Annotated in this window: 100 protein-coding genes, 1 tRNA gene and 2 pseudogenes (2 of these 103 running past the window's edge); 59 read left to right on the top strand and 44 right to left on the bottom strand. The window is 72.1% G+C overall.

The features are described from left to right. Both K2224_RS41840 and K2224_RS39590 read left to right on the top strand, forming a co-directional pair. Positions 1–297, top strand: the 3' end of a protein-coding gene (locus K2224_RS41840) for a hypothetical protein (protein ID WP_398197352.1). The gene continues 300 nt to the left of window position 1, outside the view; only the last 297 of its 597 coding nucleotides appear in the window; its start codon lies beyond the left edge, outside the window; its stop codon occupies positions 295–297. Positions 298–428: 131 nt separating this feature from the next. After that, on the top strand, positions 429–779 hold the full coding sequence (locus K2224_RS39590) for a hypothetical protein (RefSeq protein WP_221911903.1): 351 nt from the start codon (positions 429–431) through the stop codon (positions 777–779). Between the two features lie 252 nt (positions 780–1,031). Here K2224_RS39590 and K2224_RS39595 read toward each other — a convergent pair whose 3' ends face one another. After that, positions 1,032–1,319 (bottom strand): hypothetical protein, encoded by a 288-nt coding sequence (locus K2224_RS39595; protein WP_221911904.1) that lies wholly within the window; start codon positions 1,317–1,319, stop codon positions 1,032–1,034. Between the two features lie 370 nt (positions 1,320–1,689). On the opposite strand from K2224_RS39595, the gene K2224_RS39600 reads away from it, so the two are divergent. Together K2224_RS39600 and K2224_RS41265 are read left to right on the top strand one after the other, a co-directional pair. Continuing rightward, positions 1,690–1,869 (top strand): hypothetical protein, encoded by a 180-nt coding sequence (locus K2224_RS39600; protein WP_221911905.1) that lies wholly within the window; start codon positions 1,690–1,692, stop codon positions 1,867–1,869. Positions 1,870–2,254: 385 nt separating this feature from the next. Further along, a pseudogene (locus tag K2224_RS41265) lies at positions 2,255–2,482 on the top strand (chaplin); the annotation flags it as partial. 471 nt (positions 2,483–2,953) lie between these two features. On the opposite strand, the gene K2224_RS39610 reads toward K2224_RS41265, so the two are convergent. Continuing rightward, on the bottom strand, positions 2,954–3,583 hold the full coding sequence (locus tag K2224_RS39610; RefSeq protein WP_221911907.1) for a bifunctional 2-polyprenyl-6-hydroxyphenol methylase/3-demethylubiquinol 3-O-methyltransferase UbiG: 630 nt from the start codon (positions 3,581–3,583) through the stop codon (positions 2,954–2,956). A gap of 32 nt (positions 3,584–3,615) precedes the next feature. Then, positions 3,616–4,662 carry a GlxA family transcriptional regulator gene (locus K2224_RS39615; protein WP_260693859.1) on the bottom strand — a complete coding sequence of 349 codons (1,047 nt, stop codon included), beginning with the start codon at positions 4,660–4,662 and terminating at the stop codon, positions 3,616–3,618. Positions 4,663–4,800: 138 nt separating this feature from the next. Between K2224_RS39615 and K2224_RS39620 the strand changes: the two genes are divergently transcribed. The 4 genes from K2224_RS39620 (at position 4,801) to K2224_RS39635 (ending at position 8,777) form a co-directional block, all read left to right on the top strand. Further along, positions 4,801–5,394, top strand: coding sequence for an isochorismatase family protein (locus tag K2224_RS39620; RefSeq protein ID WP_221911908.1), 594 nt, complete (start codon positions 4,801–4,803; stop codon positions 5,392–5,394). Positions 5,395–5,492: 98 nt separating this feature from the next. Then, the gene (locus tag K2224_RS39625; RefSeq protein ID WP_221911909.1) at positions 5,493–6,056 is read left to right on the top strand and encodes a helix-turn-helix transcriptional regulator; all 564 of its coding nucleotides are present in this window, start codon (positions 5,493–5,495) and stop codon (positions 6,054–6,056) included. A 39-nt stretch (positions 6,057–6,095) separates the two neighbouring features. Beyond that, a complete protein-coding gene (locus tag K2224_RS39630) occupies positions 6,096–7,526 on the top strand; it encodes a S9 family peptidase (protein ID WP_221911910.1) in 1,431 nt (476 codons plus the stop codon). 375 nt (positions 7,527–7,901) lie between these two features. Then, entirely contained in the window at positions 7,902–8,777 is an 876-nt protein-coding gene (locus tag K2224_RS39635) for an alpha/beta fold hydrolase (protein ID WP_221912293.1), read from the top strand. 123 nt (positions 8,778–8,900) lie between these two features. Here the strand turns inward: K2224_RS39635 and K2224_RS39640 are convergent, their stop codons facing one another. Further along, positions 8,901–9,830, bottom strand: a complete 930-nt coding sequence (locus tag K2224_RS39640) for a zinc-binding dehydrogenase (RefSeq protein WP_221911911.1) — start codon at positions 9,828–9,830, stop codon at positions 8,901–8,903. 121 nt (positions 9,831–9,951) lie between these two features. On the opposite strand from K2224_RS39640, the gene K2224_RS39645 reads away from it, so the two are divergent. The 3 genes from K2224_RS39645 to argJ are packed head-to-tail and all read left to right on the top strand — an operon-like array spanning position 9,952 to position 12,828. Continuing rightward, positions 9,952–10,653, top strand: a complete 702-nt coding sequence (locus K2224_RS39645) for a TetR family transcriptional regulator (protein WP_221911912.1) — start codon at positions 9,952–9,954, stop codon at positions 10,651–10,653. A 17-nt stretch (positions 10,654–10,670) separates the two neighbouring features. Then, positions 10,671–11,570, top strand: coding sequence for a LysR family transcriptional regulator (locus tag K2224_RS39650; RefSeq protein WP_221911913.1), 900 nt, complete (start codon positions 10,671–10,673; stop codon positions 11,568–11,570). A gap of 52 nt (positions 11,571–11,622) precedes the next feature. Continuing rightward, on the top strand, positions 11,623–12,828 hold the full coding sequence (gene argJ / locus K2224_RS39655; protein WP_221911914.1) for a bifunctional glutamate N-acetyltransferase/amino-acid acetyltransferase ArgJ: 1,206 nt from the start codon (positions 11,623–11,625) through the stop codon (positions 12,826–12,828). A 10-nt stretch (positions 12,829–12,838) separates the two neighbouring features. Here argJ and K2224_RS39660 read toward each other — a convergent pair whose 3' ends face one another. Next, positions 12,839–13,759, bottom strand: a complete 921-nt coding sequence (locus tag K2224_RS39660; RefSeq protein ID WP_221911915.1) for an MBL fold metallo-hydrolase — start codon at positions 13,757–13,759, stop codon at positions 12,839–12,841. Between the two features lie 119 nt (positions 13,760–13,878). Between K2224_RS39660 and K2224_RS39665 the strand changes: the two genes are divergently transcribed. Beyond that, on the top strand, positions 13,879–14,334 hold the full coding sequence (locus K2224_RS39665; RefSeq protein WP_221911916.1) for a MarR family winged helix-turn-helix transcriptional regulator: 456 nt from the start codon (positions 13,879–13,881) through the stop codon (positions 14,332–14,334). Between the two features lie 541 nt (positions 14,335–14,875). Further along, a complete protein-coding gene (locus K2224_RS39670) occupies positions 14,876–15,952 on the top strand; it encodes a HoxN/HupN/NixA family nickel/cobalt transporter (protein WP_221912294.1) in 1,077 nt (358 codons plus the stop codon). Between the two features lie 47 nt (positions 15,953–15,999). On the opposite strand, the gene K2224_RS39675 is transcribed toward K2224_RS39670, so the two are convergent. From K2224_RS39675 to K2224_RS39685, 3 genes are read right to left on the bottom strand one after another with little or no spacing between them, the layout of a single operon-like run. Next, positions 16,000–17,571 carry a GMC family oxidoreductase gene (locus K2224_RS39675; protein ID WP_221911917.1) on the bottom strand — a complete coding sequence of 524 codons (1,572 nt, stop codon included), beginning with the start codon at positions 17,569–17,571 and terminating at the stop codon, positions 16,000–16,002. Between the two features lie 59 nt (positions 17,572–17,630). Further along, a complete protein-coding gene (locus K2224_RS39680) occupies positions 17,631–19,217 on the bottom strand; it encodes an APC family permease (RefSeq protein WP_221911918.1) in 1,587 nt (528 codons plus the stop codon). Beyond that, complete coding sequence (locus tag K2224_RS39685) at positions 19,214–20,683, bottom strand: aldehyde dehydrogenase family protein (protein ID WP_221911919.1); 1,470 nt, start codon at positions 20,681–20,683, stop codon at positions 19,214–19,216. Before K2224_RS39685 ends, K2224_RS39680 begins: the two co-directional genes overlap by 4 nt. 251 nt (positions 20,684–20,934) lie before the next feature. Here K2224_RS39685 and K2224_RS39690 point away from each other — a divergent pair, with 251 nt between their 5' ends. Next, positions 20,935–21,369, top strand: coding sequence for a DUF6314 family protein (locus K2224_RS39690; protein ID WP_221911920.1), 435 nt, complete (start codon positions 20,935–20,937; stop codon positions 21,367–21,369). A gap of 41 nt (positions 21,370–21,410) precedes the next feature. Here K2224_RS39690 and K2224_RS39695 read toward each other — a convergent pair whose 3' ends face one another. Together K2224_RS39695 and K2224_RS39700 are read right to left on the bottom strand one after the other, a co-directional pair. Then, positions 21,411–22,322: a class I SAM-dependent methyltransferase gene (locus K2224_RS39695; protein WP_399021228.1), complete on the bottom strand. Its 912-nt coding sequence runs from the start codon at positions 22,320–22,322 to the stop codon at positions 21,411–21,413. 9 nt (positions 22,323–22,331) lie between these two features. Next, positions 22,332–23,075 (bottom strand): ATP-binding cassette domain-containing protein, encoded by a 744-nt coding sequence (locus tag K2224_RS39700; RefSeq protein WP_221911921.1) that lies wholly within the window; start codon positions 23,073–23,075, stop codon positions 22,332–22,334. Positions 23,076–23,310: 235 nt separating this feature from the next. Here K2224_RS39700 and K2224_RS39705 point away from each other — a divergent pair, with 235 nt between their 5' ends. After that, on the top strand, positions 23,311–24,129 hold the full coding sequence (locus tag K2224_RS39705; RefSeq protein WP_221911922.1) for an SAM-dependent methyltransferase: 819 nt from the start codon (positions 23,311–23,313) through the stop codon (positions 24,127–24,129). 22 nt (positions 24,130–24,151) lie between these two features. On the opposite strand, the gene K2224_RS39710 is transcribed toward K2224_RS39705, so the two are convergent. Both K2224_RS39710 and K2224_RS39715 read right to left on the bottom strand, forming a co-directional pair. After that, a complete protein-coding gene (locus K2224_RS39710) occupies positions 24,152–25,060 on the bottom strand; it encodes a helix-turn-helix transcriptional regulator (protein ID WP_221911923.1) in 909 nt (302 codons plus the stop codon). Between the two features lie 122 nt (positions 25,061–25,182). After that, a complete protein-coding gene (locus K2224_RS39715) occupies positions 25,183–25,425 on the bottom strand; it encodes a DUF397 domain-containing protein (RefSeq protein ID WP_221911924.1) in 243 nt (80 codons plus the stop codon). 215 nt (positions 25,426–25,640) lie between these two features. Between K2224_RS39715 and K2224_RS39720 the strand changes: the two genes are divergently transcribed. Next, positions 25,641–26,168 carry an ATP-binding protein gene (locus tag K2224_RS39720; RefSeq protein ID WP_221911925.1) on the top strand — a complete coding sequence of 176 codons (528 nt, stop codon included), beginning with the start codon at positions 25,641–25,643 and terminating at the stop codon, positions 26,166–26,168. 35 nt (positions 26,169–26,203) lie between these two features. On the opposite strand, the gene K2224_RS39725 is transcribed toward K2224_RS39720, so the two are convergent. The 4 genes from K2224_RS39725 to K2224_RS39740 form a co-directional block, all read right to left on the bottom strand. Next, positions 26,204–26,569, bottom strand: coding sequence for a coenzyme f390 synthetase (locus K2224_RS39725; protein WP_221911926.1), 366 nt, complete (start codon positions 26,567–26,569; stop codon positions 26,204–26,206). Between the two features lie 162 nt (positions 26,570–26,731). Further along, a complete protein-coding gene (meaB, locus tag K2224_RS39730; RefSeq protein WP_221911927.1) occupies positions 26,732–27,850 on the bottom strand; it encodes a methylmalonyl Co-A mutase-associated GTPase MeaB in 1,119 nt (372 codons plus the stop codon). An 11-nt stretch (positions 27,851–27,861) separates the two neighbouring features. Next, on the bottom strand, positions 27,862–30,093 hold the full coding sequence (scpA, locus tag K2224_RS39735; protein WP_221911928.1) for a methylmalonyl-CoA mutase: 2,232 nt from the start codon (positions 30,091–30,093) through the stop codon (positions 27,862–27,864). Then, a complete protein-coding gene (locus K2224_RS39740) occupies positions 30,090–31,976 on the bottom strand; it encodes a methylmalonyl-CoA mutase subunit beta (protein WP_221911929.1) in 1,887 nt (628 codons plus the stop codon). Before K2224_RS39740 ends, scpA begins: the two co-directional genes overlap by 4 nt. A gap of 192 nt (positions 31,977–32,168) precedes the next feature. On the opposite strand from K2224_RS39740, the gene K2224_RS39745 reads away from it, so the two are divergent. Next, on the top strand, positions 32,169–33,449 hold the full coding sequence (locus K2224_RS39745) for a DUF4185 domain-containing protein (RefSeq protein WP_221911930.1): 1,281 nt from the start codon (positions 32,169–32,171) through the stop codon (positions 33,447–33,449). Positions 33,450–33,468: 19 nt separating this feature from the next. Here the strand turns inward: K2224_RS39745 and K2224_RS39750 are convergent, their stop codons facing one another. The 4 genes from K2224_RS39750 to K2224_RS39765 all read right to left on the bottom strand — a co-directional run bounded on the left by K2224_RS39750 (position 33,469) and on the right by K2224_RS39765 (position 36,829). Further along, the gene (locus K2224_RS39750) at positions 33,469–33,870 is read right to left on the bottom strand and encodes a DUF1992 domain-containing protein (protein WP_221911931.1); all 402 of its coding nucleotides are present in this window, start codon (positions 33,868–33,870) and stop codon (positions 33,469–33,471) included. Between the two features lie 96 nt (positions 33,871–33,966). Next, the gene (locus K2224_RS39755; RefSeq protein ID WP_221911932.1) at positions 33,967–34,596 is read right to left on the bottom strand and encodes a hypothetical protein; all 630 of its coding nucleotides are present in this window, start codon (positions 34,594–34,596) and stop codon (positions 33,967–33,969) included. Then, the gene (locus K2224_RS39760) at positions 34,593–36,128 is read right to left on the bottom strand and encodes a HAMP domain-containing sensor histidine kinase (protein WP_221911933.1); all 1,536 of its coding nucleotides are present in this window, start codon (positions 36,126–36,128) and stop codon (positions 34,593–34,595) included. Before K2224_RS39760 ends, K2224_RS39755 begins: the two co-directional genes overlap by 4 nt. Then, positions 36,125–36,829, bottom strand: coding sequence for a response regulator transcription factor (locus K2224_RS39765; protein WP_221911934.1), 705 nt, complete (start codon positions 36,827–36,829; stop codon positions 36,125–36,127). The genes K2224_RS39760 and K2224_RS39765 overlap by 4 nt, the downstream gene beginning before the upstream one ends. A 154-nt stretch (positions 36,830–36,983) precedes the next feature. Between K2224_RS39765 and K2224_RS39770 the strand changes: the two genes are divergently transcribed. Further along, positions 36,984–37,763, top strand: coding sequence for a polysaccharide deacetylase family protein (locus K2224_RS39770; protein WP_221911935.1), 780 nt, complete (start codon positions 36,984–36,986; stop codon positions 37,761–37,763). 179 nt (positions 37,764–37,942) lie between these two features. On the opposite strand, the gene K2224_RS39775 is transcribed toward K2224_RS39770, so the two are convergent. The 3 genes from K2224_RS39775 to K2224_RS39785 form a co-directional block, all read right to left on the bottom strand. Next, positions 37,943–38,353 (bottom strand): SsgA family sporulation/cell division regulator, encoded by a 411-nt coding sequence (locus K2224_RS39775; protein WP_221911936.1) that lies wholly within the window; start codon positions 38,351–38,353, stop codon positions 37,943–37,945. Between the two features lie 101 nt (positions 38,354–38,454). Further along, positions 38,455–40,191: a PH domain-containing protein gene (locus K2224_RS39780; RefSeq protein ID WP_221911937.1), complete on the bottom strand. Its 1,737-nt coding sequence runs from the start codon at positions 40,189–40,191 to the stop codon at positions 38,455–38,457. Beyond that, entirely contained in the window at positions 40,188–40,706 is a 519-nt protein-coding gene (locus K2224_RS39785; RefSeq protein WP_221911938.1) for a PH domain-containing protein, read from the bottom strand. Before K2224_RS39785 ends, K2224_RS39780 begins: the two co-directional genes overlap by 4 nt. A gap of 211 nt (positions 40,707–40,917) precedes the next feature. On the opposite strand from K2224_RS39785, the gene K2224_RS39790 reads away from it, so the two are divergent. Together K2224_RS39790 and K2224_RS39795 are read left to right on the top strand one after the other, a co-directional pair. Then, positions 40,918–41,541, top strand: coding sequence for a TetR/AcrR family transcriptional regulator (locus K2224_RS39790; protein ID WP_221911939.1), 624 nt, complete (start codon positions 40,918–40,920; stop codon positions 41,539–41,541). A gap of 180 nt (positions 41,542–41,721) precedes the next feature. Continuing rightward, on the top strand, positions 41,722–42,048 hold the full coding sequence (locus K2224_RS39795; protein WP_221911940.1) for a hypothetical protein: 327 nt from the start codon (positions 41,722–41,724) through the stop codon (positions 42,046–42,048). Between the two features lie 161 nt (positions 42,049–42,209). Here K2224_RS39795 and K2224_RS39800 read toward each other — a convergent pair whose 3' ends face one another. Next, a complete protein-coding gene (locus K2224_RS39800) occupies positions 42,210–42,716 on the bottom strand; it encodes a MarR family winged helix-turn-helix transcriptional regulator (protein WP_221911941.1) in 507 nt (168 codons plus the stop codon). A 90-nt stretch (positions 42,717–42,806) separates the two neighbouring features. After that, positions 42,807–44,879, bottom strand: a complete 2,073-nt coding sequence (locus K2224_RS39805) for an FUSC family protein (RefSeq protein WP_221912297.1) — start codon at positions 44,877–44,879, stop codon at positions 42,807–42,809. 357 nt (positions 44,880–45,236) lie between these two features. Between K2224_RS39805 and K2224_RS39810 the strand changes: the two genes are divergently transcribed. After that, positions 45,237–45,791 carry a TetR/AcrR family transcriptional regulator gene (locus K2224_RS39810; protein WP_221912299.1) on the top strand — a complete coding sequence of 185 codons (555 nt, stop codon included), beginning with the start codon at positions 45,237–45,239 and terminating at the stop codon, positions 45,789–45,791. Between the two features lie 215 nt (positions 45,792–46,006). On the opposite strand, the gene K2224_RS39815 is transcribed toward K2224_RS39810, so the two are convergent. Together K2224_RS39815 and K2224_RS39820 are read right to left on the bottom strand one after the other, a co-directional pair. Further along, positions 46,007–46,315 carry a hypothetical protein gene (locus K2224_RS39815; protein ID WP_221911942.1) on the bottom strand — a complete coding sequence of 103 codons (309 nt, stop codon included), beginning with the start codon at positions 46,313–46,315 and terminating at the stop codon, positions 46,007–46,009. Positions 46,316–46,492: 177 nt separating this feature from the next. Further along, positions 46,493–47,113, bottom strand: a complete 621-nt coding sequence (locus K2224_RS39820) for a TetR/AcrR family transcriptional regulator (protein WP_221911943.1) — start codon at positions 47,111–47,113, stop codon at positions 46,493–46,495. Between the two features lie 595 nt (positions 47,114–47,708). Here K2224_RS39820 and K2224_RS39825 point away from each other — a divergent pair. Further along, positions 47,709–48,488, top strand: a complete 780-nt coding sequence (locus tag K2224_RS39825) for an SDR family oxidoreductase (RefSeq protein WP_221911944.1) — start codon at positions 47,709–47,711, stop codon at positions 48,486–48,488. A 74-nt stretch (positions 48,489–48,562) separates the two neighbouring features. Here the strand turns inward: K2224_RS39825 and K2224_RS39830 are convergent, their stop codons facing one another. The 3 genes from K2224_RS39830 to K2224_RS39840 all read right to left on the bottom strand — a co-directional run bounded on the left by K2224_RS39830 (position 48,563) and on the right by K2224_RS39840 (position 51,490). Beyond that, positions 48,563–49,366 carry a DeoR/GlpR family DNA-binding transcription regulator gene (locus K2224_RS39830; RefSeq protein WP_221911945.1) on the bottom strand — a complete coding sequence of 268 codons (804 nt, stop codon included), beginning with the start codon at positions 49,364–49,366 and terminating at the stop codon, positions 48,563–48,565. A gap of 193 nt (positions 49,367–49,559) precedes the next feature. Further along, positions 49,560–50,441, bottom strand: a complete 882-nt coding sequence (locus tag K2224_RS39835; RefSeq protein WP_221911946.1) for a class II fructose-bisphosphate aldolase — start codon at positions 50,439–50,441, stop codon at positions 49,560–49,562. A 143-nt stretch (positions 50,442–50,584) separates the two neighbouring features. Beyond that, complete coding sequence (locus K2224_RS39840; protein ID WP_221911947.1) at positions 50,585–51,490, bottom strand: SIS domain-containing protein; 906 nt, start codon at positions 51,488–51,490, stop codon at positions 50,585–50,587. A gap of 395 nt (positions 51,491–51,885) precedes the next feature. Between K2224_RS39840 and K2224_RS39845 the strand changes: the two genes are divergently transcribed. Further along, the gene (locus tag K2224_RS39845; protein ID WP_221911948.1) at positions 51,886–53,346 is read left to right on the top strand and encodes a sugar porter family MFS transporter; all 1,461 of its coding nucleotides are present in this window, start codon (positions 51,886–51,888) and stop codon (positions 53,344–53,346) included. Positions 53,347–53,452: 106 nt separating this feature from the next. On the opposite strand, the gene K2224_RS39850 is transcribed toward K2224_RS39845, so the two are convergent. Then, positions 53,453–53,752: a YciI family protein gene (locus K2224_RS39850; RefSeq protein ID WP_221911949.1), complete on the bottom strand. Its 300-nt coding sequence runs from the start codon at positions 53,750–53,752 to the stop codon at positions 53,453–53,455. Positions 53,753–53,841: 89 nt separating this feature from the next. Between K2224_RS39850 and K2224_RS39855 the strand changes: the two genes are divergently transcribed. Further along, entirely contained in the window at positions 53,842–54,564 is a 723-nt protein-coding gene (locus K2224_RS39855) for an endonuclease V (protein WP_221911950.1), read from the top strand. Between the two features lie 45 nt (positions 54,565–54,609). Here the strand turns inward: K2224_RS39855 and K2224_RS39860 are convergent, their stop codons facing one another. Then, positions 54,610–55,797, bottom strand: a complete 1,188-nt coding sequence (locus tag K2224_RS39860; protein ID WP_221911951.1) for a trans-acting enoyl reductase family protein — start codon at positions 55,795–55,797, stop codon at positions 54,610–54,612. 234 nt (positions 55,798–56,031) lie between these two features. On the opposite strand from K2224_RS39860, the gene K2224_RS39865 reads away from it, so the two are divergent. Next, positions 56,032–57,567: a sialate:H+ symport family MFS transporter gene (locus K2224_RS39865; RefSeq protein ID WP_221911952.1), complete on the top strand. Its 1,536-nt coding sequence runs from the start codon at positions 56,032–56,034 to the stop codon at positions 57,565–57,567. An 87-nt stretch (positions 57,568–57,654) separates the two neighbouring features. On the opposite strand, the gene K2224_RS39870 is transcribed toward K2224_RS39865, so the two are convergent. Next, entirely contained in the window at positions 57,655–58,389 is a 735-nt protein-coding gene (locus K2224_RS39870; protein WP_221911953.1) for an MgtC/SapB family protein, read from the bottom strand. A 445-nt stretch (positions 58,390–58,834) separates the two neighbouring features. Between K2224_RS39870 and K2224_RS39875 the strand changes: the two genes are divergently transcribed. The 5 genes from K2224_RS39875 to K2224_RS39895 all read left to right on the top strand — a co-directional run bounded on the left by K2224_RS39875 (position 58,835) and on the right by K2224_RS39895 (position 65,740). Continuing rightward, a complete protein-coding gene (locus tag K2224_RS39875; protein WP_221911954.1) occupies positions 58,835–59,971 on the top strand; it encodes a CaiB/BaiF CoA-transferase family protein in 1,137 nt (378 codons plus the stop codon). Then, a complete protein-coding gene (locus tag K2224_RS39880) occupies positions 59,971–60,996 on the top strand; it encodes an LLM class F420-dependent oxidoreductase (RefSeq protein WP_221911955.1) in 1,026 nt (341 codons plus the stop codon). Before K2224_RS39875 ends, K2224_RS39880 begins: the two co-directional genes overlap by 1 nt. Before the next feature lie 95 nt (positions 60,997–61,091). Then, complete coding sequence (locus tag K2224_RS39885; protein WP_221911956.1) at positions 61,092–62,234, top strand: acyl-CoA dehydrogenase family protein; 1,143 nt, start codon at positions 61,092–61,094, stop codon at positions 62,232–62,234. Positions 62,235–62,296: 62 nt separating this feature from the next. Further along, the gene (locus K2224_RS39890; RefSeq protein ID WP_221911957.1) at positions 62,297–63,511 is read left to right on the top strand and encodes an acetyl-CoA C-acetyltransferase; all 1,215 of its coding nucleotides are present in this window, start codon (positions 62,297–62,299) and stop codon (positions 63,509–63,511) included. Positions 63,512–63,544: 33 nt separating this feature from the next. After that, positions 63,545–65,740: a 3-hydroxyacyl-CoA dehydrogenase NAD-binding domain-containing protein gene (locus K2224_RS39895; RefSeq protein WP_221911958.1), complete on the top strand. Its 2,196-nt coding sequence runs from the start codon at positions 63,545–63,547 to the stop codon at positions 65,738–65,740. Between the two features lie 39 nt (positions 65,741–65,779). Here K2224_RS39895 and K2224_RS39900 read toward each other — a convergent pair whose 3' ends face one another. Next, entirely contained in the window at positions 65,780–66,562 is a 783-nt protein-coding gene (locus tag K2224_RS39900) for a MerR family transcriptional regulator (RefSeq protein ID WP_221911959.1), read from the bottom strand. A 133-nt stretch (positions 66,563–66,695) separates the two neighbouring features. On the opposite strand from K2224_RS39900, the gene K2224_RS39905 reads away from it, so the two are divergent. Continuing rightward, complete coding sequence (locus K2224_RS39905) at positions 66,696–68,543, top strand: long-chain fatty acid--CoA ligase (protein ID WP_221911960.1); 1,848 nt, start codon at positions 66,696–66,698, stop codon at positions 68,541–68,543. A 126-nt stretch (positions 68,544–68,669) separates the two neighbouring features. After that, a complete protein-coding gene (locus K2224_RS39910; RefSeq protein ID WP_221912301.1) occupies positions 68,670–70,121 on the top strand; it encodes an amino acid permease in 1,452 nt (483 codons plus the stop codon). 106 nt (positions 70,122–70,227) lie between these two features. On the opposite strand, the gene sph is transcribed toward K2224_RS39910, so the two are convergent. Beyond that, positions 70,228–71,214, bottom strand: a complete 987-nt coding sequence (sph, locus tag K2224_RS39915; RefSeq protein WP_221911961.1) for a sphingomyelin phosphodiesterase — start codon at positions 71,212–71,214, stop codon at positions 70,228–70,230. Between the two features lie 274 nt (positions 71,215–71,488). Here sph and K2224_RS39920 point away from each other — a divergent pair. Then, positions 71,489–71,931, top strand: a pseudogene (locus K2224_RS39920) (TetR/AcrR family transcriptional regulator); the annotation flags it as partial. Positions 71,932–72,197: 266 nt separating this feature from the next. Continuing rightward, positions 72,198–73,073 carry an oxygenase MpaB family protein gene (locus K2224_RS39930; protein WP_221911962.1) on the top strand — a complete coding sequence of 292 codons (876 nt, stop codon included), beginning with the start codon at positions 72,198–72,200 and terminating at the stop codon, positions 73,071–73,073. Positions 73,074–73,124: 51 nt separating this feature from the next. Here K2224_RS39930 and K2224_RS39935 read toward each other — a convergent pair whose 3' ends face one another. Beyond that, entirely contained in the window at positions 73,125–74,624 is a 1,500-nt protein-coding gene (locus tag K2224_RS39935) for a M1 family metallopeptidase (protein ID WP_221911963.1), read from the bottom strand. 177 nt (positions 74,625–74,801) lie between these two features. On the opposite strand from K2224_RS39935, the gene K2224_RS39940 reads away from it, so the two are divergent. After that, on the top strand, positions 74,802–76,763 hold the full coding sequence (locus K2224_RS39940) for a Xaa-Pro dipeptidyl-peptidase (protein WP_221912303.1): 1,962 nt from the start codon (positions 74,802–74,804) through the stop codon (positions 76,761–76,763). A gap of 75 nt (positions 76,764–76,838) precedes the next feature. Further along, positions 76,839–78,182, top strand: a complete 1,344-nt coding sequence (locus K2224_RS39945; protein WP_221911964.1) for a M14 family metallocarboxypeptidase — start codon at positions 76,839–76,841, stop codon at positions 78,180–78,182. 46 nt (positions 78,183–78,228) lie between these two features. Here K2224_RS39945 and K2224_RS39950 read toward each other — a convergent pair whose 3' ends face one another. Continuing rightward, positions 78,229–79,206, bottom strand: a complete 978-nt coding sequence (locus tag K2224_RS39950; protein ID WP_221912305.1) for an FAD-dependent oxidoreductase — start codon at positions 79,204–79,206, stop codon at positions 78,229–78,231. Positions 79,207–79,542: 336 nt separating this feature from the next. On the opposite strand from K2224_RS39950, the gene K2224_RS39955 reads away from it, so the two are divergent. Then, positions 79,543–81,513 (top strand): FUSC family protein, encoded by a 1,971-nt coding sequence (locus K2224_RS39955; protein ID WP_221911965.1) that lies wholly within the window; start codon positions 79,543–79,545, stop codon positions 81,511–81,513. Here K2224_RS39955 and K2224_RS39960 read toward each other — a convergent pair. The 3 genes from K2224_RS39960 to K2224_RS39970 all read right to left on the bottom strand — a co-directional run bounded on the left by K2224_RS39960 (position 81,495) and on the right by K2224_RS39970 (position 86,590). Further along, positions 81,495–82,691 carry a Cmx/CmrA family chloramphenicol efflux MFS transporter gene (locus K2224_RS39960; RefSeq protein WP_221911966.1) on the bottom strand — a complete coding sequence of 399 codons (1,197 nt, stop codon included), beginning with the start codon at positions 82,689–82,691 and terminating at the stop codon, positions 81,495–81,497. The two genes, K2224_RS39955 and K2224_RS39960, sit on opposite strands and share 19 nt — an antisense overlap. 441 nt (positions 82,692–83,132) lie before the next feature. After that, on the bottom strand, positions 83,133–85,577 hold the full coding sequence (locus tag K2224_RS39965) for a Tex family protein (RefSeq protein ID WP_221911967.1): 2,445 nt from the start codon (positions 85,575–85,577) through the stop codon (positions 83,133–83,135). 140 nt (positions 85,578–85,717) lie between these two features. Further along, positions 85,718–86,590, bottom strand: a complete 873-nt coding sequence (locus tag K2224_RS39970) for an SCO6745 family protein (RefSeq protein ID WP_221911968.1) — start codon at positions 86,588–86,590, stop codon at positions 85,718–85,720. A gap of 143 nt (positions 86,591–86,733) precedes the next feature. Between K2224_RS39970 and K2224_RS39975 the strand changes: the two genes are divergently transcribed. Both K2224_RS39975 and K2224_RS39980 read left to right on the top strand, forming a co-directional pair. After that, positions 86,734–87,693, top strand: a complete 960-nt coding sequence (locus K2224_RS39975; RefSeq protein WP_221911969.1) for a GlxA family transcriptional regulator — start codon at positions 86,734–86,736, stop codon at positions 87,691–87,693. A 65-nt stretch (positions 87,694–87,758) separates the two neighbouring features. After that, positions 87,759–88,430, top strand: coding sequence for a DJ-1/PfpI family protein (locus K2224_RS39980; protein WP_221911970.1), 672 nt, complete (start codon positions 87,759–87,761; stop codon positions 88,428–88,430). 130 nt (positions 88,431–88,560) lie between these two features. On the opposite strand, the gene K2224_RS39985 is transcribed toward K2224_RS39980, so the two are convergent. Further along, the gene (locus K2224_RS39985) at positions 88,561–89,331 is read right to left on the bottom strand and encodes an enoyl-CoA hydratase/isomerase family protein (RefSeq protein ID WP_221911971.1); all 771 of its coding nucleotides are present in this window, start codon (positions 89,329–89,331) and stop codon (positions 88,561–88,563) included. Positions 89,332–89,384: 53 nt separating this feature from the next. Here K2224_RS39985 and K2224_RS39990 point away from each other — a divergent pair, with 53 nt between their 5' ends. The 4 genes from K2224_RS39990 (at position 89,385) to K2224_RS40005 (ending at position 92,647) form a co-directional block, all read left to right on the top strand. After that, entirely contained in the window at positions 89,385–91,046 is a 1,662-nt protein-coding gene (locus K2224_RS39990; protein ID WP_221911972.1) for an ABC-F family ATP-binding cassette domain-containing protein, read from the top strand. A gap of 99 nt (positions 91,047–91,145) precedes the next feature. After that, positions 91,146–91,219: transfer RNA gene (locus K2224_RS39995), tRNA-Met, on the top strand. A gap of 154 nt (positions 91,220–91,373) precedes the next feature. Beyond that, on the top strand, positions 91,374–91,961 hold the full coding sequence (locus K2224_RS40000; protein ID WP_221911973.1) for an HdeD family acid-resistance protein: 588 nt from the start codon (positions 91,374–91,376) through the stop codon (positions 91,959–91,961). A gap of 203 nt (positions 91,962–92,164) precedes the next feature. Continuing rightward, complete coding sequence (locus K2224_RS40005) at positions 92,165–92,647, top strand: ATP-binding protein (protein ID WP_221911974.1); 483 nt, start codon at positions 92,165–92,167, stop codon at positions 92,645–92,647. Here the strand turns inward: K2224_RS40005 and idi are convergent. After that, complete coding sequence (gene idi, locus K2224_RS40010) at positions 92,622–93,233, bottom strand: isopentenyl-diphosphate Delta-isomerase (protein ID WP_221911975.1); 612 nt, start codon at positions 93,231–93,233, stop codon at positions 92,622–92,624. The genes K2224_RS40005 and idi overlap by 26 nt on opposite strands. A 432-nt stretch (positions 93,234–93,665) precedes the next feature. On the opposite strand from idi, the gene K2224_RS40015 reads away from it, so the two are divergent. The 15 genes from K2224_RS40015 to K2224_RS40085 all read left to right on the top strand — a co-directional run bounded on the left by K2224_RS40015 (position 93,666) and on the right by K2224_RS40085 (position 110,976). Next, complete coding sequence (locus K2224_RS40015) at positions 93,666–95,486, top strand: DUF5941 domain-containing protein (RefSeq protein WP_221912307.1); 1,821 nt, start codon at positions 93,666–93,668, stop codon at positions 95,484–95,486. Beyond that, positions 95,483–96,226: a sugar phosphate nucleotidyltransferase gene (locus K2224_RS40020; RefSeq protein ID WP_221911976.1), complete on the top strand. Its 744-nt coding sequence runs from the start codon at positions 95,483–95,485 to the stop codon at positions 96,224–96,226. Before K2224_RS40015 ends, K2224_RS40020 begins: the two co-directional genes overlap by 4 nt. After that, positions 96,214–97,275 (top strand): iron-containing alcohol dehydrogenase family protein, encoded by a 1,062-nt coding sequence (locus tag K2224_RS40025; RefSeq protein ID WP_221911977.1) that lies wholly within the window; start codon positions 96,214–96,216, stop codon positions 97,273–97,275. The genes K2224_RS40020 and K2224_RS40025 overlap by 13 nt, the downstream gene beginning before the upstream one ends. Then, the gene (locus K2224_RS40030; RefSeq protein ID WP_221911978.1) at positions 97,253–98,032 is read left to right on the top strand and encodes a CDP-alcohol phosphatidyltransferase family protein; all 780 of its coding nucleotides are present in this window, start codon (positions 97,253–97,255) and stop codon (positions 98,030–98,032) included. The genes K2224_RS40025 and K2224_RS40030 overlap by 23 nt, the downstream gene beginning before the upstream one ends. Before the next feature lie 14 nt (positions 98,033–98,046). Continuing rightward, on the top strand, positions 98,047–98,937 hold the full coding sequence (locus K2224_RS40035; RefSeq protein ID WP_221912308.1) for a glycosyltransferase family 2 protein: 891 nt from the start codon (positions 98,047–98,049) through the stop codon (positions 98,935–98,937). A 76-nt stretch (positions 98,938–99,013) separates the two neighbouring features. Next, positions 99,014–99,943 carry an ABC transporter permease gene (locus tag K2224_RS40040; RefSeq protein ID WP_221911979.1) on the top strand — a complete coding sequence of 310 codons (930 nt, stop codon included), beginning with the start codon at positions 99,014–99,016 and terminating at the stop codon, positions 99,941–99,943. A gap of 19 nt (positions 99,944–99,962) precedes the next feature. After that, positions 99,963–100,751, top strand: coding sequence for an ABC transporter ATP-binding protein (locus tag K2224_RS40045; RefSeq protein ID WP_221912309.1), 789 nt, complete (start codon positions 99,963–99,965; stop codon positions 100,749–100,751). Between the two features lie 450 nt (positions 100,752–101,201). After that, on the top strand, positions 101,202–102,068 hold the full coding sequence (gene hpnC / locus K2224_RS40050; RefSeq protein WP_221911980.1) for a squalene synthase HpnC: 867 nt from the start codon (positions 101,202–101,204) through the stop codon (positions 102,066–102,068). 26 nt (positions 102,069–102,094) lie between these two features. After that, complete coding sequence (hpnD, locus tag K2224_RS40055; protein ID WP_398197306.1) at positions 102,095–103,021, top strand: presqualene diphosphate synthase HpnD; 927 nt, start codon at positions 102,095–102,097, stop codon at positions 103,019–103,021. Positions 103,022–103,121: 100 nt separating this feature from the next. Next, the gene (gene hpnE / locus K2224_RS40060; protein WP_221911982.1) at positions 103,122–104,591 is read left to right on the top strand and encodes a hydroxysqualene dehydroxylase HpnE; all 1,470 of its coding nucleotides are present in this window, start codon (positions 103,122–103,124) and stop codon (positions 104,589–104,591) included. Then, complete coding sequence (locus K2224_RS40065) at positions 104,588–105,703, top strand: polyprenyl synthetase family protein (RefSeq protein WP_221911983.1); 1,116 nt, start codon at positions 104,588–104,590, stop codon at positions 105,701–105,703. Before hpnE ends, K2224_RS40065 begins: the two co-directional genes overlap by 4 nt. A gap of 105 nt (positions 105,704–105,808) precedes the next feature. Beyond that, positions 105,809–107,806 (top strand): squalene--hopene cyclase, encoded by a 1,998-nt coding sequence (shc, locus tag K2224_RS40070; protein ID WP_221911984.1) that lies wholly within the window; start codon positions 105,809–105,811, stop codon positions 107,804–107,806. A gap of 5 nt (positions 107,807–107,811) precedes the next feature. Further along, entirely contained in the window at positions 107,812–108,468 is a 657-nt protein-coding gene (locus K2224_RS40075; protein WP_221911985.1) for a 1-hydroxy-2-methyl-2-butenyl 4-diphosphate reductase, read from the top strand. Between the two features lie 5 nt (positions 108,469–108,473). Then, on the top strand, positions 108,474–109,499 hold the full coding sequence (gene hpnH, locus K2224_RS40080) for an adenosyl-hopene transferase HpnH (protein ID WP_221911986.1): 1,026 nt from the start codon (positions 108,474–108,476) through the stop codon (positions 109,497–109,499). 94 nt (positions 109,500–109,593) lie between these two features. Beyond that, on the top strand, positions 109,594–110,976 hold the full coding sequence (locus K2224_RS40085) for an aspartate aminotransferase family protein (RefSeq protein ID WP_221911987.1): 1,383 nt from the start codon (positions 109,594–109,596) through the stop codon (positions 110,974–110,976). A 57-nt stretch (positions 110,977–111,033) separates the two neighbouring features. Here the strand turns inward: K2224_RS40085 and K2224_RS40090 are convergent, their stop codons facing one another. Beyond that, positions 111,034–111,843 (bottom strand): tyrosine-protein phosphatase, encoded by an 810-nt coding sequence (locus K2224_RS40090; RefSeq protein ID WP_260693868.1) that lies wholly within the window; start codon positions 111,841–111,843, stop codon positions 111,034–111,036. Between the two features lie 274 nt (positions 111,844–112,117). Here K2224_RS40090 and K2224_RS40095 point away from each other — a divergent pair, with 274 nt between their 5' ends. Next, a complete protein-coding gene (locus K2224_RS40095; protein ID WP_221911989.1) occupies positions 112,118–112,918 on the top strand; it encodes an SGNH/GDSL hydrolase family protein in 801 nt (266 codons plus the stop codon). A 62-nt stretch (positions 112,919–112,980) separates the two neighbouring features. Here K2224_RS40095 and K2224_RS40100 read toward each other — a convergent pair whose 3' ends face one another. Beyond that, positions 112,981–113,325, bottom strand: partial view of an ATP-binding protein gene (locus tag K2224_RS40100; RefSeq protein ID WP_260693869.1) — the 3' portion only. The gene runs 129 nt beyond the window's last position; only the last 345 of its 474 coding nucleotides appear in the window; the start codon falls outside the window, past its right edge; it ends in the stop codon at positions 112,981–112,983.

Genomic DNA, 113,325 nt, shown 5'->3' on the forward strand with positions numbered 1-113,325 from the left:
GCTCCGCAGGCAGCCCCTGCTCCGGCCCCCGCTCCGGCGCCGGCCCCGCAGGTCCAGCAGGCCCCGGTCCAGCAGGGCCCGGCTCAGGAGTCCCGCTCCGAGCGCCCTCGTGACGTGGCGGTCCGGCAGAACACCATGTGCCGGTCGCACGACCTGAACGTCAACGTTCTCGGCCAGGTCGGTCTCCTGAACGGTGTGTTGGGCAACGCGCTCAACGGCGAAGGCCGTGGTGGCAACCAGGGGACCCGTCAGGGTTCGAACATGGGCTGCGACAACGCCGCTGCCCTGCGCAAGTAAGTAGGACGGGGTTCTGGTGTCCGGCCTTCGGGTCCGGGCACCAGAACCCTTTTTCGGCATTCTCCGGGCTCGGGCGTGAGCCCGTTCGTGGTGTCTCGCGCCCGGGTGTCAACCACAAAGGAACGCAGAAGATGTTGAGTCGGAAGAAGATCGCAGCGATCGTGGCAATGATGGGCGGCTTCACCGCAGCCTGCGCCATCGCCCCTCAAGCGCACGCAGTAGAGGGGGACCACTGCAACCGCGGCGAAACGGGCAACAAGGTCTGCGTTCACAAGTACTCGGCCGTCTACCGGACGAAGGACGGCCGGCGCATCATCATCGACCAGGAGCAGCGTTGTGCGACGGCCGCCCGGCAGCGTGTGGTGTGGCCCGAGGAGGGTCTCGTGGGTCAGGAGGGGGAGACGGACATCGGTCCGCGCATGAACTGCTCCAACCACATGCAGCTCCCCAAGAGCTTCAAGCGGGCTCGCTCCGACTTCTGAGTGGCATGTGATTGAGGGCCGGCCCGGGAGATCCCGAGCCGGCCGCAGTACTGCGGGGTCGGTCCCTTTGACGGTGACCGGCCCCGCAGCTGTGTGTTCGGGCCTGTTGGGCGCGGGGTGTTGGGGATGCGTGGCCTGTTCGTCGTTCGGCGGCGTCTGCTCGGCCGAGAGGGGATGCAAAGCCGAGAGGGGACACAAAAGGGTTCCGGCGTCCGGTCTGCGGACCGGACGCCGGAACCCGTGCGCTGGTGGCTACTTGTTGAACGCGCTGTTGTCGCAGCCCATGGACGAGCCCATGTGCGTGTTCTGTGCGCCCGGCGAGCCCTCGCCGTTGAGCAGGTTTCCGCCGAGACCGTTTGCGATGCCGACTTCGCCGAGGATATCGACGTTCGTGTCGTGTGATCTACACATGGCGCTCTGCTTGATGTCGAAGCGGCCCTGGGGGCCTCCGCCGCCGTCGGCATTTGCGGTGCTGGCACCGAGAATGCTGACGCTACCGAGGACGGCAGCCACGACAGCGGCCTTGTGAAGCTTGCGCATTTCATCTCCGGTGAATCGAGCGGTTGAGGTCGTTATGTAACGACTTCGTACAGCTGGGGAGGCTAATACGAAATGCCTCTGAAGTCCCATAGCGACGCGCCGGATTGTATGATGCGAATTTTTTGCCTGTTGACGGAAGGGGAGGGACGGCGGTGGACATCCGGCGGGATTTGACCCTGAGGGTCTACATCCATTTCAGATTATCGCAGCGAATTTAATTATTTTCGGTGTGCGGATGATTTCTCTGCGACTTTCGCGATCGCGCGATCAGGTGATCGCCTGGCGTGGACGAGAGGGGGTGTGGTGGCGCGGGTGCCAGGGTGGCCTGAGCCAACCGCACGTCAGCACACGAGATGAAGCAGGAGCCGTCATGCGCCGTGTCCTCGCCAGTCTTCTGGGATCCCTCGCGCTCGCAGGGATTGTCGCTGTACCTGCCCATGCCGGCGGGCTCGGCGCAGGTGCCACCGGGGTCATCGGTGCCCCGCTGACCGTTGTCAGCGATCTCGGTCCACTACATTTCGGCCGGCTGCCGCTGTTCGGTGGTCGTTGATCGTTCCATGGCGGTCGGGGCGCCCCGCGGATGTTCCGTGGGGCGTCTTTTCGTGTGTAAGCGCCGATTCTTCAGGGCTTTCGGGGTGGGAATGGTGGGATCGTGGTGCGGCGGAATCGATGCCTTCGGGAATTTCTGTGCTCTGCAGATTAATGCGATCAATGGAGGTGCGTGGCCGGCCGGCTGATTTTCTGAGGTGTTCCGGCGATCGATCATCGTGGGAAGTTCATCGCCATACAAGAATAATTAGTATTCTCCGGCCGGAGTGAGTATGCACATCAAGCTGAAAGAGTGATCGAAATGGCGCATTCGGAGCTTTCTGCGCTCGGCGTCGTTGTGTGTTGTGCGGTCCGCGGAAGTGGCCGCGCTGTCAAGGAGGAGTCACGTGATCAAAAAGGTCATTGCCGCTTCGGTTGCCACCGGCGGCCTGCTGCTCGCAGGGGCGGGCGTGTCCGTAGCCGACGCCGGGGCTGATGGAGCCGCCGTTGGTTCTCCGGGTGTTCTGTCCGGGAACACGGTTCAGGTGCCCGTTCACATCCCGGTGAACGCGTGCGGAAACACCGTGGACGTGGTCGGGGCGCTCAATCCCGCATTCGGCAACGACTGCGTCAACCGCTCGAAGGGCCACGAGCGGCGCCACCACAAAATGCAGGGGCACAAGCCGCAGGTGCGCCACGAGCGTCCGGCACCGCACCACCGGGCGGCACCGGCCGCTCCGGCCCCCGCGCCTGAGCACTCGGTCCACCACCAGAACCACCAGCACCACCGCAACATCCCCGTTCGCCCGCAGCTGGCGAAGACCGGTGAGGCGGAGACCGGTATGGCGATTGCGACCAGTGCCGTGCTGCTGATGGGCGGCACTCTGCTGTACCGCCGGGGTCGGCGCGCCGCTCGCAACTGAAATGGGGTCGGCGGCCGTTCCCGGGCCGTAGCCCATCCTTCTCGGCAGTTCACCGTCTCCGGCGGTGGACTGCCGGATTTGTAGGTGGCGCAGCTGTCTGTGGCGTGGCGGTCTCGCGCGTACAGGGCCGGTTGGTGACCCCCGAGGCCCACGGCTCGGGGGTGCCGAACCTGGTGCCTGACCTCAGGTCTCGTTGTGGAAGACCAGCAGATAGCGCCAGAAGAGCAGTCGGCGGACGTGGGATCCGGGCAGCAGGGTCGCGGCCTGGTGGCGGATCTCGGGCAGGAGCATGGTGGGTGGCTTCACCGGTGGCTTGGTCTGCCGCCGGCGGGGCGATGCGGTGGGGCGGGCCGTGTCGGCGGCGGCGACGGCGAGGCGGATGAGGGCGTTGGTGGGTGCGGCTGCCAGGCTCCAGAGGCCGTCGCGGAGACCCTCCTCGCGATAGCAGCCCAAGATCGCCAGCACTCCGCCCGGCGCAAGTGCGTCACGCAGCCTGGCCAGCGTGTCGAAGGGCATGTGGTGGAGGCTGGCCAGGCAGGAGATGAAGTCGTAGTGACCGGGGGGAAATTCGACAGAGGTGGCGTCCGCTTGGCGGAAGTGCGGGGGCCGGTGCGCGCCTGCCCGTTCCGAGAGGGCGCCGGCCTGGGCGATGACCTGCGCGGACGGGTCGATGGCGTCGACCTCGAAGCCCAGCCCGGCGAGGCGCCGGGCGAAGCGGCCGGTGCCGCAGCCGACGTCCAGCGCCGTGCCGCGATTCCGCGGCAGGTGGCGCAGCAGTAGGCGGTGGTAGTGGTCATTGTGGTCGAACGGCATGGTGCGACAGTGCCACGGGGCCGGGGTGTGGGTCAGCCGGAGTGGCGGAAGCGGTTGCGGTATTCCGTCGGGGTGGTGTTGAGCTGTCGGCGGAAGGCGCGGATGAGGGTGTCCGTGGTGTGGAGGCCGCAGGCGGACGCGATGCGGTCGAGGGTGTCGTCGGTGGATTCGAGTCGGTGGCGGGCGGCTTCGACGCGGGCCGATTCGAGGTAGGCGGCCGGGGTCGTGCCGAGTTCGGTCTTGAAGATGCGGGTGAGTTGGCGTTCGCTGACGTGGGCGTGTGCGGCGAGGTCGGCGACGGTGAGGCTGTCGGTGATGTTGCGGGTGATGTGGTGGCGGAGGTCTGCCATGCGCCGCGTCGTCGAGACGGGCTCGATCGGGACGCTGAACTGGCTCTGACCGCTCGGCCGCTTCAGGTACATCACGAGCTGGCGGGCGATGCGCAGCGCGACGGCCTCGCCGAAGTCCTCGGCGACGAGGGCCAGGGACAGGTCCAGGCAGGCGGTGATGCCGGCGCCGGTCCACACGTTCTGGTCGCGGATGAAGATCGGGTCGGCGTCGACCTCGACCGACGGGTGGTCGGCAGCGAGTTGCTGGGCGGTCGACCAGTGGGTGGTGGCGCGTTTGCCGTCCAGGAGGCCGGCCGCGGCCAGGAGGTGCGCACCCACACAGACCGAGGCGATGCGCCGTGACCTGCCGGCGAGGGTCTTGACCCAGTGGACGACGGTGGGGTCGGCGAGGGCGTGCACGCGGCGTTGGTCGTCGACTTCGACCGAGCCGGGGACCATGAGGGTGTCGATGGCCCTGGTGGCGGCTTCCTGGAAGGTGATGTCGGGGAGGACGCGGACTCCGGCGGAGGTGGTGACGGGGTCCAGGGTTTCGGCGGCCAGCAGGACGTGGTAGCCCGACGGGTCGTCCGTTTCTCGTCGCAGCAGGGCGAAGACCTCCGGGGGACCGGTGACGTCCAGCAGGTCGACGCCGTCGAAGAGGAGGACGACGACGGGGGGCTGTTCGGCACCGGTCGAGCCGGCCCGGCCGGTCGAGTTGGTCGAGCCGGTTGAGTTGGTCGAGTTGGGCAACGGGATCCGTCCGGTCGGCGGGCATGTCTGTATTTGCAAGTTACATGACATTGCTGCCATGGGAGGCGGATCGTAGCGTGGTTGTGCCGGCGCGCGGTGGCTCCGACCTTTCGACACCGAACCCAAGAAGGTGCAGCAATGCCTACGACAACTCTGCGGGACATCAACGGCTTGGACTCCACTCCGGCGACCCTGGCCCAGGCGACGCTGATCCTGGTCGACTACCAGAACACCTACACCCGTGGGGTGATGGAGCTGTCCGGTTGGCAGGCCGCGCTCGACAACGCCGCCGCGCTGCTGGCCAGGGCCAGGGAGGCGGGCGCGAAGGTCGTCCACGTCATCCATGACGGAGGCGAGGGCTCCGCGTACGACATCCGGGAGGACGTCGGTCGGATCCACTCTCGGGTGGCGCCGGTCGCGGGGGAACCGGTCGTCGTGAAGACCGCGCCCGACTCCTTCGTCGGTACGGACCTGGGGGAGCACGTCGATGCCGCCGGGAACGAGGACGTGGTCGTGATCGGGTTTATGACGCACATGTGTGTGGCGTCCACGGCGGCGGGTGCGTTCCTGCGTGGCAACCGGCCCACCGTGGTCGCCGATGCCTGTGCGACGCGGCCGTTGGCGACGGCGGTTGCCGAGGTGTCCGCGGAGCAGGCGCATCACGGCGCGCTGGCGACCATCGGTGACCTTTACGGCGTCGTCGTGCCATCCGGGTCGGATGTGGCGTCGTAACGCCGGGTGTGTGGCGGGCAGTTGAGGGGGAGTGGGTGGTGCCTGGGAGTTGCAAAGAGGGCTTGCAAAGGGTCTTTGCAACTTCTAGGCTCCCTTGCATGGCCGAACAACCGCAGGCCCAGGAGATCGTCGACGTCGAGGCGCTGCGCGTGCTTGCGCACCCGATGCGGCAGCGGATCGAGCGGTGTCTGCGGGCGGGGCCGGCCAACTCGGCCGCGCTCGCCAGGCAACTCGGCGAGAGCACCGGGCTGGTCAGCTACCACCTCAGGCGGATGGCGAAGCACGGCTTCGTCGAGGAGGTCCCGGAGTTGGCCAAGGGGCGGGAGCGGTGGTGGCGGGCGGTGCCGGGGGACCGGCGGTTCCCGCCGTACAGCCGGCAGACCCCCGAGATGCGGGAAGCCCTGACGGCGATGCACCGGCTCAACTTCGCCGAACTCGCCGATCTGGTACGCCGGTTCGAGGACGAGCGCGACACACTCGGGCCGTGGGCGGACGCGGCGCTCTTCTCCCGGTCGACGCTGCGGCTCGACCCCGAGCAACTGCGGGCGTTCTTCGAGGAGTACATCGCGCTCCTGTACCGCTACTCGCCGGCGGAGGGCGAGGCCGCGCCCGACGCGCGCGCCGTGCACATCCGTCTGCTGGGCATACCCGAGGGCAACTGACCTGCCCTGCGGGCGTTTTCGAGTGAAGGGGGCCCCGCGATGCAGCTCGTGGTCAGGCCGTTCGTCCGGGTCTGTCTGGCTCTGGTCTGTGCCGTGGCCGCCGGGCTGCTCGCCGCGCCACGGGCGCGTGCGGAGGCGCCGGGCGAGGGCGATGGTGGCGGTGGACTGGTCCGGGAGGAGGTCTCGTTCCGTGGCGGTGGGGGGCTCGTCCTGCACGGGACGGTACTGGCCGCCCCGGGGGCGCGGGGAAACCGTCCGGGCATCGTGCTCGTCGGGGGCTCGGGGCCCGGCCCCAGGCAGGAGTACCGGCAGGAGGCGGAGGCGTTCGCACGGGCGGGGATCACCACGCTCGTCTACGACAAGCGGACGGCCGGGTACTCCGTCACCCACCGCGACTTCGGAGTGCTGGCCGAGGACGCGCTCGGCGGAGTGGGGCTGTTGCGGCAGTGGAAGGGCGTCGATCCGCATCAGGTCGGGCTGTGGGGGTTCAGCGAGGGTGCCTGGGCGGCGCCGCTGGCCGCGTCGCGGTCGTCCGACGTGGCATTCGTGATCACGATCGGCGGGTCGGGGTACGACGCGTTGCGTACCCAGACATGGAACCTCACCACGCATCTGCTGCATCGGGGCGCCGGAGCGTCGTTCACCGGAGTGGTCGCCGGACCGGCGGCCCAACTCCTCGAAGCCACCGGCAAGTTCCCGGGCGCGGACTACGACGCGGCGCAGGTGCTGAGGCGGCTGCACCGGACACCGGTGCTGGCCCTGTGGGGCGCGCGCGACGTGCAGGTGCCGCCCGCGGAGAGCGCTCGGGTCTTCCAACAGGCGCTCGGCCGGGCCGGCAACCCGCACGCTGTCATCCGATTCGTCCCCGGCGGGGCGCACAACGGGCATCGGACCTCGGACGGCTTCGACCGCCTGGGCGGCCCGCTCTTTCACGGCAAGCCGTTGGGGGAACTGGCCCCCGGCTATGGGGAAACCATGACCTCGTGGGTACGGGCGGTGGCCGCCGGGCATCCACCCGTGAGTGCCGTGGCCCCCGCGCCGCCCCAGATGGCGTCCAGTACGCCCGTGCCTGGGGATGCCTGGTACGCGTGGCTGGTTCCGCTGCTGCTCCTGGTCGGCTTCGCCGGCTACCCCGTGGGTGCCGTGCTGCGGCGGGGGCCCGTGGTGCGCCCCGTTCGTTGGCTGGCGGGGCTGGGGTTGGTCGCGGTGGTGGGAGCGGTGGTCTGTCCGTTCGCGGTCTACGTGGTGGGGGACGGGGCTGCGGTGCCCGGGGTGTGGGGGCGGCCGGTGGTGTGGTTGGCGGTGCAGTTGGTCGGTGTGGCCGTGATCGTGGCGGGGGTTGCGGCGGTGGTTGCTGTCTGGCGGCGTCGGGAGTGGGGCGGAGGTGCCTGGCTGCGGCCGGCGCCGGTGTTGCTGGCGGGGGTGGGGTTTGTGCCGTGGGCAGTTTGGTGGGGGCTGTTTCGGGTTTAGGTGGTGCTGGTGCGATGGGGTCGGGGGCTGCGATGGCTACGGAGGGACGCCAGGCTTTCGGTGGTTGTTGATTGGCCGGAGTTGAGGGCTCGGCGCGGCCCTGGCGTGGGCGTCACCACTGTCGGTGCACGGTTGCCTGTCGGTGACCCGCAGGACCCTCTCGGCCATGGCCTCGAACTCGGCGCTGCGGATCCGCATGAGACGGTCGCCGGGCATGCCACGATCCTTCCTGGTGTACCGGTGACCGGACAGCCGGTGCCGAGCTGGTCACCCGGGCGATGATGCCGGCCAGCGTGTGCACCGCAACGTTCGTTCTGTTCGGGGACAGGGGAAAGTCGGGTGCGGGACACCCTGTCCATGGCCATGATGTCGATCATGACTGGATACGTTGACGTTCCTGCCCGGCTTGGTGAGAGTGCGCTGTCCGATGGGCGGTTGCTTGGCTGGGCCGAGTGGGGGCCGTTGGACGGGTTGCCGGTTCTATTGTGTCCGGGTGCGGCCACGAGCCGGTGGCTCGGGTTCGGCGCAGGCGTTGTCGAGTCGCTTGGAGTGCGTCTCGTCTCTGTGGATCGTCCGGGGCTCGGTGTCTCGACGCCCGCCCTCGGGCGGACTTTTTCCGACTTCGCCGGGGACATACGTCAGCTCTGTGCGCTGCGGGGGCTGGGGCGCCCGGTCGTGGTCGGGAACTCGCAAGGCGCGCCATTCGCTCTCGCCTGTGCCGCGGCGGGGGTCGCCTCGGCACTGGCTGTCGTGTCCGGTGCGGACGAGGTCGCCGCGCCGGAGTTCGCTTCTGTTCTCGATGCGGACCTGCGTGGTCTCGTCGAGCGGGTTGCACGCGATCCGGCCGGCGCCGAGGAGTTCTTCGCCGGCTTCACCGCGGATGCGATGTGGCACATGGTCATGGCCGGCAGCCCAGCGTGCGACCTTGCCGTGTACCAGGATCCTGATTTCGCGGCTGGTTACCGCAGGGCCTTGAACGAGGCATTTGCTCAAGGCCCTGCTGGTTACGCCCGCGACACGGTCCTGGCGATGGGGCGGTGGCCGTTCGCCCTCGACGAGATCACCGTCCCGGTCGACATCTGGTACGGCGAGCGGGACACCAGCCACTCGCCCGACAACGGAGCGCTGCTCACGGCCCGTATGCCCGGTGCACATCACCATGTCGTGCCGGAGTTCGGCGGCGCCCTGCTGTGGACGCATGCCGAGCCGATCCTCACGTTGCTCCTTGAGAAGGCCGTCAACGACAGGTAGACGATCGGTTCACGGCCGTGCCGGGGCGGAAGGCGCGCGTGTCGGACAGCGATCTCCGTCAAGCCGTGCGGGTGGCTGAACGTGTCTGCGTCCGCGAGGTCGATGACGAGGAAGGCGGCTCCTTCAGCCGAGGTCGAGTACGGCCTTGCCGTGGAGGCGGCGTTCCAGGAGGGCGTCGATGGCGTGGGGGGCGTCGGTCCAGGGGCCGCGCCAGGAGACGTGCGGGGTGAGGGTGCCGGCGGCGACCTGTTCGGCGAGCCAGGTCAGGTCGCGGGCCAGTCCGGTGCAGGCGAGCAGGAAGAACGTGGTGAGGGTGCGGTCGTGCCGACCCTGGTCGCCGTAGAGGGCGCCGTAGGGGAAGGTTTCGGGTTCGTGTGCGGAGTGGCCGACCGCCACCAGCGTGCCGCCTTCGGTCAACTTGCCGTAGCCATCGACGAGTTGATGCCCTCCGATGAGGTCGATGACGCCGTCCACGGGGGTTGTGAGGTCGTGGGGGCCGGTCACCACCTCGTGTGCGCCCAGGCTGTGCAGGCTCTCGCCGTGCCGGTCCGGGGAGCCGGTGGCGGCGATGACGTGTGCGCCACCGTGCCGGGCCAGTTGGACCACGTAGCGGCCGGTGCCGCCGGTGGCACCGGTGACCAGGACGCGCCGCCCGAGGAGGGGGCCGAGGCGGTGCAGGGCGCGTAGCGCGGTGGCGCCGGCCACCGGGATCGTGGCGATCGCCCCGGGGTCGGCGCCGGGCGGCACCACACCTATCAAGTCGGTGTCCACGGCGCGGAGTTCGGCCCAGCCGCCGTCCGGGCCGAGGGTGACGACGGGGGTGCCGGCGGCCGGGCCGGAGCCGTCGGCGGCCGCCCGCTCGACGACGCCGGCGGCGTCCCAGCCCGGGACCGCGCCGTCGGCGCCCTGCTGGAGGCCGATGCGTACCTCGCCGTAGTTGAGGGAGGTTGCCGCCACCCGCACCAGGGCCTGGTGCGGGGCCGGTTCGGGATCCGGGGCCTGGGCGAGGCGGAGGCCGGCGGGGGAGGAGTGGTCGACGAGCAGAGCACGCATGGCGCTGTGCACCCCTTCTTCGGGAGGCGGCGGGAGGGAGGAATGGTCGTGCTGGGACAGTTATGCCACTGAGTGGCATGTGCGTGCAAGTGGCGTTTACCCCTCGGGTACGCTGTGCGGCATGGAGAGTCCACGTCCTTCATCCAACACCGGAGAGCGACTTCCGCTGCGGGAGCGCAAGAAACTGCGGACGCGCGAAGCGCTGGTCGACACCGCCCTGCGCCTGTTCAGCGAGCGCGGATTCCAGAGCGTGACCCTCGACGAGCTCTGCGATGCGGTGGACACCTCCAAGCGCACCTTCTTCAGGCACTTCACCAGCAAGGAAGACGTGGCGATGGCGCCGCTGCACGATCTGTGGCGCGCTTTTCTCGTGGATCTGGAGCATCGCCACGAGCCGGCCGACGGTCCCCTCCTGGTGATGCTCCAGGAGGCCGTACTCGCCTCGCTGGACGGGATGACTGCCGCGGACTGGTCCGAACGGGTGTGGCTCAACCGGCAGTTGGCCGCCCGGACGCCGTCCATGGAGGCGCACGGGCTGCGCTTCTGCCAGGACACCAGTCGTGCGGCGGTCGATGTGCTACAGCGCCGGTTCGGTCTCGCCGGTGGGGAGGATCTGCGGCCGCGGCTGGTGATGGAGGTGCTCGTTGCCGCCTGGCACTGTGCGTTGGATGTCTGGGCGGCACAGCCGGATGCGCCTACGCGCGAAGCGCTGGCGGGTTGCTTCCGCGATGCCTGTGCGGCGCTTCCCGAGTGTCTGACGATGAGGGCGGATGTGGGTGCGGGTGCAGGGGCTGAGGCAGGGGGCGCTGCGCCGCAGGCATGAGTAGGGGGAGCTGGGCGATGGATCTGTTGCAGTTGCGGTATTTCCGGGTTGTGGCCCGTTACGAGCATGTCAGCCGGGCCGCCGAGGAGTTGCGGGTCGCCCAGCCGTCGCTCAGTCGCGCCATCGCCAGGCTCGAAGCGGAGCTGGGTGCACCGCTCTTCGACCGGCAGGGGCGGCGGATCCGGCTCAATCAGTACGGTGTGACGTTCCTGCGCCATGTCGAGCGGGCGCTGAGCGAACTCGACGACGGGCGGCGCGCGGTGCAGGACGCCCGCGACCAGGTCCTCGGCCGGGTCTCGGCCGCCGCCGAGACGCTGCTGACGCTCACCGGGCTGCTGGCCGGCTTCCGCACCGCCCATCCTCGGGCCGACGTCCGGCTCTTCCAGTCGACCGCGGAGGGGATGGAGCGCCAACTGCGCGGCCGGGAGGTCGACTTCTGTTTCGCCTCGCAGGCACTGACCGGGCCGAACCTGCGCACCGTCGAGTTGGCGCGCGAGGAGGTGCTCCTGGCCGTACCGCTCGGGCACCGGCTCGTCGGGCGGAAGAGTGTGACGATTGCCGAGCTGGCCGATGAGCCCTTCGTCACCACTCGTACGGGGACGTGGCCGCGCGCCCTGCTGGACCGGCTCTTCGCGGCGGAGGGGCTGACCCCGGTCCTTTCCTGCGAGGGCGACGAGCCGGGCGCCACTGGGGACTTGATCGGTGCCGGTCTGGGCATCGGCCTGGTGCCGGCCATGTCACGCCTGGCCGGTCGGAGTCCGCTGGGTGCCTGGCTGCGAATCGACGCCCCTGGTTGCCATCGCGTGCTGACCCTGGTGTGGTCCGAGGACGCCTATCTGTCGGCGGCCGCCCTGGCCTTCCGGGAGTTCGTGACCAGCCGTCCGTTCCTGCCGAGTTGGCCACCTGCGGTGGGGTGAGAACGGGAAAGTGGTCGACGGCTCGACCTCCATGGATGTAAAAGTATTCGGCATGACGAATAATCATCCCGCCGGTGTTGGCGCAGGAGAGATTGAGGGGCTTGTGTGGCCCAAGGGGTTTCGGGCGTATACGGGGCATGGTGGGCTGCGGGAGCGGGGTGACGACATCTCGATCGTGGCCTCGGAGCTGCCGACCGTGAGCGCCGCGATGTTCACCCGGAGCCTCTTCGCCGGGCCCGCGGTGGTCCTCAGCCGGGCGCACGCCGCCGAGCGGCGGCTGCGCGCCGTGGTCACCCTCGCCCAGAACGCCAATGTCGCGACCGGTCGGCAGGGTGCGGAGAACGCCGCCGAGGTGGTGGGGAGGGTCGCCGGGCTGCTGGGCATCCCGGACGACGAGGTGCTCATCGGGTCCACCGGCGTGATCGGGCGGCCGTTGCCCATGGACGCCATCCGGGAGCACTTCGAGGGGGCCGCGCGGCGGGGCGCCGGCGGGTTCGGCGCGGCGCCGCTGGACGTGGCACGGGCCATGATGACCACCGACACCCGCCCGAAGACCGCGGTGCGCACGGTCGGTGACGCCCGGATCGTCGGTGTTGCCAAGGGCGTTGGCATGTTGGAGCCCAACATGGCCACGATGCTGGCCTATGTCGTCACCGACGCCGGGATCGGGGCGGCGGAGCTGGACAGCGCGGTGCGGGCGGCCGTGGACCGGACGTTCAACTGTCTGAGCGTCGACACCGACACCTCCACCTCCGACACCGTGGCGGTATTCGCCAACGGTGCCGCCGGCCCGGTCGATCCGGTGGCGTTCGCCGAGGCTCTCGCCGATCTGTGCCTGGACCTCACCCGGCAGCTCGCGAGTGACGGCGAGGGGGCCACCAAGCTGTTGCGGGTCACCGTCTCCCGGGCGCGCGACGCGGCGCAGGCCAGGCGGATCGCCAAGAGCGTCGTCAACTCCCCGCTGGTCAAGGCGGCCGTGCACGGCGCCGATCCCAACTGGGGGCGGGTCCTGATGGCCATCGGCAAGAACACCGAGGACCGCGACATCGTGCCGGCCGAGGTCACGGTGTCGTTCGGTGACATCGAGGTCTACCCGGCCGAGCCGACCGCGGCTGTGCTCGACGCGCTCACCGACACCATGCGGCGTGACGAGGTCGAGATCGTCATCACGCTTGGTCTGGGGGGCGGTGAGGCGACCGTGTTCGGCTGTGATCTGTCCGCCGGGTACGTCCGGATCAATGCGGACTACACCTCGTGACCTGGGTGGGTCAGGCGTCGAGTGGGTGCCAGGCCGGGCCGTCGGGGCCCGGGCGGACCTCGCCGAACACCACGTCGGCGAAGTGGATGCCGAAGCCGATGGTGTGCGGCTCCTGGAGTTCGGCGACCAGTCGACGGCGGATGTCGGCGGCCTCGTCGGGGGCGTGGTCGGGCGCGGCGGACCACTCCGGGTGGCCGATCTGGATCGGCGAGTGGAGGGCGTCACCGAAGGCGATCAGCCGCCGGCCGCCCGAGGTGATGTCGTAGACGGCGTGCCCGGGGGTGTGGCCTGGTAGGAGGCGCACCCGCACGCCGGGGAAGATCTCCTCGCCGTTTGCGATGGTCCGGACGTACGGGGCCAGGGCGGCCAGCACCTCCGGGCCGGTGCCGTGGGCTTCGAGGAGATCGCGGTGGGTCCACTCCGGTTCGGCGACCAGGTAGGGGGCGTGTGCGAAGGCGGGGCGGTCGCTGCCCGGGGCGGGCTGCCAGGCCCAGCCGAGGTGGTCGACGTGGAGATGGGTGAACGCCACCGCCTCGATGTCGGCCGGGGTGCGGCCGAGGGCGGCGAGGCTGTCCAGCAGGGCGCCGCCGTGCACGGTGCCGCGGGGTTCGCCGGGGGCGGCCGGCAGCGGGTGTGGGCCGATGCCGGTGTCGATCAGCAGGGCCCGCTCGCCCCGCTCCACCAGGAGGCCGCCGACGCCCACCGCCAGATTCCCGGTGGCGTCCAGGTATGCGGGATGCGCGGCCCATGTCTCGTCGGTGGTGGCGGGCAGCCAGCCGGTGGGGGACAGCGGAACGCCGCCGTCGGGGACGTACGACACGGTGAGGTCGCCGAGTCGGAGCGAGCGGAGGGTGGCGGGGCGGGTCAGGCGTGCGTCGGTGCCGGGCGCGGCGGTGCTGGATACGGGGGTGCTGGATACGGCGGTGCTCATGGTTGCTCTTCCTCCGAAAGGCGTGATGGGAAGGGGGTGTTGGCCGCAACCATAAGCATCAAGCTTGAATCATTCAAGCTCGGAATGTTTAGGCTATGTGTACTTGCTACGATGGGTTCATGACGACCGACCCGGAGGCGCAGGCTCGCGCGGAACGCCAGGTGTGCGGGCTGGTGAACGGACTCGCCGCGCAGATCTCCGACCACATCCGTCGGCGCGCGGTCACGCTGGGCCTCACCGCACCCCAGGCCACCGCCCTGCGCGAACTGAGCGCACCGATGACGATGCGCGAGCTCGCCGAGCGGATGAGCTGCGAGCCCTCCAACGCGACCTTCGTCGTCGACAAGCTCGAAAAGCAGCAGCTGATCGAGCGTCGGCCGCACCCCGGCGATCGCCGCGCCAAGCAGCTCGTCCTCACCCCGCAGGGCGTCGAGCTGCGGGAGCGACTGCTCGTGCTCCTCGGTGAGGGCTCCCCGCTCGCCGGGCTGAACCGCGAGGAACAGGCGCAGCTGCAACGGCTGTTGGAGCGCGCCGTGACGCGCCCGGCGGGGACGGAGCGGTCGACGGGCGGGTGACCGCGGCTGCGGCCGCGGGTGGCGTGGGCCGGAGCCGGAACTTCCGGTCGGGACTCCCGGCCGTTGGTGGCCTGGAGCCCCTTCCTGTCCTCGTCGGATCGCCTGTCCGCAGATCGATCGTCCGCTGCCTGGAAGCGGCGCAGGCGGAGGCTGTTGCCCACCGCGAAGGCCGCGGAGAAGGCCATCGCGGCGCCCGCGATCATGGGGTTGAGCAGGCCCGCGGCGCGCAGGCCGCCCCGGACGAGGGTGAGGTCGCCGGCCTCGATGCTCACCCCGGGGTGTCCTTCGTCGATCGCCCCCGCCGGCCATGCCGGTCACTCCCGCCTGCCCTGCCGGCCTTGCCCCGTTTTCTCGCCGGTTCGGTCGCGGGCTTTACTGCACATTGGTTGCAAGTGAAACCAGTCAGCAGGAATGTTGAGGGGACGCCCCGGTAGAGGTCGGGGCCGAACGGAAGAAAGCAGTGTCACGCATGCCTACGCCCCCCTCCCCGACCCTGGCCGGTCAGGCCCCGCCGTCGCGCCGGCAGCGGATAGCGCGGTCGATGACCCGCGCCGAATGGGGGCGGATGGCCGGTATGGCCGGGTTCATTCTCGCGCTGCATGTGATCGGCTGGTTCACGCTGGTGGCGATCGTGGCCCCGGAGCACTACAGCCTCGGCACCAAGAGCTTCGGCATCGGCATCGGCGTGACCGCGTACACCCTCGGCATGCGGCACGCCTTCGACGCCGACCACATCGCCGCCATCGACAACACCACCCGGAAGCTGATGCACGAGGGGCAGCGACCGCTCTCCGTCGGCTTCTGGTTCTCGCTGGGGCACTCCAGCATCGTCTTCGGGCTCGCGTTCCTGCTCTCACTCGGCGTCAAGGCGCTCGCCGGCCCGCTCAAGGACGACAACTCCCAACTGCACGCGGTGACCGGACTGATCGGCACCACCGTCTCGGGCGTCTTCCTCTACGTCATCGCCGCGATCAACATCGTGATCCTGGTGGGGATCTGGGGGGTCTTCCGGCGGATGCGGGCCGGTGCCTTCGACGAGGCCGCGCTGGAGGAGCAGCTGAACAAGCGCGGCCTGATGAACCGCCTGCTCGGCCGCGTCATGAAGTCGATCACCAAGCCGTGGCAGATGTATCCGCTCGGCCTGCTCTTCGGCCTCGGCTTCGACACCGCCACCGAGATCGCGCTGCTGGTGATGGCCGGCTCCGGCGCCGCCTCCGGGCTGCCCTGGTACGCCATCCTCTGCCTGCCGGTGCTGTTCGCCGCCGGTATGAGCCTGCTGGACACCATCGACGGCTCGTTCATGAACTTCGCCTACGGCTGGGCCTTCTCCAAGCCGGTCCGCAAGGTCTACTACAACCTCACCATCACCGGCCTCTCGGTCGCGGTGGCCCTGATCATCGGGACGGTGGAGCTGCTCGGCCTGCTCGCCGACAAGCTCGACCTGCACGGCGCCTTCTGGGACTGGGTCGGCGGCCTGGACCTGAACGTCATCGGCTTCGCCATCGTCGGGATGTTCTTCCTCACCTGGATCGTCGCCCTCGCGGTGTGGAAGTTCGGCCGCATCGAGGAGAAGTGGACGGCCCAGGTCCGCCCGGCGGAGCAGCCCGCCGCCGACTGAGTGCCGGTTCTCGGGGAGCCCCTGGCGGCTCCGGGGCTCCCCGAGGATCACTCAGCCCGGATCAGGTCCGCGCACTTCTCGCCGATCATCATCGTGGTGATGCACGGGTTGACCGCGGTCAGGAACGGCATCGCCGAGCCGTCCGCCACCCGCAGTCCGGTCGTGCCCTTCACCCGCAGCTGCGGGTCCAGCGGGGTGGCCAGGTCGTCGGCGGCGCCCATCGCCACGGTGCACGCCGGGTGGTAGACGGTGTTGTGGGTGGTTCGGATGTACTCCAGCAGATCCTCGTCGGTGCGCACGTCCGGCCCCGGGGACAGCTCCGCACCGGCCCACTCGGCCATCGGTGCCTGGGCGACGATGTCGCGGGCCAGCCGGAGCCCGTAGGTCATCACCCGGACGTCGTGCTCATGGGTGAAGTAGCGCGGGTCCACCTTGGGCTTGTCGCGGAAGTCCCGGGTGCGCAGCCGGACCGTGCCGTGCGAGCGGGCGCGGGTGACGTTCGGGGTGAGGCAGAAGGCGTTCTCGGACGTCGGATAGCCGCGGCGGTAGGTGTTCATGTCGAACGGCACCTGGCCGTAGTGGAACATCAGGTCCGGCCGGTCCAGGTCCGGTTGGGTGTCGTAGAAGATGCCGATCTCCCACCACTGCGTGGAGGTGTCCACCATCGGCTGCCCGGCGTCCCACATGATGACGCCCTCGGGGTGGTCCTGGAGGTTGGCGCCCACGCCCGGCGCGTCCACCAGCGGCGCGATGCCCAGGGCGCGCAGATGGTCGGCGGGGCCGATGCCGGAGAGCATCAGCAGCTTGGGGGAGTCGATGGCACCGCAGGAGACGATCACCTCGCGGCGGGCGGTGACGGTGCGGGTGTGGATCAGGTCGGGGGAGAGGTAGTCCACGCCGGTGCACCGCCGGTCGCGGTCGAAGTTCAGCCGCCTGGCCTGCACCCCGGTGCGGACGTCGAGGTTCCGCCGCCGGCCCAGCACGGGGTGCAGATAGGAGACCGAGGCGGAGGAACGGGTGCCGTCCGGGCGGCAGTTGATCTGGAACCAGTTCGCCCCGCGGACCACGGTCGTGCCGGTGTTGAACGGGGTGGTGGGGATGCCCACCGCCGCGCAGGCCCGGAGCAGCGCCGCCCCGCACGGGTCCTTGGGCGGGACGCTGCGCAGGGTGACCGGTCCGGAGCGGCCGTGGTGCTCGCCGGGCGCGTCGTTGCTCTCCAGCCGCTGGAAAAGCGGGAAGCAGTCGGCCGCGCTCCAGCCCGTGCAGCCCAGCGCCGCCCACTCGTCGAGGTCCTCGGCCGGCGCCCAGAAGGCGATACAGGAGTTGTGCGAGGAGCAGCCGCCGAGGACCTTTGCGCGGGCGTGCCGCATGAAACTGTTGCCGTTCTCCTGTGGTTCGACCGGGTAGTCCCAGTCGTAGCCGGACGCCAGCAGCCCCATCCAGCGGTCCAGCCGCAGGATGTTCTCGTCCCCGACATCCGAGGGGCCCGCCTCCAGCAGGCAGACCGTGACGGACGGGTCCTCGCTGAGCCGGGCGGCCACCACGGAGCCGGCCGTACCGCCGCCGACCACGACGTAGTCGAACGAGTCGGTCTGCTCCACGTGCGTTGCGTCGGACATGGCGCTGTCTCCAGGTCGGAACGGGACGGGGTGGGTCGGGGCCGGTCGGGACGGTCCGGTCAGGGCGCGGGGGTGGCGGCGTCGCCGGAGTCCGACTCCTCCGCGGCGTGCGAGGCCAGTACGCCGGTGCGGTGCCGCTGGACGAACCAGTAGTAGGCGAAGCCGCCGAGCGCCACCACGCCGATGAAGAGGAAGGCGCCCCAGCGCAGATACCAGTGCTGCGGGCCGGTGGCGTTGTAGACCGCGGCGCGCGGCCAGGCGAGGTTGACGGACATCGCCAGCCCCCACAGCACCGCCAGGATGTTCACCGGCAGACCGAACTTCCCCAGCGAGAAGGCGCCCTGCCGCGTCGTCCACCTGCCACGCAGCCGCTGCACCAGCATCGGCAGCGTCACCATCAGATACGCCAGGTAGATCATGATGATCGCGATGCTGGTGATCACCGAGAAGATCTGCGGCTGGTTGACGTTGATCAGCAGCACCGCGACCCCGACCAGCCCGATCACCACCGCGGGCACCACCGGCGTCTGGAACCGCGGGCTGACCCGGGCCAGCTTCGAGGACGCCGGGAGGTTGTTGTCCCGGGCCATCGCGAACGCCAGCCGGATGGCGGCGGTGTGCACGGCCAGTTCGCAGACCGTGATCGCGATGACCACGCACCACAGGACGATCTGCCCGACCGTCGACCCGAGGGTGGCCAGGACGACGTACTGGAGGCCGTCCACCGAGAGCCGCTCGTTGTGCAGATCGGGGACGGCCAGCAACGCGAACAGCAGGATCAGCCCGCCGATGAGGAACGAGGCGATCAGCGCCCGCAGGATCGCCCGGGGCGCGTTGCGGGCCGGGTCCTTGGACTCCTCGCCCAGTGAGGAGGCGGTGTCGAAGCCGTACATGACGTACGCGGAGGCGAGCGAGGCGGTCAGGAACGCGCCGAGGTAGCCCAGGCTCTGGCCCTGGCCCTTGCCGAAGGTGTCGGTGAGCGCGGTGGCCGGGCCGCGGGTGGTGTGCGCGGCCAGCAGCAGGATCAGCACGATCGCGGCGACCAGCTCGATGGCCACGCCCGCCGAGTTGATCCGCGCCATCAGCTTCACACCGAAGGCGTTGACCAGGGTGGTGAAGGTGATCAGGACGGTGCCCAACAGGACCGCGTTGGCGGCCGCGTCGGTCTGGCCGGTGCCGGTCCCGATGACCTGGAACCACGACGAGATCTGCGGCAGCGTCACCTGGTAGGCCAGCGCCACCGCGGCCAGCGAGACCGTCGACGCGGTGAGCATCATCCAGCCCCCGAGCCAGCCCACGTGCGGACCGCCCAGCTGCTTCGCCCAGTTGTAGATCGACCCCGCCACCGGATAGCGGCAGGCCAGCTCGCAGAAGCACAGCGCGACCATCAGCTGGCCGCAGAAGACCATCGGCCAGGACCACCAGTAGGCCGGCCCGCCGTGGCTCACCCCGAAGTAGAACAGCTGGAAGGTGCCGGTGAGGATGGAGATGTAGCTGATGCCGGCGGCGAAGGTGTGGAAGTTGCCGAGGGTGCGCTTGAGTTCGGGCTTGTAGCCGAGTTCGGCCAGCGCCCCGTCCTCGTGCTCGCCGTCGTCGGCCGGACCGCCCGCGGCGGGACCGGAGGGCTCGGAACCGGAGGGCGTCACTCGAACCACCTCTGCGGACGCGGCGCGGTGTTCCGCCAGATGTGCTTGGCCTCCTGGTACTCCGCCAGCCCGGCCGGCCCCAGCTCCCGGCCGATCCCGGACTGCTTCATCCCGCCCCACTCGGCCTGTGGCACATAGGGATGGAAGTCGTTGATCCACACCGTGCCGGCCCGCAGCCGGGACGCCACCCGGTGCGCGCGCTCGCCGTCCTGCGTCCACACCGCCCCCGCCAGCCCGTACACCGTGTCGTTGGCCAGCGACACCGCCTCGTCCTCGTCGCGGAACCGCTCGACCGTCAGCACCGGCCCGAACGACTCGTCGCGCACCACCGACATGTCCGGGGTGCACTCGTCCAGCACCGTCGGCAGGTAGTAGAAGCCGTCCGCCAGCTCCGGGTCGGCGGGGGGCGCCCCGCCGCAGCGCAGCACCGCGCCCTCGTCCAGCCCCGCCGCCACGTACGCCGCGACCTTCTCCCGGTGCGCGGCGGAGATCAGCGGGCCGGTGCGGGCCCGCTCGTCGAACGGGCCGCCGAGCGGGATGCGTCGGGCGCGGGCCACCACCTCGTCCACGAAGCGGTCGTGCAGCGCGTTCTGGACCAGCAGCCGGGCGCCCGCCGAACAGACCTGCCCGGAGTGCAGGAAGATCGCGGTCAGGGCGTAGTCGACGGCGGTCTCGAAGTCGGCGTCCGCGAAGACGATGTTGGGGTTCTTGCCGCCCAGTTCGAGGGCGATCTTCTTCACCGTGGGCGCCGCCGCGGCCATGATGCGGCGGCCGGTGACCAGCCCGCCGGTGAACGACACCAGGTCCACCCGCGGATCCTCCGTCAGTGGCGCCCCGACCGCCGGCCCGGCGCCCAGGACGAGGTTGGCCGCCCCGTCCGGTACCCCGGCCTCCGTCAGCAGCCGCATCAGGTGGATCGCGGTGTGCGGGGTCAGCTCGCTCGGCTTCAGGACGAAGGTGTTCCCGGCGGCCAGGGCCGGCGCGACCTTCCAGGCGGTCTGCAGCAGCGGGTAGTTCCACGGCGTGATCAGCGCGCAGACGCCGACCGGCTCGTGCCGCACCGTGCTGTCGGCCTCCGGCGTGCCGGCGTCCACCACCCGGTCGGTGCCGCCGGCCGCCCCGAGGTTGCCGAAGTAGCGGAAGCAGTTCGCGATGTCGTCCATGTCGTAGCCGCTCTCCACCAGCCGCTTGCCGGTGTCCAGCGACTCGGCGCGGGCCAGCGTGTCCCGGTCGCGCTCCAGCAGCTCGGCGACGCGGAGCACCACCCGGCCGCGCTCGGCGGCGGGGGTGCGCGGCCACGACCCGTCGTCGAAGGCCACCCGGGCGGCGGTGACGGCCGCCGCCGCGTCCTTGGGGCCGCCCTCGTCGACCGTGGCGACCAGCGTGCCGTCCGCCGGGCAGCGGATCTCCCGCACCTGCCCGTCGGCCGCTGCGGTCCACTGACCGCCGATGAACAGCTCCGGCATGGGTGGGCCTTTCGGTCTCGTCTCCGGCGGGTGCGGACGGCGGGTACCGATGGACGGGCGCCCGCGCTGATCTCTCGGTGGCTCTCTGGATGGCGCTGTGGATCTCTCGACGATCCCTCTCGGTCGTGATCTCGGTACCGAGCGTAAGTCGGGTGCCGGGGGACCGCACGGTGCACGGCGCTCGGGTGCGCGGGCGGGGCGCACCGTGGGGCCGATGGGGTGAGCCCCGGACGCTGCCCGACAATGGGGGCATGCACCTGGTCCCCGACGTCGCCGCCTATCTCGCCGGCCGCTGGCACATCGAGCGCGCCGTCCACGACCTGCGTTCCGGCCGCGCGGGCAGCTTCCGGGGCACCGCGGACTTCCGGCCGGACGGCCCCGACGGGGCGCTCCGCCACGCCGAGGAGGGCGAGCTGACCTGGGACGGCGCGGTGCATCTCGCGACCCGCACCCTGCGGCTGCGGCCGCGCCCCGACGGCACCGCCGCGGTCACCTTCGCCGACGGCCGCCCGTTCCACGACCTGGACCTGCGGACCGGCCACTGGACCGCCCACCACCCCTGCGCGGCGGACCGCTACGAGGGCACCTTCACCGCCGTCGCCGCGGACCGCTGGCACCTGGAGTGGCGGGTCACCGGCCCGGCCAAGGACCAGCTCCTGCGCTCGGAATACCGCCGCACCGGCTGACACCGGCGCACCCGGCGCACCCGCACTCCGGCATCATCCGGCTACGGCTGCGCCGGCTTCACCGCCCGCACCGCGTACAGCAGCGGAATGATCGGCTCCGAGTCGGGCAGCCGCCACCAGCCGTCGGCGTCCGGCACCATCGACGGGAAACGCGGCCACGGCAGCACCTCGGTCTCCCGGAGGCCCCGCAGGCTCAGCCCGGCCCCGAGCAGCGCGTCGACGACCTCGCCGACGCCGTGCCGCCACTCGTAACTCGTCGTGGCACTCCGGAGCGGCGGGCCGTCGGTGTAGGTGGTGGGGGTGTCACTGCGCAGGGCGCCCCGGCCCGCCAGATAGTCGTGACGGAGCAGCAGCGCCGGGATGTCCGGGTCGGTCGGCGGCGTCGGGCCCAGCGCGTTGAGCAGCGGATGGAACTCCACCAGATAGAACGTCCCGCCCGGGCGCAGCAGCGTGGCGACGGTCTCCGCCCAGGCGGCGAGGTCCGGCAGATAGCAGACCGCGCCCTTGCCGGTGTAGATCACATCGAACCGGCGGTCGCCGAGCGCCGCCACGGCCCGGTAGACGTCCGAGCGCACGAACTCCATCTCCCGGCCCGTCTCCGCCGCCAGCCGCCGCGCCTGCGCCACCGCCTCGGCGGAGAAGTCCAGCCCCACCGCCCGCGCGCCCCGGTCCGCGAACGCGGCCGTCTCGGTGCCCAGATGGCACTGCAGATGCAGCACATCGCGCCCGGCCAGCTCCCCGAGGTCGGCCCACTCGAACGGCGCGAACCAGTCGTCGGGCCGCCGCGACCCGTCCAGGCCGTAGAACGCACTGGCCACATGGACCGGGGTACGGGCGTCCCAGTTGGCCTCGTTGGCGCGCACCATCTCCTCGACGCCGGGCTGTGCCACCGGTCCACCGGCGGGCGGACCGAGCGGTGCCCGGTCCGTGGACTCGCTCTGCTCTGTGGTCATGCTCCTCTTCTACCGCTCCGCGCCACGTGGACACCACGCGTCCGCCCCGCCCCGACCGGAACCGGCCACCCGGCCCGCGGTGACCACCCGGCCCCCGGCGAGCACCAGCCGCCGCACCGCCCGCCCGGCCAGTGCCTCGTCGTCCGTGGCGACGACGAAGGTGAGCCGGTGCGCGCCCCACACGCGCACCAGCAGCTCTGTGAAATCGGCCCGGGCCGACGGCGGCAGACCATCGGTCGGCCGGTCCGCGAGCAGCACCGTGGGCCGCTTGACCAGCGCCCGGGCGAGCGCCGCCCGCCGCCGCGCGTACGGATCCAGCTCCGCCGGCAGCAGCTCCCCCCGCCCGGCCAGCCCGACCTCCGCCAGCGCGTCCCCGGCCAGCTCCCAGCGATCGACGGGCCGCAGCCGCAGCGGGGCCAGTGCGGCGGCCACGCCCTGCCGCACGGTCAGCCCCGCGACCGGCTCGATCCGGTCGCCGTCGGCAGGCCCGAGCAGCCCGATCGACTCGGTCCGGATCCGGCCGAGCCGCGACGCGGTGACGGTGGCCAGATCCGTACCGTCGAGCAGCACGCTGCCGCCGGTCGGCCGCTCCAGCCCGCCGAGGATCCGCAGCAGCGTCGAACTGCCCGCGCCGGGCGGCCCCTGGACGGCGAGCGCGGTGCCGTCCGCCACCGAGAACCCGACGCCGTCCAGGGCCCGCACCAGCTCGCCACCGCGGCGGTAGTGCTTCGTCACGCCGGTCAGGTCGTACACGGTGCCCTCTCCTCCGGCCGCCGGACCGCGGCCTCGCTCCACACCGTAGGCACTCCGTGTGACCGACCGATGAGCGGACCGTGAGAGGCTGATGAGAACGCCTGGCCGAGCGCGGCCCGCCCGGCCCGCGCCGCCGTGCACACCGGCCCGACTGCCCGTCCCACCGGGCCGGTTGGCGAGGACCGGCGGTGGCCGTACCGTTGCCCGCACCGCAATCCGACGGGAAGAGCAGGCAATGAGCCAGGAAATCCGGCCGCCGGCCGGCGACATCGATGTGACTGTCCCGAGCGTCGCGCGGATGTACGACTACTACCTCGGCGGCAAGGACAACTACGCGGTGGACCGCGAGGCGTGCGAGGAGCTGAGCAAGGTCGTGCCGAGCACCGAGGTGCTGGCCGTCAACAACCGGCGCTTCCTCCGCCGGGTGGTCCGCTGGCTGGCCCGCGAGCAGGGCATCCGGCAGTTCGTCGACCACGGCTCCGGGCTGCCGACCCAGGACAACGTCCACCAGGTCGCCCAGCAGGTCGATCCGGCCTCCCGGGTGGTGTACATCGACAACGACCCGATCGTGCTGGCACACGGCCGGGCGCTGCTGGAGGAGAACGAGAACACCGCCGTCATCCAGGCCGACATGCGGGACACCGACGGGATCTTCGGCAGCCCGGAGGTACGGCGGCTGATCGACCTCGACGAGCCGGTCGCCGCGCTGTTCGTCTCCGTGCTGCACTGCATCCCGGACGCCGACGATCCGGCCGCCCTGGTGCGGCGGGTCGCCGAACGGCTGGCCCCCGGAAGCTTTCTGGTGGTGTGTCAGCTGGTGAGCGAGGACGCCGCGACCCGGGACTTCGTCACCGAGTTCATGCGGGTGAGCACGCAGGGACACTGGGGCCGGGTGCGGCAGCAGCACGAACTGCGGGCGTTCCTGGGCGGGTTGGAGATCCAGGAGCCGGGACTGGTGGAGGTCTCCACCTGGCGGCCCGACCCGTCGGACGCCGGCCCCAGGCAGCTGACGCAGGAGTGGATCGAGTACGGAGGAGTGGCGCGCAAGCCGTGACGGGCCCTGTCCCGCGGCAGGATCAGCCGGCCTGCCCCAGCATCCCCTCCAGCATCGCGACAGAGTTGCGCGGCGACTCGGCCTGCGCACTGAGCCGGTCCATCACCGCCAGGTAGTGGTCGACGTCGGTGCGCTTGTCCAGATAGAGCGCGCTGGTCAGCTGCTCCAGATAGACGATGTCGGGGAGATCGGGCTCCTGGAAGCGGAGGATGGTGACCGGTCCGCCGGCCGCGGCGAGGCCGCCGAGGGCGAACGGTGCCACCTGGAGGGTGACGTTGGGCAGCCGCGCCATCTCCAGCAGGTGCTTGACCTGCCCGGCCATCACCTCCGGCCCGCCCAACGGGCGGCGCAGGCACGCCTCGTCGACGATGGCCCACAGCCGCGGCGGGTCGGTGAGCGTCAGCAGCCGCTGCCGCTCCATCCGCAGCGCGACCCGCCGCTCGGTCTCCTCCGGAGTGGCCCGCGGGTTGCCGAGCCGCGCCACCGCCCGCGCGTAGTCCGCCGTCTGCAACAGCCCCGGAACGAACTGGACTTCGTAGCTGCGGATGACCGACGCCGCCGATTCCAGGCCGAGGTGGGTCTCGAACCAGCTGGGCAGCACGTCGTTGTACTGGTGCCACCAGCCGGGTCTGCCGGTCCGGCGGGCGAGGGCGAGATAGGTGGCGCGGGCCGCGCTGTCGGTGACGCCGTAGAGCGTCAGCAGGTCGGTGACATCGCGCTCCTTGCAGCTCACCCGGCCCAGTTCCAGGCGGCTGATCTTGGCGTGTGAGGCGCGGATGGCGTCCCCGGCGGCCTCGCGGGTGATGCCGGCGGCCTCCCGCAGCCGGCGCAGCTGGGTGCCCAGCACGATCCGCAGGATGGTCGGACCGCCGCGTGGATGGTCGAGATAGCGGCGCAGGGACGGGTCGCTGCTCGGCTGCGCGGCGCTCATGCTGACTCCCCTGAGTGGTCGGGCCGATGCCCAGTGTCCCATTGCCCCGCGGGGGCGTACACCTACGCCGACTATCCGGCCGACATATGCCTCAGTTATTGCCTCCGATGGCGGCGCCCCGCTCAGTCGCAGACGAACAGATCATCGAACTCGCCGTCCTTCGCGCCCTGGAGGAACGCGGCCATCTCGGCGCGCGGATAGACCAGCGCCGGGCCCGCGGTGTGCCGCGAGTTGCGCACCGCGACCCCGCCGTCCGGAAGAAGCGCCAGTTCAACGCAGTTGCCATTGGGGTTGCTGCGGCGGCTCTTGCGCCAGTCCGCGTCGCCGACTCCGGTGGCCGGCATGCCGTTGGTCATCGACTCCATCACAGCTGCTCCCTTGGTGGGGGGTGTGCTCGGGACCGATCCGGGGCCGTGATCAGCGTTGGCGTGATCCGGTCCCTGGGTGGCCGTCCATGCCGATGTAATTGCAGATGCACTTGCAGCTAGGTACGGCCGACGAGGATATTAGCCCTCCGGGGCGGCCCAGCCCAGACCGTCCCGGACGCGCCCAACCCGTTTGCCCCTCCGCGGAGATCGTGATGACCACACACCCGGCACAGTCCGAGCGCGACGCCCTCCGGGAAGGAGGGAAGCCAGCGGCCGCCACCGGCCGGGACGCATGGTCGATGCCGGGACCGGACGGATTCGCGGCCTGCGCGCTCAGCGGTGCGGAGTGCACCGTGGCCGAGGCCCGCCGCTTCACCCGGGCCACCCTCGAAACCTGGCGGATGTGCCCCCACCTCGCCGACAACGCCGTCCTGGTCGTCTCGGAACTGGTCAGCAACGCCCTCCGGCACGGCCTCGCCGACCCCCTGGACATGGGCTTCAACTTCCTTTCCGAGGAACGCTTCTGCCATGCCTGGCTGGCGCTGACCCGGCAGGAGCGCGGGGTGCTGTGCGCGGTCTCCGACGGCGGGACCCAGGCACCCGTGCTGCGGCCGCAGGAGGACCTGGCCGAGTCCGGGCGCGGACTCCATCTCGTCAACCAGCTGAGCGAGTCCTGGGGTTGGACGCCGCCGGACCACTCCGGCAAGACCGTGTGGGCCACAGTGATGGCGCACGGCTGAGCAGACGGACGCCAGGCGGGCCGCGCGGGGCGTGATCAGTAGTCGCCGCGCAGCAGATAGCCGTCCCGGATCGAGGTGGGATCGGCGAACGGGCCGCTGCGGTGCGGATGCACGGCGATGGCCAGATCGTTGGCGGCCGGCCCCTGCTCCGGATGGGGCACGAAGTCCGCGTCATGGGTGTCCAGTTGACGCTGGACGCCCTGCTGGCAGGCTTTCGCCAGCTGGTCCGCCTCGACCGCGGACAGCGTCACTCCGGGCCGCAGCTGGACGTGGACCACGGGCCCGGCCTCCAGGTCGCCGCCCGCGTCCAGCGTCAGGCAGAACCCCTCGATCAGCCCGGCCAGCGGATTGCCCTCGAAGAGCCCGCGCGCGACGTCCTGCGGAAAGCTGTTGACCCCCATGATGACTCCCGGCCCCGGTCGGTGGGTGGTACCCACATCCTCGGGGCCGGGCACCCGGGCGTCATGAGTCGCGCTACTCAGGTCCGCGGATGAGTATCCGAACCGGGGTGCCACCCTCCAGGCGCCTCTTCAGGCCGGACCGGAAAGGGAGTTGACGTCCCGTCAGGCAGTCTCTCCGGTCGCCGAGTGCGTCGAGCCACCGGTCGAACCGTCGGCCGAGCCGCCGGCGCCCCCGGCCAGACCCTCGGCGAAGCCCTCGCCCAGGCCGAACGCCGACAGCAGCCGCTCCGCCGCCAGCGTCGCGGTGATCTCGCCCGCACGGACCGCCCGTTCGACCTCCGGCCCCAGCCGGCGGACGTCGGGGTGCTCCTGGAGGCGGTCGATCAGCCGGTCCCGGACCATCGACCACGTCCAGTCGACCTGCTGGGCGCGGCGCCGCTCGGCGAGCGCGCCGGTGGACTCCAACAGCGTGCGGTGCTGCTCGATCCGTTCCCACACCGTCTTCAGTCCGGTGCCCTCGCGGGCACTGCAGGTGAGCACCGGTGGGGTCCAGGCCGCATCCGGGATGGGGGTACCCCCTGTTCGAGCGTCGTCGAGAGCTTGGGGGCGCAACAGGCGTAGCGCGCCCGCCAGTTCGCGGGCCGCGGACCGGGCGTCGCGTTCGTGCGGACCGTCCGCCTTGTTGACCGACACCAGGTCCGCCAGCTCCAGGACGCCCTTCTTGATGCCCTGGAGCTGGTCGCCGGTGCGGGCCAGCGTCAGCAGCAGGAAGGTGTCGACCATGCCCGCGACAGTGGTCTCCGACTGGCCGACGCCGACCGTCTCCACCAGCACCACGTCATAGCCCGCGGCCTCCATCACCACGATCGACTCCCGGGTCGCCCGCGCCACCCCGCCCAGCGTGCCGGACGTGGGGGAGGGGCGGACGAACGCCGCCGGGTCCGTCGCCAGCCGCTCCATCCGGGTCTTGTCGCCCAGGATGGAGCCGCCGGTCCGACTGGAGGACGGGTCGACGGCCAGCACCGCCACCCGGTGCCCCATCCCGGTCAGCAGCGAGCCGAGCGCGTCGATGAACGTCGACTTGCCGACGCCCGGCACACCGCTGATGCCCACCCGCCGGGCCGCGCCGGAGTACGGCAGCAGCCGCACCAACAGCTGCTGGGCCGCCGCCCGGTGATCGGCGCGGGTGGACTCGACCAGGGTGACCGCGCGGGCGATCCAGGCCCGGGAACCGGCCCGCACCCCCTCGGCGTACCGGTCGACATCGATCCTCGCAGGCATGCCCCTCCGCTCTACAGCTCGTGGCCGAGGACCGAGGCCAGGTCCCGCACCAGGTCGTGGGCCGCGTCCGGGATGACCGTGCCGGGCAGGAACACCGCGGCAGCACCCATGTCCCGCAGCGGCTGCACGTCCTGCGGCGGGATCACCCCGCCCACCACGACGGTGATGTCCGCCCGGTCCTCCGCCGCCAGCGCCTCCCGCAGCGCCGGCACCAGCGTGAGATGACCGGCCGCCAGCGAGGACACCCCGACGATGTGCACATCGGCCTCCACCGCCTGCCGGGCCACCTCGGCCGGGGTCTGGAACAGCGGGCCGACGTCCACGTCGAAGCCCAGGTCGGCGAAGGCCGTGGCGATCACCTTCTGGCCCCGGTCATGGCCGTCCTGCCCCATCTTGGCCACCAGGATGCGCGGCCGGCGGCCCTCGGCGCGCTCGAACGCCGCCACCAGCTCCCGGGTGCGCTCGACCCCCGACGAGGGTCCCGCTTCGTCTCGGTACACACCCGAGATGGTACGGATCTGGCCCGAGTGGCGTCCGTAGACCTCCTCCAGGGCGTCCGAGATCTCCCCGACGGTCGCCATCGCACGGGCCGCGTCCACCGCCAGCGCCAGCAGATTCCCCTCAAGTCCCGGTCCCGGCGCGGCCTTCGCCGCCTCGGTCAGCGCCCGCAACGCCCGCCGGCAGGCTTCCTCGTCGCGTTCCGCACGCAGCCGCTTGAGCTTCTCGATCTGCTGGGCCCGCACCGCGGAGTTGTCGACCTTGAGGACCTCGATCTCCTCGTCGGTCTCCACCCGGTACTTGTTGACGCCGATCAGCGCCTGCCGGCCGGAGTCGATCCGCGCCTGCGTACGGGCGGCGGCCTCCTCGACGCGCAACTTGGGGATGCCCGCGTCGATGGCCTTGGCCATGCCGCCGGCCGCCTCGACCTCCTCGATGTGCGCCCAGGCCCGGCGCGCCAGATCGTGGGTGAGCCGCTCGACGTAGGCGCTGCCGCCCCAGGGGTCGATCACCCGGCAGGTGCCCGACTCCTGCTGGAGGAACAGCTGGGTGTTGCGGGCGATCCGGGCCGAGAAGTCGGTGGGCAGCGCCAGCGCCTCGTCCAGCGCGTTGGTGTGCAGGGACTGGGTGTGGCCCTGGGTCGCGGCCATCGCCTCCACACACGTCCGGGTGACGTTGTTGAACACGTCCTGGGCGGTCAGCGACCAGCCCGAGGTCTGCGAATGGGTGCGCAGCGAAAGCGACTTGGGGTTCTTCGGCTCGAACTGCGAGACCAGCTTCGCCCACAGCAGCCGCGCCGCCCGCAGCTTGGCGATCTCCATGAAGAAGTTCATGCCGATCGCCCAGAAGAACGACAGCCGCGGCGCGAAGGAGTCCACGTCCATGCCGGCCGCCATGCCCGCGCGCAGGTACTCCACCCCGTCGGCGAGGGTGTACGCCAGCTCCAGGTCGGCCGTCGCACCCGCCTCCTGGATGTGGTAGCCGGAGATCGAGATGGAGTTGTAGCGCGGCATCCTCTGCGAGGTGTACGCGAAGATGTCGGAGATGATCCGCATCGAGGGCTGCGGCGGATAGATGTAGGTGTTGCGGACCATGAACTCCTTGAGGATGTCGTTCTGAATGGTCCCGGCCAGCTTCTCCGGCGGTACGCCCTGCTCCTCGGCCGCCACGATGTAGAGCGCGAGAACGGGCAGCACCGCGCCGTTCATCGTCATCGACACCGTCATCCTGTCCAGCGGGATGCCCTCGAACAGCTGCCGCATGTCGTAGATCGAGTCGATCGCCACGCCCGCCATGCCGACGTCACCGGTCACCCGCGGGTGGTCGCTGTCGTAGCCGCGGTGGGTGGGCAGGTCGAAGGCGACCGACAGGCCCTTCTGGCCGGCGGCGAGGTTGCGCCGGTAGAAGGCGTTGGACTCCTCGGCGGTGGAGAAGCCCGCGTACTGCCGGACCGTCCAGGGCTGGTTGACGTACATCGTCGGGTACGGGCCGCGCAGATACGGCGCGATGCCCGGGTAGGTGCCCAGGAAGTCCAGGCCGTCGAGGTCGTCCGCGGTGTACAGCGGCCGGACGTCGATGCCCTCCGGCGTCTCCCAGGTCAGGTCCGCGACGCTCTTGCCGGTGGCCTCCTGGACCGCGTCCGTCCAGCGCTCCCGGTCGCCCGGCGCCGCCGCACCGGGCATCTCGCCCAGCTCCACGGTGCTGAAGTCCGGGATGGCGCCCGCCCGTCGTGCCGTCTCCTTCATACCGCCACCTCCGTGACATCCAGGGCCGAGGACAGCACCCCGACCGCATCGCAGCCCGCGAACACGAACGTGTCCACCCCGGCCGCCGCGAACTCCGCACCGCGCTCACCCGGCCGGCCCGCCAGGTGCACCCGCACCGCACCCGCCGCCTTCAGCGCCGCGGCCACCTCCACCGCCTGCTCCGCGTATACCGCGTCGCTGGAGCACACACACGCCATCCGGGCGCCGCTCGCCGCGAACGCCGCGGCCACGGACGAGGCCGTCACCTGCTCCGAAACGATCTCGATCCCGCCCGCCTGGAAGAGATTGGCGGCGAACGCCACCCGCGCGGTGTGCGCCGCGACCGGACCCAGCGCCGCCAGGAACGCCTTCGGACGCGCGCCGTGCGCCGCCAGATGCGCATCCGAACGCGCCCGCAGCGCCTCGAACGCGTCGTCCCGGCGCACCCGCGGCAGCCCGCCGCCGGCCGGCACGGGAGCCGGCTCGCGCTCCAGCGCGGCCTCCGCGAGGTTCGGGAACTCACTGACACCCGTGATCGGCTCCCGGCGGTGCGCCAGATCCTCGCCGCGCCGCCGCCAGGTCCGCGCCAGCCGCTCGCCGATCATCCCCGACCGCAGCGCGGCGGCCTGCCCGCCCGCGCCCTCGATCTCCTGGAAGAACGCCCAGCCCGCCCGGGCGAGTTCGGCCGTCAGCCGCTCGACGTACCAGGAGCCGCCCGCCGGGTCGATCACCTTCGCCAGATGCGACTCCTCCAGCAGCACCGACTGGGTGTTCCGGGCGATCCGCCGGGCGAACGCGTCCGGCAGCCCCACCGCCGCGTCGAACGGCAGCACCGTCACCGCGTCCGCGCCGCCCAGCCCCGCGGACAGCGCGGCAACGGTGGTACGCAGCATGTTCACCCACGGATCCCGACGCGACATCATCACCGCCGACGTCACCGCGTGCTGGCGCTGCGCGGCCGCGGCCGGCGACGCCCCGCACACCTGCGCCACCCGCGCCCACAGCAGCCGCGCCGCCCGCAGCTTGGCCAGCGTCAGAAACTGATCGGCCGTCGCGGCGTACCGGAACTCCAGCTGCCGGCAGGCCGCGTCGACGCCCAGGCCCCGCCCGTCCGCCGTCAGCTCCCGCAGATACCCCACGCCGGTGGCCAGCGAGGCGCCCAACTCCTCGGCCGCCGAACCGCCCGCCTCGTGATACGGCAACGCGTCCACCGACACCGCGCGGACCCGCGGCGCACTCTCCTCGGCCCAGCCGGCCAACCGCACCGCGGCCGCCAGCCCATCGGCCAGCCCCCGGTCGTCCCCGGTACGCGCCAGCACACCCAGCGGATCCGCACCCAGCACGGCCGCCGTCTCCGCCGGCGCCACCCCGGACTCGCGGTACAGCCGCAGCAACTCCTCCGCCGCCGCCGGGAATTGAGCACCCGCGTCCAGCACCACCGGCGCCAGATCCAGATAGACGCCCGCCAGCGCCTGCGCCAGACCGGACACCGGCACCCCGCCGGCACCCACGGTCAGCCACACCGAGGTGACGCCGTTCTCCAGATCGGCCAGCAGCTCCTCGTTGACCCGCCGGGGATCGGTGCCGGTCTGCCGCTGACGCACATCCCACCCGGACGCGGCGGCGCCCGCCGGCCTGCTCCCCCTTATGAACGGCGGGAAACCGGGCAGACCCACCGCGGACGGCGCATCCTCGGCGGTATAGAGCGGACGGACACTGATGCCGTCCTGGAGGTCGGTGGCGAGCGCATCCTCGGCGGCGACACCGGCGGCGTCGGAAGCGCCCGATTTGCGCAGCACGCCCTCCACGAGGCGCTGCCACTGCTCGCGTTCGGCCGCCGGGAACGCGGCAGCCAGGGGGAGTTCGGGGGACTCGGCGGTCATGGCAGCAGGCTAGGCGAACGAGCGTTAGCCGGAGCAGGGGGCAACGCTGTGACCTTGCCCTCGTTGAACGGAACGCCGATTGCCATGTACCGCGCGAGCCCGGCACGGCAGGCCGACGGCCCCTCTTCCACCCCTCCCGGAACGGCGCCGCCCGGCGCGTTACCGTGACCACGCACCCCACCGAGGAGCGGAATGCGCCACCCGCCCATCACCCGCAGCACGCTCGCCGCCGCCCTGCTCGTCCTCCTGCTCCTGGCCGTCGCCGCCGCCGTGCTGGTGCCGACACCGCAACCGGGCGCCGACCGCGCCGCCTGCACCGGCCGCACCCTCACCTCCTGGACCGTGGACCCCGCCACCACCGCGGCGTTCGCCCGCTACGGCGACGACAACACCCGCACCGACGACTGGACCGGCGGCGACGGCACCCACTCGGTGCGCCTCCCCGACGGCCGGACGCTCTGGCTCTTCTCCGACACCTTCCTCGACCGGGTCCACCGGCCCCCCAACTCCCAGGGCGCGTCCTACAGTTGGCGCACCACCGACACGGGTGGCACTCCGTCCCTACGACACAATTCCCTCGTTGTGACGAACTCCTCGGGCACCCCCGAGCGCACCCTCACCGGCGGCACCCCCGCCCTCCCCGGCCCGTTCTTCCCCGACCCGCCCGGCGGTGGCTGGCGCTGGCCGGTCCACGCGACCGTGGAGCCCCGCGCCCCCGGCTCGGCCGACCGGGTCGTCCGGGTGCTGCTGTGGAACCGCGTCCCCGGCATCGGCCCGTGGGCCTTCGGCACCCCGCACGGCACCGACGTCGCCACCCTCTCCCTGCCCGACCTCCGGCTGGAGTCGATCACCCCCGTCGCCGACCAGAGCGCCCTCGCCGACCCGGCCCGACGCGTCCTCTACGGCGCCGCGCTCGTCCGCGACGGCGACTGGAACTACGCCTTCGGGAGTGACGAACCGCACTCGTCCCCGGCCGGCAGCGGATATCTGGCCCGGGTCCCGGTCGGTCGGCTCGCCGACGGCGCGGCCTGGCGGTACTGGGACGGCACCCACTGGCATCCGGACGCCGGGAAGGCCACACCGGTACTGCGCGGCAGCGGACGCCGCGGCGTCGGCAGCGCCTTCACCGTCGTCCGCGACGCCGGGACCTGGGTGCTGCTCACCATGGACAACGCGGCCGGCGCCGGACTGCGGACGATCACCGGATACTGGGCCTGCGCACCCCACGGCCCCTGGCGCGGCCCTATCGGCCGGATCACCCCACCCCGCCCGGTCGGCCCCGACCCCGCCCACGTCGTGGTCTACAACCCCCAGGCCCACCCGGAGTCCACCGCCCCCGCCGGCCTTCTCCTCAGCTACGACGTCAACTGGCTCGGCCCACCCGGCACTCCCCCCGACCCGATCGTCAACGGTGACGTGGAGCTGTACCGCCCACGCTTCCTACGGATCCGGCTGACGCCGACGGGACCCTGACACGCCGCGCGCCGAAACCTCAACTCCCCTTCCGCTCCCGCCACTTGCGGGCCTCCTCCTCGATGTCGTACGGGACGAGGTTCAGCGGCGGCCCCTCGGGCGGGGCGGCCAGCGCCGCGCGGATACGGTCGTTGATCTCGGTCAGGATGCGGCGGAGGGCGGCCTCGCTCGGTGCGTCGGCGGCGGACCGCAGGGCGTCCTCGGCCTCCTTGCGCAGGACGAGGGTGGGCGGGAGGAAGGAGATCTGCTCCCGGCTCATCTTGTCCTTGATCCACCAGGTCTCGTCGTACGGCCGGTCGAGGTGGGGGAGGGGCTTGCCGAAGCCGGGCAGCTGCTCGAAGCCGCCGCGCTCGGCCGACTCGCGGATCTGCTTGTCGACCCAGCTCTCGAAGCTGACGCCGGGGGGTTTGCGCTCGGTCATGGGGATGCTCCCGAGGTGCGGGCCGGACGGTCCTCTCCCTTCACCGTAGCGCAGCGCCCGGTCCGGCCCGGGGGCGGGCCGGACCGGGCAGCGGGGTCAGTCGCCTCCGCCGACGGTGTCGGCGGCGCTGGTCGGGGTCGCCTGGACCAGCGGGAAGGCGTTGTTGCCGCCGCACACCATGGGCCCGACCCGGACCCCGTGGCCGACCAGCGTCACGGTGACCTGGCCCGGCGGCTTGCCCCCGGGGACCCGGGCGTTCGCCGCGGTGCACACCAACTGGTTCAGCGAGGCCGGGTCCAGCAGCTTGGCGTTCACCGGCAGCGTGATCACGACCTGGCCGGGCCCGGTCGTGGCGGTGAGCGGAGCCGGGAACTTGGGCACCACGCTGGAGAGTCCCCGCATCCGCTCGGCGTGGTTGGGCCCCTGCACCAGCAGGTCGATGGCGGCCTGCGGGTCCAGCGGTTCCTTCGCCGGGCGGGTCGCCGGGTGCAGCCCGTCCGGCCCGTAGAAGAACAGCTGCACATCGGCCGGCGGCTTGCCCGGGGCCCGCACCCCGGTCGCCGGCTCCCCGGCGTCGATCACGTCGGTGGGCTCGATGCCGCAGCCGGCCAGGGTGGCGGTGAGCGCGCCGGCCAGGGCGCCCAGGGCGGCCCGGCGGCCGGGCCGGCGGACGGCGGCGGCAGGGCGCGCGGCCCTCCGGCGTGCGGTCTGCGGTCGCACGGTCATGCGTCGTCGCCCCCCTTCCCGTTCCCGGTGGCCGAGGGCTTGGCCGCCGGCTCGTCCGCGGCCCCGTCGGCCGGTGGCTCCTCGTGCCGCAGCGGCAGTTCGACGGTGAACACCGCGCCGCCTTCCGGGGCGTTGGCGGCGCGCAGGATACCGCCGTGCAGCCGGACGTTCTCCTGCGCGATGGCCAGTCCCAGCCCGCTGCCCTCGGACCGGGCACGGGCCGAGTCCGCCTTGTAGAAGCGGTCGAAGACATGCGGCAGCACCTCGGGGTCTATCCCCGGACCGCTGTCGCGGATCTCGATCAACAGCGTGGCGTCACCCGGCTCCGGCGCGCGCAGCACCACCCGGACCGGCTCGCCGCCGTGATGCAGGGCGTTGCCGACGAGATTGGCCACCACCACGTCCAGCCGGCGCGGGTCCAGCCGGGCCCGGACGTCGTCCGGCAGCTCCGCGGTCACCCGCTGCTGCCAGGCACGGGCCTGCAGCGTCTTCCGGATCGTCTCGGCGACGTCCACCTCGTCCAGGTGCAGCGCGGCGGCGCCCGCGTCGAACCGCGAGACCTCCATCAGGTCCTCCACCATCCGTGCCAGCTTCCCGGTCTCCTGGCTGATCAGCCGGACCGCCGAGGCGGTGTCCGGGTCGAGGGAGTCGGCGTCCTCGTCCAGCACGTCGGTGACCGCGGTCATCGCCGCCAGCGGCGTCCGCAGCTCGTGCGAGACATCTGCCGCGAACCGCCGGGAGTTCGCCTCCATCCGGCGCAGCTCCGCCATGCTCTCCTCCAGCTTCGCCGCCATCTCGTTGAACGTCCGCGACAGATCGGCGAGTTCGTCGGCGCCCTTGAGTTCCAGCCGGGTGTCCAGCTTGCCCTCGGCGATCCGCCCGGCCGCCTGCCGCAGCCCCCGGACGGGCCGCAGCACCCCGCGCGCCGCGAACAGCGGCAGGATCACCGCCAGCGCGAAGGCCGGCAGCGCCCCGCCGCGCGCGGCGGTCACCAGCGCCTCGACGTTGGCCTCCTCCGAACGCAGCGGCAGCTGGGCGTAGACCGTCAGCGCGGACGGCCGGCCGTCGCTCTGCCGCACCGGCATCCCGATCAGCAGCCAGGGCGAGCCGTCCCGGTCGATGCGCTGGAAGGCCGGCACCCGGCGCTTCTCCACCGACGCCTTGAAATCGGCCGGCACCACCATGTCGCGCCGCAGCCCGCTCGCGTCGTCGTCCGGGACGCCGTTGTAGTGCACCGAGATGTCCCAGTCGCGGGACTGGCCGGAGCGCTCCAGCTTCACCCGGAAGAAGTCCAGGTCCGACCGGGACGGCGGCACCGCCAGCTCCGGCGCCAGCGAATTGACCTGGGCCCGCAGGTCGTTGACGGCGGTGTCCTGGGACCGCTGGAGGATGGCGTTGCGCGCCTCCCGGTACGTCAGCCCGGCGGTGGTCAGCGCACTGACCGCGGCCACCAGCAGGAACGCCACCACGAGCCGGGCACGCAGTCCGCGCACCGCGGAGACGCCCGGCAGCAGGCGGCGGAGGCGGCTCACAGTGGCCCGAAGCGGTAACCGAAACCGCGCACGGTCTGGACGTACCGGGGGCTGCGCGGGGTGTCCTCTATCTTCGTCCGCAGCCGCATCACACAGGCGTCCACCAGCCGGGCGTCGCCGTGGTAGCTGTGCTCCCAGACGTGCTCCAGCAGCTGCTGGCGGCTGAAGACCTGCCCCGGCGTGGCGGACAGGAACAGCAGCAGCTTCATCTCGGACGGCGCCAGCGCCAGGTCCTGGCCGCCCTTGCTGACGACCAGCCCGGCCCGGTCGATGGCCAGTTCGCCGTAGGTCTCGACCGGCGCGGGCCCCGGCTCGCCGGCCGGGGCACCGTCGGGGGGCAGCGCGGTGCGCCGCAGTACCGCCCGGATCCGGGCCTCCAGCACCTCGCCGCGGGCCGGTTTGACGATGTAGTCGTCGGCACCCGCCTCCAGACCGAGGACCACGTCGAGGTCGTCGCCGCGGGCGGTGAGCATAATGATCGGCAGCTGTCGCTCGGCGCGGATGAGCCGGCAGATCTCGAAGCCGTCCTTGCCGGGCAGCATCAGATCCAGCAGCACGATGTCGGGGCGGAAGGACGGCAGCGTCGCCAGCCCTTCCTCGCCGCTGGCCGCGGCCGCGACTTCATGGCCGCGCCGCCGCAGTGCGAGGGACACCCCGTCGCGGACGGCGGCGTCGTCCTCGATCAGCAGTACACGTGGCATGGGTCCAGTATCAATAAGTTTCATGATGGATCCGTAACAGGAGCATCCTGCCCCGAGTCCTGTGCATCTGAGGGGGTGCAGGCGGCGTCCGTGTAAAGGGGCACACCAGGCCGCCGGCAGGAATACAGCAGAGCACATGAGGGGCGGGTTTGACATGGCACGGCGCTTCGGCACGGGACGGCGCTTCGGAATCGAGGGCGGGATCATCGGCGTGACCACCGCGGCGGTGGCGTCACTGGCGGTGGCGGGGGCGTTCGCCTTCCTCCAGCCGAGCGCGGAGGCCGACACGATCAACCACGCCAAGCCGGCCCAGCCGCCGCGCACCGCTCCGGTCGACCCGTCCATCGTGCACGCCTCCGACCGTCCCGGCCGCAGCCTGAACATCACCATCGACGACGGCCCGGACCCCGTCTGGACCCCGAAGGTGCTGGCGGCCCTCAAGGAGAACGGCGTCAAGGCGACCTTCTGCATGATCGGCCCGCAGGCCGCCGCCCACCCCGACCTCGTCAAGAAGGTGGTGGCAGACGGACACCGGCTCTGCGACCACACCGTCAGCCACAACACCGGCATGGACCACCGCTCCGAGGACTACCAGTCCCGGCAGATCCTCGACGCCCAGAAGATGATCGAGGACGCGGCCGGCGGCGCCAAGGTCGAGTACTACCGCGCCCCCGGCGGCGCCTTCACCCCCTACAGCCGCAAGCTGGCCGCCGACCACGGCATGCGCCCGCTGGGCTGGAACGTCGACAGCAAGGACTTCGAGGGCGGCGGCGTCGCGCAGATCGAGTCGACCGTCCGCGGCGAACTCCGCAACGGCCCCACCGTCCTCTTCCACGACGGCGGCGGCAACCGCGCCCGTACCGTCGAGGCGCTGAAGCGACTGCTGCCGTGGATGAAGCAGCAGGGCTACGGGTTCGGCTTCCCGCAGCGGTAGCCCGCCCCGGAGACCCCGAAAACAGCTGAACGGGCCGGTCACCACCGGCCCGTTCGTCATTTCCGGTTTGTGCGGGTTCCGCCCGGTCGTCGTCCCCCACGGGTTCGTGTCCGTTACGCGTTCCGGTCCGGTCCGTCGGTGTCGTCCGCCGGCCTTCCCGTGCGGCGCGATCGTCGCGCTCACGCCGTGCCGAACAGCTCCGCCAGCTCCCGCTCCACGCCCAGGTACTCGTGCTCCCGCCCGGCCGGCACCGCCTCGTACGAGCGGGCCAGGAACTGCCGGACGTCCTCGGTCCGCAACTGCACCATGGCGAGGCCCTCGTCGGCGTGGAACTCCATCACCGTGCGGTCCGGACCCGACGGCCGGACCCGCACATCGCCCCGGCCGACCGCCCCGTGCAGCCCCTCGGCGAGCAGGTCCCGGGCGAACGCCCAGTCCACCGCCGCGCCGTCGAGCGAGATCTCCGGCGGGAAGGTCATCCGCACCGCCAGCGGATCGGTCCGCAGGTAGCGGAGCACCGCCGGAACCGCATGACCGACCGACGTCGCGAGGAGACGGACCTGAACGGCTTGGTCGATGGCGGTATGCATCGCGGCGGCTCCCTCACAGCGAGTCTTCCCGCCGAACGCGGGCGTGGTCATCCTGTAGGACGGTCTGCCCGGCCCCGCCGTGCACAATCAAGGGGTGTGATCTACGTCATGTCGCCGGTGCCGAATCGCCCTTCCGGTGCCGAATCGCCCTTCCGTCGCTGGTAGGTGGTGCCGCCGCGGGTGGATTGCGGGTGGACGAGGAACTCGTCCAGGAGGCCCGGGGTCGCCGCCGCGGCGAAACCGGGCGCGGCGCCCTCGGCGAGATCCGGGATGCGATATCCCTCCTCACCTGCCGCCACCGCCGCGGTCAAGGACACCAACCCGGCCCGCCGGGTGAACGGCGAGGTGGTGAACGTCCAGGCGGCGACCGCCTCGCGCCGCAGCACCAGGGTGTCCCGGCTGAACGTGCCCGAGCGGGCGACCAGATGGCGGCCGGCGATCCCGTGCCCCAGATTCCGGTACGCGTCCCGGGCCAGCCACAGCGCCACCGGGGTGGTGACCGCCGCGTAGATCCACGCGGCGTGCAGCAGCACGGGGGCCGTGAACGCCGCCCCCAGGCCGGCCAGCAGTACGGCGCCCGGCAGCACGCCGAAGAGCGCCCCGCGCACCCGCCGCCGACGCAGCGCGACCCGCGGGTGCCGCACCAGTGAACCGCTCTCCTGACGTCCCGTCATCTCCCGTGTGGGGAAGGGGGATTGCAGTGTCCCGCTCGCCACCTGTAGCGCGTCCCGGCGGGGTGCCGGCGGCAGCAGCCCGCTGCGCTTGCGGTTCTCCTCCTTGTTGCCCAGGCCGCCCGCCACCGCACGCACCGTCGCCCCGCCGCCGGCCCGCAGCAGCAGCGGCTCGCGCAGCACCACCCCGCGCAGCCGGGCGCGCTCGATGGTCACCGAGCGGGTGGTCAGCAGCCCCCGGTGCACCCGCAGGGTGCCGGCGTCCGCCCACTCCAGGCGGTAGTCCCACCAGTTCTCGACGTACAGCACGACCGCGCCCACCGAGCCGAGCAGGACCACCGCCAGCAGCGCCGCGGGGATGGTCAGCCACAGCATCCCGTTGCCGAACTCCTCGAACGCCCGCCGGACGAAGCCGAGTTTCCACGGCTCGATGCCGATCTCGTGCAGCACCCGGTAGGCCGAACCGCCCGCGACGAACACTCCGCCGACGACCCAGAAGGTGAGCGGCGCGTACCGCAGCCAGCGCCAGTTGATCCGCGCCAGCACCGGATCCTCGTCGACCGTCCCGGTGGCCGCGCGGGCCAGCAGTTCCGCGCGCAGTCGCTCGCCCTCGGCCGTGGCGAGGGCCTCCAGCGACAGTTCGCCGCCGCTCTCCCCGGATCCCGCGGTGCCGGCCCGCAGGACCGTGACGCCCAGCAGCCGGTGCAGCGGCGACGCCGTCAGGTCGACGGTGCGGATCCGGTGCAGCGGCACGCTCCGCATCCGCCGGGTGAGCAGCCCGCTCCGCACTTCCAGGCTCTCGCCGGTGACCCGGAAGCCGGTGCGCGCCCACCGGACCAGCCCGGCCCCGGTGACCACGGCGAACGCGGCGGCGATCGCGGCGAGGGTGAGCCAGGCGCCGCCGGTGATCCGGCCGCCGGTGGCCAGCGCCGTCAACGCCAGCGAACCGAGCGGCGCACCCAGCCAGCCGCAGTGCACCAGCAGCGTGCGCGGGCTCAGCCGCCGCCAGTCCGGCTCGCCGACGCTCGGGGGGTGCCCTTCGGTGCGCTGGGTGCGCTGGGTGCGCTGGATGCGCTCGGTGTACTGGATGGACTGGGGGTGTTCGGGGTGTGAGGCGGGGGGTGGTGTGCTGCCGCCCTCTCCGGGGGTGTTCCACGGAGTGCTCATGCGGCATCCCCCGGAACGTCCTGGGCGACCTCGCCGATCCGCCGGGAGAGCGCCTCGGCATCCGCGTCCGACAGACCGGCGATCTTGATGTCGCCGGCGGTCGAGGCGGTGGTGACGGTCACCGTCGCCAGCCCGTACCGCCGCTGTATCGGCCCGCGCAGGGTGTCCACCGTCTGCACACGGGACAGCGGCGCGATCCGCCGCTTCTGCCAGAACCAGCCGCCCGCCGCGTAGACCGCGCGCTCGCCCAGCTCCCAGGCGTGCACCGCGTACCGCATCCGCGGCATCACCACGAGATAGCCCACCGCAGGCAGGACCAGGGCGACGAGCAGCAGCGGCCCCAGCCACGGCAGTGCGCCGGGGAAGAAGAGGAGCGACAGCACCGCCAGGACCAGCGCGGTCAGCAGCATCGGGCCGCTGAGCGTGAGCAGCGCCTGGGTCCGCCACCAGGCGCGGGCGCGTGGATCGACGCGGTGGCGGGGCGGGCGGAGGAGCGGTGCGGCGTGCTCGGGCATGAGGGTCACCGTTTTCCAAGTCAAACGTATTGTGAGGCGGTACGTTATAACGGTACGAGCGACTTGTAAAAGCCGGCCGCTCGGAGACGTGCGCGACCAGCGCGGCAGCCGCAGCACGGACGCGACACGGAAGCGGCAGCAGAGACACAGTGCGGAAGCGGCGCCGGAAAGCGCTGCACCACAGGCACTACGGATGGAAGGAACACCGCTCGTGCCGAAGAAGGTGGATCACGAAGCCAGGCGCCAGGAGATCTCCGCGGCGCTCTGGCGACTCGCGAACACCCGGGGCGTGGACGGGGTCAGCCTGCGCGATGTCGCCGCCGAGGCCGGCATCTCGCTCGGCCGGATCCAGCACTACTTCCGCACCAAGGACGAGCTGCTGCTGTTCGCCCTCCGGCACATCAACGCCAAGGCCACCGAACGTATCGCGCAGCGGATCCAGGCACTGAAGGCGGAGCCCACGCCGCGTGAGGTGCTCCGCGCCTGCTGCGCCGGGATGCTCCCGCTCGACGCGGAGAGCCGCGCCGGCCTCCTGGTCGGCGCCGCCTACTACTCCCGCGCCGTCCACGACCCGGCCCTGTCCGCGGAGGCGCGGGACGGCATCCCCAAGCTCCGCGACTTCTTCGCCGACCAGCTGCGGTTGGCCGCCGAGCGCGGCGAACTCCCGCCCGAGCGCGCCACCGAGGACGAGGCCATGCTGCTGATCGCCCTCTCCGACGGCCTGGCCTCCTACGTCCTGCTGGGCATCCACGGTCCCGAGCAGGCGCTCGCCCTGCTGGACCGACAGCTGGACAACCTCTTCGGGGGGCTGGCCGAGCCCGCCGAAGGGAACTGATGCTCCGTCAATTCATCTCACATGGCCGGACTTTGGCCGCCCTGCCACGCTTTCCCGCCATCGCCGCTCGGCCCGCTCGCGGCGTCTGCCATTCTGTCGTCCGACCGTCGCGCAGGACCTTCCCCACCGCACCTGGCGGGGCGCTCCCGCGCGTCACAGTGTGACCAAGGGGAGGCGGCAGTGCCGTACATCGGGGAGACCTGGCGGGTGGAACGGGGCGCGGACGTGGTCGGTGAGATCATCGTCACCGAGGCGGGCTTCCCCTGGTTGAACGGCCGCTTCACGCCCGGCCCGGCCTTCGCCGAACTGCGGCCGCACTTCGTTCGCGAACTGGCCCTCGTCGACACCATCGACGACGATCCGGCCGCCTGGGAGGACGCCTACGCCCGCGCCAGTGACGGCGTCCGGCTGGTCGCCCCGGACGGGCCGGTGGCGGAGTTCCTGCTGCACATCGAGGACGACGCGGCGTGGTTCCGCTGGAGCGACGAGCCGTTCCCGGGGGAATGACCCGGGGAATGAGGGCGTTCCTGATGGGTGACGTGCGGGGGCCATGAGGAGTTGGGGGAGGGGTGCGCGCCGCACCGAGGGGCGGGCCAACCCGGCCACCCCGGTTGTCCGGGCGATCCCGGTTGCCCGGGTCATCCCGGTTGTCCTGGCTGTCCCCGCCGTCAGTCCATCAGGCTCGCCAGTCGCCCTTCCAGCACCACCAGCAACTCGCTGAGCGCCGTGGAGAGTTCCTCCTGCCGCGCCTCGCCGATGCCCTCCAGCAGTGCGGCCTCGTACCGAAGCTGCTCGGGCACCAGCCGGTCGATGATCTCCCGCCCCTCGTCGGTGAGCGAGAGATGGGTGACCCGGCGGTCCCGGTCGTCCGGCCGGCGGCTGACCAGTCCGCGCTCCTCCAACTGCCGGACGCGCTTGGTGACCGCCGCCCCCGAGGCGAAGGTCTCCCGTGCCACCCGGCCGGGCGTCAGCTCGCGGTCCATCCGACGCAGCGTGCCGAGGATGTCGAACTCGGGCCGGGTCAGCCCCGCCCGCCGCAGCGGCGCGTCGGCGGCCTGCTGTAGCAGCGCGGAACAGCGGTTGAGCCGTCCGATCACCGCCATCGGGCCGGTGTCCAGCCCGGGGTGCACCCGCTGCCACTGGCGCAGCACCCCAGCGACGATGTCCTCGGTCACCCGCACTCTCCTCTCGGCCATCCGTCCGGCCGGCATCCCGGTCGTCCACCGCCCTCATTGTGCCTGCCCAGGACGGGCCCGAGAGGCACGTCAGGCGGCCAGTGCGGGCGCGGCCAGTCGCCGGACCAGTACTGCCAACGTCCGGTGGCCCTGCTGCTCGGCGCGGGTGATCCGCTCCTCGGGGAGCGCCCGCTGCCACCACTCGCCGGCCGCCACCTCGGCGGCCTCCCGCAGCTCGACCAGTGCCCCGCCGAGCCGGTCCCGCGCCCACCCGGCCTCGTGTGCCCAGCCGACCCACTCGGCCTCGCGCTCCCAACCGGCGTCGCGCACCCCGGTTGCTTCCGCCACTCCGACAGGTCCGTCCGCCCATCCCGTCCCGTTCACTCGGTCCACCGTGTTTGCGCCGGACCGCCCGGACTGCACCTCGTACCGCGTAACGTTCGGTGCGCAAGAGCGTGCCCCGGGCCCGGCGGCCAGCAGCCTGGACGCCGCCGCCTCGGCCTCCGCGACCCGCTCCAGCGCCAGATCGATCCGGTCGGCCGCCCGCCGGTTGGTGACCAGTACGCAGCAGACCAGCCCGACCGCCGCACCCACCACGGTGTCCAGCCAACGGTCGGCGATCAGCGTGCCGGCCGGCAGCGGTCGGCCGAACTGGGTCAGCAGCAGCGCCATCGGCGTCACACACACCGAGCCGAGCCAGTAGTTCCGGCTGATCATGGCCTCCGCACCGAGCTGGCACGCTAGCGCGAGCGCGATCATCACGCCCGCCCCGATGTGGATCAACGGCAGCAGCGCGGTGAACAGGAGCAGCCCCAGCAGGTTCCCGAGGGTGCGCTGGAAGGCGCGCTGCCAGGAGAGGGTGGTGTTGGCCTGATAGATCGACGCCGCGGTCACCACGGCCCAGTACGGATGACCGACCCCCGCCGCCAACGAGGCCCAGCCGGCCAGGACGCACCCCACCGCGACCCGCGCCCCGATGGGCAGCAGCGGTGAACCGGGGCGGAGCTGTCCCACTGCCGCCCGAAAGCCCCGCGGCCGCCCAGGCGCTGGCCGCCGCAGCCCACGCACGTCCGTCCCCCGACCCCGACGGTCGCCACCGGACTCCTCCGCCCTACGTGACACACATGACGCGGCTGGCGCAGATGACACGCACGGCACACGTGACACCTGTGACGCGGCAGTCGTCGCATTCGACTGCCGCAGATCCATGCCGGGCTCCAGCGCAACCCCGAACTCCCAGGCCGCACCGGCCAGTTCCGCGGCCTCAGTTGCGGTCAGCGTGACCTCGGGCAGCGGCCGTCCGCTCCGCAGCTCCCGTGCCCAGTCGCCGAACCGGCCGGCCTCCGCCTTCGCGTCCCGGGGGACCCCGCCCAACGCGGACTCCGCCCGTACCAACAGCCGCTCCAGCCCCGCCCGTGCCGCGGCCTTCTCCGGCGTACGGGCCGGAACCAGGAACAGCGCGTGCCAGGCGGCGTTCACCGCCGCCGCGGTGGCATGCCGGGCATGCGCCACCCCGGCCGGCTCCGGGGGCCCGGCCGGCGGTGCGGCCTCAGCCTCAATCCCGGCCTCGGCTCCGGCCTCCGCCCGCGCCCGCAGCAGCCCGGCGGCGGCCTCCAGTGCCCGAGCGGTGGCGATCCGCTCCGGCCCCTGCGGCCGTACCAGTGCCGGCGCCATGCACACCAGCCACGCGAACGCCCCGGTGGCCAGCGCCAGTCCGGTATGCGGCAGCACCTCCGCCGGCCGCTGCGGCACGAAGAACGCCGAGGCCGCGATGAACGTCAGGATCAGATTCCCCGGCGGCCCGATCCGTGTCGCATCGCACACCATCTTGTGCACCGCGGCGACCAGCGACGCCAGGACCACCAGCACTGCGGCCGAGGTGATCAGCGACGCCGCGGTCAACGCGACCGCGACGCTCGCCACCATCCCGAGCACCACCCACGGCAGTGTCCGGGCCCGCGCCGCGTACGGCAGACCGTGCGCGTACAGGGCGCACATCGCCCCGGCGGAGGTGTAAAGCACCAGGTCGAGTCGCCCCAGGCCGAACAGCACCAGATCCGGGACGCCCAGTGCGACCACGGCACTGAGCGCCGGCTTGTGCCAGATGTCGACGGGCCGCCGCAGCCGGACCGTGCTCCGGACCGGCAGCGGCCGGAACCGCACCGCGCCCGTCCCGTCCGTCCCGCCCGCCCTGCCCGGCGCCCCGACGGTCGGCCGCGCCGCCCTCGGTCGTCGTCCCGTGCCTCTGACCTGCTTCGCGGCGTGCTTGGCGTGCTTCCCCATATCAAAAACATTAGCAGGTGTTTTACAAGTAAAAGATATGCGCTGGCTCACCCGCCGACGCGCGACAATGTCCCCGTGCCAACCGCCAAGAACGTCAAAAACGCCAAGCACGAGAAGAGCGCCGAGAGCGCCAAGGGCACCACCAAGGGTGCCAAGAGCGCCGCCAAGGGGGCCAAGGGTCCTGGGAAGGCGGAGTCGGCCACGGGGTCTGCTTCACCGGACCGCCGCCGCGAACTCCTGGACACCGCGGCGGAGGTGTTCGCCGCGCAGGGCTACAACGCGACCACCGTCCGCCAGATCGCGGACGCGGCGGGCATGCTCGCGGGCAGCCTCTACTACCACTTCGACTCCAAGGAATCCATGGTCGACGAGATTCTCGCGACCTTCCTGGACGAGCTGTGGGCTGGTTACGACGCAGTGCTGGCGGCCGGCCACGGGCCGCGGGAGACCATCGAGGCGCTGGTCACCGAGTCGTTCCGGGAGATCGACCGGCACCGTGCCGCGGTCGCGATCTACCAGAAGGAGGCCCGGCACCTGGCCACCCAGCCCCGTTTCGGCTATCTGACCGAGTCCCGGCGGAAGTTCGAGCAGCTGTGGCTCGGCACCTTGGAACGCGGCGTGGCCGAGGGTGTCTTCCGCGGCGACCTCGATCTCCGGCTGGCCTACCGCTTCCTGCGCGACACCGTCTGGGTCGCCGCGAGCTGGTACCGCCCGGAGGGCCGCCACACCCCCGAGGAGATCGCCCGCCAGTACCTCGCCATGGTCCTGGACGGCATCGCCGTCCCGGAGTGACGTGATGGGTTACGTCCACGGACGTGACCGGGCCGCCCGCCCGGCAGGCAACACCCGCCACTCGACCTGGCCTGCGAGAACGAGAAGGGTGTGAGAAACGCGCAAGTGCCTGTCGTGCTCGGCGACAGCCTGCTGCGACCGGTGGCAGGCGCGGCGCGGTCCTCGGTGGACGCGGCCCTCAGCAGGAAATGCTCTTGTGCTCGACTTCTCGACGTTCAGCAGGAGACGTTCTTGACGTACAGGGCCCGCGGCGTGGCCGTCGAGCCGTACCGCACGTCCTTCGTCGTTCCCTTGGGGAGCTGGCCGCGCTGATCCGCATGATGCGGGATGACGATCGAGTAGCAGGCCGGCCGCTGCGTGCACAGGTTCATCAGCCGGACGTAACGCTGACCGCCCGAGCTGAAGTACTTGCGCACCTTGGCGCACCGCGGCACCTGGTCGGCCGCCGCCTGCGTCGCGGTGGCAAGCGTCAGCGAGGCCCCGCACACCACACCGGCCAGCGCTATGGACATGATCTTCCGCATCTGATTTCCCCCGTTCAACGCGCGGTCGCGGTCCACTGCCCGGCCGTCGTGCGACGGCCATCGGGTCAGCCCCGCCCCAGCGCTCCGGTCCTCTTCGCGGCCCCTGCCGCCCCAGCTGTCATGGCTCGCCGAGCCCTGCCCGGCTCCGCCCCATTCTCCACATCCGCACCCTGAATTTCAGCCCAGGGTCGCTGCCTGGAGCTCGTCCACCCGCAAATAAGCCAAAGCCTGCCGCGTGAGTTCCGCCACATCGCCCGGCTCGTCCTGCCATGCCCAGTGCTCCATGGCGACCGACAGCGCATCGATCAACGCACAGGCCAGCAGCCGGACTTCCATGCTGTCCTCGGCAGCTCCGGTGCGCGCCGCGAGCACCGGGACGAGCTGATCCTGCATGTCCCGCCCGGAGGCCAGCCACCGCATCCGGATCGCCGGCACGCTGCCCATGACCCGGATCAGCCGCCGGGCCTTCTCCGGGTCGGCCAGCCTGCGAGCCGACGCCGGGTCCTCGAACGCCGCCCGCACCGCGGTGGTCAGCGGCTCGTCGAAGGGCCGGTCGGCGAGCCGCTCGACGAGAACCCCCACGCTGGAGGTGAGCACCGGCGTGAGCGCGTCCTCCTTGGCCGCGCAGTAGCGGTAGAAGGTCCGCAGCGAGATCCCCGCCGCCGACGCGATGTCCTCGACCGTCGTCGCCTCGTATCCCCGCTCGGAAAAGAGGGTGGCCGCCGACTCGGCGATCTCCAGCCGGGTCTCCTGCCGCCGCCGCTCCGTCAACGAGGGCCTGCCTCGCACTGCCGACATCCGCCTCTCCGTCCCCCGTGGCCGCTTCATCCGACCTCTTTCTCATCTTCCTCATCCGTATGTTGTCACGAACTCGCTTCTTGGCACGTCATGCCAAAAAAGCTATATTGACCCCGCCCCGCCCCGCCCTGTCACTCACTCCCTTCCGCTGTCCGCCGCCTGGTCTCCCGACTGACCTTCGGTACGCCAGTCCAGTCCAGACCCCCTCCCGTCCATGTGCCCGTCCCGTCCATGCGCCGGTCCCCGCTCATGAGCCCAGACGCCTGAGCGTCCGCGCGCCGCCACGTCGCACGACATGCGGTGGCCGATCCGCTCCTCGCGGCACGTACCGAATCGGCCAGGAAGACCGCCGCACGACCACCCCGCGGGCCTTGCGGGTTTCTGCGCAGACCACCCCGCAGGAGGCCGCGTTAGAGAAGCGGCATCACCGCGCCCGGCCTCTAGACAGGAGACCCAACACCAGGCCCAGGTAAGCGATTCACGTACGCGATCCACGTGAGAGGCGCATGCGCGTGACCCACGCATGACACCCACTCACACGCCACTCACACGCCACTCACACGCCACTCACACGGAACCGAACAAGGAGCCGCTCATGCCCTGCCGCACCTACCTCGTCACCGGCGCCGCTTCCGGCATCGGCCGGGCCACTGCGACCCGGCTCCGCAACCAGGGCCACACCGTGATCGGTGCCGACCTCAGGGACGCCGACATCACAGCCGACCTCGCCACCCTCGCCGGCCGCACCGAACTGGCCGAGCGCGCCGCCGAGTTGACCGACGGACGGCTGGACGCAGTGATCGCCTGCGCCGGACTGGCCCACTTCCTCCCCATCACCCTCCAGGTCAACTACTTCGGTACGGTCGCCACCCTCGAAGGACTGCGCCCCCTGCTCGCCGCCGGTACCGATCCCCGCGCCGTACTCGTCTCCTCCGTGGCCGCCATCCATCCGTCGGACCCGGTGATCGTCGACGCCGCACTGGCCGGTGACGAGGATCGCGCCGTCGGCGCCGCCCAGGCAGCTATCGACCGCGGCGAGGGCCACACCATCTACGGCTCCTCCAAGCACGCCATCGCCCGCTGGCTTCGCTGCGCCGCCATCACCGCGGACTGGGCGGGCACCGGCATACCGCTCAACGCCGTCGCCCCCGGCACGGTCCTCACGCCGATGACCGCGCCGATGCTCGGCGACCTCGGGATGCGCAAGGTCGTCGACGCCAGCGTGCCGATGCCGCTGCACGGTCACGCCCGCCCCGAGCAGATCGCCCCCCTTCTCACCTGGCTCACCTCCCCGGACAACACCCATGTCACCGGTCAGATCCTCTTCATCGACGGCGGCGCCGACGCCACCCTCCGCGGCGACACGACCTGGTGACGTGTAACCGGCCGGCCGGTCGGCCCCGGACACCCGCCGGCACCTGACCGACCTCGGCAAGGCCGCCCCCCGCGTCAGTCGCTCCCCGTCGGGCGCGCCGCCACCACCTTCAGCCCGCGCTCGGCGAACTCCCTGCGGGTCTCCTCGGACACCGCGCCGTCGGTGATGAGGGTGTCGAAGACATCCGCGTCACCGACCCTCGCGAAGCACCGTTCACCGATCTTCGAAGAGTCCGCGACGACCACGGCCCGCCGGGCCCGCTCGGCCATGAGCCGGTTGATCCGCGCCTCCGCCTCGTCGTGCACCGTGGCGCCCATCGCCGGGTCCACACCGTTGGCCCCGATGAACGCGATGTCGATGGAGATCTGCTGGAGTACCAACTCGCTGAACGGCCCGACCAGTTCATAGGAACGGGAATGGGCCACACCGCCCGTGAGCACAATCTTGATCTGCGGCCGGACGGCCAGCTCGTTGGCGATGTTCAGCGAGTTGGTGACGATAGTCAGATCCGGCTGCGGACCCGTCTCGGCGAAGTCCGCCCGGGTGGCGAGCACCCGCGCGATCGCGGTGGTCGTAGTCCCGCCGCTCAGCCCGACCACGTCCCCGCGCTCCACCAGCCGCGCGGCCGCCTTCGCCACCGCCTCCTTCTCCGCCGACCGGTGCCCCTGCTTGTACCGGATCGGAAGGTCGTACGCCACCGAGCTCAGTACCGCCCCGCCCCGGGTGCGGACCAGCAACTGCTGCTCGGCGAGGGCGTCCATGTCGCGCCGCATCGTGGCGGCGGAGACCTCCAGCGCGGTCGCCGCCTCCTCGACATCCACCCGGCCCCGGTCCCCGAGCAGCTCGAGCAGTGCGTTCATTCGTTCATGGCGCTTCATGGCGCGAGCCTAATTCGTTCCCCGGTCTGAAGCGCTGCCCGGCCCATGCTCCCGTCTCACCTCGGCTTTCTCGGTCGTTTCCGTTCGTCCCGGCCTCCTCATCTCCGCCCCCGTGCCGGGGGCGCAGAGCGGTAGTTGTCCCGCGCCACGGAACCTCCTCCCGGTGGCCCGGTGGCCCGGTGGCCCGGTGAGGTCAGCTACGCACGGTCGCCTTCGCGGTCTGGACGTCGGGGGCCGCAACCGGGGTGTTCAGTACCTCCAGCAACCGGGTGGCCTCCTGCGCCACCGCCTCCCGGGCCAGCTTGACGTACTTCCGGGAGTCGACCAGTGCCGGATCCGAGGCCAGCGTGTGCCGTATTGAGCCGGTGAAGACGGAGACCAGGTGCGTGGAGATATTGATCTTCGTCATACCGGCGGCGATGGCCCGGCGGAGCTCGTCGTCCGGCACTCCGGACGAGCCGTGCAGAACCAGCGGTACCGGGAGAGTCGTGCGCAGCTCCGCGATCAGGTCCTTGTCCAGCTCGGCGGTGCGCTCCCGCATCGCATGGGAGGAGCCGACGGCGACGGCGAGTGCGTCCACCCTGGTGGCTCGGACGAAGGCCAGGGCTTCGTCCGGATCCGTACGCGCTCCCGGCGCATGGACCCCGTCCTTCCCGCCGACCTCGCCGAGCTCCGCCTCGACATATGCGCCGCGCTCATGGCACCAGGCGGCGAGCGCGGCGGTGGTGGCGACGTTCTGGTCGTAGGGGAGGGCGGAGGCGTCCACCATCACCGAGCGCACGCCCGCCGTGATGCCCTGGTGGACCAGTTCGGTGTCGGTGATGTGGTCGAGGTGCACCGCGATTCGGGCCGTCGACTCCTCGGCGAGGGCCAGCGTGGCCCTGGTGAGGGGAAGCAGACTGCCGTGATAGCGGATGCAGTTCTCGCTGATCTGGAGGATCAGCGGGATACCGGTGCGCTCGGCGGCGGTGACCAGTGCCTCGGCGGTTTCCAGATGGATGACGTTGAAGGCCGCGGCGCCGACCCGCGCGGCGCGCGCGGCATCGACGATCGACGCGGTGGGAACGAGGGGCATGGTGACCTGACTCCCTTGCGGAAGGGGTGAGTTGGTGTCGAGTGGGTGGAGTGGAGGAAGGGGAGGGGAGGTCGTGGTGGGGGGCCGGTGGGCGGGGCGTTCGGTCGGCCGTGGGCGGTTCGCTGTCGTCCGCCGGAGCGGCCCTAGGACACGGCGGCTTCCCGGAGCATCACCGAACGGGTCAGGCTGCGCGGATTGTCCGGGTCCAGTCCCCGGGCGCGTGCCCGTTCCAGCGCGACCCGTTGGACCAGCACCAGGTCGGCCAGCGGATCCCGGGCGTGGGACACGAAACGCGCTCCGGTCCGTGCCACATCCGCCTCAAGCCCCTCCGGAGCCTGGCCGAAGAGCCAGGTCACCCTGCCGGGGGCCGCTATCGAGATGGGCCCGTGGCGGTACTCCATCGCGGGATAGGACTCCGTCCAACTCTGTGACGCCTCCCGCATCTTGAGGGCCGCCTCGTTGGCCAGGCCGTACGTCCAGCCGGTGCCGAGGAACGCGAACTGCTCGGCGTCCACCCACTCCTTCTCCACCGGCGCCGCGAGTGCCTCCTCGGCGTCGGCCACCGCCCGTGCGACGTCCTCGCCCAGATGGGCGCGGAGCAGCGTCAGCGCCGTGGTCGCGAAGCGGGTCTGCACCACCGACCGCTCGTCGGCGAACGGCAGTGCCACCGTCTCGTCGGACAGCTCGACTGCGGGCGTCTCGGTGTCGCCGAGCACCGTCACCGTCGGGATCCGGCCCTTGACCGCCTCCAGTACCCGCAGCACCTCGGTCGTCGTGCCCGAGCGGGTGATCGCCACCACCGCGTCATAGCCGCGGTCGGCGCCGAGGAACGCCTCCGAGGCCGGGAAAGGATCCGTGACGCCCAGTCCCGCTCCTTCGCGCAGGGCCGCGTAGGACTGCGCCATGAACCATGACGTCCCGCAGCCGACGACGGCCACGCGCCGGCCTGCCTCGGGCAGCGGCCCGCCGGTGGCGCCGATCCGCGCGGCCTCCCGCCATGTCTCCGGCTGACTGCGCAGCTCCTGCTCCATGTACGACATCTCGCTCATGGACACCCTCCCGTGGTCCGTGATCGGCGATCGAGGTCGCCGATCGATTGCTTCGAGATCTGAGAATGCACCTTGTCTGCAACTTTGTGCTTCGTTGGTTCAGACTCTACGCACTTTCGCGCATCCGTTCCATCCCTCGTGCGGGTGACGACGGGCGAGGGTGTGTGTGGCGTGTTGGGTGCGAACGGATCGCGGCCGTGGCGTGAAGTGGGCGTAGCGCGAGGAGAAAAGCGGGTAAGTGACTGTTGACATCTGCGTGAAAGGTGCCCGATATTCGCAAGATCGGTCATGCGGCTCCGGCTCCCGATGGGTCCGGTCATGGCCGAGGGCGCGGTGCCTCGGTACCCGTCACGCAGTCACGCAGCAATGAGGCTCCGTCGCACAAAGGACTTCCCATGTCCACTGCCCCGCTCTCCGCACCGCGCCCCTCGCTCCCGACGCCGCGCCGCGCCGGCCGGTGGTTCGCCCTCACCGGCGCCGTCGTCGGCGTCATCTACGGCTACGACACCGGCAGCATCTCCGGCGCCCTGGTCTTCCTCAGCAAGGACTTCGGCCTCACCGAGACCGAAAAGGGGCTGGTCAACAGCATCCTGGTGTTCGGCTCGATCCTGGGCGCCCTGATCGGCGGCAAGCTCGCCGACGCCCTGGGCCGCCGGATCGCGATGCTGATCGTGGCCGGCTCCTATGCACTCTTCGTCGCGCTGTCCGCCGTCGCCCCCAACGTCGAAGTGCTCGACGCCGTCCGCTTCCTGCTCGGTGTCGCCATCGGAATCTCGATCGTGGCGGCGCCCCTGTACGTCGCCGAATCGACGCCCGCCCGGATCCGGGGCGCCTCCGTCGCCGCCTACCAGGTGGCCACCGTCGTGGGCATCGTCCTCACCTACTTCGTCAACTGGGGCCTGTCCGGCGGCGGTCACTGGCGCTGGATGCTCGGCCTCTCCGCGCTCCCCGCGGCGCTCGTCACGATCCCGCTGCTGCGCCTGCCGGACACCCCCCGCTGGTACGTCCTCCAGGGGCGTACCGAACGAGCCGTCGAGGTCATGGCGGTGACCGACCCCGACGTCGACCCGCACGCCGAGGTCGCCGCGGTGCGCGCCGCGCTGGCCGAGGAGAGCGGGGGCTCGGTGCGCTCAATGCTGCGCAAGCCGTACGCCCGCGCCACCTTCTTCGTGGTCGGACTCGGCTTCTTCTGCCAGATCACCGGCATCAACGCCGTGACCTACTACAGCCCGCAGATCTTCGAGGAGATGGGCTTCACCGGCAACGGCCAGAACTTCCTGCTGCCGTCCTTCGTCGAACTGGCCTCTCTCGTCGCCAGCGTGCTGGCGATCCTGATCATCGACCGCCTCGGCCGCCGTTTGGTGCTGCTGTCCGGGATCGGCACGATGGTGGCGATGCTCGCGGTGCTGACCGTCGTCTTCAGCGCGGGGAAGCTGCAGGGGACCACCACCTGGGTGGGCTTCGTCGCGATCCTCCTGTTCACCGCCGCCTTCAACTTCGGCTTCGGATCGCTGATCTGGGTCTACGCGAGCGAGGCGTTCCCCGCCCAACTGCGCTCCACGGGGGCATCGGTGATGCTCACCGCAGACCTGGTCGCCAACCTCCTGATCGCCCAGTTCTTCCCGTCGCTGATGGCCAGGGCCGGTGCCGCCGCGACCTTCGCCGGACTGGGCGTGCTCGCGCTCGCCGCCCTGCTGTTCGCGGCGTTCACCGCCCCCGAGACCAAGGGCCGCCAGCTGGAGGAGATTCAGGACTACTGGGCCAACGGCGGCCGTTGGCCCACCACGGGCACCCCCGGCCCGATCGGCGCCGGCCCGCTGGGTGACTCGGCCGCGTCCCCGGCCTCGCCCTCCTAGGTCCTCTCGGCGAACTCCCGCCCGCCGAGCCGGCAGGAGCGCGCGCAGCGCACGGCCCGGCCCACCGGATCAGTCCGGGGGGCCGGGCCGTGCACGCGACGAAGGCTCAGGAGGGGAGCTGCTCCTTGTACTCCACCAGGGCCGGTGCCGTCTTGGTCGCCGTGAACTCGGTGATCCGGTACTCGCAGACCCCGGCGCGGACGAACGGGTCGTCGGCCGTGAGCTTCTCGACGGTCGCCCGGTCGACACCGGCGGCGATGATCACGCCCCCGTCCCGCGGGTTCTTCCGGCCGGACGCGATGAAGTGGCCGGCGGCGTACCCCTTCTCCAGCCACGCCACGTGGTCCGGAAGGGCGGCGTCGACACGGTCGAGGGGCGCGATGTAGGTCAGCTCCAGTACGAACATGGCTGCAATATAGAGGAGGGGAGGCGGACGTCGGCGGCCGGTATGCGGCCGTCGGTGCGGTGCGGCGGTTCGGTAGCGTTGCGGGCACCATGGACACTTCCGGAACCATCTCCCTCGCCGACGAGCTGCGGCACTGGCCGGCGGACGAGGCCGCGGCCCGCGCCGTACAGGACCGGCTGCGCGTCCACGTGAGGCTCGACGAGGCAGGCCCGGAGCCGGGTTTCGAGGGCACCGTGGTCGGCGTGGACGTCGCCTACGACGACGAGCGGGACGTGGTCGCCGCGGCCGCCGTCGCCCTCGACGCCCGCACGCTCGCAGTCGTCGACGAGGCCACCGCCGTCGGCCCGGTCTCCTTCCCCTACGTCCCCGGCCTGCTCGCCTTCCGGGAGATCCCCACGGTCCTCGACGCGCTGGACCGGCTCGCCCGGATACCCGACCTGGTCGTCTGCGACGGCTACGGGCTCGCCCATCCACGGCGGTTCGGCCTCGCCAGCCACCTCGGAGTACTGACCGGCCTGCCCACCATCGGGGTCGCCAAGACCCCCTTCACCTTCCGGTACGAGGCACCCGGGCCGGAGCGCGGCGCCACCGCACCGCTGTGGGACGACCGCCCGGCCGACGGCGAGCCCGAGGAGGTGGGACGTGCCCTGCGCACCCGGAGCGGAGTCAAACCGGTCTTCGTCTCCGTCGGCCATCGGGTGGACCTCGACCGGGCCTGTGCGCACACGCTCCGTCTGGCGCCGGCGTACCGGCTTCCCGAGACGACCCGGGCCGCCGACTCGCTGTGCCGCAGGGCGCTGGCGAGCGCCTGACGGCCGCCGTCAGAACATGCCGAGCGCCGGACGGCAGAAGCGGTCCTAGGCGCGGACCACCCGGAAGGTGATCCCGGCGTCCTGGAGGCGGCGGGTCAGCGCGTCCCCCATGGCCACGGCCGTCGTCACCTGGCCTGCGGTCTCGGGTAGGTCGTCGAAGGCCAGGCTCAGCGCGCCCTCGGCGAGCATCTTCGCGGTCTCGTCGTAGCCGGGATCGCCGCCCGCGACCTCGGTGACCAGGCGGGTGCCGCCGCCCGAGGCCACGAACCGCACCGCGAACCAACTCCGCGCCCGCCGCTGCCGACTCGGCCCCTCGCCCGGTTGCAGCCGACCGGACATCCAACGACGGGCGGGCGGAACCTGGGCGAGCGCGGACAGGGCTCCCGCTCCCAGGACGCCGGCCACCGCCGTCGGCAGCCGGCGCACCCCCGCGTAGTGGCGGTAGCGGAAGTCCGGCCCGTAGTGGTCGAGGGTGGCGGCGGAGCGGGCGACGATGCGCGGGTCCAGGGTCGGCAGGGGCACACCCCAGGTGCGGGTCTCCCGGCTGCGGACGGGCGGCCCGAACGGGGCGCGCACCGTACGGCCGGTGAGCGGTGGTTCGGCCCGTCGACGGGCCCGGGCGGCCCGGGCCATGGCAGCCGGGCGGGAGACCGCGGTCAGCGCCGAGGCGAGCGTCCCGCCGGAGAGCGTGGCATTGGTCCGCACGAAGCCGTCGATGCGCACCGGGTCCCCCTTGGGGAGCAGCCCCACCGTGTAGTGCACCCCCAGGTCGAACGGGACGGAGTCGAAGCCGCAGGCGTGGACGAGCCGTGCCCTGGTGGCCCGGGCGGTGGCGTCGTGGCGCAGGTACATCCGGTCCACGAACTCCGGCTCGCCCGTGAGGTCCAGGTAGTCGGTGCCGGCCTCGGCGCAGGCCGCGACCAGCGGCTCGCCGTGCAGCAGATACGGCCCGACCGTGGTGGCCAGGACGCGGGTGGTGGCGGCGAGGGCGCGCAGCGAGTCCGGGTCGGCGCTGTCGGCCCGCAGCAGCGGGAGGTCCGCGCAGGCAGGGGCGACGGCCGCCAGCCGGTCGCGCAGCCGCTCCAGTTTGGCCGTGCTGCGTCCGGCCAGTGCCCATCGGCAGCCCTCGGGGGAGTGCCGGGCCAGGTACTCCGCGGTGAGTGCGCCGGCGAAGCCGGTCGCCCCGTACAGCACGAGGTCGTGGTCCCGTCCTGAAGTGTGCTGCCGTGGCATCTGCGTCCTCTCTGGTCCGGGGTCAGGACCCTAAGGAGTCGTCGACGGTACGTCAATGAACGGGTGGGGCGGTGACATTGGCGGCGGACAGGACGTGGGCCCGTGCGTCCCGTCTTGACGCGGCGGGGGAGCGGCGCCAGATTCGAGCGAGGAGAGGGGACGTCCGACGTCCGGTTCGTCCGCGTAAGTGTGACGGGTGGGCCGGGCGGCTGCCGGAGGAGGCCGGTTCCTGCGATGACGCATCCCGCGGACACCCCGGACCGGGCGCCGCTCCGCGCCTGGTACCACGAGGTCGCCCCGCGTCAGTGGAAGGCGCTGTCCGCCGCCTGGCTCGGCTACCTCCTGGACGGCTTCGACTTCGTGCTGATCACGTTGGTGCTGACCGAGGTCGCCGACGACTTCCGTCTGGACACCGCGACCGCCGCCTCCCTCGTATCCGCCGCCTTCGTCACCCGCTGGCTGGGCGGCGCGCTCCTGGGCGGGCTGGGCGACCGGCACGGCCGGAGAACAGCCATGATCACCAGCATCCTGCTCTACTCCCTGGGCACCTTCGCCTGCGGATTCGCCTGGGACTACACCAGTTTGTTCGCCGCCCGACTGGTGATCGGGGTCGGCATGGCGGGGGAGTACAGCACCAGCGTGACCTACGTCCTGGAGAGCTGGCCGGGTCGGCTGCGCAACCGGGCCTCCGGATTCCTGATCTCCGGTTACGCGGCCGGTACGGTCGTCGCCGCCCAGCTGTACGCCTGGGTGGTGCCCGCCTGGGGCTGGCGCTGGATGTTCCGGCTCGGGCTACTGCCCGTCCTGGTCGCCCTGTGGATGCGCCGCTCGCTACCGGAAGCCGGGGACTGGCAAGCCGAGATCGCGGCCGCCGGGGGAGGAAACGGGGCGGGGCATGAGGAGCGCCCGAATCCGTTCCGGTCGCTGTTCGGCGGCCGGCTTCGACGCCTGGTCAACGGCGCGGTCGCGGTGGTCGCGTCCGTCGCGCTGTGCTGTGCCTTCACCCCGCTCGGCGCGGGGTTCGTGCCGTGGGCGGCCACGGTCGCCGCGCTGTGCCTGGTCGCCTTCGCCGCCCAACTGGGCGGCCGCGGCGGCCGGCTGCTGTACGTCGCCCTGATGGCGACGGTGTTCTGCGCGTTCCTCTACAGCTGGCCGGTACAGGCCCTGCTGCCCACCTACCTGAAGTCCGATCTGGGATACACGCCCCGGCAGGTCGGCGACGTGATGTTCTTCGCGGGGTTCGGCACCATGGCCGGCTGCTGGCTGGCCGGGTTCACCGGGGATCTGCTCGGCACCCGGCGCGCCTATGCGTACACCCTGCTGGCCTCGCTGGCGTTTGTGTTCCCGGTGTTCGCGGTGCGCGGGAGTCTGGTGGGGCTGGGGGCGCTGATCTTCGTCCTGCTGGCGCTGGGGCAGGGCATCTCCGGGATCCTGCCCAAGTACATCGCGGGGCACTTCCCGACCGCGACCCGCGCCGCGTCGCTGGGCTTCGTCTACAACGTGGGGGCACTGGGCGGCGCGGTGGCACCGGTCCTCGGGGCACAGCTCGCCCGCGGTATGCCCCTGGGGCGGGCGCTGGCGGTCCTCACCTTCGGGCTGACGCTCCTGGTCGTCGTCCTGGTGGGCGGCGACGTCCCGCGGCGGCTGGCACGGCTGGTGAGCCGTCAGGTACCCGGCGACCAGCTGGTGTCGGGCCCGCAGCGCGGGGCCGACGCGGAGGGTGGGGCGGATGCCGCGCGAGGGGACGCATCGGCGGGGGCGACACAGTGACCGGCTGGAGGCGGGGAGGAAACGGGCAGCGCACACAGGAGGGAAGGCGGACGTACTGCGCAGAGACGGATGTGGCCGCAGCCCGGGTCACTCGGTGCTGTCGCCGTGCCGCCCCAGGGTGACCCCGCGGACGCCCTCCATCTCCGTCAGGGCCTCCACCAGAGGGTGCGCCGATCCGCTGCCCTCCAGACGGAGCAGCGCCTCGGCCGCCGTCCGGGCCTCGTCCGCGCCCGTCTCCACCTGGACGTCGGTGACCCGGAACCCACTGCCCGTGCACAGCTCCAACATCCGGCCCAGCAGCCCGTGTTGCGCCTGGTAGGTCAGGCGCAGTTCGACCTGGTCGAAGGAGGGCCCCGAGGGGATCCGCTCCGACACCATGGAGAAGCCCCGCACGATCAGGAAGTGCGCCGCGGTCGCACCCATTCCGAGCAGCGGCAGCCCGCCGCCGCAGGCCATACCGATGGCGCAGGTCAGCCAGATGGTCGCGGCCGTCGTCAGGCCCCGAACCGCGTCCTTCCGCACGAAGATCAGGCCACCGCCGATGAAGCCGATGCCGGAGACGACCTGCGCGGCGACCCGCGACGGGTCCAACGCCACGCCGTCGGTGCCCAGCAGCGCGCCGAAGCCGTGGATCGACACTTCCATGAACAGGGCGCTGCCCACCCCGACGAGGGTGTGGGTGCGCAGTCCGGCGCTTTTCTGCCGGGCCTCGCGTTCCAGTCCGATGAGTGAGGAGAGCAGCAGGGCTATGGCCAGCTCGGCGAACTGACGCAGCCCCTGACCGGCGTGTATGTCGAACAGTGCCGCAGCGAGATGAGACATGGCGGCATTGTCCCTCCGCCGGCCCGGCGTGCGGCGCTCCGCGGGCCGTTGTCAGTGGTCGCGGTTAGCGTTGAGGGCGATGGGTGGCGCGGACATACGCGCAGCTCGCCGGTGGCATCGCAGGCGGTGCGGGACAGGGGAGCGGACGTGGAGGACGGCATGGCAAAGGCGGCAGCGCGCGGGACGGCAGGGGCGCGGGCGAGGGCCTGCGCGCCCGGGCGCGGGATAGCCGCCGGACTGCTCATCGACCGGCTCGGCGGGGGATAGCGGCGCGGCGGCAGCAGGCGCGCGAAGGCCCGTGGCGGCGATGGCAGTTGAGCATCGTCGGCGCGGGCCTTGTTCGTTGACGGCCACTTGGCATGGGGGGCTTGTGGAAAGTGGAACACGTTCTTAACATCGCGAGTGTTACATCAGAAGTGTCACAGTGCGGAAGGCATGGGGCGCGATGACGCAGTCAGGGAACGGCCCGCTCAGCGGGGTGCGGGTGGTGGAGCTCGCCGGCATCGGCCCCGGCCCGTTCGCGGCCATGCTGCTCGCGGACCTCGGCGCCGACGTCGTCCGCGTCGACCGCCCCGGCGGCGCCGGACTCCGCATCGACCCGGCCGCCGACCTCACCAACCGCAACAAGCGCTCGGTGCTGGTGGATCTCAAGCAACCCGCCGGCGTGGCACAGGTCCTCGATCTGGCCGAGCGCGCCGACGTCCTGATCGAGGGGTACCGCCCGGGGGTGGCCGAGCGACTGGGCGTCGGCCCCGAGCCCTGCCTGGCGCGCAACCCCCGCCTGGTCTACGGCCGGATGACCGGCTGGGGACAGCAGGGCCCGCTCTCCGCCACCGCCGGCCACGACATCGCCTATATCGCCATCACCGGCGCCCTCGGCATGATCGGCCCGCCCGACGGCCCGCCCGCCGTCCCCGCCAATCTGCTGGGCGACTACGCAGGCGGCTCGCTCTACCTCGTCATCGGTGTGCTCGCGGCCCTCCAGCACGCCCGCACCGACGGCGGGGCGGGCCAGGTCGTGGACGCCGCGATCGTCGACGGCACGGCCCATCTGACGGCGATGATCCACGGCATGCTGGCAGCCGGCGGCTGGCAGGACCGGCGCGGTGCCAATCTGCTCGACGGCGGCACGCCGTTCTACGGCACCTATGAGACGGCCGACGGCGGCTACATGGCCGTCGGCGCGCTGGAGCAGAGGTTCTACGCCGAGTTCATCCGCCTGCTCGGCATCGAGGACGAGGTCCCCGGCCGGGACGACCTCGCCGCCTGGGGCGAGCTCCGCACCGCCATCGCCGCCCGCTTCCGGACCCGCACGCGGGCGGAGTGGACCGCCGTCTTCGAGGCGTCCGACGCCTGTGTGGCGCCGGTGCTCTCGCTGCGCGAGGCACCCGGGCACCCGCATCTGGCCGCCCGCGGCACCTTCGCCGAGCACGCCGGCCTCACCCAGCCCGCGCCCGCACCCCGCTTCTCGGCCACCCCGGGGACGCTCCGCAGACCCCCCGCCCAGCCAGGAGCGGACACCGAAGAGGTCGCCCGCGACTGGCGCGTCCCCAGCCTGGAGCGGACGGAGGCGGCCCACTGATGGAGCTCTCCACCACCCTTCCCTACGCGGCCGATCCGCGCCGCGCCGCCGAGGAGGCCGCCGCGCTCGAACGCGCCGGAATGGACGTCATCTGGGTCGCCGAGGCATACGGCTTCGACGCACCGACCATCATGGGCTTCCTGGCCGCCCGCACCGAGCGCGCCCGGATCGGCTCGGCGATCCTCAACGTCTACTCCCGCACCCCCGCCCTGATCGCCCAGACCGCCGCCGGACTCGACGCCCTCTCCGGCGGCCGCGCCCTGCTCGGCCTGGGCGCCTCCGGCCCACAGGTCGTCGAGGGCTGGCACGGCACGCCGTACGACCGACCGCTGGCCCGCACCCGCGAGACCATCGAGCTGTGCCGCCGCATCTGGCGCCGCGAGGTGATCGACCACCACGGCATCACCGACATGCCGCTGCCCCCGGAGAAGGGCGGCCGGTTCGGCAAGCCGCTGAAGATCCTCTCCCGCCCGGTGCGCCCCTCGATCCCGGTCTACGTCGCGGCCCTCGGACCGGCCAACGTCCAGATGACCGCCGAACTCGCCGACGGCTGGCTGCCCGCCCTGTTCGTCCCGGAGCGGGCCGCCGACGTCTGGGGCGGTCCGCTGGCCGAGGGCACCGCCCGCCGCGACCCCGCGCTCGGCCCCCTGCGGACCGTCGCCGGCGGCCTGCTCGCCATCGGGGACGACGCCGCCGCGGCCCGGGACCTGGCCCGCTCGACCATCGCGCTCTACGTCGGCGGCATGGGCGCCCGGGGCCGCAATTTCTACCACGACCTCGCCGTCACCTACGGCTACGAACAGGCCGCCCACACCATCCAGGAGCACTACCTCGCCGGCCGGAAACGCGAGGCCGAGGCCGCGGTGCCGGACGAGTTCTGCGAGCGGGTGTCGCTGTGCGGGCCCGCAGGGTACGTCCGGGAGAGGATCGCCGCGTACCGGGAGGCCGGTGTGACGATGCTCAACGTCCAGCCCATAGGCCCCGATCCCGTCAAGCTCGTCGAGACCGTCAGGAACTGGCTCTGAGGGGACCGGGCAGAGGAAGCGCCCACCGGGGGACACCCCGGGCCCCGGCGGAGCAGCCCGCCGACCACCCAGGACATCCCCGAAGGGACAGCAGAGTGAAGCGCCAGATCTTCACCGAGGACCACCACGCCTTCCGCGAGACGGTGCGCACCTTCCTCGCCAAGGAGGTGACGCCGCACTACGACAAGTGGGAGAAGGACGGCATCGTCAGCCGGGACGCCTGGCGGGCCGCCGGCCGGCAGGGGCTCCTGGGCCTGGCCGTGCCCGAGGAGTACGGCGGCGGAGGCACCACCGACTTCCGCTACAGCGCCGTCCTGGCCGAGGAGTTCACCCGCGCCGGCACCCCCGGCTTCGCCATCGGGCTGCACAACGACATCATCGGCCCCTACCTGACCTCGCTCGCCACCGAGGAGCAGAAGCGCCGCTGGCTGCCCGGCTTCTGCAGCGGCGAGACCATCACCGCCATCGCGATGACCGAGCCCGGTGCCGGCTCCGACCTCCAAGGCATCCGCACCACCGCCGAGGACCACGGCGACCACTGGATCCTCAACGGCTCCAAGACCTTCATCTCCAACGGCATCCTCGCCGACCTCGTCATCGTCGTCGCGAAGACCACCCCCGAGGGCGGTGCGCACGGCCTGAGCCTGCTGGTCGTCGAGCGCGGCGCGGAGGGCTTCGAACGCGGCCGCAACCTCGACAAGATCGGCCAGAAGTCCCAGGACACCGCCGAGCTGTTCTTCAACGACGTACGGGTTCCCAAGGAGAACCTCCTCGGCGAGCTCAACGGCGCCTTCGTGCACCTGATGACCAACCTCGCCCAGGAGCGGATGGCGATAGCAATCGCCGGGATAGCCGCCGCCGAGCACCTGCTGGAGATCACCACCGGATACGTCAAGGAGCGCGAGGCGTTCGGCCGGCCGCTCGCCAAGCTCCAGCACATCCGGTTCGAGATCGCCGAGATGGCCACCGAGTGCGCGGTCACCCGCACCTTCCTCGACCGCTGCATCGCCGACCACTCCGAGGGCACCCTCGACGCCGTGCACGCCTCCATGGCCAAGTGGTGGGCCACCGAGCTGCAGAAGCGGGTCGCCGACCGCTGCCTCCAACTCCACGGCGGATACGGCTACATGACCGAATACCCCGTCGCCCGAGCCTTCACCGACGGCCGCATCCAGACCATCTACGGAGGGACGACCGAGATCATGAAGGAGATCATCGGCCGCTCCCTGCTCGGCTAACCCTCCCGACTGCGCCTCACCGGGGACAGTCCCCGGACCCCGGCCGACAGAAAGGCTTTTCAGTGAGCACCGAAGCGTACGTGTACGACGCGATCCGCACCCCCCGCGGCCGTGGCAAGGCCAACGGCGCGCTGCACGGCACCAAGCCGATCGACCTGGTCGTCGGCCTGATCCACGAGGTGCGGCGGCGCTTCCCCGACCTGGACCCGGCCGCGATCGACGACATCGTGCTGGGCGTCGTCGGACCGGTCGGCGACCAGGGCTCGGACATCGCCCGGATCGCCGCGATCGCCGCCGGCCTGCCCGACACCGTCGCCGGCGTCCAGGAGAACCGCTTCTGTGCCTCCGGCCTCGAAGCCGTCAACATGGCCGCCGCCAAGGTCCGTTCCGGCTGGGAGGACCTCGTCCTGGCCGGCGGCGTCGAGTCGATGTCGCGGGTCCCGATGGCCTCCGACGGCGGTGCCTGGTTCGCCGACCCGATGACCAACTTCGACACCGGCTTCGTCCCGCAGGGCATCAGCGCCGACCTCATCGCCACCATCGAGGGCTACACCCGCCACGATGTCGACGAGTACGCCGCGCTCTCCCAGGAGCGGGCCGCCGCGGCATGGAAGGACGCCCGCTTCGAGCGCTCCGTCGTCCCCGTCCTGGACCGCAACGGCCTGGTCGTCCTCGACCACGACGAGCATCTGCGCCCCGGCACCACCGCCGACTCGCTGGCGGGCCTGAAGCCGTCCTTCGCCGCGATCGGCGACGCCGGCGGCTTCGACGCGGTCGCCCTGCAGAAGTACCACTGGGTCGAGAAGATCGACCACGTCCACCACGCCGGCAACTCCTCCGGCATCGTGGACGGCGCGGCACTGGTCGCCATCGGCTCCAAGGAGGTCGGCGAGCGCCACGGCCTGACCCCGCGGGCCCGCATCGTCTCCGCCGCGGTCTCCGGCTCCGAGCCGACGATCATGCTCACCGGGCCCGCGCCTGCCAGCCGCAAGGCCCTGGCCAAGGCCGGGCTGACCATCGACGACATCGACCTGGTCGAGATCAACGAGGCGTTCGCCGCGGTCGTCCTGCGCTTCGTCAAGGACATGGGCCTCAGCCTGGACAAGGTCAACGTCAACGGCGGCGCCATCGCCCTGGGCCACCCCCTCGGCGCCACCGGCGCGATGATCCTCGGCACCCTCGTCGACGAACTGGAGCGCCAGGACAAGCGCTACGGCCTGGCCACCCTCTGCGTCGGCGGCGGCATGGGCGTCGCCACCGTCGTCGAGCGCCTCTGACCCCTCGTCCCACCCCACTACGGAGTACCGACCATGAGTGAATCCACCACCATCCGCTGGGAACAGGACGAGACCGGCATCGTCACCCTGGTCCTGGACGACCCCGATCAGTCCGCCAACACCATGAACAGCGCCTTCAAGGCGTCCCTCAGCGCGGTCGCCGACCGCCTGGAGGCCGAGAAGGACGACATCCGCGGCATCATCTTCACCTCCGCCAAGAAGACCTTCTTCGCCGGCGGCGACCTGCACGACCTGATCGCCGTCACCCCCGACCAGGCGCAGCAGGCGTTCGAGGCGGGCAACGGCATCAAGCGCGACCTGCGCCGGATCGAGACGCTCGGCAAGCCGGTCGTCGCCGCGATCAACGGCGCGGCGCTGGGCGGCGGTTACGAGATCGCCCTGGCCTGCCACCACCGCGTCGCCCTGGACACCCCCGCCACCAAGATCGGCCTGCCCGAGGTCACCCTCGGCCTGCTGCCCGCCGCCGGCGGCGTCACCCGCACCGTCCGGCTGCTGGGCATCACCGACGCACTGCTGAAGGTCCTCCTCCAGGGCACCCAGTACAACGCCACCCGCGCCAAGGACAACGGACTGATCCACGAGGTCGCCGGGACCCCCGAGGAACTCCTCACCAGGGCCCGGGAGTTCATCGACGCCCACCCCGAGTCCCAGCAGCCCTGGGACGTCAAGGGCTACAAGATCCCCGGCGGCACCCCGGCCCACCCGAAGTTCGCCGCCAACCTCCCGGCGTTCCCCGCCAACCTCAAGAAGCAGCTCAACGGCGCGCCCTACCCGGCGCCGCGCAACATCCTCGCCGCCGCCGTCGAGGGCTCCCAGGTCGACTTCGAGACCGCCCAGACCATCGAGGCGCGCTACTTCGTCGAGCTGGTCACCGGCCAGGTCTCCAAGAACATGATCCAGGCGTTCTTCTTCGACCTCCAGGCCGTCAACGCAGGCAGAAACCGCCCCAAGGGCATCGCACCGCACACGGTCCGGAAGGTCGCCGTCCTGGGCGCCGGCATGATGGGCGCCGGCATCGCCTACGCCTGCGCCAGGGCGGGCATCGAGGTCGTCCTCAAGGACGTCACCCCGGAGGCGGCCGAGCGCGGCAAGGAGTACTCCGCGGGGCTGCTCGCCAAGGCGCTGGCCAAGGGGCGGACGACGGAGGCCAAGCGGGACGAACTGCTGGCGCGGATCACGCCCACCGCCGAGCCCGCCGACCTCGCCGGCTGCGACGCGGTCATCGAGGCGGTCTTCGAGGACGTCGCCCTCAAGCACAAGGTGTTCAAGGAGATCCAGCACATCGTCGCGCCCGACGCGCTGCTGTGCTCCAACACCTCCACCCTCCCCATCACGCTGCTGGCCGAAGGCGTCGAGCGGGACGCCGACTTCATCGGCCTGCACTTCTTCTCGCCGGTCGACAAGATGCCGCTGGTGGAGATCATCAAGGGCGAGCGGACCGGCGACGAGGCGCTGGCCCGCGCCTTCGACCTGGTACGCCAGATCAGGAAGACCCCGATCGTCGTCAACGACTCGCGCGGCTTCTTCACCTCCCGCGTCATCGGCCAGTTCATCAACGAGGGCGTCGCGATGATCGGCGAGGGCCTCGACCCGGTCTCGGTCGAACAGGCCGCAGCCCAGGCCGGCTACCCGGCCAAGGTGCTCTCCCTGATGGACGAGCTGACCCTCACCCTGCCCCGCAAGATCCGCAACGAGACCCGGCGCGCCGTCGAGGAGGCCGGCGGCACCTGGGAGCCGCACCCGGCCGACGCCGTCATCGACCGCATGGTGGACGAGTTCGGGCGCCCCGGACGCAGCGGCGGTGCCGGCTTCTACGAGTACGGCGAGGACGGCAAGCGGGCCGGTCTGTGGCCGGGGCTGCGCGAGCACTTCCAGCGCACGGGCGCCGCCGTCCCGTTCGTCGACATGCAGGAGCGGATGCTGTTCTCCGAGGCGCTGGACACCGTCCGCTGCCTGGAGGAGGGCGTGCTGACCTCCGTCGCCGACGCCAACATCGGCTCCATCCTCGGCATCGGCTTCCCTGGCTGGACCGGCGGCGTGCTCCAGTACATCAACGGCTATCGGGGCGGGCCGGGCCGGGAGGAACTCGTCGGCCTGCCCGGGTTCGTGGCCCGTGCCCGGGAACTCCAGGCAGCCTACGGCGACCGGTTCGCGCCCTCGCCGCTGCTGGTCGAAAAGGCCGAGCGCGGCGAGAAGTTCGCCGACTGAGCAGGGCGGGCGGGAGCGGGCCGCGATGGCCCGCTCCCCTCACCGCTCGCGCGGGCCGGCCTCCTCGCCGTGGCCCGCGCGTTCCGCCCGGCCGCCGGGTTCGCCCCTGCCGAGCCACTCCCGCAGCTCCTCCTTCATCGATCGCTGGAAGGCGGTGACCAGTGCCTGGACCACCATCGGCTGCATATGCGCCGACAGCGACTTCATCCGCGCCATCTCCTCCGCGTCCGGTCCGCCGTCCCGGTAGGGCCCCCATACCTCGTCCTTGAAGAGCCGGCTGAGCTCACGGGCCGCCGAGCGGGTGTGCTCGATGACGACGGTGCGCGCCGCGAGGATCGTCTCCAGCGCGATCGGCACGTCGAGCAGCCGCGTCCCCAGGTGCAGCAGCCCGGGATCGACCCGGAAGACCTCCGGATCCTCGGTCCGCACCAGGACGTTCATCGCCGCCAGCCGGTCGAGGTCCTCCTCGGTCAGCTCCCGGCCGACCCGCCGCTCCAGCTGCTTCCGGGTGGCGTCCTCCGCCTGGTCCGGGATCCAGCTCGCCACCAGGGCACGGTGGATGGCCAGGTCCTGGGCGCTGAGATCGGGCGGCAGCTGCGCCAGATAGCGTTCGATGGCGGACAGCGTCAGCCCCTGGTGCTGGAGTTCCTCGATGAGCGCGAGCCGCGAGAGGTGGTCCGGCCCGTAGCGGCCCACTCGGCGCGGGCCGATCTCGGGCGGCGGCAGCAGACCGCGGGTGCTGTAGAAGCGGATCGTGCGGACCGTGACGCCCGCTCGGGCGGCGAGTTCGTCGACGGTCAGGCCGGGGGCGGACTCCATCATGTTCAACAGTATTGCTGTCTCACCAGTCCTGTGAAACCTTCTTCACCGCTCAGCGCGCAGCCAGGCCCCCGCCGCGCAGGGCCTGGGTCCTCCGTACGGTCCGCAGATCAGGCCCACACCTCGGGAGGCCGCCATGACCACGCTCCTGCGTATGCCCGCCGCACCGGACGAACTCACGCTGCCCGCCCTGCTGTTGCGCAACGCCGAGGACCACGGCGAACGGCCGGCCCTCTCCTGGCGGGCGCCGGACGGCGGCCGGCAGACGCTCGGCTGGGCGGCGGCCCGCCGGCGGATCGCCGAGCTGGCCGCCGGCTTCGCGGCGCTCGGCGTCCGGCGCGGGGAGATCGTCCTGCTCATGATGGGCAACCGCCCCGAGCACTGGTTCGGCGACCTCGCCCTGGTGCACCTGGGCGCGGTGCCCGTCACCGTCTACGGCACCGCCGCCCCGGGCCAGATCGCCCATGTCGTCCGGCACAGCCGGGCCCGTCTGGCCGTGGTCGAGGGGCCGCGGGAGCGGGCCCAATGGGAGCCGCTGCTCGACGACCCGGCGGGCCGGCTGGAGCGGCTGGTGGTGGTTGAGCCCGCGGACGGGCCGCCGGCCGCGGCCCCCGGGGCGGCCGGCCGGTGCGAGAGCTTCGCCGCGGTGGCGGCCCGCGGCGCCGAGGCGTACGACCCGGTGGCGTTCGAGGCGGCCTGGCGACGGGGCGACGCCGACGACACCCTGACCGTCGTCTACACCTCCGGCACGACCGGCGACCCCAAGGGAGTGGTGCTCACCCACCGCCAGGTGCTGCTGAACGCGGTGGCCCTGGACGGCGTCGTCGAGCTGCCGGACCACGCCGCGCACCTGTGCTACCTGCCGTTCGCGCACATCGCCGAGCGGATGCTGGGCCTCTACCTGCCGGTCTTCCGGGCCGCGCACGTCCATCTCTGCGCGGATCCGGCACAGGTCGCGCCGACCGCCCGCGAGCTGCGGCCGGCGCAGTTCTTCGGGGTGCCGCGGGTGTGGGAGAAGCTGGCGGCGACGGTACAGGCGGCGCTGGCGGAGCTGCCGGCCGAGCGGCGGGCGGCCGTGGCGGCGGCAGCGGAGACGGCCCGGGCGCATGTCGCGTGCCGGGAGCGCGGGGAGCGGCCGTCCGCCGAGCTGGCGGCCGCGTACGCGAGGGCCAAGGCGCGGGTGCTGGACCCGCTGCTGCTGGCGGCGGCCGGCTTCGACCGGCTGGTGTGGACGGCGAGCGCCTCCGCGCCGATGCCCCCGGAGGTGGTGCGGTTCTGGGCCGGCTTCGGCATCGTGATCATGGATGCGTGGGGCCTCACCGAGACGGCGGGGGTGGCCACGGCCAACGGGCCCGAGGGCTTCCGGCTGGGCTCGGTGGGCCGGCCGCTCGCCGGGCTGGAGGTGCGCACGGCCGCCGACGGCGAGATCGAGGTGCGCGGCCGGACGGTGTGCGCGGGGTACCTCCGGGCGGACGGGACGGTGGAGCCGGCCACCGGCGCGGACGGCTGGTTCCGCACCGGCGACATCGGCCGGATCGACGGCGACGGCTTCCTGTGGCTGACCGACCGCAAGAAGGAAATGATCGTGACCTCGACCGGCAAGAACGTCTCGCCCGCGCTGGTCGAGAACGCCCTCAAGGAGCATCCCCTCGTCGGACAGGCGCTGGTGCACGGCGACGGCCGGTCGTATCTGGTGGCGCTGCTGGTGCTGGATCCGGAGCTGGCCCCGGCCTGGGCGGCCCGGCACGGGATCGCGGGGAGCCTGCCGGAACTGGCCCGCCATCCGGCCGTCCGCGCGGAGGTCGAGCGGGGTGTGGCGGAGGCGAATTCCCGGCTGAATCGCACAGAACAGGTCAAGCGATTTTCGTTGTTGGGCGAGGAATGGCGGCCGGAAAGTGGCGAACTAACGCCGTCGCTGAAGCTTCGTCGCCGTGTTATTCGCCACAAATATGGACAAATCCTAGAGCGAATGTACGCCATGTGATCTCGCACACAGACGGGGGGCCGTAACTCGTGGATGGTGTGCGACTGACCGTTCGCGCAATCCGCGGTGCCGGTCATGTTCAAGCGCTCCGAAAGTGAGATACCAGTAGTGAGCACAGAAACCGTCGTGGATGAAGCCCAGCGGCCATCGGACGGGGGGAGCGGGATCCGGCAGGACGCGGGCGACGCCGGTTACAGCAAGGGCCTCAAGGGCCGGCACATCAACATGATCGCCATCGGCGGCGCGATCGGCACCGGCCTCTTCCTCGGCGCCGGCGGCCGACTGCACTCCGCCGGACCCGCTCTGGCCGTCGCCTACGCGGTCTGCGGTCTGTTCGCCTTCTTCGTCGTCCGGGCCCTCGGCGAACTCGTGGTGCACCGCCCGTCGTCCGGCTCGTTCGTCTCCTACGCCCGGGAGTTCCTGGGGGAGAAGGGCGCCTACGTCGCGGGCTGGATGTACGTCGTCAACTGGTCGACGACCGGCATCGCCGACATCACCGCGATCGCCCTGTACACCCACTACTGGAGCATGTTCACCAGCATCCCGCAGTGGGTCATGGCGCTGATCGCGCTGGCGGTGGTGCTCTCGATCAACCTGATCTCGGTGAAGATCTTCGGTGAGATGGAGTTCTGGTTCGCGATCATCAAGGTCGCGGCGCTGGTCGTCTTCATGTTCATCGGGATCTTCCTGCTGGCCACTCACCACCCCGTCGACGGGCACACCCCGGGCCTGAACCTGATCACCGACCACGGCGGCATCTTCCCGACCGGTCTGCTGCCCGTGGTGATCGTGCTCCAGGGCGTCGTGTTCGCCTACTCCGCCGTCGAACTGGTCGGCGTCACCGCGGGTGAGACCAGCGAGCCGCACAAGGTCGTGCCCAAGGCCGTGAACTCGATCATGTGGCGGGTCGGCATCTTCTACGTCGGCTCGGTGATCCTGCTCGCGATGCTGCTGCCGTGGAACATGTTCAGCGCCAACGAGAGCCCCTTCGTCACCGTGCTGTCCCACGTCGGCATCCCGCACGCCGGCGACGTGATGAACCTCGTCGTGCTCACCGCGGCGATGTCCAGCCTGAACTCCGGGCTGTACTCCACCGGCCGCATCCTGCGCTCGATGTCGATGGCGGGCTCCGCACCGAAGTTCGCCGGGCGGATGAACCGCAACCAGGTGCCCTACGGCGGCATCATGCTCACCTCCACGGTGTGTGTGCTCGGCGTCGGGCTCAACTACTGGCTGCCGGGCAAGGCGTTCGAGATCGTGATCAACATCGCGGCGCTGGGCATCATCAGCACCTGGTGCACGATCATGGTCTGTCACATGGTGTTCGTCCGCCGCGCCAAGGAGGGACTGCTGGAGCGGCCGCGCTTCCGCCTGCCGGGCACCCCGGTCACCGACATCGCCACCATCGTGTTCCTGCTCGGCGTCATCGTGCTGATGTGGTTCGACGACGGCGTCGGCCGGCAGACCGTGCTGCTGATCCCGGTCCTCGCCGCGGCGCTGGTCGGCGGCTGGTACGCGGTCCGCGGCCGGGTCCGCCGGATCGCCGCCGAACGCGAACTCGCCGAACAGGCCGAGTAACCACGCGAGGGCGCCCCGCCCACACGCCGCAGGGCGGCCGCGGAGGACCGGAGGGTCACCGCGGCCGCCCTCGTGCGTCCACGACGGGCCGGGCTCCGGGGTGGGCTCAGCCGCCGATCACCGGGTAGTGGTCGGAGAGGTCGCTGTAGGTGTAGCTCTTGCCCCAGCTGGAGACGGTCCAGGGCGCCGACTCCTCCTTGACCACGGTGTTCCGCCAACCGGTCGGCCGGGCATGGCCGTTGCGGAACAGCACATAGTCCAGGTCCTCGCGGGGATCGTCCGGGTAGCGGTACTTGGCGATCGAGTTCTCCTGGGTGTCGAAGGAGTACGGGTGGCCGGTGCGGCCGTCCGCGGGGGCCAGGTCGGCGTTGGCCAGCAGGGCGTCGTACTCGCTGCCGTGGGAGTCGATGTTCATGTCGCCGGCGACCATGACCTCCTCGTCCGCCGGGATGTTCTCGGCGTCCAGGAAGGCGTCCAACTCCTTGAGCTGCGCGGCACGGTCGGCGGCCGCCTCACCGGCCTTGCAGCCCGAGTCGGTGGACTGGGTGTGGGTGCCGACCACGTGCACCCTGGTGCCGTCGACGTCCAGCACCGCGTAGACGAAGCCCTTGTTGGAGAACGAGTCCGAGCCGCAGGCGTCCTTGTAGATGTACTGCTCCTTGCGCAGTACCGGCCACTTGCTCAGCAGCGTCACCCCGCCGTCCTCTGGGGTGACGGCCGAGTAGGCGCCGCCGGTGGCGTCCCAGCCGCTGCGGCTGCGGCCGACCACCGGCGTCTGGTGCGGGTACTCCGCTGCGGCCCGTGCCTTCAGCGCGTCCGAGGAGGAGTTGTCGAAGGCTTCCTGGAGCACGACGACGTCGTTGCCGTGGAAGAAGTCCGCGGACGCGATGGCCTGTGCCCGGTGGTCCTGGCCCCAGTTGGGGTAGAGGTTCTTGCTCATGAGGAAGGTGTTGTAGGTGAGCACCTTGAGCCGGGGCGCGCTCGCGGCCGACGGGGCCGCGGCTGATGCGGTGGGGGACGCGACGGCCAGCGTGGCGGCGAGGGCCGCGGCGATCGCGGCGACCCGGGATGTGCGCAGCGCGGAATGCGGCACGGAAACTCCCTGTGGAGGTGGGGGCGTTGGGTGTGAACCGACGCCGCACATCAAACCAGCTGGGGTTACTTCCAGGTAACCTCCTGGTGGGCAGGAGATTGACAGCGCAAAGCGCTTGACGACGCGTCCGTGGAGGCGAGGGCCTGCCGCTGTCCCTGTTCACGCTCGGCGCCGTTACAAAGTGATTCGGTTGGTGTCTCTGTTGCCGGTGGAGTGTGCCGGTGGCGCCGGGCGGTCGGGGTGAGGAAGGCCGTTGGGGGACGAACGGCACCTGGTGGAACCGGTGTCGGGCAGTGCGCCGCAGGCCGGCGGGGCGCTGACCGACCGGATCCTGGACGCGGCGCGGGAGCAGTTCACGACGTTCGGGCTGCGCCGGTCCACCGTCGACGACGTGGCCGAACGCGCCGGTGTCTCACGGGTGACGGTGTATCGACGGGTCGGCAACAAGGACGAGTTGGCGCAGCGGGTGCTGCTGCGGGAGTACCGGCGGTTCGTCGCGGAGGTGGACGCGGCGGTGGCCGGGCTGCCGACGATGGAGGAGCGGATGGTGGAGGGGTTCGCCGCCCTCCTGCGGCTGGTCCGGGGGCATCCGCCGATCGGGGGGGGCTGATGCGGTTGGAGCCGGAGACGATGCTGCCGTATCTGACGCTGGAGAGCGGGCCGTCGTTCCTCGCGATGCGCGGCTATCTGGCGGGACATCTGCGCCGGGCACGGCGCACGGCGAGCGAGGCGAAGCGGGCGGAGGCGGGGTGGCAGGGACGGACGTCACGGATGCCGAGCTGGACGCGCACCCGGTCGTCGGCGCTGGCGTGACCGACCACTCCACCTTCCGCACCGGGGGTGGTGCGCTGCCTGATGGCGCCGGTGCCGCCACCGCTGCGGATCGCCCCGGCGCTGTTCCTGGCCTACTGGAACACCCACCGCCCCGGCACCGACCCGCGTACCCGCCGTCCCCTGGGGGCAGCCGTATGATGAGTAGGCGTATGAGTACGGTACAAACACCCCCGAAATGCACGGACCCCGCACCCCCGCCGCCCGGTGGCGTGCTCTGGTCGCTGGTCGGGGACATCAGATCCCTGCTGACCCTGCCCGCCGCGCTGACGATGCAGGTGGCGCACCCCGCCGTGGGCGCGGGCGTGGACGACCACTCGGTCTTCCGCACCGACCCCTGGGGCCGCGGCGAACGCTCACTGGCCTCGCTCCAGCTGTGGGTCTACGGCGGGGCGGAGGCCGCCGAGGAGGGCCGGCGGCTGCGGAAGCTGCACCGCGCCATCCAGGGCACCGACGCCTACGGCCGGAAGTACCACGCGCTCACCCCCGCCTACTACGCCTGGGTGCACGCCACCGGCTACCCCGTCTTCCGGCACGCTCGGCGCTACCTCGGCCGCCCGTTCACCCCGGCGCAGGAGCGGCAGCTCTACGCGGAGTGGCTCCAGGTCGGCCGGATCCTCGGCATCCACGACCGGGACATGCCGCAGACCATCGAGGAGTTCTGGCCCTATTACCGCAAGGTCCTCGACACCGAGATCGAGGAGACGGCGGTGGTGCGTGAGCTGACCGCCACCGACCAGCCGCTGCCGGCCCCGGACCGCGGCCCCTGGTGGGTGCTGCTGCCGCTGCGGCTGGCCTGGCCGGTGCTCAAGCCGGGCTTCGCCCGCTTCCGACGGTTCGTCACCATCGGGCTGATGCCGCCGGACGCCCGGCGTGCCATCGGCCTTCCCTGGACCGACGTCCAGGAGCGCCGCCTGCGCCACCTGGGGCTGGTGGTGCGGCTGGTGATGCCGGTCCTGCCGGAGCGGCTGCGGTTCATGCCGATCGCACGGCGGGCCCGCCGGGAACACCGGGCGGCCCGCCGCTGAAGCACCGGCGGGCGGAGCCGGGCGTGCCCGGTCCCCGCCCGCCGCTCCCGGTCAGCGACCGCCGTGCACCTCGTGCACGTCGTGGGTGGCCGCGATCTGCTTCCACGACTTCGGCGCGGCGACCGGGCCGCGCGGCGCGGCGAACGCCCGCGCGCCCGCCCCGGCGGCCGGCCTGCTCGGCTGGTACAGCCAGGTGTCGAAGAAGTCGGCCAGCGGCTGCCCGGACTTCTTCTCGGCGAACTTCACGAAGTCCCCGATCGCGGCGTTGCCGTACCGGTGCTCCGTCGGCCAGGACTTGAGGATGTCGAAGAACACCTTGTCGCCGACCTTGTTCCGCAGCGCCTGGAGGGCCAGCGCACCGCGGTCGTAGACCGCCGAGTCGAACTGCTTGTCCGCGCCCGGGTCGCCCGGCTTCACCGTCCAGAACGGGTCGCCCGCCGGGTGCTGGGCGTAGACGTAGTCCGCCAACTGCTGCGCGGTGCCCTCGCCCTCCTTCTCCGACCACAGCCACTGGCTGTACGCGGCGAAGCCCTCGTTGAGCCAGATGTCCTTCCAGTCCTTCAGCGACACGCTGTCGCCGTACCACTGGTGGGCCAGCTCGTGCACCACGACCGAGACGTTGGTGCCCTTGTCGAAGGCCTGCTTGCCGTAGAACGGCCGGGTCTGGGTCTCCAGCGCGTAGTGCGCCGGGACGTTGGGGACATAGCCGCCGACCGAGTTGAACGGATACGGGCCGAAGACGCTCTCCAGCCACTCGGTGACCTCGGTGGTGCGCTCGATGCTCGCCCGCGCCGACCCGAGGTTCGGGCCCAGGTCCGGGCTGACCGCGTTGATCACCGGTACGCCGTCCGCGGTGGTGTCGGTGGTGATGTCGAACTTGCCGATCGCCAGCGTCGTCAGATACGTCGCCTGCGGTTTGTCCGAGCGCCAGTTGTAGCGCGTCCAGCCGAGCTTGGAGGTCTTCGAGGCCAGCACGCCGTTGCTGAGCGCCTGGGTGCCGTCCGGGACGGCGACGGAGATGTCGTACGTCGCCTTGTCGGAGGGGTGGTCGTTGCTGGGGAACCACCACACCGCCGAATCCGGCTCCTGCGCCACCACCCCGCCGTCCGGCGTCCGGGCCCAGGCGGTGAAGCCGTCGATCTTCAGCTCGGAGGGCTTGCCCGCGTAGCGGACCACCACGCTGATGTCCTTGCCCTTCTCCAGCGGCGTGGCCGGAGTGACCTCCAGCTCATGCTCCCCGGAGGTGGCGAAGGCGGCCTTCTTGCCGTTGACCCGGATCTCACCGACCTTCAGCCCGAAGTCCAGATTGAAGCGCGAGAGGTTCTGTGTGGTCCGGGCGAGCAGGGTCGCCGTGCCCTCCAACAGGTCGGTCTTCGGCTGGTACTTGAGCCGCAGATCATAGTGGGAGACGCGGTACCCGCCGTTGCCGCTGTAGGGGTAGTAGCTGTCGCCCGCACCCGGGGCGCCGGGCGTGAAGTCCGCTGCTGATGCCGGGATCGCCAGCAGCAGGCTGAGCGCGGCCGCGCCCGGGACCAGGAGTCTGTGACGCACGAGTCCTCCAACTCGTAGGGGAGGTCGATCTCCTACGGACCCTATGTACGCATCGGTCACCACGTCATGTCCATGGCCACATCCGACACATGACCGACATCTCGCCGACATGTGTCCCGGACCGCCCCCTTCTGCACGGGAGTTGACCCGCGCTACCGTCCGCCCGTGACAATACGTATGGGACCTCCCCACACCCCATGGAAAACGCTGGTCGGCGCGGCCGTGCTCGTGCTCCTCGCGCTGCTCGCCGCACCCGGCGCGGCGAGCGCGACCCCCGCCCCCCGGGAGAGCAAACCCGTCTACTCCTACGCCCACGCCATCCGCGAGACGGTCTGGGTGGACACCGGCCTCGACGGCGACGGCGACGGCCGCACCGACCGGGTCGCCGTCGACATCATCCGGCCCTCCGAACCCGCCCGGCAGGGCCACCGGATACCCGTGATCATGGACGCCAGCCCCTACTACTCCTGCTGCGGCCGCGGAAACGAGAGTCAGAAGAAGACCTACGACGCCCACGGCCGCCCGGTCCAGTTCCCGCTCTTCTACGACAACTACTTCGTGCCCCGCGGCTATGCGACCGTCCTCGTCGACCTGGCCGGAACCAATCGCTCCGACGGCTGCATCGACACCGGCGGACGCTCGGACGTCCAGTCCGCCAAAGCCGTCGTCGACTGGCTCAACGGCCGGGCCCGCGGCTACACCGCCCGCGGCGGCGGCAGAGCCGTCACCGCCGACTGGTCCAACGGCAAAACCGGGATGATCGGCAAGAGTTGGGACGGCACCATCGCCAACGGTGTCGCCGCCACCGGCGTCCCCGGCCTGAAGACCATCGTGCCGATCGCCGGCATCACCTCCTGGTACGACTACTACTTCGCCCAGGGCGCCCCGCTCTACGACGGCGGCCCCGACGAGCTGGCGGCCGCCGTCGAGAGCCCCGGCGCACACAAGAACTGCGCCGCCGTCCAGCGCAAGCTCAAGGCGGGCGCCCCGCGCAACGGCGACTGGACCGGCCTGTGGACCGAACGGGACTACGTCCGCGCCGCCGCCAAGGTCCGCGCCAGCGTCTTCCTCGTCCACGGCATGCAGGACCTCAACGTCCGCACCAAGCACTTCGGACAGTGGTGGGACGCGCTCGCCCGGCACGGCGTCCAGCGCAAGATCTGGCTCTCCCAGACCGGCCACGTCGACCCCTTCGACTACCGCCGCGCCGACTGGGTGCACACCCTCCACCAGTGGTTCGACCACTACCTGATGGGCTACGACAACGGCATCGACCGGGCACCCATGGCCGACATCGAGCGCGCCCCCGACACCTGGACCACCGACGCCCGCTGGCCCGCGAAGGGCACCGCCACGGTCCCGCTCCACCCGCGCACCGGCAGCCAGGCCGGCGTCGGCACCCTGGGCACCCGCCCCACCCCGGCCGGACAGAAGGCGGCGTTCACCGACGACCCGGCGCTCGACGAGTCCGACTGGGCCGCCGCCGTCGACCGCCCGACCCCGGCCAAGACAGGCTTCACCACCGGCCCGCTGACCGCACCGCTGCGGCTCTCCGGCGCCGGCACGGTGACCGTCACCGCCACCCCCAGCACCACCAGCGCCCACCTCTCCGCCGTCCTCGTCGACCTCGGCCCGGACACCATCCGCAACTACGCCGGCGACGGCGAGGGCATCGTCACCCGCGGCACCAGCAGCTGTTGGGGCGCCGGCACCCGCGGCGACACCGGCTGCTTCAAGGACACCGCGGCCGACACCACCAAGGTCGGCTTCACCGTCTTCAGCCGCGGCTGGGCCGACCTCGGCCACGCCACCGACCCGCAGCACGGACACCCGCTCACCCCCGGCAAGCCCTACACCCTCACCCTGCAACTCGCCGCGAGCGACCACATCGTCCCCGCCGGGCACCGGCTCGCGCTCATCGTGGCCGGCACCGACGCCCATCTGATCGACCCGCCCGCCTCCCGCCCCACCCTCACCCTCGACCTGGCCCGCACCACGGCCCGGCTGCCGGTGACCGGCGGCGCCCCGGCCCTCGCCCGGGCCACCGCGGGCACCCCGGCGGCCCCGAGCCCGACCGGGACCACCCTCAAGGGCATCGCCCCGCCGCCGGCCCCCAGCCGGCTGCCGTACGGAGACTGACCGGAAGTGACCGACCAGGGCCGCCCCGCGGGCACGGGGCGGCCCCCACCCCGCTGCCGACCCCGGAGGCATCACGTGGCACCCCTCGGCTCACTCCGCTCCCGCGGCCTCGCGCTCGCCGCCCTTGCCGCAGCCCTCACCGCCGCGTTCAACCCCTTCCCGCCCGCCCGGGCCACCCCGACCCACCTTCCCCGTACGGGATTCGAGACCAGCCACGGCGCCCGATGGACCAGCGAGGCCGAGGAGACGGCGTTCCTCGCGGCCCTCACCCGGGCCCCGGGAGCCGGGACCCCGGTCCGCGTCGACCGGATCGGCACCACCGCACAGGGCCGCCCGCTCCGCCTCGTCAGCCTCGGCACCCCCGCCCTCCGGCACCCCGCCGACGGCCGGCGCACCGACTCCGTGCTGCTGGTCTGCTCCCAGCACGGCGACGAACCCGCCGGCCGCGAGGCGTGCCTGACCACCGTCCGCGACCTCGCCTACGCCAGGGACCCGGCCACCCGGAACCTCCTGGCGCACACCGGCGTCCTCGTCGTGCCCACCGCCAACCCCGACGGCCGGGCCGCCGGCACCCGCGGCAACTCCGACGGCACCGACATCAACCGCGACCATGTGGCGCTGACCACCCCCGAGGCCCGCGCGATCGCCGCGGTGCTCCGCGACCACCGCCCCGACACCGTCTACGACCTGCACGAATACACCCCCAAGGCGCCGTACTACACCAAGGACCTGCTCTCCCTGTGGCCGCGCAACCTCAACACCGCGGCCCCCGTCCACCGCGAAGCGGCCGCCCTGTCCGAGGAGTTCGTCGCCCCCGCCGCCCGGGCGGCCGGCTTCAGCACCGGCGTCTACGGCATCTGGACCGACCCCGTCACCGGCTCCCCGGTCAAACAGGTCGCGGGCGACGGCCAGGAGCGCATCCTGCGCAACACCGCCGGCATCAAGGGCTCCGTCGGGCTGCTCGTGGAAACCCGCGTCGGCCCCCTCACCGCCGCCGAGAAGGCCGACCCGGCACGGAACGACCGCCGCCGGGTGACCTCCCAACGCTCCGCCCTCAAAGGGCTGTTCGGCTTCCTCGTACGGCACCGCGGACGCATCGCGGCGGCCACCGCGGCGGCCCGCACGGCCGGCCTGGCCGACCGCGGCCCCGTCTACCTCGGCGGCGCCGACAACGAACCCCCCACCGCCGACCGGATCCTGACGCGTCCACCGCGCGCCTACCGCCTCGACCCGGCACGTTTCGCCCGGGCCGAGGCCGTACTGGCGGCGCACGGCGTGCACTGGCGGCGGGACCTCGACGGCGGCGCCACCGTCCCGCTCCGCCAGCCGCTGCGTGCCCTGGTCCCGCTGCTGCTGGACCCGCGGGCCGACCATCCCGTCGTGGCCGGCACCCCGGTGGACGGGCGGGACGACGGGTGAACGACCAGGCCGCCGAGGCCCGCCGCCACCGCGCCCCCCGAGGCGATCAGGACGCCGCGAGCCCGTCCCGCACCAGCCGCAGGACCTCGTCGGCGCAGCCCCAGGAGACGGTCACCCCTGCGCCCCCGTGACCGTAGTTGTGCACGCAGACCGTCCCGTCCGGCAGGCGCTCCGCCGCGAGCCGCACCGCCGGGCGGGCCGGACGCAGGCCCACCCGGTGCGCCAGCACACGGGCCCGCGCCACCTCGGGGAAGAACCGGGCACAGCGCGCCACGATCGCCTCCGCCACCGCCGGATCGGGCTCCCGCGACCAGGCCCCGTCCCGCGCCGTCCCGCCCAGCACCAGCCCGAACGGCTGCGGCAGGACGTAAGTGGTGTCCGCCGAGTCCCCGTCGGCCGCGGTGAACCACTCCTCGACGCCCGGATTCTCGACGATCACCAACTGCCCCTGCACGGGATGGACCGTGGGATCGGGGACCAGCTCACGGGCGCCGAGTCCGGAACAGTTCACCACCGCCCGGACACCGTCCGCCGCCTCCGCCAGCGACGCCACCGGGCGCGCCACCACCGTCCCGCCGGCCGCGACCAGCCGCCGCTGTAGATAGCGCAGCTGCACCGGCATCTCCACCAGCGGCGTGCGCGCTCGCCAGCCCCCGGCGCAGCCCGGCGGCAGCTCCCCGGCACGGGCCCGCCGCAGCCCCGGGACCGCCGCGTACCAGGCACCGAGCCCGTCGGCGGGCAGCCCGTCACCGTCGACCGCCCCCGGCCCGTCCGCCATGGTGCCCGCCACCAGCCGCGCCCCGGTCTCCGCCGGCCGCCCGGCGAGGGCGGTGAGCACCTCCAGGGAACGCAGCGACCACCGGACCGCCTCGTCGTACGGCCGGACCCGATACGGCCAGCACAGGCCGCCGGCGACCGCCGAGGTCGTCGCACCGGCGGCGTCCCGCGCGACCACCCGCACCCCGTACCCGGCCTCCGCGAGCACCACCGCCGAGGTCAGCCCGATCACCCCGCCGCCGACCACGCATATCTCCGGCGGCGACGACTCCGCGGCCGCTCCGTCCGGCGTCGCCGGCCCGCCCGTTTCCCCCGACCGCTCGTCCGTCATCTCCGCAGCCTCCCCTGGTCCCGGGTCCGATGTCCGCCTGTGATCTTCTCCACCTGTGATCCGCACGTAACCCTCCGGCAGCGGGCCGGACAGCACCGGACCTTAGGCTGGTAGTGCCCCGGTGGACCGGCCCGTGCCGCGCCACCGTCCGGGCCCCGGCACCGTCGGCCGATGACGCCCCTCGGATCCGCCCGCGCGACCCCGCGGCCGCGCGCCCCGTATTCCGGCCGCTGTCCATCGCCGAGGAGACCCATGCCCCGCCACCGGCGCGCCGTGCCCGCCTGGCTCGCCCACCCCTTCCGCTGGCAGCGGCTGCCCGTGCCCTGGGCCGCCGTGGCCCGCGGCGCGCTGTGCGCGGGACCGCTGCTGGCCGCGGGGATCGCCGCCGGCCGCCCGGCCGCCGGCGTGCTGACCGCCCTCGGCTCGATGCTGGCCGGCGTCAACGACCGCCCCGGCACCCGACGCACCGGCATCGTCCACATCGGCCTGCCGGCGCTGGCCGCCGCGTTCGGGATGCTGGTCGGCGCCGCCCTGCGGACCGCCGACGCGGGCTGGTGGACGGTGCCGGCGCTCTGCGCGGTCGGCTTCGTCTCCGGCGCCGGCAGCGTGGCCGGCCCGGTGCGCTCCACCGCCGGGATGCAGATGCTGGCCGCCACCGTCCTCGGCGCGGGCATGCCGCTGCCCGGCACCCCCTGGGCCAAGGCCCTCTACGTCCTCGCCGGATGCCTCTGGCTGCTCCTGCTGCGGCTCGCACTGCGGTACCCGCGCCCGGCGGGCGGCCCGCTCAGCGGGGAGCGGGCCACCGTCGCCACGGTCTTCGACGCGCTCGCCGACGCCCTGGCGGCGGTCGGCGGGCCGGGCGCCGAGCCCGCCCGGCGCCGACTCACCGCCGCCCTGGACCGCGCCGACGAGGCACTGCGGCTGCGCCGGCTCACCAGCCGCCTGCTGCGCCGCCCGGCCCGACCGGAGGAGCTGCTGCTCGCCGAGCGGTTCGCCGCGGCCACCGCGCTCTGCGAGGCCAGCGTCGCCCTCCTGTGGGAGGCCCGGCCACTGCCGCCGCGGGTCGCCGCGAGCCCCCGCCGGTTCGCCGCGGCGCTGCGCACCGGACGCCCGCCGGGCCGGCTCTCCGCCCCGGAGAACAGCTCCGCCGCCCGCAGCGCCTTCGACCACGCCCTGCTGGACGCCGCGGTCGCCTTCGCCCGCGAACGGCCACTGCCCCCGCCGGCGACCGGCGAGCCCACCCCGCCCGCACGGGCGACCGGGACCCGCGGAGCGCTCGGCCCGGACGCCCGGGACTACGGACTGCGGGTCGCCCTCTGCATCGGCGCCAGCGCGGCGGTCGCCCTGCTGCTGCGCGCCGACCACTGGTACTGGCTCCCGGCGACCGTCACCTTCCTCGTCAAGCCGGACCTGGGCCCGCTGTTCTCCCGTACGGTCAACCGCTTCGCGGGCACCGCGGTCGGCGTCCTGGTCTTCGCGGGGGCCGCGGCGCTGCTGCCCGGGAGCTGGTGGCCCGCGGTGGCCGCCGGTGCGGGCGGCGCGCTGCTGCCGTTCGCGATCCGGCACTTCGCCCTCCAGACCGGCGCGATCACCGTGATGGTGCTGTCCTTCGTCTACGTCGGAGGCGCCCCCGAGGCCGCCGGCGAACGGCTCGTCGACACCTCCCTCGCCTGCGCGATCGTGCTCGTCGTCGGGCATCTTCCGCGGCTGGCCGACCCGCGCCGCCGGGTCGGCCCGCGGGTCACCGAGGCACTGCGCAGCACCGAGCGCTTTCTGCGCCACGTCCTCACGCCCCGGCCCGCCGCCGACCCGGCCGCAGCCACAGCCGGAACCGGTGCCGTCGCCGCCCGCCGGCTCGCGCTCCGCCGGGACGCCTACCGGACGCTGGCCCGGGCCCGGGCCGCCGCGGAGACCGCCGCCGCGGAGTTCCGCCCCGGCCGCGACCCCGGAACCGACTGGCCGACCGTGGTCGCCGCCGTGGAACGCATCGTCGACGCCGCCACCGCCTGCGCCGTCCGCCTGGAGCGCGGCGCCCACCGCCCCGGCCCGGAGGAGGCCGAACGGCTCTGCCGGGCGCTCCTGGCGATGGCCGACGTCCTTGCGGATCCCCGCCGCCCGCCCGGCACCCCGCCGCCGGAACTGCTGCCGGTCCCGGACTGCGCCACGCTCACCGACGTCGCCGCCGAACTGGAGCGACTGCGCGGCTACGCGGCCGCCCGGTGACCACCGGCCACCCGCCGGTGCCGCCGCAGCCGTAGGCCCTCCGCCGCCCCGCCGAGCGCCAGCGCCACGGCCACCAGCAGGGCGCTGACCCACGGCGGTGCGCGGTAGCCGAAGCCCGCGGCGAGGGCGACACCGCCCCACCAAGGCCCGGTCGCGGCGCCCACGTTGAGCGCGGCGGTCGCGAAACCCCCACCCAGCGTGGGCGCTTCGACCGCCGCGTAGAGCACCTGCGCGATCAGGGTCGAGCCGACCGCGAACGACAGCGTCCCCTGGACGAGGACCAGCACGACGGCGGCCACCGCGTTCTGGGCCGTCAGCGCGAACACCGCCCAGCCCGCGAGCAGCGCCACGCCCCCGACGGCGAGCACCGCCCGGGGCCGCCGGTCGGCCAGCCGCCCACCGGCCGTGACACCCGCGAACGAGCCCAGCCCGAACAGCGCCAGCACCACCGGCACCCCACCGGAACCGAAGCCGGTGACGCCGGTGACCAGCGGCGCGAGATAGGTGAAGGTGCAGAACGTGGCGCCGTTGACCAGCGCCCCCAGCAGCAGCGTCACCAGCAGCCGCGGACGGCGCAGCGCCCGCAGTTCACCGCGCGCACCCGCCCCGGCCGCGGCCGCGCCGGACCCGGCCGGACCGTCCGGCACCGACACCACGATGGCGACCACGGCAGGCACCGACACCGCGGCCACCGCCCAGAACGCCGCGCGCCAGCCCCACTCCTGCCCCAGGAGGGCACCGGCCGGGACGCCCGCGATACAGGCCAGCGTCGTGCCGCCCAACAGGACGGAGGTGGCCCGGCCCTTGGCGTCCGGCGCGGCCAGCGCGGCCGCCGTCGCCAGCGCCACCGCCAGGAACCCGGCGTTGGCCAGCGCCGCCACCACCCGGGTCGCCAGCAGCACCGCGAAGCTGCCGGTCACCGCGCCCAGGACGTGCACCAGCAGAAAGGCGACCAGGAGGACCAGGAGGGTGCGCCGCCGCGGCCAGCGCCGGCTCAGCAGCGCCATCAGCGGCGCCCCGACGATCATCCCGGCCGCGAACGCCGAGGTCAGCGCGCCGGCGGCAGGTATGGACACCTGGAGATCGGCGGCGATGTCCGGGATCAGCCCGGACAGCATGAACTCCGACGTGCCCTGCGCGAACACCGCGAGCGCGAGCATGTAGAGGGCGAACGGCATAGAGAAGTCTCCGCAACCACACAAGGACCGGCACGGAATGCCCGACGGGCGGCGTCGACGGAACCGACGGCGCATCGGTACGGCCGGTGAAGGAAGCGGCAGCCCCGGCTACCGCGATGACAAGACCTGCCTGGAGAAGGCGGTCCGGTGGCGGAGAACGACGAACAGCCACCGGACGGCGCCCGGTGGCTAGCGTCTTGAGGACTCGGGGCTGGACATGATCCGCAGGCTAACCGGGCGGCCCGGCACCCGTCCACACAATTAGCGGCGCAGCACGGCGCGGTGCTCGTTCGGCTGCCTCAACCCGCCGCCGAGGCACACGAGTTGGCGGCGGCCACGTGGTCCGCGGCCGACGACGGACTGCCGACCACCGACGGCCGACGACGGACGGGCGGCGGCAGGACTCCCGTCCCACCGCCGCCCGTCGAGGTCGCCCAAGGCTCAGCGGCCGCCCTTGCCGCCCAGCAGCCCGGCCCGCCGCAGCGCATCCGCCATCGCGTCGTTGACCGGCCCGGCGTCCCGGCCACCGCCGCGGCGCTCGCCGCCGCCCTGCCGCTGCCGCGGCGCACCGCCCCGGCCGCCGCCACCACGCCGGTCGCCACCGCCGCGCTGTTCACCACCGCCACGGCGTTCGCCGCCGCCGCCGCGGCGCTCGCCGCCGCCGGCCGGCGCGGCCTTCCCGGGCTCGTCGTCCAGCCTCAGGGTCAGCGAGATCCGCTTCCGCGGGATGTCGACGTCGAGCACCTTGACCCGCACGATGTCGCCGGGCTTGACCACGTCCCGCGGGTCCTTGACGAAGGTCTTCGACATCGCCGAGACATGCACCAGCCCGTCCTGGTGGACACCCACGTCCACGAACGCCCCGAAGGCGGCGACATTGGTCACCACACCCTCCAGGAGCATTCCCGGCGCCAGGTCGCCGATCTTCTCCACGCCCTCCTTGAAGGTCGCGGTCCTGAACTCCGGCCGCGGGTCACGGCCCGGCTTCTCCAACTCCTGGAGGATGTCGCCGACCGTCGGCAGACCGAAGGAGTCGTCGACGAAGTCGGCCGGCCGCAGCCCGCGCAGCACCGCGGTGTTGCCGATCAGCTCGCCGATCCCGCTCTTCGCCGCCTGCACGATCCGGCGCACCACCGGATACGCCTCCGGATGCACGCTGGAGGCGTCCAGCGGGTCGTCGCCGCCCCGGATCCGCAGGAAGCCCGCGCACTGCTCGTACGCCTTGGGACCCAGCCGCGGCACGTCCTTGAGGGCCTTGCGCGAGCGGAACGGGCCGTTGCCGTCCCGGTGCGCGACGATGTTCTCGGCCAGGCCCGAGCTGATGCCGGAGACCCGGGAGAGCAGCGGCGCGGACGCGGTGTTGACATCCACACCGACGCCGTTCACACAGTCCTCGACCACCGCGTCCAGCGAGCGCGACAGCTTGGTCTCGGCCAGATCGTGCTGGTACTGGCCGACGCCGATCGACTTGGGGTCGATCTTGACCAGCTCGGCCAGCGGGTCCTGGAGGCGCCGCGCGATGGACACCGCGCCGCGCAGCGACACGTCCAGATCCGGCAGCTCCTGCGAGGCGAACGCCGAGGCCGAGTACACCGAGGCGCCGGCCTCGGACACCATCACCTTCGTCAGCTTCAACTCCGGCTGCGCGGCGATCAGTTCGGCCGCCAGCTTGTCGGTCTCCCGGGAGGCGGTGCCGTTGCCGATCGCGATCAGCTCGACACCGTGCTCGCGCGCCAGCCGCGCCAGGGTGGCCAGCGCCGCGTCCCACTTCTGCTGCGGCACATGCGGGTAGATCGTCTCGGTCGCCGCCACCTTGCCGGTCGCGTCCACCACGGCGACCTTCACACCCGTACGGAAACCGGGGTCCAGGCCCATCGTGGCGCGCGTCCCGGCGGGCGCCGCCAGCAGCAGATCGCGCAGGTTCGCGGCGAAGACCCGGACCGCCTCGTCCTCGGCGGCCTGCCGCAGCCGCAGCCGCAGATCGATCCCGAGGTGCACCTGCACGCGCGTGCGCCAGGCCCAACGCACCGTGTCCTGGAGCCACTTGTCGGCCGGCCGGCCCCGGTCGACGATCTCGAAGCGGTGCGCGATGGACCGCTCGTAGGCGCTGGGCCCCTCGCCCGCCTCCGCCGGGTCCTCCGGTTCCAGGGTGAGGTCGAGGACGTCCTCCTTCTCACCGCGCAGCATCGCCAGCACCCGGTGCGAGGGCAGTTCGGTGAACGGCTCGGCGAAGTCGAAGTAGTCGGCGAACTTGGCGCCTTCCTCCTCCTTGCCGGCGCGCACCTTCGCCGCGACCCGGCCGCGCGACCACATCCGCTCGCGCAGCTCGCCGATCAGGTCCGCGTCCTCGCTGAACCGCTCGGTGAGGATGGCCCGCGCGCCCTCCAGCGCCGCGGCCGGATCGGCGACGCCCTTGTCCTCGGCCACGAACGCCGCGGCCGCCACGGTCGGTTCCACCGACGGGTCGCCGAGCAGCCCGTCGGCCAGCGGCTCCAGCCCCGCCTCCCGGGCGATCTGCGCCTTGGTGCGCCGCTTCGGCTTGAACGGCAGGTAGATGTCCTCCAGCCGGGCCTTGGACTCGGCACCGCGGATCTGCGCCTCCAGCGCGGCGTCCAGCTTGCCCTGGGACCGCACGGACTCCAGGACGGCGGTCCGCCGCTCCTCCAGCTCCCGCAGATAGCGCAGCCGCTCCTCCAGGGACCGCAGCTGCGCGTCGTCGAGCAGCTCGGTCGCTTCCTTGCGGTAGCGCGCGATGAACGGGACGGTCGAGCCGCCGTCGAGCAGTTCGACCGCGGCCTTCACCTGCCGCTCCCTGACGCCGAGCTCGTCGGCGATCCGCGCTTCGATGGACCCGAGGGCCCCGATGGGCTCAGTGGCTGCCGTCACGTTGATCCTGCCCGCCTTCCAGCGACTTTCCTGAGCCTGCATTGTGCCGGTTGGTGACCCGGCCTGTCGCACCGCCCGGCCGGGAACGCCGGGGTGTGAGAAGACGCACCACACCCCGACGACCCGGACGGACGGGCGCGTTACTCCTTGCCGAACAGGGCGGCGGGGAACGCCCCGGACTCCATCAGGCGGGCGGCGAACGCGCCCGCCAGTTCGGTCAGCCGGGCCACGCCCGCCGCCCCCAGGTGCTCGTACGGCGCCCGGTCCAGCCGGTCCGTCGTCCGCTCCAGGTCCTTGCGCAGCTCCACGCCGGCCTCGGTCAGTTCGTCCCCGGCGGTCAGCAGTCCACGGTCGCGCAGCCGCTCCTGTGCCGCCGTCAGGTCCTCGTCCGACCAGCCGCGGGTCGTCCGGAGGCCGTGGTAGTTCATCCCGCGCCCGCTGGCGGTGTGCGAGACCAGGGCCTCCACCGGGTCCAGCTCGGCGGCCATCAGGGCGATCAGATGGCCGTCGCCGCGGTGTTCGCGCAGCAGCGACGCGGCGTGCCAGTAGGCGAGGTGCGGGGCGTCCGGCACCGGCAGGTCGGCGTAGGCGGAGTACAGCGGCCGCGAGTACCGGGTGCAGCCCTCGGCGGCCCGCAGGGCGAGCTTCGCCGCCTCCGCCATCTCCGGTGACTCGACCGCCTCCGCGCCGAGCTGCCGGCGCAGGCTGCTGTCCACCGCCCGCAGCCGGGCGTCCAGGACGACCTGCGGCGCGGCGACCGTCCACACCTGCGGGACGTGCCGGGCGACCAGCTCGTGGCTGAAGGAGAAGAAGGTGGCGGTGACCGTCCCGGGCCCCACCGCGCCCATCGGCGCGCTCCGGGCGGCGAGGTAGCCGGCCCGGCCGTTCTCCACGCCCACCGCGGTCAGCTCGGCGGAGAGCTCCGGGGCGAAGTAGTGCGCCGAGTGGAAGGGGTTGAGGGCGTTGTGGCAGTGCCGTCCGGCCCGTTCGGGCAGTGCGCTGGAAGACGTCATGCGAGCAGGCTACCGACCCGTTGGTATGGCGCCACCGCCGGCCCGCCTCCGCCCCTCCCGAGGCCGGCCCCGATCCGCGCATGGCAGGAAAGGTGGGAAACTCGTCATTGCCGCCATCCGCCTCGCTGGCCAGGATGGACGGCATGGAACAGCGTGACGTGCTGGTCGTCCTCTACGACGGCGTGCAGAGCCTCGACGTGACCGGCCCCATCGAGGTCTTCCACGGTGCCGCGCAGGGCGTCCCCGGCGCCTACCGGATCCGTACCGCCGCCCTCGACGGCGCCCCGGTCCGCACCACCAGCGGCCTCACCCTCGTCCCCGACCTCGCGCTGGACGCCGCCGAACCCCCGCACACCCTCCTCGTCCCCGGCGGCGACGGCACCCGCAACCCCACACCACGGCTGGTCCACTGGCTGTGCACGCACGCCCCGCGCACCCGCCGCCAGGTCTCGGTCTGCAGCGGCGCCTTCCTGCTGGCCGCGGCCGGCCTGCTGGACGGCCGCCGCGCCACCACCCACTGGAGCCTGTGCGCCGACCTCGCCGCCGACCACCCCGCCGTCCGCGTCGAACCCGAGCCGATCTACGTCCGCGACGGCAGCGTGGCCACCTCCGCGGGCGTCACCGCCGGCATCGACCTGGCACTGGCCCTGGTCGAGGAGGACTTGGGCCGCGACCTCGCGCTGACCGTCGCCCGCCACCTCGTCGTCTTCCTCCGCCGGCCCGGCAACCAGACCCAGTTCAGCGCCCAGCTCGCCGCGCAGACCGCGGAGCGCCGCCCGCTGCGCGACGTACAGCAGTGGATCACCGAGCACCCGGCCGCCGATCTCTCCGTCGAGACCCTGGCCGGCCGCGCCGGACTCTCCCCGCGCCACTTCGCCCGCGCCTTCCGCGACGAGACCGGCATGACACCCGGCCGCTACGTGGACCGGGTGCGCCTGGAGGCCGCCCGGCGGCGCCTGGAGGACACCGCCGACGGCATCGAGCAGATCTCCCGGCACTGCGGCTACGGCACCTCCGAGGCGATGCGCCGCGCCTTCCTCCGCGTCCTCGGCGCCTCCCCGGCCGAGTACCGCCGCCGCTTCCGCCCCGCAACACCCCTCTGAACCACTGCCACCCCGACCACTCCGGCAACGGAACTCCCCACCACGAACCCAGGAACGAGGCCCCCATGCAGATCGCCGTCCTTCTCTACGACCGCTTCACCGCCCTCGACGCCATCGGCCCCTACGAGACCCTCGGCCTGATCCCGGGCGCCGAGGTCGTCTTCGTCGCCGAGCGCAAGGGCGTCCACCGCACCGACAAGGGCTCCCTCGGCGCGGTCGCGGACGCCACGCTGGGCGACGTCACCGAGCCGGACGTCATCGTCGTCCCCGGCGGCCCCGGCCAGACCGCGCTGATGGAGGACGGCCCGGTGCACGAGTGGCTCCGTGCCGTGGACGCCGGCACCACCTGGACCACCTCGGTCTGCACCGGCTCGCTGGTCCTCGCCGCGGCCGGTCTCCTCAAGGGCCGCCGGGCCACCTCCCACTGGCTCGCGCTGGACCAGCTGCCCCACTACGGCGCCGAGCCGACGGGGGAGCGGGTGGTCTTCGACGGCAAGTACGTCACCGCCGCCGGCGTCTCCTCCGGCATCGACATGGGACTGGCCCTGGCCGGCCGGATCGCCGGCGACACCCTCGCCCAGACGATCCAGCTCGGCATCGAGTACGACCCGCAGCCGCCCTACGACGCCGGTGCCCCGGACAAGGCCCCCGCCGAGGTCGTCGCCGCCCTGCGGGACCACAGCCGCTCCATCCTGTCCGGCGACCGCTGGCGGGATCAGGCCCCCGGGGAGAAGTGACGAGCCGCCCGAGGGGAAGACCGGGGTAAGCAGCGACGTGCCGTCACTCAGGGCGGGAGCGACGGCACGGCTTCAAGTGGCCACGATTTCCAAGTGATGCCCCGTCAAGAGTGGTCCCACCGGCCCTCGTTCACCCCTCGGGCCACCCGAACCGCGGCGCCCGCCGCTCCAGGAAGGCCGCGGCCCCCTCCGCGGTCTCCCCGCTCTCCCGCGCCTGCGCCGCCCAGTACGCCCCGCGCGCCGACGCCTCCTCGGGCGGCACGTCCCACGTCCCGTCGGCCAGCTCCTTGGCCGCGGTCTGGGTCAGCAGCGAACGGCTCGCCAGCACGGCGCCGAACTCCGCGATCCGCTTGTCCAACTCGCTCTCGGGTACCACCTCGTCCACCAGCCCGGTCCGCAGCGCCCGCGCACAGTCGATCAACTCACCCGAGAACAACAGGTACTTGGCGGCCGACAGTCCCACCAGCCGCACCAGCCGCCGGGTCGCGGACGCCGGATAGGCCACCCCCAGCTTGGCCGGCGTCACCCCGAACAGCGCCCCCTCCTCCGCGAACCGCAGATCGCAGGCGGCCGCCAACTGCGCGCCGCCGCCCACGCAGTAGCCGCGCACCGCGGCCACCGTCGGCCGCGGAAAGGCCGCCAGCGCCTCCTCGGCCGCCACCGCCAGCCCCTGTGAACCGTCCGCCCCGTCCCGCAGCGACCCGATGTCCGCCCCCGCGCAGAACGTCCCGCCGTCGCCGGTCAGCACCAGGGCCCGCACGGCACGGTCACCCGCCAGCCGCTCCAGCAGCGGCGGCAGCTCCCGCCACATCGGGACGGTCATCGCGTTGCGCTTGCCCGTGTTGCTGATCGTGACGGTCGCCGTACCGCCGCCGACATGCGTTTTCAGACCCGGTTCCATGCCCGGATATTAGAGCGACCGCCGGGCGCGTGGCCGGATACGATCGGTACCTGATGTCCGCAACCCTCGTCGCCAAAGACCTCGCCGCCGGCCACGGCGAGCGCGTCCTGTTCTCCGGTCTCGACCTGGTCGTCGCCCCCGGAGACGTGATCGGCCTGGTCGGTGCCAACGGCGCCGGCAAGTCCACCCTGCTGCGTCTGCTCGCCGGGCTGACGCGCCCGGAGCAGGGCGCCCTCGCACTCAGCCCGCCGACCGCCACCGTCGGCCACCTCCCGCAGGAGCCCGACCGCCGCCCCGGCGAATCGGTCCGCGCCTTCCTCGCCCGCCGCACCGGTGTGGCCGGGGCCCAGCGCGCCCTGGACGCCACCACCGAGGCCCTGGCCGAAGGGCGCCCCGGCGCCGACGACGCCTACGCCACGGCCCTGGAGCGCTGGCTCGCCCTCGGTGCCGCCGACCTCGACGAGCGCGCCGAGGAGACCGCCGCCCAGCTCGGCCTGGCGGTCGGCCTCGACCAGCCGATGACCACCCTCTCCGGCGGCCAGGCCGCCCGCGCCTCGCTCGCCTCGCTGCTGCTCTCCCGCTACGACGTCTTCCTCCTCGACGAGCCCACCAACGACCTCGACCTGGACGGCCTGGACCGCCTGGAGACCTTCGTCACCGGCCTGCGCGCCGGCACCGTCCTGGTCAGCCACGACCGCGAGTTCCTGGCCCGCACGGTCACCCGCGTCGTCGAGCTCGACGTCGCCCAGCAGCAGGTCAACACCTACGGCGGCGGCTACACCGCGTATCTGGAGGAGCGCGAGCGAGCCCGCCGGCACGCCCGCGAGCGCTACGACGAGTACGCCGACACCAGGGCGACCCTGGAGGCCCGGGCGCACACCCAGCGCAACTGGATGGAGAAGGGCGTCCGCAACGCCCGCCGCAAGGCCACCGACAACGACAAGCTCGGCCGCAAGGGACGGGCCGAGGCCACCGAGAAGCAGGCCGCCAAGGCCAAGCAGACCCAGCGCATGATCGAGCGGCTGGAGGTCGTCGAGGAGCCCCGCAAGGAGTGGGAGCTGCGGATGGAGATCGCCGCGGCGCCCCGGGCCGGCGCGGTGGTGGCCACCCTCCGGCAGGCCGCGGTCAGCCGCGGCGGCTTCCGCTTCGGCCCGGTCGACCTCCAGATCGACTGGGCGGACCGGGTCGCCATCACCGGCCCCAACGGCGCCGGCAAGTCCACCCTGCTCGCCGCCCTGCTGGGCCGGCTGCCGCTGGATTCCGGCGCGGCCGCACTCGGCCCCGGCGTGGTGGTCGGCGAGATCGATCAGGCCCGCGGCCAGCTGTTCCGGGGCGGTGGTGACGGCCACCCGATGACGCTGATGGACGCCTTCCGGGCCGCCGTCCCGGACCTGGCGCCCGCCGACGTGCGCACCCTGCTGGCCAAGTTCGGTCTCAAGGCGGCCCATGTGCTGCGCCCGGCGGGCACCCTCTCGCCGGGGGAGCGGACCCGGGCGGCGCTGGCCCTCCTCCAGGGCCGCGGGGTCAACCTCCTGGTGCTCGACGAGCCGACCAACCACCTGGACCTCCCCGCCATCGAGCAGCTGGAGTCCGCGCTCGCCTCGTATCCGGGCACCCTGCTGCTGGTCACCCACGACCGCCGGATGCTGACGGCGGTGCACACCACGCGCCGGATCGAGGTCGCCGTCGGCCGGATCGCAGAACGGCAGGTCTGACCTTTCCGACCGCCCTGACCAGGCAGAACGCCACCGGGTGTTCGCTCCGGTATGCGATTTGTCTCCGGAGTCGGGACCCCGTAAGGTAGTCCGAGCCGACGCGGGGTGGAGCAGCTCGGTAGCTCGCTGGGCTCATAACCCAGAGGTCGCAGGTTCAAATCCTGTCCCCGCTACTCAGAAGAACAGCAGGCCCGGTGCATCACGCACCGGGCCTGCTGCCGTATGCGCACCCACCGGCGCGCCCGCTCGCTCTGCCCCTTCCCCATATACGGGGTATACCGGGAAAAACGGCCCCTTTGTGCGGTCCCCCTGAGCGAGGAGGCGGCGATGACCGGCAGGTCCAGATCTACCCGGAGCAGTCCGGCGGCCCGGCTGGGGCGCAGCTTCGGACTGCTCGCGGTCCTCGGCGCCATCCTCGTCCTGGCCGGAATCGTGGGGCTGGTCTACGTCGGCGTGGCCACGCTCACCACGATGCTGCTCTTCGGCTGGCTGCTGCTGATCGGCGGCGTGGTGGGGCTGGTGCACGCGGTCCAGTCCCGGGGGTCGAGCTACTTCTGGCTCGCGGTGATCGTCGCGGCGCTGAACATCGCCGCCGGGGTGGTGGTCATCCGGCTGCCCGACGCCACCGCCGCCGCGCTGACCATGTTCGCCGCCCTGCTCTTCCTGACCGGCGGGCTGTTCCGCCTGGCCGGCGCCGTGGTGGTGCGCGGAGCGCAGTTCGGCTGGACCCTGCTCCAGGGCGTGATCGGCATCCTGCTGGGTGTCCTGGTCCTCGCCAACTGGCCGCAGAGCAGCCTCTACGTCATCGGCTGCTTCTTCTCGCTGGAACTGCTCTTCGACGGGCTGGGCCTGCTCGCCATGGGGATGGGCGGCCGGCACGTGGTCGGTATGGTCAAGGAGGGCAGAGTGGCCTGATCCCTACCCCGGGAGCGGGGGTTTCCGCCGGGGCCCGGTGGCGCGCTCCCGGCGCCGACAAAGAAACGCGCAGGGAAAGGCGCCGCAACGCGTCGCGCGGTCCAGCAAATCCGCCAGAATCGGCCAAATGCCGTCGATAGGCGCTGACTTGTGTTCAGGAGCCCGGCCCGGACCGGACCATTCCCAACACTCGTCCTGTGAGGATGCCTTCCGGACCCCCTGCAGAACCCCCCGAGGAGCTGACCTCCCCGCTCGCGTACGAAGGTGTCTGGCGGTTCACCGCCCCGGCACTGGAGTCGTCGGTGCCCCACGCGCGCCACGCGGTCCGGGATCTGCTCGTCGAACAGCGTGTGCCGGTCGCCGACGCCATCCTGGACGGGCTGCTGCTGATCGTCTCCGAACTCGTCACCAACGCCGTCCGGCACGCCGCGCTGCTCTCCCCCCAGATCGCCGTCCAGCTGACCATCGGCGCCAACTGGCTGCGGATCGCCGTCGAGGACGACCACCCCTACCGCCCCAAGGCACTGGAGGCGGACGAGGACGACGTCGGCGGCCGCGGCCTGTGGCTGGTCAAGGTGCTCACCGCGGAGGCGGGCGGCAAGTGCGACGTGGAACACACCCCCGGCGGCGGCAAGGCCATCTGGGCCGAGCTGCCGCTCGCTACCAGCCCGCCGACTTCCCGGTGAGCTCGCGGACCGCCGGACGCGCCGCGTCCAGCACGGTCATGAACCACGCGGAGAACGGCGCCCGGGCATGCCGCTCGGCCAGCTCCTCCGGCGTGACGAACGCGATCTCGGCGATCTCCTCGGGATCCGGCGCCGGCTCGCCCCGCAGCAGTCCCACGAACAGGTGGTTGTACTCCTGCTCCACCAGGCCGGAGGCCGGATCGGGGTGGTTGTAGCGCACCGTCCCCGCCTCGCCCAGCAGCGCCGGGGCCACCCCCAGCTCCTCCGCGGTCCGCCGCGCCGCCGCCGCGAACGGCGTCTCGCCCGGATACGGGTGACCGCAGCAGGTGTTGGACCACACACCGGGGGAGTGGTACTTCGACAGCGCCCGGCGCTGGAGCAGCAGCCGCCCCTTCTCGTCGAAGAGGAAGACCGAGAACGCCCGGTGCAGCTGCCCCGGAGGCTGGTGCGCCGCGAGCTTCTCCGCGGTGCCGATCGTCGTGCCGTCCTCGTCGACCAGCTCCAGCATGATCGGTTCGGCGGCGCCGCCCGGCGCGTCCACCGCAGAGGTTCCGGCGGTCTGTGCGTTGGCAGGTGTGATCGGCATGCCCATCCTTGTCGTCGGTCGTCGACGTCAAGTCTGCCCCACCAGGGCCCCTACCAGTGGCAGAGCACCGTCCGCCGACGCGTGTACCGATGCCGCACACGACGCCCGGACACGGTGCGCGCCACCCGGCATGGCCCTCGCCACAGCAGCCCCGCGGCAACCGTGACCAGCCCCCGCATAACCGGCACCCGAGCCGGCGGCCAGTTGTTCCGGCCCGCCCCGATCCACCATGATGATCGCGGCAGGCTCAGCCGACGGTCACCCGATCGAGTGGTGAATACGTGGTGAACGGCCGCATCCCGCGATCGGATAGCCTCTGCCGACGTGCCTCCCGCCCCCAGGGGCCGGGTGTGCCACGCCCGCCGCCCGGGTAGTTCGTGCCGAATGCGGACCGACCGGCGCTGCTCGTCAGCATCCAAGGAGTGAGTTCGTCTGTCGACCGCCATCCTCACCGGCCCGCCGGTCGCCGGGTCGTCGCTCGAGGCCGACCTGCGCACACTGGGTTTCGAGGTCCGTACGGCCGGTGACCCCGGCGGCGCCACCGAGCTGCTCGCCGCGGTGCCCGCCCAGGAACGGGTGGCCCTGGTGGACCCCCGCTTCGTCGGCCACCTGCACGCCCTGCGGCTCGCCCTGACCGACCCCCGCTTCCCGGCCACCGCGGTGCCCGGCGTGCTCTCCGTCCAGGCCGGCGCCCGCGCCGCGCTGGACCGCGCGGCCGGCCGCATCCCGGTCGGCGCCGGCACCGCCCACCTGACCGACGTGCTCACCGACACCCTCACCGAGGCGCTCGACCGCGCCGACGTCGGACTGCACCACGTCGAGCCGGGCAGCCTGGTCGCCACCCTCGCGCTGACCCCCGCCCAGCGGGAGGAGGCCCGCGAGGCGGTCGCCGCCGTCGACGACGAGGCGGTCCGGCTGCGCACCGCCGTGAAGTCCCGCGACGGCTTCTTCACCACCTTCTGCATCAGCCCCTACTCGCGCTACCTCGCCCGCTGGTGCGCGCGCCGCGGCCTCACGCCCAACCAGGTCACCACCGCGTCCCTGCTCACCGCGCTGATCGCGGCGGGCAGCGCGGCCACCGGGACCCGCGGCGGCTTCGTCGCCGCCGGCGTGCTCCTGCTGCTCTCCTTCGTCCTGGACTGCACCGACGGGCAGCTCGCCCGCTACTCGCTCCAGTACTCGACGCTGGGCGCCTGGCTGGACGCCACCTTCGACCGCGCCAAGGAGTACGCGTACTACGCCGGGCTCGCCCTCGGGGCGGCCCGGGGCGGTGACGACGTGTGGGCGCTGGCGCTCGGCGCGATGATCCTCCAGACCTGCCGGCACGTCGTCGACTTCGCCTTCAACGAGGGCAGCGAGTTCGAAGGCGGCGCCGGAGCCGCCGGCCCCGCGGTCGCGCTCTCCGACCGGCTCGACAGCGTCGGCTGGACGGTCTGGGTGCGCCGCATGATCGTGCTGCCGATCGGCGAACGCTGGGCCATGATCGCCGTCCTGACCGCGCTCACCACCCCGCGCATCGTCTTCTACGCCCTGCTCGTCGGCTGCGCGCTGGCCGCCTGCTACACCACGGCCGGCCGGGTGCTGCGCTCCCGTGCCCGCCGTGCCCGGCGCACCGACCGGGCCGCCCGCGCGCTCGCCGACCTCGCCGACTACGGGCCGCTGGTCGAGCTGCTCACCGGCGGCGGCCGGGGCCGGAGCCGGAGCGGTTCCCTCCTGGCACCCGTTATGGCGTTTCTCTCGTCCGCGGTGCTGCTGGTATGGGTGATCTCCCAGCCGGACCCCGCCTCGTGGCCCACCGTCGGCGTCGCGGTCGGCTCCGCGCTGCTGGCCGCCGCGGCACTGGCCCGCCCGCTCAAGGGCGCCCTGGACTGGCTCGTCCCGCCCTTCTTCCGGGCCGGCGAGTACCTCACCGTCCTGATGCTGGCCGCCCGCGCGGACGTCCACGGAGCGCTGCCCGCGGCGTACGGGCTGATCGCGGCGGTCGCCTACCATCACTACGACACGGTCTACCGCATCCGCGGTGGCACCGGGGCCCCACCGCGGTGGCTGGTCCGGGCGACCGGCGGGCACGAGGGACGGATCCTCGTGATCACCGTCCTGGCCGCCCTGCTGCCCGCCACAGGTTTCACGATCGCGCTCACGGCACTCGCTGTGGTCCTGGCGCTGCTGGTGCTCGCCGAGAGCATCCGCTTCTGGGTGGCCGCCCACACACACGGTGCACCCGCCGTACACGATGAAGGAGAACCCGCATGATCGGCCTCGTGCTGGCCGCCGGCGCCGGACGGCGTCTGCGCCCCTACACCGACACCCTGCCCAAGGCTCTGGTGCCGGTGGACGGGGAGACCACGATCCTCGACCTGACCCTCGGCAACTTCGCCGAGATCGGCCTGACCGAGGTCGCGATCATCGTCGGCTACCGCAAGGAGGCCGTGTACGAGCGCCGGGAGGCCCTGGAGCAGAAGTACGGCCTGAAGATCACGCTGATCGACAACGACAAGGCCGAGGAGTGGAACAACGCCTACTCCCTGTGGTGCGCCCGTGACGTGATCGCCGCCCACGACTCGGTGATCCTCGCCAACGGCGACACCGTGCACCCGGTCTCCGTCGAGCAGACGCTGCTCGCCGCCCGCGGCGACGGCCAGAAGATCATCCTCGCGCTGGACACCGTCAAGCAGCTCGCCGACGAGGAGATGAAGGTCGTCGCGGACCCCGCCAAGGGCGTCCAGAAGATCACCAAGCTGATGGACCCGGCGACCGCGACCGGCGAGTACATCGGCGTCACCCTCATCGAGGGCGAGGCCGCCACCGAGCTGGCCGACGCCCTGAAGACCACCTTCGAGCGGGACCCCGACCTCTACTACGAGGACGGCTACCAGGAGCTGGTCAACCGCGGCTTCAAGGTCGACGTGGCGCCGATCGGCGACGTCAAGTGGGTCGAGATCGACAACCACGACGACCTCGCGAAGGGCCGTGACATCGCATGCCAGTACTGACCCGCCTCATTCCGTCCCCGGTCGTCGTCGACATCAGCGCCGGCGCCCTGGACGACCTGGCGGGTCTGCTGGCCGACCAGCGCATCTCGGCTTCCGGCAAGCTCGCCATCGCGATCAGCGGCGGCTCGGGGGCCCGGCTGCGCCGGCGGCTGGCCCCCGCCCTGCCCGGCGCCGAGTGGTACGAGGTCGGCGGCGGCACCCTGGACGACGCGATCAAGCTCGCCGACGCCATGAAGAAGGGGCACTACGACGCGGTCGTGGGCCTGGGCGGCGGCAAGATCATCGACTGTGCGAAGTTCGCCGCGGCGCGCATCGGCCTGCCGCTGGTGGCGGTCGCCACCAACCTCTCGCACGACGGGCTGTGCTCGCCGGTCGCCACCCTCGACAACGACGCGGGCCGCGGTTCCTACGGCGTCCCCAACCCGATCGCCGTGGTGATCGACCTCGACATCATCCGTGAGGCCCCGGTCCGCTTCGTCCGCTCCGGCATCGGCGACGCGATCTCCAACATCTCCGCGGTCGCGGACTGGGAGCTGTCGCACCGGGAGACCGGCGAGGGCATCGACGGGCTGGCCGCGGCCATGGCTCGGCAGGCCGGCGAGGCCGTGCTCCGCCACCCCGGCGGCGTCGGCGACGACGGCTTTCTCCAGGTGCTGGCCGAGGGCCTGGTGCTGACCGGCATCTCGATGTCGGTCGCCGGCGACAGCCGCCCGGCCTCCGGCGCCTGCCACGAGATCAACCACGCCTTCGACATCCTCTTCCCCAAGCGGGCGGCGAGCCACGGCGAGCAGTGCGGCCTCGGTGCCGCCTTCGCCACCCACCTGCGCGGCGACCGGGAGACCTCGGCGCTGATGGTCGAGGTGCTCCAGCGCCACGGCCTGCCGGTCACCCCGGGCGAAATGGGCTTCACCGACGAGGAGTTCGTGCAGGCCGTCGAGTTCGCCCCGAAGACCCGTCCAGGGCGCTACACGATCCTGGAGCACCTGGACCTGTCCACCGACCAGATCAGGGACGCATACGCCGACTATGCCGAAACCATCAGTAGCTGAGCTCCGCCCGGTCGTTCACCCCGAGGGCGTGAAGGACCGGCGCAGCGGGGAGCACTGGGCCGGCCGCCTCTACATGCGGGAGATCTCGCTCCGCTGCGACCGGTACCTGGTCAACACCCGGGTCACGCCCAACCAGCTGACCTACGTGATGACCGTCTTCGGTGTGCTCGCGGCACCGGCGTTGCTGGTGCCGGGCATCTGGGGCGCCGTGCTCGGCGTGGCCATGGTGCAGCTCTACCTCCTCTTCGACTGCATCGACGGCGAGGTCGCGCGCTGGAAGAAGCAGTTCTCGCTCGGCGGGGTCTACCTCGACCGGGTCGGGGCCTACCTCTGCGACGCAGCCGTGCTCGTCGGCTTCGGTCTGCGCGCCGCGGACCTGTGGGGCACCGGGCGGATCGACTGGCTCTGGGCGTTCCTGGGCACCCTGGCCGCCCTCGGCGCGATCCTGATCAAGGCCGAGACCGACCTGGTCGGCGTCGCTCGCCACCAGGGCGGCCTGCCGCCGGTCAGGGAGGCGGCGGCCGAGCCGCGCTCCTCCGGCATGGCGCTGGCCCGGAAGGCCGCCGCCGCCCTGAAGTTCCACCGGCTGATCCTCGGCATCGAGGCGTCCCTGCTGATCCTGGTCCTGGCGATCGTGGATTCGGTGCGCGGCGACCTGTTCTTCTCCCGGCTCGGCGTCGCGGTGCTCGCCGGCATCGCGCTGCTGCAGACCCTGCTGCACCTCGTGTCCATCCTCGCCTCCAGCAGGCTCAAGTGACCGCGGCGTCCACCATGCGGCTCGGGGCGGTTGTCCTGACCATGGGCAACCGCCCCGACGAGCTGCGCGCACTGCTGGAGTCCGTCGCCAAGCAGGACGGCGGGCCGATCGAGGTGGTGGTGGTCGGCAACGGCGCACCGCTGCCCGAGCTGGCCGTGCCCGGCCTGGCCGTGCGGACGGTCGAGCTGCCGGAGAACGTCGGCATACCGGCCGGCCGCAACGTCGGCATCGAGGCGTTCCGGACGGACGGCCGGGACGGCTTCGCCGTCGATGCGCTGCTGTTCCTCGACGACGACGGACGGCTGCCCCGCGCCGACACCGCCGAGCTGTGCCGCGAGGCGTTCGCCGCCGACCGGGAGCTGGGCATCATCAGCTTCCGGATCGCCGACCCGGACACCGGTGTGACCCAGCGCCGGCACGTCCCCCGGCTGCGCGCCTCGGACCCACTGCGCTCCTCGCGCGTGACCACCTTCCTCGGCGGCGCCAACGCGGTCCGTACCGCGGTGTTCGCCCAGGTCGGCGGCCTGCCCGACGAGTTCTTCTACGCCCACGAGGAGACCGACCTGGCCTGGCGCGCACTCGACGCCGGCTGGCTGGTCGACTACCGGGCGGACATGATCCTGCACCACCCCACCACGGCCCCGGCCCGGCACGCGGTCTACCACCGGATGGTGGCCCGCAACCGGGTCTGGCTGGCCCGTCGCAATCTCCCCGCCCCGCTGGTTCCGGTCTACCTCGGTGTCTGGTTCCTGCTCACCCTTGCCCGCCGGCCGTCGCTGCCGGGGCTCAGGGCCTGGCTGGGCGGCTTCCGCGAGGGCTGGGCAACCCCGTGCGGTCCCCGGCGTCCCATGAAGTGGGCTACCGTTTGGCGACTGAGCCGGCTGGGCCGCCCTCCCATCATCTGACAAGCTCGTATCTGAGAGCATCAGGCGCTGACCGGGGTGTCCCCGGCAGCGCACCTTGAGGACGAAAGTGTCAACTGTGAGCGAGACCACGCACGACGGTGCGGTCGTCATGAGTGCCCCGGCATCCGCCGACGAAGGACTCACGCCCCTTCAGCGCGCCCAGAAGTACGGGCTGGCGCAGAGCGGGGCCCGGCCCGGGCTGGTGGAGTACATCCGCCAGCTGTGGGCCCGTCGGCATTTCATCTCGGCCTTCTCCAGCGCCAAGCTGACCGCGCAGTTCAGCCAGGCGAAGCTGGGCCAGGTCTGGCAGGTGGCGACGCCGCTGCTGAACGCGCTCGTCTACTACTTCATCTTCGGCGTGCTGATCGGCACGCGGAAGGGCGTCCCGGACTACGTCCCGTTCCTGGTGACCGGTGTCTTCATCTTCACCTTCACCCAGAGCTCGGTGATGGCCGGTACGCGGGCGATCTCCGGCAACCTCGGGCTGGTGCGCGCGCTGCACTTCCCACGGGCCTGCCTGCCGATCTCGTTCTGCCTCATGCAGCTCCAGCAACTGCTGTTCTCCATGGGCGTGCTGGTGGTCATCCTGCTGGCCTTCGGGCAGATGCCCACCTGGTCCTGGCTGCTGGTGGTGCCCGCGCTGCTGCTCCAGTTCGTGTTCAACACCGGCCTGGCGATGGTCATGGCGCGGCTGGGCAGCAAGACCCCGGACCTGGCGCAGCTGATGCCCTTCATCATGCGGACGTGGATGTACGCCTCCGGCGTGATGTTCAGCATCAGCGTGATCCTCAAGGGCAAGCACGTCCCGCACTGGGTCGAGGTGATGCTCTACGGCAACCCGGCCGCGGTCTACATCGACCTGATCCGGTTCGCGCTGATCGACAGCTTCAAGGCGAGCCAGCTCCCGCCGCACGTGTGGGCGTTCGCCCTCGGCTGGGCGCTGGTGGCCGGCGTCGTGGGCTTTGTGTACTTCTGGAAGGCTGAGGAGCGGTACGGACGTGGCTGAGCAGGTGGCCGAGCAGACGATGGACGGCGTCCGGACGACGCCGACGCAGGACCGGATCCCGACCGTGATCGCGGACGAGTTGCACATCGTGTACCGCGTCTACGGCACGGGTGCGGGCAAGGGCAGCGCGACCGCGGCGCTCAACCGGATCATCCGGCGCCGGCCGTCGGTGGGCGTGCGCGAGGTGCACGCGGTCAAGGGCGTCTCCTTCACCGCCTACCGCGGCGAGTCGATCGGCCTGATCGGTTCGAACGGTTCCGGCAAGTCGACCCTCCTCAAGGCGGTCGCCGGCCTGCTCCCCGCCGAGCGCGGCAAGGTCTACACGCACGGCCAGCCCTCGCTGCTCGGCGTGAACGCGGCCCTGATGAACGACCTCACCGGCGAGAAGAACGTCATCCTGGGCGGTCTGGCGATGGGCATGTCCCGCGAGCAGATCCGCGAGCGCTACGAGGGCATCGTCGACTTCTCCGGGATCAACGAGAAGGGCGACTTCATCTCGCTGCCGATGCGCACCTACTCCTCCGGTATGGCGGCCCGTCTGCGGTTCTCCATCGCGGCGGCCAAGGACCACGACGTGCTGCTGATCGACGAGGCGCTGGCCACCGGTGACCGCGCCTTCCAGAAGCGCTCCGAGGCCCGCATCCGCGAGCTGCGCAAGGAAGCGGGTACGGTCTTCCTGGTCAGCCACAACAACAACTCCATCCGCGACACCTGCGACCGCGTGCTGTGGCTGGAGCGGGGCGAGCTGCTGATGGACGGCCCGACGGACGAGGTCATCAAGGCGTACGAGAAGGAGACGGGCAAATAGCCCATCTGCCGCAGGAGGCCCTCGCGAGCCCGGTTCGCGGGGGCCTTCGAGTGCGACGAAACGGTCAACTCCGTGGAGATCGGGAAGAGTTGGGTCTCCTGTGATGTTGACCGGATCATTGCCCGGGGCGTCGGTACCCGCACGGACGTCTCACAGATGTACGGCGTAAGCTGTACGAGTACTGAACGGCACAAGTGGTGCAAAGTCGGGCAAAGTGCACCCAGGCGGGCGACGAGGGCTCGATCGGAGCGCGTCGCCAGCTGCGGCGTGTCCGAAATGGGATGTTTTGGTCTGGCGGTGTAGAACGGGAGACGTGACGGCAATGGCTACTGGTTCGCTCCGGCTCCACAACACGCCGGGTAGCCCCCGGTGAGCCGAGGAGACGAGCAGGCGCGTCGCGCCTTCCTTCGGAGGGTGGCGGTGAGTGGCGGGAAGGACCACACACGCACCGTGCTCGATCAGGCCGTGCACGAGAATTTCCCGGTCGCACCGTTCTTCCTGCCGCGCGCCTGGCGCGCCGACCTGATGGCCCTGTATGGCTTCGCCCGCCTCGTCGACGACATCGGCGACGGCGACCTGGCCCCCGGCGGCGGCGACGCCGTCCTCCTCGGCCTGGACCGCGCCCAGCACGACGACCGCCCGGCACTGCTCGACGCCCTGGAGGCGGACCTGCACCGGGTCTTCAGCGACCGCCCCCCCGGCCCCAGGCACCCGCTGATGCGCCGCCTCGGCCCGACCGTCCGCCGCTGCGCGCTCAGCCCCGAGCCCTTCCTCGGCCTGATCGAGGCCAACCGCCAGGACCAGCGGATCAGCCGCTACGCCACCTACGGCGACCTGGCCGCCTACTGCGAGCTGTCCGCCAACCCCGTCGGCCGGCTCGTCCTCGGCGTCACCGGCACCTCCAGCCCCGAGCGCATCCGGCTCTCGGACGCCGTCTGCACCGCGCTCCAGCTCGTCGAACACATCCAGGACGTGGCCGAGGACCTCGGCCGGGACCGGATCTACCTCCCCGACGAGGACATGAAGCGCTTCGGTGTCACCGAGGCCGACCTGGCGGCGCCCACCGGCGGCGCATCGGTGCGCGCACTGATCGCCTTCGAGGCGGAACGCGCCGGTGACCTGCTGGATGAGGGCGCGCCGCTGGTGGGTAGCGTGCACGGCAGACTCAAGCTGCTGCTGGCCGGCTTCGTCGCCGGCGGGCGCGCCGCCCTCCAGGCGGTCGCCGCCGCCGATCACGACGTACTCCCCGGGCCGCCCAAGCCGGCCAAGCTCAGCCTGCTGCGCGAGGTAGGGGCGACACTGCGACGAGAGGGGTGAGCCGGACCGTGGAGGCAACCGCACAGATGCCCGCGCCGGTGCTCGCTGCGTACCGCTACTGCGAAACCGTCACCGGACAGCAGGCGCGCAATTTCGCATACGGGATCCGGCTGCTGCCGGCCGACAAGCGGCAGGCGATGTCGGCGCTCTACGCCTTCTCCCGCCGGGTCGACGACATCGGCGACGGAACCCTGGAACCCGAGGCCAAGGCCCGCCGCCTGGAGGAGACCCGCGCCCTGCTCGCGCGCGTCAGGGACGGCCGGATCGCCGTGGACGACACCGACCCGGTGGCGGTCGCGCTCGCCGACACCGCCCGGCGCTTCCCCGTCCCGCTCGGCGGGCTGGACGAACTGATCGACGGGGTGCTGGCGGACGTCCGCGGCGAGACCTACGAGACCTGGGACGAGCTCAAGGTCTACTGCCGCTGCGTCGCCGGGGCGATCGGCCGGCTCTCCCTCGGAGTGTTCGGCACCGTACCAGGCGCGCTCGACGCCGAACGCGCTCCGGAGTACGCCGATACGCTCGGGCTCGCGCTCCAACTGACCAATATTCTCAGGGACGTTCGCGAGGACGCGGACAACGGGCGGACGTACCTTCCGGCCGAGGACCTCGCCAAGTTCGGCTGCTCGGCGGGGTTCCACGGCCCGGTGCCGCCGCCAGGCGCCGACTTCACAGGACTGGTGCAGTTCGAGGTCAGGCGGGCCCGCGCGCTGTTCGCGGAGGGCTTCCGGCTGCTCCCGATGCTCGACCGGCGCAGCGGCGCCTGCGTGGCGGCGATGGCCGGCATCTACCACCGGCTGCTGTCACGGATCTCCGACGACCCGGAGGCGGTGCTCCGCGGCCGGGTCTCACTGCCCGGCCGGGAGAAGGCGTTCGTCGCGGTGCGCGGGCTCTCCGGCCTCGACGCCCGCGCGATCGGCCGCCGGCAGGCCGTGAGCAGGAGGCGTGGATGAGGTGCCGGACCGCGTACACCGACCACGGTCCGGCGTCGGCGCTGCGGGCAACCCTTCGCCGGACGGCTGCGTCCATCACGGACGTAAGGGGGGAGAGCACATGACAGCGGGAACGACGCTGCCCGGGCGCGACTCCGCGCGCCGCTCCGGCCGTCCCGAAGGGGCGGCCGCGGTGGTCGTCGGGGGCGGACTCGCCGGCACCACCGCGGCGCTGGCACTGGCCGACGCGGGCCTGCGGGTCACCCTGATCGAGGGCCGGCCGCGCCTGGGCGGCCTGGTCTTCTCGTTCCGCCGCGACTCCGCCGCCGGCCCGCTCACCGTCGACAACGGCCAGCACGTCCACCTGCGCTGCTGCACCGCCTACGGCGACCACCTGGCACGGCTCGGCGCGCAGGACCTGGCGCCCGTCCAGGACCGCATGGACGTACCGGTCCTGGACCCGGTCGGCGCCCGGGGCCGGGCGCGGCTCGGCCGGCTCCGCCGCACCGCGCTGCCGGTCCCGCTCCACCTGGCCAGGAGCCTGGCGCTCTACCCGCACCTCTCGCCCGTCGAACGCGCCGGCGTGGTCCGCGCCACCCTCGCCCTCGGCCGGCTGGACCCGGCCGACCCCGCGCTGGACGCCACCGACTTCGGCAGCTGGCTGCGCCGCCACGGCCAGAGCCCGCGCGCCGTCGAGGCGCTGTGGGATCTGGTCGGCATCGCCACCCTCAACGCCACCGCCGACGACGCCTCACTGGGGCTGGCCGCCAAGGTCTTCAAGACCGGCCTGCTCTCCGCCCCCGGCGCCGCCGACATCGGCTGGGCCCGGGTCCCGCTCGGCGACCTCCACGACACCCGCGCCGCCGCCGCGCTGCGCACGGCCGGCGTCGAGGTCGCGCTGCGCACCCGCGTCGCCGCCGTCACCCGCGACGGCGCCGGCTGGCAGGTCGCGGTGGAGAACGGCCCGCACGGCCGGGAGACGCTCACCGCGGACACCGTCGTCCTCGCCGTACCGCAGCGCGAGGCGCACACCCTGCTGCCCGACGGGGCCCTGCCCGCCAAGGACCGGCTGCTGGACATCGGCACCGCCCCGATCCTCAACGTCCACGTCGTCTACGACCGCAAGGTGCTGCGCCGCCCGTTCTTCGCCGCGGTCGGCTCCCCGGTCCAGTGGGTCTTCGACCGCACCGGCGCCTCCGGGCTGACCCGCACCGCCGGCAACGAACACAGCCAGTACCTGGCCCTGTCGCAGTCCGCCGCACAGGAGGAGATCGACCAGCCGGTCGCCAAGCTCCGTGCCCGCTACCTCCCCGAGCTGGAACGGCTGCTGCCGGCAGCCCGGGGCGCCCGGATCCTCGACTTCTTCGTCACCCGCGAGCGCACCGCGACCTTCGCGCCCGCACCGGGCGTCGGCCGGCTCCGCCCGGCCGCCCGCACCCAAGTCCCCGGCCTGTTCCTGGCCGGTGCGTGGACCGCCACCGGGTGGCCCGCGACCATGGAGAGCGCTGTCCGCAGCGGCACCGCCGCCGCCCGTGAGGCACTCACCGAACTCGGCGTCCCCCACGGCCAGTTGCCACCGGAGGCGGCATGACCAGGCGTACGGGCGCTCGCACGAGCACAAGCATCGGAAACAGAGGAGAAACCGTGGCTTCCCCGGCTATCGACACCGCGAGCGTCACCGCGCTGCTGGAGCGCGGGCGGACACTCGCCACTCCCGTGCTGCGTGCCGCCGTGGCCAGGCTCGCCCCTCCCATGGACACCGTCGCCGCCTACCACTTCGGGTGGATCGACGCGGCCGGCAACCCCACCACCGGTGACAGCGGCAAGGCCGTCCGGCCCGCGCTCGCCCTGCTGTCCGCCGAGGTCGCGGGCCAGGCCCCCGAGGTCGGCGTGCCCGGCGCGGTCGCCGTCGAGCTGGTGCACAACTTCTCGCTGCTGCACGACGACCTGATGGACGGCGACGAGCAGCGCCGGCACCGCGACACGGTCTGGAAGGTGCACGGCCCCGCCCAGGCCATCCTCGTCGGCGACGCGCTGTTCGCGCTGGCCAACGAAATACTGCTGGAGCTCGGCACCGTCGACGCCGGCCGCGCCACCCGCCGGCTGACCCTGGCCACCCGCAAGCTGATCGACGGCCAGGCCCAGGACATCTCCTACGAGCACCGCGAGCGGGTCACCGTCGAGGAGTGCCTGGAGATGGAGGGCAACAAGACCGGCGCCCTGCTCGCCTGCGCGGTCTCCATCGGTGCGGTCCTCGGCGGCGCCGACGACCGCACCGCCGACATCCTGGAGAGGTACGGCTACCACCTCGGCCTCGCCTTCCAGGCCGTCGACGACCTGCTGGGCATCTGGGGCGACCCGGAGGCCACCGGCAAGCAGACCTGGAGCGACCTGCGGCAGCGCAAGAAGTCGCTGCCGGTCGTCGCCGCGCTCGCGGCCGGCGGTCCCGCCTCCGAGCGGCTCGCCGGCATCCTGGCCGCCGACGCCAAGAAGACCGAGACCGAGATCGCCGACTTCACCGAGGAAGAGTTCGCCTCCCGTGCGGCGTTGATCGAGGAGGCCGGCGGCCGCGAGTGGACCTCCCAGGAGGCCCGCCGCCAGCACGCCACCGCCGTCGCCGCACTGGACGAGATCGACATGCCCGAATCGATCCGCGGACAGCTCGTCGCGCTCGCGGACTTCGTCGTCGTACGAGAGAGATGAGGGCCATCAACACGAACTAGATCGCAGTCGCCGGCCGGCGCCGCTCCGGCGCCGGCCGACGGAATCCCTGAGCACGTCGACAGATTCACTGCAGAAGGGGAAACCATGACAGCGACGACCGACGGCAGCACCGGGGCACGTCCGCCCCGGAGCTCCTCGGCCACCAGGACCACCGCCGTGCTGCAGGACACGGCGGAGGCCGCGCGGGAGGCGACCGCCCGCGCCACCGACCACCTGCTCTCCCTTCAGGACCCCGCCGGCTGGTGGAAGGGCGACCTCGAGACCAACGTCACCATGGACGCCGAGGACCTGCTGCTCCGTCAGTTCCTGGGCATCCAGGACCCGAAGCTCACCGAGGCCGCCGCCCGCCACATCCGCGGCGAGCAGTGCACGGACGGCACCTGGGCCACCTTCCACGGCGGCCCCGGCGAACTCTCCGCCACCATCGAGGCGTACGTCGCGCTGCGGCTGGCCGGCGACGAGCCGGAAGCCCCGCACATGGCCACCGCCGCCGCCTGGATCCGCGCCCACGGCGGCATCGCCGCCGCCCGCGTCTTCACCCGGATCTGGCTCGCCCTCTTCGGCTGGTGGAAGTGGGACGACCTGCCCGAACTCCCCCCGGAACTCATCTACTTCCCCAAGTGGTTCCCGCTCAGCATCCACGCCTTCGGCTGCTGGGCCCGGCAGACCATCGTGCCGCTGACCATCGTCTCGGCCAAACGCCCCGTCCGCCCGGCGCCGTTCGCCCTCGACGAGCTGCACACCGACCCCCGCGACCCCAACCCGCCGCGCCCGCTCGCCCCCGTCGCGAGCTGGGACGGCCTCTTCCAGCGCCTGGACAAGGCGCTGCACCTGTACCACAAGGTCGCCCTGCGCCGGCCGCGCGCCGCCGCGATGCGCTCGGCCGCCCGCTGGATCGTCGAACGGCAGGAGAACGACGGCTGTTGGGGCGGCATCCAGCCCCCCGCCGTCTACTCCGTCATCGCCCTGCACCTGCTCGGCTACGACCTCGACCACCCGGTGCTGCGGGCCGGCCTTGCGTCCCTGGACCGCTTCGCGGTCTGGCGCGAGGACGGCGCCCGGATGATCGAGGCGTGTCAGTCGCCGGTCTGGGACACCTGCCTGGCCACCATCGCACTGGCCGACGCCGGGGTGCCCGCCGACCACCCGCAGCTGGTCCGGGCCGCCGACTGGATGCTCGACGAACAGATCGACCGGCCCGGCGACTGGTCCGTGCGACGCCCCGAACTCCCCTCCGGTGGCTGGGCGTTCGAGTTCCACAACGACAACTACCCGGACATCGACGACACCGCCGAGGTGGTGCTGGCGCTGCGCCGCGTCCGGCACCCCGAACCGCACCGGGTCGAGGCCGCCGTCGACCGCGCGGTCCGCTGGAACGTCGGCATGCAGTCGAAGAACGGCGCCTGGGGCGCGTTCGACGCCGACAACACCAGCCCGTTCCCCAACCGGCTGCCGTTCTGCGACTTCGGCGAGGTCATCGACCCGCCGTCGGCCGACGTCACCGCCCATGTCGTCGAGATGCTCGCCGAGGTCGGCCGGACGCACGACCCCAGCACCCGCCGGGGCCTGGCCTGGCTGCTGGCCGAACAGGAGCCCGGCGGCGCCTGGTTCGGCCGCTGGGGCACCAACTACGTCTACGGCACCGGCTCGGTGCTGCCCGCCCTCGCCGCCGCCGGGGTCCCCGCCTCCCACCCCGCGGTCCGACGGGCCGTCGGCTGGCTGGAGCGGGTGCAGAACGACGACGGCGGCTGGGGCGAGGACCAGCGCTCGTACCAGGACAAGGAGGGCTGGGCCGGACGCGGCGCCTCCACCGCCTCGCAGACCGCCTGGGCGCTGATGGCGCTGCTCGCGGCCGGCGAGCGGGACGGCGAGGCGGTCCGCCGCGGGGTGCGCTGGCTGGTGGAGACCCAGCTGCCGGACGGCTCCTGGGACGAGCCGTACTTCACCGGCACCGGCTTCCCGTGGGACTTCTCCATCAACTACCACCTCTACCGCCAGGTCTTCCCGCTGACCGCCCTCGGCCGCTACGTCCACGGCGGACCGGCCATCGGCCAGGCCGCCGGGGCACCGGTGGGGGACTGATACGCATGCCGAGACGGCCCCCGCCGGACGCGGAACCGCCGCTGCTGGTCGCCTGTGCGCTCGGCATCGAACGGTTCGCGTTGCGGGGCGGGGACCACGGGGCGGCCGCACCGCCCGTGGTCACCCTGCGCACCGGCATGGGGCCGCAGGCCGCGGAACGCGCCGTGGCCGCCGCGCTGGGCGCCGGCTCGGCCACGGCGGGTTCCCCCGTCGTCGCCAGCGGATTCTGCGCCGGGCTGGCCCCCGGTACGCGGCCCGGGGACGTGATCGTCGCCGAGGCCACCCGGGACCACCGGCCCGGCGCCCTCGACGTGACCTGTCGGGACAACGGCCCCCTGGTGCGCGCCCTGCGGGAGCGCGGGCTGCGGGTGCACGCCGGTCTGCTGCGCGGTTCCGACCACGTCGTCCGGGGCGCCGAGCGGGCCGCACTGCACGCCGAGGGGGCGATCGCGGTGGACATGGAGTCGGCCGCCACGCTCCGCACGGCGGTGCGCTGCGGCAGCCCCGCGGTTGCCGCCGTCCGGGTGGTCGTGGACGCCCCGGAACACGAACTCGTGCGCATCGGGACGGTACGCGGTGGAATACAGGCCTTCCGCGTGCTGCGCTCGGTATTTCCTGTTTTCTTTGAATGGCACCGTTCTTTGCTGCTCCCCAGGAGGTGAGCCAGATGGCCATGCCGCTCCGGCAGTCCATTCGGGTAGGAACCTATCTGTTTGAACAGAAAGTGCTGCGCAAACGGGAGAAGTTCCCGCTGATTGTCGAGCTGGAACCGCTCTTCGCCTGCAACCTGAAGTGCGAGGGCTGCGGCAAGATCCAGCATCCGGCCGGAGTGCTGAAGCAGCGGATGCCGGTGGCCCAGGCGGTGGGCGCGGTGCTGGAGTCCGGCGCCCCGATGGTCTCCATCGCCGGCGGCGAACCCCTGATGCACCCTCAGATCGACGAGATCGTGCGACAGCTGGTGGCCCGCCGGAAGTATGTCTTCCTGTGCACCAACGCGATGCTGCTGCGCAAGAAGATGGAAAAATTCAAGCCCTCGCCGTATTTCGCCTTCGCGGTGCACATCGACGGAATGCGGGAGCGCCACGACGAATCCGTCGCGAAGGAGGGCGTGTTCGACGAGGCGGTGGCGGCCATCCGGGAGGCCAAGCGGCGCGGCTTCCGGGTCACCACCAATTCCACCTTCTTCAACACCGACACCCCGCAGACGATCATCGAGGTCCTCAACTTCCTCAACGACGACCTGAAGGTCGACGAGATGATGCTCTCGCCCGCCTACGCCTACGAGAAGGCCCCCGACCAGGAGCACTTCCTCGGCGTCGAGCAGACCCGGGAGCTGTTCCGGAAGGCGTTCGCCGGCGGCAACCGGCAGCGCTGGCGGCTCAACCACAGCCCCCTCTTCCTGGACTTCCTGGAGGGCAAGGCCGACTTCCCGTGCACCGCCTGGGCGATCCCCAACTACTCCCTCTTCGGCTGGCAGCGCCCCTGCTACCTGATGAGCGACGGCTACGTCCCGACGTACCGCGAGCTGATCGAGGAGACCGACTGGGAGAAGTACGGCCGCGGCAAGGACCCGCGGTGCGCCAACTGCATGGCGCACTGCGGCTACGAGCCCACCGCCGTACTGGCCACCATGGGCTCCCTGAAGGAGTCCCTGCGGGCAGCCAGGGAGACCGTCGGCGGCAATCGCGGATGACGCGGCGAGCGGAGCGCCGGCGGCACCGGAGCCTTCCGGTGCCGCCGGCCCGGCGTGGAGCGGCGCGGCCCGCCGCCCGTGAGGAGAACACCCCGTGACCGGATTCGACCTGACCAGGCTGCTCGCCGAACGCGGCGGCGAGCGCTACGAACTCCACAGCCGTCATCTGAACCACCAGCTCCCGCGGATGCTGCACACCATCGGATTCGACAAGGTCTACGAACGGGCCGAGGGCGCCTACTTCTACGACGCCGACGGCCAGGACTACCTCGACATGCTCGCCGGCTTCGGAGTGATGGGCCTGGGCCGGCACCACCCGGTCGTCCGCCAGGCCCTGCACGACGTCCTCGACGCCCAGCTCGCCGACCTCACCCGCTTCGACTGCCCGCCGCTGCCCGGGCTCCTCGCCGAGCAGCTGCTGCGCCACGCTCCCCACCTGGACCGGGTCTTCTTCGGCAACAGCGGCACCGAGGCCGTCGAGACCGCCCTGAAGTTCGCCCGCTACGCCACCGGCCGCCCGCGCGTCCTCTACTGCACTCATGCCTTCCACGGCCTGACCACCGGCTCGCTCTCGGTCAACGGCGAGGACGGCTTCCGGGACGGCTTCGCCCCGCTGCTGCCGGACACCGCCGTGGAGATGGGCGACCTGGCCGCGCTGGAGCGGGAGCTGAAGCGCGGCGACGTGGCGGCCTTCGTCGTCGAGCCCGTCCAGGGCAAGGGCGTCACCGTCGCCCCGCCCGGATTCCTGTGCGCCGCCCAGGAGTTGCTGCACCGCCACAAGGCCCTGCTGATCGCCGACGAGGTGCAGACCGGCCTCGGCCGCACCGGTGACTTCTTCGCCTACCAGCACGAGGAGGGCGTGGAACCGGACCTGGTCTGCGTCGCCAAGGCCCTCTCGGGCGGCTACGTCCCGGTCGGCGCCACCCTGGGCAAGGAGTGGATCTTCAAGAAGGTCTACTCCTCGATGGACCGGGTGCTGGTGCACTCCGCCAGCTTCGGCGCCAACGCCCAGGCGATGGCCGCCGGCCTCGCGGTGCTCTCGGTGATGGCGGACGAGGAGATCGTCGCCAACGCCCGGCGCACCGGCGAGCTGCTCCGCTCCCGGCTGGCCGCGCTGGTCGACCGGTACGAGCTGCTGCACGAGGTGCGCGGCCGCGGCCTGATGATCGGCATCGAGTTCGGCCGCCCCAAGTCCCTTGGACTGCGCAGCCGTTGGACGATGCTGCAAGCCGCCCGCAAGGGGCTGTTCGCGCAGATGGTCGTGGTGCCGCTGCTGCAGCGCCACCGCATCCTGACCCAGGTCTCCGGCGACCACCTGGAGGTCATCAAGCTGATTCCGCCGCTGATCATCGGGGAACCGGAAGTGGACCGGTTCGTCGAGGCGTTCACCGCCGTCATGGACGACGCCCACAGCGGCGGCGGCCTGATGTGGGACTTCGGGCGGACGCTGGTCAAACAGGCGGTCGCCAACCGCTGACGGCTCCCGGGGCGGTGGCCACCGCCCCGGGAGCCCGTACGGGACCCGCCGTGGTCGTCAGTCCGTCAGTAGACGGTGGCGCAGCTGCTCGCGGACGGCCGGGGAGAGCTTCAGTCCGTCGGCGAGGTAGGACTCGGTGGAGCCCCAGGTCTCCTCGATCGCGTCGAAGGCGGCGGTGAGGTAGTCGAGGTGCGCGCCGAACAGCGGCGCGAGCAGCTCCAGGATCTCCGGCGACATCCCGGCCGGGGAGTTGTCCGAGCGGCGGACCTTGTAGCGCCCGCCGGGGGCGTTGGACTTGAGGTAGTCCTCCTCGATGGCGTCCCGCTCCACGCCGACCGCGAGCAGGGTGACCGCGACGGTCAGGCCCGCGCGGTCCTTGCCGGCCGCACAGTGCATCAGCGCCGGCACGCTGTCCTCGGCCAGCGCGTGCAGCACCCGGCTGTGATCCTCGGTGCGGGTGGTGATGATGTCGCGGTAGGTGCGGGCCATGCGGCCCGCGGCCTTGCCGTCGCCGAGCGCGACCCGGAGGTGGTCCAGCTCGCCGTCCCGCACCATCGTCCAGAATTCCGCGCCGTCGGCGGGGTCGGTGAGGGGGATGTTGACGTTCCGCACGCCGGGCAGGGCGACGTCGGGGCCCTCCAGCTTGATGTCGGCGGCGTTGCGGAAGTCGAAGACGGTGTGCAGCCCGAGGCCGGTGAGGAACGCGGTGTCCGCCTCGGTGGCGTGCGCGAGGTGGCCGCTGCGGAAGAGCCGTCCGTGCCGGATGCGACGCCCGTCGACGGTCGGCAGCCCGCCCACGTCGCGGAAGTTGCGCACCTCCGCGAGCTTCGGCTGGGACTGGGGGACCTGCGGCGTCTGCTGCGTCACGGGCGCTCCTCGGGGTCGGCCGCCGACGCTGCTCGTCGACGAGACAGGGTTTCTTCGACGATACGACATTGGTGCAATGCGCAATCAGGTGGCAGTGCCGTGAAGCGCCGGCGCAACGGCGCGCATGATGCCCTACGCGTGGCGTCGAAACAGCACTTCCTGATCGATCCTTATTCCAACTTGGGCAGAATTTGACTCGGTGGTATTAATCACCTCTCGTCAACCCCTGGTTACGGTGGCGTAGGTCACTTCTCAAGGTGAAGTATGTCCTGACGTGGCAGACGATTCGAAGAACATCAGCAACGGCGCGGAGCGCGCCATCGGGTCGTACGCAGCCGTCGGGGACAGCTTTACCGAGGGGGTCGGAGATCCCGGTCCGGACGGGGCGTACATCGGCTGGGCGGACCGGCTCGCGGTTCTCTTGGCCGACCAGCGGGACGAGGGGGACTTCCGCTACGCGAACCTCGCCGTGCGGGGGCGGCTCCTGGACCGGATCATCGAGGAGCAGGTGCCCCGGGCGAAGCAGCTCGCCCCCGAGCTGGTGACGTTCTGTGCCGGCGGCAACGACATCCTGCGACCGGGCTCGGACCCGGACGCGGTGGCCGAGCGCTACGAGGCGGCGGTGGCCTCGCTCCGCGAAACGGTCCCGACGGTGCTGCTGTGCACCGGTTTCGACACCCGGGGCGTCCCGGTCCTCAAGCACCTGCGCGGCAAGATCGCCACGTACACCGCTCATGTCCGGGCCATCGCCGACCGGCACGACTGCCCGGTGCTCGACCTGTGGTCGCTGAAGTCCGTCCAGGACCGCCGGGCATGGAGCGAGGACCGGCTGCACCTGTCGGCCGACGGCCACACCCGGGTGGCGCTGCGTGCGGCGCAGGTGCTGGACCTCGCGGTGCCGGCCGACCCGGACCAGCCGTGGCCGCCGGAGACGGAGCGGACCCCCGCCGAGGCGCGGCGGGACAACATCCACTGGGCGCGCGAGCACCTCGTGCCGTGGATCGGCCGTCGGCTGCGCGGCGTCTCCTCCGGCGACGACGTCGCACCCAAGCGGCCCGACCTGCTGCCGCTGTAACCCCGTCCGGCAGCAGACCGGTACGCGAGGCCCCGTGCCGCCCCCGTGGCGGAGCGGGGCCTTCAGCGCGTCGTGGTCGCGGTCGCCGCGCGGTACGGCAGGTCGGCCCAGACCACCTGGCCCCGGCCGCCGTCGTCGGGGCGGGTGCCCCAACTGTCGGAGAGCGCACCGACCAGGAACAGGCCACGCCCGCCCTCCTGGTCGAGGGAACCGAGCCGGGCGTGCGGCGCGGGGCCGCACGAGCCGCCCTCGTCGGTGATCTCTATCCGTATGTGCGCGCCGACGACCATGATCTCGCAGCCGACCTTCTCGCTGTCGGTGTGCCGCACCGCGTTGGTGAACAGCTCGGTGACCACCAACTCCACGTCATCGCGGACCTGTTCGGCAGCGCCCCACTCGCGCAGCAG

Source organism: Streptomyces sp. BHT-5-2, assembly GCF_019774615.1.
In the GTDB taxonomy this organism is placed as follows: Bacteria; Actinomycetota; Actinomycetes; order Streptomycetales; family Streptomycetaceae; genus Streptomyces.

Coding starts and splice junctions, on each gene's coding strand:
- K2224_RS39955 (WP_221911965.1), top strand. CDS start 79,543: ATGCCCCGCCACCGGCGCGCCGTGCCCGCCTGGCTCGCCCACCCCTTC.
- K2224_RS39870 (WP_221911953.1), bottom strand. CDS start 58,389: ATGTCTCATCTCGCTGCGGCACTGTTCGACATACACGCCGGTCAGGGG.
- K2224_RS39650 (WP_221911913.1), top strand. CDS start 10,671: ATGGATCTGTTGCAGTTGCGGTATTTCCGGGTTGTGGCCCGTTACGAG.
- K2224_RS39860 (WP_221911951.1), bottom strand. CDS start 55,797: ATGCCACGGCAGCACACTTCAGGACGGGACCACGACCTCGTGCTGTAC.
- K2224_RS39595 (WP_221911904.1), bottom strand. CDS start 1,319: ATGCGCAAGCTTCACAAGGCCGCTGTCGTGGCTGCCGTCCTCGGTAGC.
- K2224_RS39990 (WP_221911972.1), top strand. CDS start 89,385: ATGTCCGCAACCCTCGTCGCCAAAGACCTCGCCGCCGGCCACGGCGAG.
- K2224_RS39625 (WP_221911909.1), top strand. CDS start 5,493: ATGGCCGAACAACCGCAGGCCCAGGAGATCGTCGACGTCGAGGCGCTG.
- K2224_RS39840 (WP_221911947.1), bottom strand. CDS start 51,490: ATGAGCGAGATGTCGTACATGGAGCAGGAGCTGCGCAGTCAGCCGGAG.
- K2224_RS39755 (WP_221911932.1), bottom strand. CDS start 34,596: ATGACCGTGCGACCGCAGACCGCACGCCGGAGGGCCGCGCGCCCTGCC.
- K2224_RS39685 (WP_221911919.1), bottom strand. CDS start 20,683: ATGCCGGAGCTGTTCATCGGCGGTCAGTGGACCGCAGCGGCCGACGGG.
- K2224_RS39875 (WP_221911954.1), top strand. CDS start 58,835: ATGACGCAGTCAGGGAACGGCCCGCTCAGCGGGGTGCGGGTGGTGGAG.
- K2224_RS39770 (WP_221911935.1), top strand. CDS start 36,984: ATGGCACGGCGCTTCGGCACGGGACGGCGCTTCGGAATCGAGGGCGGG.
- K2224_RS40005 (WP_221911974.1), top strand. CDS start 92,165: ATGCCTTCCGGACCCCCTGCAGAACCCCCCGAGGAGCTGACCTCCCCG.
- K2224_RS40000 (WP_221911973.1), top strand. CDS start 91,374: ATGACCGGCAGGTCCAGATCTACCCGGAGCAGTCCGGCGGCCCGGCTG.
- K2224_RS39820 (WP_221911943.1), bottom strand. CDS start 47,113: ATGTCGGCAGTGCGAGGCAGGCCCTCGTTGACGGAGCGGCGGCGGCAG.
- K2224_RS39765 (WP_221911934.1), bottom strand. CDS start 36,829: ATGCCACGTGTACTGCTGATCGAGGACGACGCCGCCGTCCGCGACGGG.
- K2224_RS39710 (WP_221911923.1), bottom strand. CDS start 25,060: ATGAGCGCCGCGCAGCCGAGCAGCGACCCGTCCCTGCGCCGCTATCTC.
- K2224_RS39815 (WP_221911942.1), bottom strand. CDS start 46,315: ATGCGGAAGATCATGTCCATAGCGCTGGCCGGTGTGGTGTGCGGGGCC.
- K2224_RS39705 (WP_221911922.1), top strand. CDS start 23,311: ATGAGCCAGGAAATCCGGCCGCCGGCCGGCGACATCGATGTGACTGTC.
- K2224_RS39695 (WP_399021228.1), bottom strand. CDS start 22,322: ATGACCACAGAGCAGAGCGAGTCCACGGACCGGGCACCGCTCGGTCCG.
- K2224_RS39750 (WP_221911931.1), bottom strand. CDS start 33,870: ATGACCGAGCGCAAACCCCCCGGCGTCAGCTTCGAGAGCTGGGTCGAC.
- K2224_RS39660 (WP_221911915.1), bottom strand. CDS start 13,759: ATGAGCACCGCCGTATCCAGCACCCCCGTATCCAGCACCGCCGCGCCC.
- K2224_RS40030 (WP_221911978.1), top strand. CDS start 97,253: ATGCCGAAACCATCAGTAGCTGAGCTCCGCCCGGTCGTTCACCCCGAG.
- K2224_RS39740 (WP_221911929.1), bottom strand. CDS start 31,976: ATGACCGCCGAGTCCCCCGAACTCCCCCTGGCTGCCGCGTTCCCGGCG.
- K2224_RS39635 (WP_221912293.1), top strand. CDS start 7,902: ATGACTGGATACGTTGACGTTCCTGCCCGGCTTGGTGAGAGTGCGCTG.
- K2224_RS40020 (WP_221911976.1), top strand. CDS start 95,483: ATGATCGGCCTCGTGCTGGCCGCCGGCGCCGGACGGCGTCTGCGCCCC.
- K2224_RS39745 (WP_221911930.1), top strand. CDS start 32,169: ATGCGCCACCCGCCCATCACCCGCAGCACGCTCGCCGCCGCCCTGCTC.
- K2224_RS39645 (WP_221911912.1), top strand. CDS start 9,952: ATGGAGAGTCCACGTCCTTCATCCAACACCGGAGAGCGACTTCCGCTG.
- K2224_RS39865 (WP_221911952.1), top strand. CDS start 56,032: ATGACGCATCCCGCGGACACCCCGGACCGGGCGCCGCTCCGCGCCTGG.
- K2224_RS39775 (WP_221911936.1), bottom strand. CDS start 38,353: ATGCATACCGCCATCGACCAAGCCGTTCAGGTCCGTCTCCTCGCGACG.
- hpnH (WP_221911986.1), top strand. CDS start 108,474: ATGGCCATGCCGCTCCGGCAGTCCATTCGGGTAGGAACCTATCTGTTT.
- K2224_RS39930 (WP_221911962.1), top strand. CDS start 72,198: ATGAGTACGGTACAAACACCCCCGAAATGCACGGACCCCGCACCCCCG.
- K2224_RS39905 (WP_221911960.1), top strand. CDS start 66,696: ATGACCACGCTCCTGCGTATGCCCGCCGCACCGGACGAACTCACGCTG.
- K2224_RS39960 (WP_221911966.1), bottom strand. CDS start 82,691: ATGCCGTTCGCCCTCTACATGCTCGCGCTCGCGGTGTTCGCGCAGGGC.
- K2224_RS39665 (WP_221911916.1), top strand. CDS start 13,879: ATGACGACCGACCCGGAGGCGCAGGCTCGCGCGGAACGCCAGGTGTGC.
- K2224_RS39590 (WP_221911903.1), top strand. CDS start 429: ATGTTGAGTCGGAAGAAGATCGCAGCGATCGTGGCAATGATGGGCGGC.
- hpnE (WP_221911982.1), top strand. CDS start 103,122: ATGACAGCGGGAACGACGCTGCCCGGGCGCGACTCCGCGCGCCGCTCC.
- K2224_RS40035 (WP_221912308.1), top strand. CDS start 98,047: ATGCGGCTCGGGGCGGTTGTCCTGACCATGGGCAACCGCCCCGACGAG.
- K2224_RS39600 (WP_221911905.1), top strand. CDS start 1,690: ATGCGCCGTGTCCTCGCCAGTCTTCTGGGATCCCTCGCGCTCGCAGGG.
- K2224_RS39675 (WP_221911917.1), bottom strand. CDS start 17,571: ATGTCCGACGCAACGCACGTGGAGCAGACCGACTCGTTCGACTACGTC.
- K2224_RS39855 (WP_221911950.1), top strand. CDS start 53,842: ATGGACACTTCCGGAACCATCTCCCTCGCCGACGAGCTGCGGCACTGG.
- K2224_RS39850 (WP_221911949.1), bottom strand. CDS start 53,752: ATGTTCGTACTGGAGCTGACCTACATCGCGCCCCTCGACCGTGTCGAC.
- K2224_RS39640 (WP_221911911.1), bottom strand. CDS start 9,830: ATGCGTGCTCTGCTCGTCGACCACTCCTCCCCCGCCGGCCTCCGCCTC.
- K2224_RS39830 (WP_221911945.1), bottom strand. CDS start 49,366: ATGAAGCGCCATGAACGAATGAACGCACTGCTCGAGCTGCTCGGGGAC.
- K2224_RS40075 (WP_221911985.1), top strand. CDS start 107,812: ATGCCGAGACGGCCCCCGCCGGACGCGGAACCGCCGCTGCTGGTCGCC.
- K2224_RS39980 (WP_221911970.1), top strand. CDS start 87,759: ATGCAGATCGCCGTCCTTCTCTACGACCGCTTCACCGCCCTCGACGCC.
- hpnD (WP_398197306.1), top strand. CDS start 102,095: ATGCCCGCGCCGGTGCTCGCTGCGTACCGCTACTGCGAAACCGTCACC.
- K2224_RS40025 (WP_221911977.1), top strand. CDS start 96,214: ATGCCAGTACTGACCCGCCTCATTCCGTCCCCGGTCGTCGTCGACATC.
- argJ (WP_221911914.1), top strand. CDS start 11,623: ATGACGAATAATCATCCCGCCGGTGTTGGCGCAGGAGAGATTGAGGGG.
- K2224_RS39630 (WP_221911910.1), top strand. CDS start 6,096: ATGCAGCTCGTGGTCAGGCCGTTCGTCCGGGTCTGTCTGGCTCTGGTC.
- shc (WP_221911984.1), top strand. CDS start 105,809: ATGACAGCGACGACCGACGGCAGCACCGGGGCACGTCCGCCCCGGAGC.
- K2224_RS39690 (WP_221911920.1), top strand. CDS start 20,935: ATGCACCTGGTCCCCGACGTCGCCGCCTATCTCGCCGGCCGCTGGCAC.
- K2224_RS39670 (WP_221912294.1), top strand. CDS start 14,876: ATGACCCGCGCCGAATGGGGGCGGATGGCCGGTATGGCCGGGTTCATT.
- K2224_RS39620 (WP_221911908.1), top strand. CDS start 4,801: ATGCCTACGACAACTCTGCGGGACATCAACGGCTTGGACTCCACTCCG.
- K2224_RS39845 (WP_221911948.1), top strand. CDS start 51,886: ATGTCCACTGCCCCGCTCTCCGCACCGCGCCCCTCGCTCCCGACGCCG.
- K2224_RS39825 (WP_221911944.1), top strand. CDS start 47,709: ATGCCCTGCCGCACCTACCTCGTCACCGGCGCCGCTTCCGGCATCGGC.
- K2224_RS39720 (WP_221911925.1), top strand. CDS start 25,641: ATGACCACACACCCGGCACAGTCCGAGCGCGACGCCCTCCGGGAAGGA.
- K2224_RS39610 (WP_221911907.1), bottom strand. CDS start 3,583: ATGCCGTTCGACCACAATGACCACTACCACCGCCTACTGCTGCGCCAC.
- K2224_RS39785 (WP_221911938.1), bottom strand. CDS start 40,706: ATGCCCGAGCACGCCGCACCGCTCCTCCGCCCGCCCCGCCACCGCGTC.
- K2224_RS40045 (WP_221912309.1), top strand. CDS start 99,963: ATGGACGGCGTCCGGACGACGCCGACGCAGGACCGGATCCCGACCGTG.
- K2224_RS39985 (WP_221911971.1), bottom strand. CDS start 89,331: ATGGAACCGGGTCTGAAAACGCATGTCGGCGGCGGTACGGCGACCGTC.
- K2224_RS40065 (WP_221911983.1), top strand. CDS start 104,588: ATGACCAGGCGTACGGGCGCTCGCACGAGCACAAGCATCGGAAACAGA.
- idi (WP_221911975.1), bottom strand. CDS start 93,233: ATGCCGATCACACCTGCCAACGCACAGACCGCCGGAACCTCTGCGGTG.
- K2224_RS39975 (WP_221911969.1), top strand. CDS start 86,734: ATGGAACAGCGTGACGTGCTGGTCGTCCTCTACGACGGCGTGCAGAGC.
- K2224_RS39780 (WP_221911937.1), bottom strand. CDS start 40,191: ATGAGCACTCCGTGGAACACCCCCGGAGAGGGCGGCAGCACACCACCC.
- scpA (WP_221911928.1), bottom strand. CDS start 30,093: ATGAAGGAGACGGCACGACGGGCGGGCGCCATCCCGGACTTCAGCACC.
- K2224_RS39725 (WP_221911926.1), bottom strand. CDS start 26,569: ATGGGGGTCAACAGCTTTCCGCAGGACGTCGCGCGCGGGCTCTTCGAG.
- K2224_RS39880 (WP_221911955.1), top strand. CDS start 59,971: ATGGAGCTCTCCACCACCCTTCCCTACGCGGCCGATCCGCGCCGCGCC.
- meaB (WP_221911927.1), bottom strand. CDS start 27,850: ATGCCTGCGAGGATCGATGTCGACCGGTACGCCGAGGGGGTGCGGGCC.
- K2224_RS39940 (WP_221912303.1), top strand. CDS start 74,802: ATGGGACCTCCCCACACCCCATGGAAAACGCTGGTCGGCGCGGCCGTG.
- K2224_RS39900 (WP_221911959.1), bottom strand. CDS start 66,562: ATGATGGAGTCCGCCCCCGGCCTGACCGTCGACGAACTCGCCGCCCGA.
- K2224_RS39895 (WP_221911958.1), top strand. CDS start 63,545: ATGAGTGAATCCACCACCATCCGCTGGGAACAGGACGAGACCGGCATC.
- K2224_RS39970 (WP_221911968.1), bottom strand. CDS start 86,590: ATGACGTCTTCCAGCGCACTGCCCGAACGGGCCGGACGGCACTGCCAC.
- K2224_RS39835 (WP_221911946.1), bottom strand. CDS start 50,441: ATGCCCCTCGTTCCCACCGCGTCGATCGTCGATGCCGCGCGCGCCGCG.
- K2224_RS39715 (WP_221911924.1), bottom strand. CDS start 25,425: ATGGAGTCGATGACCAACGGCATGCCGGCCACCGGAGTCGGCGACGCG.